Here is a 107,309-nt window from a genome sequence, read left to right as displayed (position 1 = left end):
CAACCAATTCTTGGTGTACTAAGAATTGCCTAGTTCGAATAGCTAGGCCAAACAATTATTCAAATCACTTAACTGTATTAGTTAAGACCGGACGCGGGATGGAGCAGTCTGGTAGCTCGTCGGGCTCATAACCCGAAGGTCGTTGGTTCAAATCCAGCTCCCGCAACCAATTCTTTATTCTCTATATCTTCTTTCAGCGCACTCTCAGAACAGCCACCTTTCGCAGCTGCTTTTAATTGTGAATCTCTAAAATCCATACAAACCGATATTTTCTAGCTGCACACGTTTAGGCTGTCTAAGTACAAACAACGCTGATTCAGCAAGATCTTCTACTTGCAACCAACCTGGTTTTATTTCACTTTCGCACGTCGGCGCTGGTACTTGAACCAAGCCAGGACACAAACTATGAACCTTAATACCGTATTCTCTTACTTCTTCTTGTAGAGCTGCAGCTAAACCTAACACCGCAAATTTGGCCGCGCAATATGGACCAGCATTCGCGTAACCATTTTTGGCTGCTTGCGAAGCAATATTTAGAATATGACCGCTTTGTTGTTCTCGCATGCTTGGTAGCACCGCTTGACTAGTAAGAAACGTGCCTTTGGTACAAGTATCAACAACTAAATCCCAATCTTCTTCGCTACAGGTTTCAATCGAATCGCCAACACCTAAGCCACTGTTGTTTATTAGGATATCAATTTTTCCAAAGGCTTCTAGAGCAAAATTTTTGAGGCTTTGTACTTGTTGTTTAACTCTTATATCCGCGGCGTAAGCTAATACTTTAGCGCCTATCTGATCACTTATCTGCCTGGCAGATTGTTCCAGTTTAGTCAGATCCCTAGAGCTAATAACAACGTTTACGCCTTGCTCTGCCAAAGCTGTTGCTATCGCCAAACCAATCCCACTTCCGCCACCGGTTACAATTGCGCACTTACCTGTTAGATTTTCCATAGTAGAGTTCCTTATACCTTAAAAGTCGCTAGTATTTTGCTGCTTATAATCCTAGAATCAATACTATAGTGCTAAATAACTCGTACTATAGTGAGGCGACTAAATATATGGGAAGAATTAATGGCACAGTTTTCTGAGCGTTTGAAAGAGCTAATGGGTGAACAGAGTGTTAGCGGCTTTGCACGAAAAGTAGAGTTAAATGAAAGCTTAATACGCAAATATTTAAAAGGTTCAGAGCCAAGCCTTTCTAAAGCTAACCAAATAGCACAAAAAGCTAACTGTTCATTGGAATGGCTAGCCACTGGCGAAGGTTACCAATACCGTAAAGCTGAAGTGGTTGATATGGAAGCGTTAGAGAAAGCCGTTGAACTCACTTTATCTGCTGCCGAGCAAAATGATTTAAGTGTAGAAAATGAGAAAGTAATGAAGGTCATTGTAGCGACTTATCAGTATTTGCGCACAACTCGCAAGAAGGATGGTTATTTTGATCTACAAGAAGCTAAGCCGTTTGTACGTTATGTGATGGGTTTGTGTGGATAGTAAAAGGCCGAGATAACTCTCGGCCTTTACATATATATAACGCTCGTTAGAACTGTTTGTAATCTCGATAACTAACTTTAAAGAAAATCACATACAAGACCGGCACGATCAATAATGTAAGTATGGTTGCGACACCCAAACCAAACATCACTACGGCTGCCATTGATTCAAAGAATACATCGGAGATCAGCGGGGCGACACCTAGTATGGTAGTGACCGCAGCCATACAAACGGGCCTAACCCGGCTGACGGTAGATTCAAATACCGCTTGGTATGCTTCTTTACCCGCATTTATATCTGCGTTGATTTGATCGAGTAAAACAATACCATTTTTGAGTAACATCCCTGATAAACTCAGCATTCCCAATAAGGCCATAAAGCCAAACGGCTTGCCTAAAAACAATAACCCTGCTGTAATTCCTATAAGTGCTAGCGGCACGCAACACCATATAACCAAGGGCTTTTTGACAGAGTTAAACAGGAACACCGTAATCATGAACATGATCAAATAACCCATCGGCAACGAAGCAAACAAGGCTTCTTGAGCATCCCCAGAAGACTCATATTCCCCACCCCATTGCAGCTCATAACCAGGCGGTAATTTCAAGGCTTCAACTTGCGGCCGAACCTTAGCAAATAATTCAGCTGGTAATATGTCGTATTCGAAATCAGCATCAGCAAAAATGGTTAATGTCCGTTTTTTGTCGCGACGTTGTACAATTGGATCTTCAAATTTAACGTCAAAACCATTTACTACTTGCTGAATAGGTATATAGGTTTTTAAGCTTGGGCTCCAAATTCGTAAGCTTTCTAACGAATCAATATCAATTCGTTCATCATTAGGTAAACGCCCAACTATCGGCAGTAAAGTTGTACCTTCACGATACAAACCAAAACTTAAACCAGCAAAAGCGAATTCTAAAGTTTGGTCGATATCTGATTTATTGATGCCTAAGCGCCTGGCCTGTGTCTCATTGAAGTTTGGTTCAATGTACTTAACCCTATCGCGCCAGTCGTGACGAACGTTTACGGTGCCCGGGGTATCGTTAAAGATTTGCTTTATCTCAGACGCAATTGAGCGAAGTACATCTGGGTCAGCACCTAATACTCTAGCCTCGATTTTTGCGTCGGTAGACGGGCCAATTTCAAGATTTTTAAACTTGAATTGAGCTTGTGGAAACTGTTGCTCAAACTCTTTACGAAGAGAAGACATCGCTGCAGCTGCAGTTTGAGGATCTGTTGTTCGCACTGCTATTTGCGCATAAGCCCCGTAGTTTTTTTCTGGCGAATAAGTCAACATAAAACGTTGAAAGCCCTTACCTACCGACGACGACACAAACTCTACAGCATTGGTATCTAAAGCTAATTGCTCCATTACCCCCACCGATTCACTTGTCTCTCGAATGTCAGTCCCTTCAGGCATCCATACATCTACCAAAAATATCGGTGTAGACGAGGGAGGAAAGAACATTTGTTTTACGTAACCAAAACCTAATACCGAGACAATGAATAAAGAGATAACAACTATTAACGTTGGCCATTTAAAACGTAAACAAAAATCTAACAGAACCTTGTAAGCATTAAAAAATGCACCTTTATATGGATCATTGTTCTCGCCGTCTACTTGCGCCTCACCTTCTTTGCCAAAAAATAGCTGGGCAAAAAATGGGGTAATAGTAATAGCCGTAACCCACGACAAAAATAATGAGAACAGCAATACCCAAAATAGTGATCCCGCAAACTCGCCAGTCGCATCAGGTGATAAACCAATCGGAGCAAATGCAGTTATCGCAATAACTGTAGCCGCCAATAATGGCCACATGGTTTGACCAACAATTTGCTGAGCAGACTCTAAGGTACTTAAGCCTTTCTTACGGCCCATCAAGATACCTTCAACCACCACGATTGCGTTGTCTACTAGCATGCCTAGTGCGATGATTAAAGCACCTAATGAAATACGCTGTAATTCTATCTCAGCTTGCTTCATTAAAATAAATGTTCCTAAACATGTGAGGAACAAAATTAGACCAATTAAAATACCACTCTTTAGGCCCATAAATAACAGCAATACCACGATCACAATGACAACCGCGAGAATTAAGTTCCAGACAAAAGAGCTTACCGATTTATCAACCTCTTGAGGTTGGTTGTACATAGATTCAACGATCATTCCCGCAGGTCGAGCATAATCAATTTCATTTAACCTAATTTCAATTGCCTTACCTACTTCCACCACATTCACACCGCTGGTAAACGCCACCCCTATATTAATGGCTTGATGTTGGTTATAGCTGACTAAGTTAGTGGGTATTTCTTGGTAACCACGGCTAATGGTAGCTACGTCTTTTAAGTAAATGAGCTTGTCACCAGTGGTTCCAGGAATAATTAAATCGCCTAACTCATTCACTGACTTGAATGCGCCAGTGGGACGAATGGTAAGTTGGTCACCAGCAATTTTGATGTTACCCGCGGAAGTTACCATGTTCTGTGAATTGAGTAAGCTGGTGATCAAACCAGGGTCAAGATTAAAAGTGGCGAGCTTTTGAATCGAAATTTCTATAAAAACTTGTTCAGTCTGTTCACCTGCTAAAGTTACCTTACCCACACCTGGTACTAACTCGATTTCACGTTTAATGTAATCAACATAGTCTTGTAGGTCTTTGTAATCGTAGTTTTCTCCAGACACCATATACATAATGCCGTACACATCACCGAAATCGTCATTAACTAGAGGAGCCGCGACTCCTGGAGGTAACTGCGATTGCATGTCCCCCACTTTTCGGCGCAGTTCATCCCAAATTTGTGGTAGTTCTTCTGGGCCGTAAGTTTTCTTCATAGAAACGGTAATTTGCGATAGGCCCGGTGTACTTAACGATACAATTTCGTCTACATAAGGTAAGGCTTGAATCGCTTTTTCTACGGGATAGGTCACTTCTTCTTCTACTTCGGTTGAAGTAGCGCCTGGATACATTGTGACAACCACCGCATCTTTAATAGTAAACGGAGGATCCTCTAATTGACCTAAGCCAGTAAACGAAAGTATTCCACCGATAAGTAATATCAGGGTGAACATCCAGCTTATAATGGAGTTTTTTACGAAATAACCTGCAATGTTCATCGTTTACCCTTCTTTAAAACAACCTTTTGACCATCTACCAATTTGTTGGCACCTACTGAGACAATCACATCACCGTCGTTCAGGCCTTGATTAATCTCAATCATATCGCCGGACAGAGTCCCTAGTTCTACCTCTTGTGACTCAACAGTTTGGTCATCTTTGTAACGCCACACCACGGGTCTCTGCTGGCCTATTCGGGAACCATCTGGCATTACTACCGCAGCCACAGGCACCAAGAAATCTCTTGAGTAGGTGTAGGTCAAGTCTGATAAGTCTATTGATACCTTGGCTGGCATACCTTCTAATACACCAAACTGGTTATCAAAAGGCACTAAAAAGGTAGCTATATAACTACGTGTGCTTGGATCTTTTTCAAGGTTTAGCTCATAGGGCGTAGCAGTAAAAATCTTATCTGGAAACGCCTCATAGGCAACTTTGACATCCAAGTTTCTAATTCTGTTTTCGCCTAACTTAGCCACTGCCAAAATCATATCTGGCAATTGCACATCAACTTCTACAAAATCTACTTTATGAAGGCTTAATACTGCAGACCCAGGTTGTACATTCACAAATGGGTCAGAAAACACGTCACCAATAATCCCGTCGAAAGGGGCTTTTAATTCTGTGTATTCAAACATTAGTGATGCTTTTCTAAAATCAGCTAGCGCCACCAAATATTCAGCTCGCATTTTGTCATATTCGCTTTGCGATAAAAGCTTTTTGTCTAACAATGCTTTAGCGCGCTCAAACTGCTGTTCAGTCAAGACTAGACGAGCCTTTCTGTCATCGACTACGATTTGATAATCGCGTTTGTCTAATACTGCTAGCACATCTCCTTTGTTAACTTTCTGGCCCTTATTGATATTAATTGATTTTATTTCACCATCTACCCTGAAAGCCAAATCCACGAGATCATGTGCACGAGCAATACCATTAAAATCTCTCTCTACAGGATTAACTTCCGTAGGTAAGTTATAAATTTCGACGATCTGTTCAGGCATCTCAATAGATTCTTCAACACTACACCCGGCTAATATAAGGGTGATTAAACTAGTGGTAATTGTTTTAATGAACATACTAGAGCCCTCTCTCTTTTACCCATTGAATCGCAGCTTGACCATCAACTAGCTCTTGAGCACCTGCTACCACTAACCAATCACCATCATCGAGCCCACTTGATATATTACCGTTATCAATTGTTACTTGCTTTTTAGTCACTATTTTAGTCTTTGGATTCCAGGTAAAAACAAAACTTTGACCCGCGTCTTCAACCAAGCTTCCTGCAGGAGCGACCCAATTACTTCCAATTAACTGAGTACTTGATTCAATCTGCACTAGTGTTGCCATACCAGGGAAAATATTGAGTTCATTAGGTATAGGTAAGGTTAAAACGATGGTGTAACTACCAGTGGAAGGATCCGCCACCGTGCTTAACTCTTTTAATGATGCAACGTACCACTCTTGTCGGCCTTGAAACTGTACTGCGAGCTCCGGTGCAATCAGTCCGTTGCGACGGGCTTCTTGGAAAATACCAATCAGTCGCTCAGGTAACTGAAAGTTAACATCTATAGTCGATTCCGTTTGCAGGCTTAATACTTGTTGTTTCTCATAAACATACTCAAATTGCTCTGCATACTTACGAGCGATTACTCCGTCATAAGGTGCAACAAGCTTGGTATAACTAAGATTCACTTTTGCTTTGTCTAAAGCGGCTTTGCTAATGGCATATTGGCTTTTGGATTTATCAAAATCACTTCGAGAAATCACCCCTCGTTCTACCAATTGGTTTGCTCGATCAAACAACACTTTAGCTAATTCATAGTTTGCTTTGGCTACTTCTAGCTCTTGGTTATACATTGCCGGATCAATATTCGCCAATGGCTGACCCGCTTTAACCATTTCGCCCGGTCTAACGAGGATTTCATCTAATCGCCCTGAGACTTGAAATGATAAAAGCGCTGTATCAGAAGCAAAGGTTTCTCCCGGCAAAGTTCTTATCCGCTTACCATCTCCTATTTCTATTTGTTGTACTTTTACTGGTCGTGGATAGCTTTCTACTGACTCGACAGGGTCTTTATTACAGCCAAGCAGTAACAAACTACTGCAGGCGAATACGATAAGACCTCGGTGTGCTTTGCGCGTCATAGGGATCCCTAAGTTAATTTATCAACACATATAAAAGTTAGTCGCTAGGCGACTAATCTTCAAAATATTTAAGCTAAATTAGACAGTAAAACTGTATTAAGTTCAGTTTGTTAGGAAACGTGTTACAAAAGATAAGAAAAACAGAAGCTGGATTTGATGTAGATTAAGAAATTATGATTTAGCTGCTCGTACCATAGCCGTTAATCTTGAGCTACAAACTAGCTCTTTGTGTTGACGGATCTCTATTTGCCAAACTTGCAGGGTTGAACCTAGTTTTATAGGCTTGGCTATAGCGGTAACCTCCCCATTACGTACCGCTTTAAGATGGTTTGCGTTTATTTCTACGCCCACCACCATAGAGCCCTTACCAGCAACACAATAAGCAGCGCAACTAGCAAGGCTTTCTGCCAATACGACGTTAGCCCCTCCATGCAACAAGCCCATAGGCTGTTTTACCTTTGCAACAACAGGCATGGTAGCGACTAGGTAATCGTCGCCCACCTCGGTAAACTTAATATCCAAAAAAGCGAGCATGTTGCCCTCGCCCATTTGGTTTAAGCTATCGAGGTTCATTGGCAAATTCCAAATGCTCAAGGCAGCAAGCTCAACAATATTTGGAGAGGGTGTTTTGGTTTGTCCCCTTCCAATCGTTTGACTTGGCTACGACATGAGTACCCAGTAACCATGCAACGTTCGCGCGGCAAGCTTGCCATTTTTTGTTTCCAGCTCAACTCATAAATAGCTTTAGAAGTAGCTAATTGCTTTGCATCATGGCCATAAGTACCCGCCATACCACAACATCCCACTGCTACGTCTTCTAAACTTGCGCCAAATCGCATGAACACTTGCTGCCATTGCTTGAAAGCGTCGGCCTTTAAGGCTTTTTCTGTACAGTGGCCAAACAAGTACCACGTATTGGTATCGCTCACTTGATGCGATTCGAATGATTCAGGTGCTAATCCGTTTAGCCATTCTTGAACCACCTCTACTTCAAAATTTCCCCGCTTTTCGCCAAGCGCATGTTTATACTCATCACGATAACAAAGCACTAGCGCGGGCTCTACCCCTACCATTTTAATGCCAAGCTCACTCACTTGATTTAAAAAGGCAGCGCTTGTTTGAGCTGACTTATTAAACTTGCTTAAAAAGCCTTTAATATGCTGCGGCTTACCATTGGGTTTAAAAGGCAGAAGAACAGGATTAATGCCCAACTTTTTAGCTAAGTGAATAAAATCTTCAACTAACTCTGCTTCATAAAAAGTGGTAAACGGATCCTGCACAATTAACACCGTGCGTTGTTTTTGCTCATCACTTAACGCCTGCAACGCTTTAAAGTCGTACTTGCTGGTTAGGCTTTCTGGAACTCGCTGTGCCAGCGTAGGGAAACTAAGCGTAGGGATATCAACCATACCAATAGTTTTTGTCACTAAACTATTGGTCCACCTCGGTGCCATAGCTGCGTTAAACAAACGGGGTGCTTTCGCCATTAACGGCGCATAGGTTTCTACATAAGCGACAAAATAGTCTTTTATCGGTCGCAGATACCTTCCATGATAAATATTTAGAAAGCGTGAACGAAATGTAGGTACGTCTACTTTAATTGGGCACCCTGTTGTACACGCTTTACATGCTAAACAGGTTTGCATGGCATCATAAACTTCGTGGCTGTAATCGTACTCACCTTTAGATTTTGCAATGCTATTACGTATTTTAAGCAAAATACTATCGGGTGAAATAAAACTAGACGTTAACTTTTGCTCTTGGGCCAAAGGGTCAACTTTTAGCGCAGCAAGTTGGCGTAACCATTCGCGCATTAAACCCGCTCGACCTTTTGGTGAATAACGTCTATCACCAGTGGCTTTAAACGAGGGACACATAGGGCTAGCAGTGTCATAGTTAAAACACAAACCGTTGCCATTACATTCCATGGCGTTCTTATAGCTGTCTCGCACTTCTACAGCTATTTCTCTGTCGTATTTGCCACGTTTAGTCCCGTCTACCGATACTAGTTTTTCATCGCTATGCAGCGGCGTACAAATTTTGCCGGGATTGATTTGATTATGCGGATCAAACGCTGCTTTAATTTTTCTTAATTCGGCAAACAACTCATCACCAAAAAATGCTGGACTGTATTCTGAACGGAAGCCTTTACCGTGCTCGCCCCACATTAAGCCCTTATACTTAGCTGTTAAAGAGACCACTTGGTCTGATACTTCACGCATCAAAAGCTCTTGCTCTGGGTCGCACAAGTCTAAGGCTGGTCTTACATGCAATACGCCTGAGTCAACATGACCAAACATGCCGTACTGCAAGCCTTTATCATCCAGCAGTTTTCTAAACTCAACAATGTAGTCAGCTAAATTTTCGGGAGGTACACAAGTATCTTCAGCAAAGGCGACAGGTTTAGCGGCGCCGGCTGTATTGCCTAATAAACCAACGGCTTTTTTCCGCATATTGTAAATAGCGTTGATACTAGTGAGGTCATCGCAACTTTGATAGCCAATAACCCCTAAATCAGCAACATTTTCCTGAGATAAAGTGCTTAGCAGCTCAGATACTTTTTGCTGCTGCAATAATTCGTCATTTTCTGCAAATTCAACAATGTTAATGCCCTGCATATCAGCATCTTCTACATCGCTAATTAATTCTCTTACGCTATCCCAAACAACATCTTGCTGAGCTAGGTTAAGCACCTTAGAGTCGATAGTTTCTACCGACAATGCTTGGGCTGCAACTAAACTTGGTGCATGACGAAGTGCCGAATTGAACGAGTCATATTTAACTGTGACTAAAGTTCTGAATTTTGGAATAGCGGTGAGATCTAACTTAGCTTCGGAAATAAAGGCTAATGAACCTTCAGAGCCACATAAAATGCGGGTTAAATCGAGACTGTCATCCTCTGGACTGTAAGCGTTTTTTAAATCATAGCCTGTTAGAAAGCGATTAAGTTTAGGGAATTTTTCTTCTACTAACGAGCGCTTATCTACACAAGCGTGTTTAACCGCCGAGTAGATATCAATAAGCGACTCGCGTTGCTGATCTATGTGATCTACACTCACCGTTTCGCTATCGAGTTCCTCCCCACTGGCCAATACTGCTTTAACGGACAAAACATGATCACTGGTTTTGCCGTAAACCATCGATCCCTGGCCTGAAGCATCAGTATTGATCATCCCTCCAAGTGTCGCGCGGTTACTGGTTGAAAGCTCTGGAGAGAAAAACAAGCCATGTTCTTTTAACACGCTGTTAAGCTTATCTTTAACAATACCCGTTTCAACTCTAACCCAACGCTCTTCAACATTAAGTTCAATAACCTTGTTCATAAACTTAGACAAGTCTACAACAATACCTTGGGTTAACGACTGGCCATTGGTACCCGTACCGCCTCCCCTTGGAGTTAGCTTTATTGATTCAAACGCCGAGGCCGAGGCTAATCTACAAAGCTGTTTAATGTCTGCTGTGCTTTTCGGGAATACCACGGCTTGTGGCAAATATTGATACACTGAATTATCTGTCGCTACCGCCAAACGGCTAGCATAAGAAGTTTGAATTTCGCCGGAAAATGCAGAAACTTCAAGCTTGGTTAGATAATCTAAATACAGAGCCTCAAGAGAATGCTGAGGGCTTAACTTAGGGATCATAAATCCGTTGTCCCACTCTAAGGTATTAAAAATTGGAGAGATTATATCACGTGATTTCTCGCTTCTGTAAGACTTTGCTACTAACAAAGGGTTGTTCTTTAAATCACCTTGGTTACAGCGAATCACTAAAGTATTTTCTTGGCTTATTAGTATTAATTACTAGCTGGCCTTATAAAAAGAGTACAAACCAGCCTCACCTGCATGGTAGATGGATTATATGAGATTTTTATCTGTTATTGCTTGTTGTATATCGGCTTGTGTCATTTGCTTAACCAATAACACTGCTCGCTGGCCAATTGCTACTTTATCGTTAGGAAACACTATTGCTTTTGGACCATTTTCAACTTCAATAATGCGCGAACCATCTTTAGCTAAACGGTAACCATTGGGATATTCAGTAAAGTTAGCCTGACTCTGGTTGAAATTAAAACAGAAATCATCGGTGGTTTTATTAAGCACATCACTCACTTCAAATAAGGTGGCACGCGAAGGGTTGAACAGTAGCTCAGATAAATCACTAGCACCCAACAAAGTAGTTAAGGTTTGACTCAATGCCTTAAGTTTATTGGGATCATTTTGGCCAAATGCATGCACCTTTCCAAGTTCAACAGTAAACGCCGCAGCATTATGGATATAGCTTGAATGATAACTAAACGTTGACGCAGGTTCATTTGAAAACAACACACAATCAACTTCACAGGCTTGCAGTAAAGCTAAGCTACTTTGTTTCCATGCTCTCCCATGATTAAAGGGATGCACGGCAAATTTCTCGTGTTGAGAACTTCTGATGGCAGTATGTAGATCTAAATGGTAGGCAGCTAAAAGGCTGTAACGAGTGAAAAACTGTTTCACTATTTCTTCTAAATGTTTTGCTCGCCGTACTTCATAGCAATCATCGTAATTAGCATGCTTGCCAATAAATAAACGGTTTAGGTTTAGCATTAGCTCCCGTTTTGCCTCAACCATTGCGGGAGGACTACCCAAGATGACTAACAACGGTTGTTGTAAATCGACCTCCATGTTTAAGATTTTGCTTACAAGCTCGTCGATACATTCGATGGGGGCGGTTTCGTTGCCGTGAATACCGGCAGAGAGTAGCACTGCTCTGGTACTTATCTTAGCTGTTGGTTCAAACAACAATACACCAGTACTTAGTAAACTAACTTTGGTTTGACTGGCTAAATTGAAACTAAAAGTCTCAGAACTTTCTGGCGCATTTAAAGTGAATTGAAGTAGACCAAGTTGGAGTAAGCTTTCTTTAGGCACATCTTATCCTTAGATGTAAACGAAGTAAGCAACAGTATGCTAGTTTTTAAGGCATAAAAAAAGGGAGACATAGTCTCCCTTTTTATTGCTAACTAACGCTTAAACAAAGCTTAGTTAGGCATAACTTTTTCAAGTTTCCAGATACGGCTTACGTAATCTTCAATTGAGCGGTCAGAGTTAAACTTACCTACTGACGCTGAGTTGATGATAGCCATCTTAGCCCATTTCTTCTGATCACGGTAAGTTGCGTCGACTGCAGCGTACTCAGTAGTGAAAGACTCGAAGTCTGCCAATACTAGGTACGGGTCACCGCCTTCTAGCAAGCTGTGCTTGATTGAAGCTAGCTCACCAGGAGCGCCAGGAGTAAAGAAGTCTGTTTCTAACCAATCTAGAACAGCTTTCAACTCTGGGTTACCGTAGTAGTAATCCCATGGGTTGTAACCAGCAGCTTTAAGCGCTTTAACTTCGTCACAGTTTAGACCGAAGATGAAGATGTTGTCGTCGCCTACTTCTTCTGCAATTTCAACGTTCGCACCATCAAGAGTACCAAGAGTTAGGGCACCGTTTAAGGCAAACTTCATGTTACCAGTACCAGATGCTTCGTAACCTGCGGTAGAAATTTGCAGTGATACGTCACCTGCTGGGAATAGTTTCTCAGCAAGCGTTACGCGGTAGTTAGGCATGAAAACAACTTTCAGCTTGTCTTTAATGCGTGGGTCGTTATTAACTTTATCTGCAACTTTGTTGATCGCGTAGATAATGTCTTTAGCTAGCTTGTAACCAGGTGCAGCTTTAGAACCGAAGATAAATACTTGTGGGCCCATATCATAATCTGGGTTTTCAAGTAGACGACGGTAAAGTGCAAGGATATGTAGCAGTGCAAGGTGCTGACGCTTGTATTCGTGTAGACGCTTAATAAGTACATTGAACATTGCATCAGGGCTTACTTTAATGCCACATAGCTCTTCAATCTTGTCAGCTAGTTCTACTTTCTTCTCGCGTTTAATCGCCATGAAGTTTTTCTGGAACTTAGGGTCATCTGCGAACTTAGCTGCGCCTTTTAGCTCATCTAGTTTACGCGGCCAATCAGTACCAACGGTATCGTTGTACATATTAGCTAGCTGTTCGTTACATGCAAGCAACCAACGACGAGGAGTTACACCGTTTGTTACGTTTACGAAGCGCTCAGGCCATAGTTCGTAAAACTCTGGGAACAAATCTTCTTTAACCAACTCTGAGTGCATTGCTGCAACACCGTTAGTTTTGAAACAAGTAACAACACATAGGAACGCCATGCGAACCATGCGAGTTTCACCTTCTTCAATAATAGAAAGGTGACGTTTCATTTCGTCGTTGCCAGGCCATTTAGCTTCAACTTCGTCTTCTAAGAAGCGACGGTTGATTTCGTAAATGATTTCTAGGTGACGTGGAAGTACTTTTTCGAACAAGTACACAGCCCATTTTTCTAGTGCTTCTGGCAATAGAGTGTGGTTAGTGTAAGCGAAAGTTTCTGTACAGATTTTCCAAGCGTCGTCCCAAACTAGACCTTCTTCGTCGATAAGAATACGCATCAACTCAGGAATAGCTACAGTTGGGTGAGTATCGTTCAACTGAATTACAGCTTGCTTAGAGAACTGAGAGAAATCACTGTGGTTACGTTTGTAACGACGAATGATGTCTTTTAGTGAACAAGCACAGAAGAAGTACTGTTGGATAAGGCGAAGTTCTTTACCCTGTTCGCTTTCGTCGTTCGGGTAAAGTACTTTAGATACTGCTTCAGCTTGTGATTTCTCAGATTGAGAATCAATGTAACCACCGGCGTTAAATACATCCCAGTCGAAGAAGTCAGCAGCTTTAGATTCCCACAAACGTAGTACGTTTACAGTTTTAGCTTCGTAACCAACTACAGGGATATCCCATGGCACACCTTTAATTTGACGACCAGCATGCCAAACTTTACGCATTTTGCCATCTTCGCCAAATACCGTTTCTACGTAACCGTATAAAGGTACTTCTTGAATTGATTCTGGACGGCAGATTTCCCAAGGGTTGCCGTATTCGCGCCAGCTATCAGGACGTTCGATTTGACGGCCGCCTTGAATTTCTTGACGGAATAAACCGTGCTCGTAGTGGATACCGTAACCTACCGCTGGGTAGTTAAGCGTAGCCAAAGAATCGATGAAACAAGCAGCTAGACGACCTAGACCACCGTTACCAAGAGCCATATCAGGTTCTTCGTCACAGATGTCGTTAATGTCTTTACCTAAATCGGTAAGTGCATCACGTGCAGCGTCGAACACACCAACGTTGTGAAGGTTGTTTATAGTTAAACGACCCATCAAGAACTCTAAAGAAAAGTAATGTACAGCACGAGAATCGTTCTCTGCATTCGCTTTAGAAGTTTCAGTTAAACGATCAAACACTAATTCGTTTACTGCAGAACACGTTGCTTTCCACCAAGCTTGGTTGTTAGCACGTCCTTCATCAGTACCGTGAGTACTGCGCAAGTGTTTAATAATTGAATCTTTAAACTCAACTTTCGATAACGCTAGTGCGTTTTTTGCTTTTGCCTTTTTAGCGGCCATGTGAATTTCCTTTGTATCTAACCTTTGTGGTGACATCTTCAAACGTAGCATTCGATGGTTAACCGAACAGCAAATGCTACAAAAGACTGTATGTGCTCAAAAATCCGAGCTCATGTTACCGATGCGAAACGATATTATATACGTTCTACATCACATTTAGGTAAAAAAGCCTCTCTCAAGACTAAATTTTTATGCATTTTTTGGAAAAAATGCTTTTTCACTCAAAGAACCGAAATGAAGTGTAAAGAAAACCCAACAAAAGCCCAGCATTTGAAAATGCTTTCATACGCGAATCGGCAGTAATCTTGATCGGAATCAATTAAAACGGGGCTTTTGTGCCAATTCGTCCAAAAATAAGACCTGATACATTGTAATCTGCCTTTGTAACAAAACTATTACAGAACTTGCAATTTAAAGCAGTTGGCATACGTTTTCAGGCGGAATTTATGCACAAAAAAAGGGTATTTATTCAATACCCTTCAGTCGACGCTTATAGATTATAGTCCAGCTTTAGCCAATGCGGCAGAAACAATTGTTTGTGCTTCTTGCTCGATAAGCGCTAAATGCTCTTCGCCTTTAAAGCTTTCCATATAAATCTTATAGATAGCCTCAGTTCCTGACGGTCTGGCAGCAAACCAACCGTTTTCAGTAACAACCTTTAAACCACCAATGGCAGCACCGTTACCAGGAGCAGCAGTAAGTTTTGCAGTGATCTGCTCTCCTGCTAAGGTTTCAGCTTCAACCATCGCAGGATCTAAGGCGCTCAATACAGCTTTTTGCTCTATGCTGGCTGGCGCGTCAATCCGTTTATAACAAGGCTCACCAAACTGTTCGACAAAACCTTGGTAGTGTTCGCCAGGATCTTTCCCAGTAACAGCGATAATCTCTGCCGCGAGCAATGCCAAAATAATACCGTCTTTGTCGGTACTCCACACACCACCATCTTTTCGTAAGAAAGAAGCACCGGCACTTTCTTCGCCACCAAAAGCAATGCTACCGTCAAACAAGCCGTCTACGAACCACTTAAAACCAACCGGTACTTCTTTTAGTTCACGCCCTAAACTGGCTGCAACGCGATCAATCATCGAACTAGACACCAAGGTTTTACCAATTGCAGCATTAGCGCCCCACTCACTCCGATGAGAGTAAAGGTAGTTAATCGCTACTGCTAAGTAGTGATTAGGATTTAGTAATCCACTACTTTTGGTCACAATACCATGGCGGTCATAATCAGGGTCGTTGGCTACCGCTACATCGAACTTGTCTTTTAAGGCAATTAAGCTGGCCATAGCGTACGGAGATGAACAATCCATACGGATTTTTCCATCTTTATCTAGAGTCATGAAAGAAAACGTTGGATCTACGCGCTCATTCACTACTTCAATGTCTAAACCATAGGTTTCTGCAATTACTGACCAGTAAGCAATGCCACTGCCGCCTAAGGGGTCTACACCAATTTTTACTTTAGATTTAGCAATCGCATCCATATCTAATACGTTGGCTAAATCATCAACATACGGTTTGATGTAATCAATACCAACAATAGAAGGTAATGCAATGGCTTCATCATAAGACAAACGTTTAACGTCTTTTAGGCCATTCGCTAATATTTCGTTTGCACGGTCTTGAACAACCTTCGTTACATTACCATCTGCTGGACCACCGTTTGGCGGGTTGTACTTAAAACCGCCATCTTCAGGTGGGTTATGAGAAGGTGTAATCACCACGCCATCCGCCTGGTCTTTACCTAAACGGTTGTAAGCCAAAATTGCATGAGAAATAACTGGCGTTGGTGTGTAACCTAAACCCTCTTGATAACGAACTTCAACACCGTTTGCTGCAAACACTTCAATCGCTGAGCAAAATGCAGGCTCCGATAAAGCGTGGGTGTCTTTACCTATATATAAAGGCCCGGTAGTACCTTGCGCTAAACGGTATTCTGCCAATGCTTGACTAACTGCCAAAATATGATTTTCGTTAAAGGCTTTTTTACTAGAGCTGCCGCGGTGGCCAGACGTACCGAATGCAACTTGTTGTTCTCGAACCGCTACGTCGGGTTCTAGTAAGTAATAGTCGGCCACAAGACGTGGAATATTTGCAAGATGCTCAGCCTGAGCTGGCTTTCCTGCTAGAGGGTGAATAGCCATTTATAGCTTCTCCGATGCTTAAGTTAAAAATAAAAAATGATTAGATCGCTTCACATAAGCGTTCAATTTGAGATTCTTGTAGACCCATTTCGCTAGCAACATGATGCAGAATGTGGCGTTTACGCGCGGTATTAGTGTTTGTAATCACCCAATATGGCGTATCTGGGATGGCTTGAGGTTTACTGGTTTTTCCTGACGCAAGTAATGAATCTTTGTCTTGAGAAAAGTACTCTCGCTTACTGCCTTTGATCACACAAGCTTTAGCGAACATTGCGTTATTAACCGTATAAAGACTGGCGAGTAAAGCAAGGAAGCGTTTAGTGGAACTGCCCGCATTACCGATAAGCTCAAAATTGAAGTAACTGAGGACATCAGGGTCTTGCGGAGTTGTTACCACGTCTTCAAAGTTTTCAGATACAGAGCTTTCTTGAGTGGGTTGCTCAGGAGGAACATCGTCAAGCGCTTGACTGTTCAACTCAACAGGCTCTGGTTCTGCGCTTTCTTGAATAAAGGCGTCTACCTCAAGTAAGCGCCTAAGAATATCTGATGCGCTCTCGCCAATATGTTTAGTTTGGCCAGCAATATATAAATACAAGTCTTCTTCAATTTCTATGGTTTTCATCGCTACTTTCAAGTCATGCTCTGTACTTAACATAGCTAATGATTATACATAGCAAAGTTAATAACTCATCAACAATCCGAATTGCCAGCGCTAAAAGCACAAATAATGCGCAAACAATTTGCTTTTAAAGACTTGTAGTAATAAAGCTGCAAAGGCAGACTAACAATCCAATTACATAAGAGGTGTTGTTTTGGATCTGCACTACAAAGATCAAGGTATTGGCTACCCTATTTTATTGATTCACGGATTGTTTGGTAGTTTGTCTAATTTGGGCTTGTTGGCTAAACACTTGAAAGGTCTTGGTTATAGAGTGATTAGCGTAGATGCGCTTAATCACGGCTTATCCCCTCGTGCGCCGAAAATGGATTATCAAACACAAGCTAAAGCCATATACACCCTGTGTAACACCCTTAATATAGAAGAATGCGCCATTGTTGGTCACTCTATGGGCGGTAAAGTGGCGATGACAACGGCGCAACTTTACCCAACTTTGGTTAGCGCTTTAGTCGCAGCAGATATCGCTCCTGTGGCCTATAACCATAATCATCAGGCTGTTTTCGCAGGCTTAAATGGTTTTGATGTAAGCCAAGTCACTTCTCGCTCACAAGCCGATGGATTACTTACCCAACATATAAAAGAACCTGGAGTGAGGCAATTTCTTCTTAAATCCTTAACCAAAAGTGAACAACACTGGCATTGGCTGTTTGATGTTCCCTTACTTGCGGAAAACTATACCAACATCACTGGGTGGCAAACCTTTGGCGCGTTTAACAAACCTTGCTTGTTTATCAAAGGGCAAAACTCAGACTATATTGTGAACCAGTATCAGCAAGAAGTAGCTCAGCAATTTCCTAAAGCTGAATTAAAAATAATCAGCGACACCGGGCATTGGTTACATGCTGAAAAGCCAGCTATTTTTAATCGTTTAACCGAACAGTTTTTAGCCAAGCATATTTAACACCCTAACGCGCTTTATGGTATAGTGCGCGTCGAATTTTTCTCTCAAGGATAGTGATGTTCGCGAAGCATATAGATTTAATCGAAAGCCTTGCTCTAAATATAGGTTTTGTAATTCTATTTTTCTTTATCGGCATGGCTATTCAAGACGTACTTAAAAAAGGCAACGTTCCCCCATTTGGCCGCGCCGTGGTTTGGTTAGTGTTGTTTTTAGGGTGTGCAGGCTTTATTGCAAAAGGCCTAATTCAAATGTCTTGGGAAGGCACTGGTTTAGGTTAGACGGTTGTTTCAATATTAATGGCAAAACAAAATACAGATCGAACTACTATTGATCTATTCGCAAGTGAAAAAAGAGTTGGTCGACCTAGAACTAACCCTTTAGAGCGTAAAGATCAGCTAAAAGCCAATAAACGAAATCAACTTAAAAGAGATCGTGCGAATGGGCTTAAAAGAATCGAGTTGAAAGTTGAACAACAGCTTTTCGAAACCTTAAATCAGTTAGCCAATGAATCGGGCATAAGCCGAAGTGAACTGATAGAAAAGATGCTGAACAACCAAGTTAATCAATTTTCAACAAATCAATAGTTTGTAATACAGGTAATATTTATGGCGAGCGTAGGAATATTTTTTGGTAGCGACACCGGTAACACCGAAGCAGTTGCACAAATGATCCAAAAAGAGCTAGGCAAAAAACTAGTAGAAATAAAAGACATTGCAAAATCTACTAAAGAAGACATTGATGAGTTTTCATTGATTCTTTTAGGTATTCCCACTTGGTATTACGGCGAAGCACAATGTGATTGGGATGACTTCTTCCCAGATCTTGAGCAAATAGACTTTTCAGAAAAGTTAGTCGCAATATTTGGTTGTGGTGATCAAGAAGATTACGCCGAGTATTTTCTTGATGCAATGGGTACTATCAACGATATCGTTACTACCAAAGGTGCTACGGTTGTTGGTCATTGGCCCATCGAAGGTTATGACTTTGAAGAATCAAAAGCGCTAGCAGATGATGCTCACTTTGTTGGTTTGGGTATCGATGAAGATCGCCAGCCTGAGTTAACCCAAGAGCGTGTTAAAGGTTGGTGCAAGCAAGTATATGAAGAAATGTGCTTAGCTGAATTAGCCGACTAAAAATCTACTGGGCGAAAGCCCAGTTTTTGTATCTGACCCTCGTATAGTTGGCCAAGTTTATGCTTAACTTGGCTCAGAGGGAGAAAAATGTGTTTAAGTATCTATTTATAATTTTCCTGGGAATATCCAGTAGTGTATATGCAGACGTTTGGTTTTATGAAGACCAAAACGGTGTGATGCACTTTGCTCAGGAAAAAAAGGGCTCTAAATGGCGCTTGCTGATGCGTACGCCTAAATCGCTCAACCCGCCCAAAGCAAAAAGTACCCAACAAAAAGCGCCTAATCAACGCCCTTATCATCAACTTATCGTTGCAAGCGCAAGGCGCCATAAACTTGACCCAGCGCTCGTTCATGCGGTGATAGCAACTGAATCCAATTACAGAGCCGACGTAGTTTCTCGCGCTGGTGCGATGGGATTGATGCAATTAATGCCTGCTACAGCCGAACGCTTTTCAGTGACAGACCCATTTATGCCTGAACAAAATATAGAAGCAGGAACACGCTACCTGCGCTGGCTACTGAATGAATTTGAATCACTTCAGCTAGCTTTAGCGGCTTATAACTCGGGAGAAAACACCGTAAAACGCTACGGCTTTGCGATTCCTCCCTATAAAGAGACTCAGAACTACGTGACTAAAGTCATTGAGCGCTACAAAAAAAACCTAAGCCTTGTTCAGTAATTATTAAGCAACTTGTTCAAGGTTTGGTCTATGCTGTCGCTTTAATCGGATATAGAGCTTACGGGTAATCACTGCGATAACTTTACCGTTCGAATCAACAACCTCGGTGCTTACCTCTGGTTGATACTTCTCTCCACTCTCAGCCTTACGCAAAACATCTTCTATAAATGCTTCTTCTAGTTTGAAGTGTCCATAAACCACTCCACGACCTGGAGAAACAAACTTGATCGAGGCTTCACTATCCCAAATATGGTATTTGTTACCCAATATCGCCATCAACATTAACGGGTAAATAGGATCGGTCATCGAAAACATAGAGCCACCAAACTGAGACCGATTAGCGTTTTTGTTCCACCATCTAAACGCGAGCCTCACCTCGCAAGTGCGAAAATCTTTAGATAGTTTAGAGATCTTAATCCCTGCTCCCCAGAAAGGAGGCCACAGATTGAGTAAACTTTTTGCTAGGTTGGCGTTTTTAAGTAGATGTTCCATAAGCTCAACTGGTCAGACATGTTAACAATAGGTTAATAAATAATTAACTGCGCTACAAGTTTTCTTATCGAGCTTTCTGTTTGTCTCGTAAGTCCGTATACTTACCGCAGTTATGGAATGAATAACAGCAACGGAAAATATTTCACCTATGTCTGATAATAATCAAGCTCTAAAAAAAGCAGGCCTTAAAGTCACCCTGCCCCGAATGAAAATTTTGGAGCTACTACAAATTCCGTCTAATCAACATATTAGCGCCGAAGACTTGTACAAATTACTGATAGACCAAGGTGAAGAGATTGGTTTAGCTACCGTTTACCGAGTACTTAATCAGTTTGATGACGCCGGCATTGTTACCCGCCATCACTTTGAAGGTGGTAAATCAGTATTTGAACTAAATAGCCAGCAACACCATGACCACTTGGTATGCTTAGATTGCGGAAAAGTTATCGAATTCAATGACGACACCATTGAACAAAGACAAAAAGATATTGCTAAAACAAATAATATTCAACTAACTAACCATAGTTTATATCTTTACGGAAACTGTACTAAAGTAGATTGCGAAAACCGCGAAGATTAAAATGGAAACAGGTGCTAAGCACCTGTTTTATTCTCCCCCGAGTAACCCCACCGCTCAACTAAATCATTCTCAATTCCAATATGATCTAAGATTCTAGCCGTAACGTGCTCTACCAAATCTTGTATCGACTCAGGTTTATGATAAAAGCCAGGACAAGCCGGTAGAATATCTACGCCTAACTTAGCGAGCTTAAGCATATTTTCTAAATGAATGGCTGAAAACGGCATTTCTCGGGGAACCAGAATCAATTTGCCCTTTTCTTTTATAACTACATCCGCTGCGCGCTCAAGTAAGTTATCAGACAATCCCATAGCAACCGAGGCCAGCGTGCCCATGCTACAAGGACATATCACCATGGTTTTTGGAGCAGCAGAACCGGAAGCTACCGGAGAAAACCAATCATTTTTGCCTGGCACTAATATCTGGCCTGGCTGAGCACCAAACTTGCTTTCTAAAAACAGTTGAGCTTTTTCATTTTGGCTTGGCCACTGCTGGTTAGCCTCAGTAGCTAGCACCACTTTCGCTGCGCTAGATATGAGCAAATGAATGGTAAATTGCTTTTTTACTAACTGTTCAAGTAAACATAAAGCATAAGGAGCTCCGGACGCTCCAGTTATCGCTAAGGTGATTTGTTTATTATTCATTTAATTAGCACTTTCAATGAAAAGAAGACAGATAAACGCTGAGCCACAGATTGTAACGCCAATAAGTGTGCGAGGCGACTTGTTATGAACAATCAGCCATTTATAAATTTGTGACTATTTACTACAATTATCTAAAGGACTTAATAAGTTGGGACTATGTCTAAGATAGAAATACCCACCGATTCATTGCAAGTTGGGCATTATATTAGCCTTCCTATAGGTTGGACTGCTCACCCTTTTATGCGCAATAACTTCATCATTAAAAACCAAGAGCAACTTACAGTTGTTCGCTCCTTAGGTTTAGACAATATTGCCGTTATTCCTAGTAAATCTAAAGTAGCGGTACCTGATACTAACAATGAAGACGACTTAGCAGGGGCTGACCAAGAAGAGCCAGAAATCGACCCTGATCAGGCTTGGCTAGATGAGTTACGTAACGGGCAAAAACGCGCCAACAAAGCCTATTTACAAAACGCAGAAAAGTTTCGCTCAGCACTGACTAAGTTCACCAGCAAACCCGAAGAAGCTTACTACAGCATATTTGAACAAGTTAATATAACCCTTCAGCTTATGTTTAAGTCTGCAGATGCCCACAGTGTTTATGTGAGTTTAGAGCCCAGTAGCGACGAAGATATATTTTTTCATAGTGTAAACGTAGCTGTTCTTTCCATCTTAGTGGCAAAAAACTTGGGATTTTCTGAAAAAGAATGCCAGCACTTATGTATAGCTGGGATGATTCATGACATTGGTGAACTAAAAGTACCTCAGCAAATACGTCGAAAACCCAGCGAGTGGGGCCAAGCTGAGCAAAACTTTTACCAAACTCACCCCAAATTTGGTGCAGAGTTAATTAAAAAAGCTGGGTCTTTTCCACCAGAAGTTTTACCCATTGTGATTAATCACCATGAGCTTCTAGACGGCAGTGGTTACCCCAACCAACGTAAAGCCAGCGAACTAGACAAAGCAACACAATTGCTGAGCATAGTAGATAGCTTTGAACACCTTTGTGCTCCTTTAGCAAATCAAAAAAGAATGACCCCACAAGAAGCATTCGCTTTTCTATACAAGAGTGCAGGAACCAAGTACAACAAACTGTACTTAGAACAACTGATGAATACCTTAGGCATATACCCGCCGGGCTCAATTGTAAGTCTATCTAACGATGGGTATGCAATGGTGATGTCGAGTAATCCTAAAGAAAAACTTAAACCAAGAGTATTACTGTTAGAAAAAGGAAAAAACTTTAGTAACGCCAACGTAGCAGACCTAACTAAAGAAGACATTAAGATAAACAAAACGGTTAAATGGGACGATGTTCCTGCTGTTCTCATAAAGAACTTTGACCCGAAATTACGTTGCTGTTACTTTTTTGACCCCGGACAATAAAAACTCTTAGAACAAAAAAAGCCTGATTTCATCAGGCTTTTTTATTTTACTTTCTTACAGCTAATTAGCTGTCTTCAGCATCTTCGATACCTTTAACTTTTTCTCGTAAACCTTGCAGCATCACATAGAAAACAGGCACTAAACAAGTACCAACAATGGTAGCTGCGATCATCCCACCCATAACGGCATAACCCAGCGATATTCGACTCGCCGCACCAGCACCGGTGGCTATCACCAAAGGTATTACACCTAAGATAAACGAAAAGGCAGTCATCAATACCGCACGAAAGCGCAGTCGAGCAGCCTTTACTGCAGAATCACGTATACTCATTCCGCCTTCGCGTAACTGTTTCGCGAACTCTACAATGAGAATAGCGTTTTTACAGGCCAGTCCTATCAACAACACCAGTCCGATTTGAGTGTACAAGTTTATGTCTGAACCCATGATCCAAATATAAATAAAGGCACCCAAAATCGCGATTGGAACCGCTAACATCACCGAAATAGGAACTGTCCAGCTTTCATACTGAGCGACCAAGAACAAGTAGGTAAAGATAAGCGCTAAGCTAAAGATAAATGGCGCTAGGTTTCCTGCTTTTAGTTCTTGGTAAGTCTGACCAGACCACTCGTAAGTGTAGCCTGCGGGGAACGTCGTTTCGGCTATTCGCTTAACGGCATCAATTGCTTGGCCAGAACTAAAACCGGGTGCAGGGAAAGCGTTCATTTTCACTGCGCCATACAGGTTGAATTGGTTAATGTACTCAGGGCCTAGTTTAGGCTCAACCTTAACCAAGGTATTTAGCGGTACCATTTCATCAAACTTATTTCGAATATAGAAGCGAGCGATATCTTGCTCTGAATTTCGATACTCTGTTTCCGCCTGCATGTTCACGCGAAACACTTTACCAAAGCGGTTAAAGTCATTCACATACATAGAACCCAGCATGGTTTGCAAGGTCATGAAGATACTACTTAATTGTACCCCTTGTACTTTCGCTTTCTGTCGGTCCACATCTACAAATAGTTGCGGTACATCAGCTCGGTATGTACTAAATGCTGCAGCTAATTCTGGTGCACTGCCCGCCTCTACCGCTGTTGCTCGCATCACACTAGCGAGGCTTGCAGGAGTTCGGCCTAAAGTATCTTGAATAAAGAATTCAACACCTGCAACTGTACCTACACCAGGTAAAGCAGGTAACGAGAAGCCTACAGCTTGTGCTTCGTTATATCCGGCTAAAACACCGTTAGCTCTTTGGACAATGTTGGATTCAATTAATGCAGGGTCTTTACGTTCATCCCAATGAGATAAGATAACAACCATTAAACCAGCATTAGATGAAACGGCCCCTGAGATGATGGAATAACCGCTTGCAGAAATAACATTGGTTACCCCTTCGAGGTCATTTAGCTCATCAACCATCTTAGATACAACGTCTTTAGTACGGTTGATAGAAGCACCGTTAGGCAGCTGCACATCGATAAAGAAGGCCTTTTTATCCTCTGTAGGTACAAAGCCTGATGGCAACGAAGTGGCCAAATAACCAGTAGCGCCAATCAGCAATACATAAACAATGCCTACAATAGACAGTTTTCGTACCATTCCACTAACAAAGCCAGTGTATTTGCCAGTAACCTTATCAAAGTGCTTGTTAAAGAAAGCATGGAAGCCTTTTTCGTGTACTTTTGGCGTTTTCAACAACGATGCACATAAAGCTGGGCTTAGTGTTAATGCATTAATTGAAGAAATAAGTACTGAAATACAAATGGTAATTGAGAACTGAGCATACATTTGACCAGTAATACCAGGCATAACCGCTGTAGGAGCAAACACAGCTAAGAGTACCAAGGTTGTCGCTACAACCGGTCCGGTTACTTCTTGCATCGATTTAGTGGTCGCGTCTACTGCGTTTAATCCTTCGTCTTGCATTAAACGTGTGGTGTTTTCTACCACCACAATCGCATCGTCTACCACGATACCAATGGCAAGAATCAGTGCGAACAACGATACTGTGTTAATGCTCATACCAGTAGCCAACAAGAAAGCAAATGTGCCTACTAGTGATACTGGAATAGCAATCGCTGGGATTAGTGTTTGTCTAACATCTTGCAGAAAGATATAAACAACAAAAATAACTAAAGCAATAGCAATCAGCAGCGTTTCAAGCATTTCATCAATAGAGGTTTCAACGAACTCGGTCGTGTCGTACAACACTTTGTAGTCCATATCTTCTGGGAACTGAACGCTCAAACGGGTGAGTTCTTCTCGCACACCTTTAGCGACTTCAAGTGCATTTGCACCACTGGCTTGATAGATAAACAATAAGGCAGAAGCTTTGTTGTCTAACATAGCTTCAGCATCGTAACTTGCTGCGCCTAACTCAATGCGTGAAATATCTTTAAGATAAACTGCACTGCCATCAGGGTTTGAGCGAACAATAATTTCTTCAAACTCTTCTGGATGACTTAAACGGCCTTTGGTAGACAAAGTATACTGAAACTGCTGATCTCTAGGCACCGGAGCAGCACCAATACGACCTGCTGCAACTTGGATATTCTGTTCTTGAATTGACGCTATTGCATCATCAACAGTAACACCTAAGCTCGCCATGCGGTCTGGGTTCAGCCACACTCGCATTGAATAGTCCATGCCACCAATAATGCTTACTTTAGATACACCATTAACCCGTGCAAGGTTATCTTTAATATTGATCCCCATGTAGTTATTAAGGAACAAGTTATCTAAAGATTCATTAGGAGAAACAAGGTTAAGCATCATCAAAATACTAGGGTCTTGTTTCTCAACTTTAACCCCATTTCGTTGTACTTCAGATGGTAAACGCGGCATAGCTTGCTGAACGCGGTTTTGCACATTTACCTGTGCCATGTCTACGTTACTGCCTACCTCAAAGGTCACGTTTAGAGAATAACTACCGTCGTTAGCGCCTTTTGACTCCATGTAAATCATGTTTTCAACACCATTTACTTCGGCTTCAATCACCTTAGCAACGGTATCGGCAACAACTTCGGCACTCGCACCTGGGTAGCTTGTGGTAACAGAAACCATAGGTGGAGAAATATTCGGAAATTCAGCTACCGGTAAAACCGGAATCGACAAGAAGCCCGCCAGTGTTAAAACAATCGCGATAACAAAGGCAAACTTGGGTCGATGAATAAAAAACTTACTAATCATCACCGACTCCTTAAGATTTAGTGTCAGAGAATGGCTGAATAGTATCCATTTCGTGGTCAACTTCAGCGCCTACTCGGGCTTTCTGTAAACCTTCAGAGATAACTAAATCGCCTTTTTCTAAACCTTTCTCAACTTCCCAGTCAATACCGTAACGCTGACCAAGCTCAACATTTTTTCGAGTCACAACATCCTTCTTATCAACGGTAAGAACGTAACGTCCCTGCTGATCTTCTTGAACAGCACGTTGTGGGATTAACAACACTTCTTCCATTTCTGGAGACTCAATAATTACCGTCACATACAAACCTGGAACAATAATGTGTTCTTTATTTGGGAACTCTGCGCGTATTGCCAAGGTACCAGTAGTAGCGTCTACTCGGTTATCTACAAAATCCATGTTGCCGGTTTCTTCAAACATAGAACCGTCTGGAAATTGAATTTTTACAGGGAAATCACTTAGCTTAAATGGCGTGGTAACTGATTTATGCGCGCGTTGAGCTTCAATTAACACTTTTTCTGGTAACTGGAAGTTCACCCAAACTGGTTCCATTTGCACTAGGTCTGCAAGTTCAGTTTGATCAGGTATGATGAGATCACCGGTGAAAACGGCTGCTCGGCTAATACGACCTGTAAAAGGTGCGTAAATTTTGGTGTAGCCTAATTCTAGTTTCGCGTTATCCAACTCTGCGCTGGCACTTTGCAATGCAGCATTAGTTTGTAACTTACGAGATAGCAGATTGTCGTAATCAGACTGACTAATAAAGTTGTCTTTTATCAGCCCTTCTCCACGTTTAAAGTTCAATACAGCAGTATCGTAAGCGGCTTTCGCTTGGGCTACCATTGCCTCAGAAGACTTTAGAGCTGCATCGTACTGTTCTGGGTCAATTTCAAACAGCAAATCGCCTTTTTCTACAATGCTACCTTCTTGAAAATTAGTTGTTGCAAGATTGCCGCGAACTTTAGACTTTAAAGTAATATCCTGAGTCGCTTCAGTTCGGCCAACAAAATCATTACTTGGTGTTACTTGCTGCATGGTAACTTCAAGCACTTTAACATTTGCTTTAACTTCTGGAGGAGGTGGTGGTGCAGTGTCACACGCACTTAATAATGAAAGTGAGGCTAGCGTCAATCCTAACGCTTTAGCCACACGAGCTACAACAGGTGTGCGGTTCATAAACGATCCTTGTGTTTATTAATGTGTACCTAGTTAAATCAATTGTAATGATAGACCGTAAACAGTTACATGAAAACCAATAGTCTAGTTTTAACTGTACATTTTTTTAAATAGTAAACAACAGCTTACTTTACATACAATCATGCTGTTTTCATTTACCCACATTAATACACTTTGTTACTATTACTCCACTTGTTTTAGCTAGGCAGCAATATGCAACTCAAACCCGTAAATAAAGACATTTATCAAACACGCTCTCGTTACAGCTATATTGGTATTTCAGCCTTGTTGATCCTATTCACCTTAGCATGGTCAACATTTTTCATAGCCCTATTCTCTATAGGTTCAGATAACTTTTACCTCAATTTAATGGGCGTTGTAGCGGCAGTATTGTCGATTGTGCCTGTAGTACTTTTTTGTAAAACAAAGCCATGGTTTGCTGAAGTCATTTATGTCTGGGAGCTGAAACAAGAATTAAACAAAATTAACCGTAAAATGGCTGCGCTATCAACAGCCACAAAACACGGTGATGCGATAGCGTTCAGTATTATTAAATTTAGCTATTTAGGCAGCAGGCAGATATGGGAATTAGATGACAACACCTTAATGCTGAGTGAACTGGCGCTAAGTGAACAAAAGCTAGATGAACTAGCTCAAGCTCAAGGGCTTGTTATTGACACAAGCCAATACCATCAGACTCAACTAGCAAAATATTAGTCGAGAAAGTGTAAGCAGGTGTGCCCATCTACCAATATAGGTGAGACTTTCTGGTCATCGGCAAAAGCCTTTTTTAGGCTCCCTTCAACCACCAGCTTATCGCCTAACTTTGCTTTTTTAGCTATTAGCTCTGCTGGGTAAGCCCATAAGTTACAGTTTACTCGATGCTGGGTGTCACTAAGGTCTGTAGCAAGTTGCAGTTTAATATAGCTTTGGTCGTTGACACTTTTACGTAAAGTAGAAGCATGAGCGATTTCACCAATTAATGTGACTTTATTCCAATAAAGCTGAGTTGGTCGACCTACAAAACTAAGTTGTTCAGCGTCTATAGCGCTAACAATCTCCCCAGCGGAATCTCTCTGATTTCTTAGCCGACCATTAATTACCACGCCATCCCCAGCTTTTGCGTAGCGTTTAAGTCGCTCAGCTTGCTCCCCCCGAACAGTAATTTGAAACACTTCAACCTGTTCTTTCGCTGATGATTTGGTTTTCTTTTTTACTAATACTTCAAACTGAGTGATCGCAGTTCCATCACTAAAATAGCGAAGCGTGACATCTTTAGTCACAAGGTTGCCAAGTATTTCAATATTTGAACGACAAATTACCTGCAAAAATCTTACTCCACACTGCTATATAGGGTTTGTTGAAGCATTCAGATAACGTTACTATCTGTTTTTACCTTCTGTACTAGGCCATTATGAAATACCCTTGTCGATTAGACAAATACCTTTCGAAAGCAAAACTGATTTCTCGTAGCGATGCCAAAAAGCTAATAAAAAGCAATAGACTTAAAGTAAATCAACAACTTGCTAAAAATGCACAGTTAGCCATAAAGCAAGATGACAGCGTATTTCTAGACGACCAACTACTTAGTCTACAAGAGCACTGTTACTTTATGCTAAATAAACCCAGTGGGTATTTAAGTACAGAAGCAGAAGCTAACCACCCTAGCGCATTATCGTTAATTACAGAGTTAAGCAATCCACTACATTCTGCCGGAAGGCTCGATGTTGATACGACCGGATTATTACTGCTAACCAACGACGGCCAATGGTCACACAGAGTGACTAGCCCTCGCGCAAATAAATTTAAGCAATACAGAGTGGATTTAGCGGATGCAATCGGCGAACAAGAACTACAGCAATTACGCGATGGTTTAATGCTACGCGGCGAAGACAAACCAACTAAACCGGCTCTGGTTGAGTACATAAACGCCACCCAAATAGTTTTGCAGATTAGTGAAGGGCGCTATCACCAAGTAAAACGCATGCTGGCCGCAGTGGGTAACAAAGTTGTGGGTTTACACAGAGAAAAGATAGGCGACATAGGCCTAGACGCTTCGCTAAAGCCAGGTGAATATCGCGCTTTAAGGGCCGAAGAAATTAGCTGTTTTTAGCTTCCTCTACATACAACACAACTTGATTTCGACCCTGTGATTTAGCTTGATAAAGGGCACTGTCTGCTTGCTTATACAGTTTTGCAAAACTACTGTCTTTTTGATTTTCACTTAAGCCAAAACTACAGGTAAAACTCGGGTCATTGCGATCATTTTCAAAAGACAATCGTAAACGTTCTGCCAAATTCAATGCTTGAGAAACGTCAGTTTCAGGCAATAACATAATGAACTCTTCTCCCCCCCAGCGAGCCAGCAAGTCTGTCTCGCGTTTCAGTTCATTTACTTTCTCTACCAATCTAATCAAACACAAATCACCCACGTCATGACCATGTTTATCGTTTAATTGTTTAAAGTGATCAACATCCAACATCAAGATGGTAAAGCGCGAACCATTGCGATCGCTGCGACTTTGTTCTAAATATACTGAGTGTTCAAAGTGTCTACGGTTCGACACACCCGTTAACGGGTCAGTATTCGCTAGGCGCTGCAATTTTCGTTCTAAAGACTTTTGCGCACTAATGTCGATACTAGAGCAAACATAATTTTTTATTTCTTGATCGGCATATACCGCAGTAACCGTCATTTGCTGAATAGAAGTTACACCGTTTGAATCATGAATAGATATCTCACCTAACCAACTACCTTGTTTTTTGGCCGATTGTAAAATGGATTCAAAGCTAGGAGAGGAATGACCAAAATCAGTCATCTTTTTACCCACCATGTATTCAGCAGAAAGGCCTATTTTTCCAGCTAGGTAGCGATTCACCTTTACAATAACACCGTCAACATCAGTAATAAGCTGAGAAAACTCCCCTTCAAAAGCAGCCTGCCTCAGAGCATTAAGTTTTCGAACCACTGCTTTTTCACGGCGAATGACCTCGGTGAGGTAAGAGCCAATAAAACAACTAAACAGCGCGGCAATGTATACAACAGCGAAAAACACTAACCAATACTTACTATCTGTTATCAAATCGCGGTAGGAAATGTAGAGGAACGTTAAGTTGGGATCGTCTTCTTCTATTCCCGTTTCTTTGGTGAACATTAGCCCACCACTCACGGAGTAAGGGTCTTTTTTGTTAACAAAATCGCCTCTTAAGAAATAACTTTGTGTCAACTCATAATCGATACGGCCAACCAATTCGATTAACTTATTGTAAGTAGGTTTACTATAGTCTCCCTCAATGATGACACCTTCTTCGGTTAAGATTATCGCTCTCTCTACAAGCTGTGGTCGCCCTACAAAATGAACCGTTTGATTGATTGCTTGCTGGTCGTATTCGTTTACCATCCAACCCACCAATTTTGACCATTTATCAAACACCGGTATATAAAGAAGGTAGAAGTAAGTATTAGAAGACCTATCTAGCAATGCTTTTGAAGAAATCACACCCTCGCCGCGCCATACCAACTCTTTAAAGTAATGAGTAATGAGAGGGTTAACTTCGCTATTCCATTTTAGTTCGTGGCCTTGCTTATTTTGGTCTAAAACTAAATCAACGCGACCGTCTCGATGAATATAATAGAAATTACCTTCTAGATTAACGTCTTTAGCAATACGCTGCCATTCAGTTGCTAAAGACACCAAAGTGAGCTCATTTTCATCGTTAACGTAGTTAAGCAAACCTAAGGTACGAGTGAGTAAAGATAAACGTTGAGATAACAAACTCACCAAATGTTTGTTTGCTGTACTAAAGCCACGAAAAGACAGCTCTACCTCTTCGTCGATTTGATGCTTAACGGTGTGATAGCGATGAGAAACGACAGCAGAGAACAACAAAGTCACCAATAGTGCCCATAATGAGGCGCGTTTTTTCCATGACCAGCTATTTAGAAGAGTTGATTGCTTCAATTGCACACTTTAAGAAAATGTTTTAGTTACAACCTATTATTAAACATTTAAACAGTTTTTGCTGTTTTTTTAACTTCCACCAATGCACATAATTGCACATTAAAACAAATAATGGCTTTTTCAGTTTTCATACTTGAATGCCACAACTGAGCCAACGATACTGGTGAAAAACATAAAGGTAAATTCATGACTGATTTTCGTTTCCATCCACAAAGTCAGGTTGTTCAACAGCAAGACAGCTATTTAATTACTCTATACACCGCTATTAATCACCCTTACTCTCAAATTTTTGTGCGTGTAGAGCCTGATCATGAAGAATGGTTAATTGAGCTAAAAAAGCCTAAACAAGAAGGAAACTGGTTAAAGTGGCAAACCAAAATCCCCGTTAGCCCTCATAGCCCGTTAACCTTGTATTGCTTCAAGTTCTTATGCCAAGACCAGCAAGTGTTTTTGCATGCCGCTGGCGAATCATCTAGGCTTCCTCAAAAACATTTCCATTTTAAGATTAACCACAATGCAAAACCGCCAGCGTGGGTAAAACAGCAAGTATTTTATCAAATATTTCCAGAGCGTTTCGCTAATGGAGACCCAAATCTAACGCCAACAGATGACAGTTATAGCTACCATCGCGATGGCCGTGCGGTGGTTCAAAAGAAATGGGGGGAACCGGTAGCCAAATCTCATTCAGGAACCGGAGCAACAGAGTTTTATGGTGGTGATTTAATAGGTATCGAACAAAAGCTCGATTATTTAGACGAGCTAGGGGTTACCGCCATCTACCTCAACCCCATTTTTTGCTCGCCAAGTAATCACAAGTACGACTGTAGTAACTACTTTAAAGTAGAACCTCATTTTGGCGGGGACGATGCGCTAATTAGCTTATCTGCGAACATGAAGCAACGTGGTATGAAGTTAATGTTAGATGCGGTAGTAAACCACACTTCTAATCAACACCATTGGATGGACTACTACCAGCAAGGAATGGGCGGTGCTTATCACAACAGTGACTCTTTGTTTAAAGATTGGTACCACTTTGACGACAGCGGTAACTATTGGTCTTGGAAAGGTGTAGAGACCCTGCCTAAACTTAACTTTGCCAACCTAGAAGTACAAAAAGCGATTTACTCAAGTGAGCAATCGGTACTTAAACATTGGTTAAAGCCCCCCTTCTCTATCGATGCATGGCGCTTTGATGTGATTCATATGCTGGGTGAACATAACAGTGCACAAAATAATGCCCATTACGTAGCAGAATTTAGAAAGTCGATTAAAGAAACTAACCCTGACGCATACATGATTGGCGAGCACTTTGCCGAAGCAACTCAATGGTTACAGGGTGACCAAGAAGATGCGGCAATGAACTATTACGGTTTTAACCAACCAATTGTTGCCTTTTTAGCCAAAATGGATGTTCCGCGTTATTCGCCAATTAAACTTGATGCAAAAGGATTAGCAGAGTGGTTAGCCGAGTCTCGCGGTTCAATTCCTTTTGCTAATCAACTAGCCCAATATAACCTCTTAGACAGTCACGATACTCCCCGCTTTAGTCACTTAGTTAATGATGGCATAGATCTCAATAAAGTGGCCGCCACGCTATTACTCACCTACGTAGGCGTACCGTCAATTTATTATGGTGATGAGGTGGGTGTAACCGGCGCTAACGATCCAGATTGTCGTCGTTGTTTCCCATGGGATGAATCGCAGTGGCAGCAACCATTGTTAGCTCATTACCAGCAGTTAATCGCGTTGCGCAAACACCGAAAAGAGTTTCAAGAAGGCGATATCATTAGTTTGCTTGAAAGTGATGATGTGTGGGCATTTATACGTTGGTTACCAAAACACCATTCTATTGTGGTAATCAATCGCGGAGATGCTGCCAATATCACCTTAAACCTAAGCAATATGCAGCAATTGGCGCGTTATAGATTGATGGGAAGTATTGAAGAACTGCAGCCCAACCAACAACAACTTTCATTGTCGTTGGAAGCGCAATCGTCGTTGATATTAAGCAGTATCTAAACTGGCTCATGTTGCTGGCTATCAGCCAGCAACTTATTGTCTAAAGATTTGCTGGTATTAACCTGCAGATCTTTTAACTGCTGGGCTTGTCTAACTAAATTCCCTTTGCCAGTACTCAGTTTGTTCATCGCGCTATTGTAGCTATCAGTTGACCGCTGCAACTGTTGACCGTGATTCTGCAAATCTTCAGTAAATGCCACAAACTTATCAAACAACTTACCAGCGCGTTGCGCGATAACTTGAGCGTTTTGCTGCTGATGTTCGCTTCTCCACAAATTTTGAATCGTTCGCAATGCCACCATTAAACTACTTGGGCTAACCAGCAAAATATTCGCTTCTACACCAAACTGAACTAAAGATGGATCTTGCTCCAGCGCACTCAAGTATGCACCTTCAATCGGCACAAATAACAATACATAATCTAAAGACTGTAGCTGATAAAGAGTATGGTAATCTTTCTTGCCTAAGCCAATGATTTGATTACGTAAACTTTTTGCGTGCTCTTTTAGGGCTGTTTTCTTAACTTCTGTATCTTCACTGTTGAAGTAACGCTCGTAAGCCACCAAGTTCACTTTGGAATCAACAATTACTGCCTTATCACCTGGCAGTTTAACCACTACATCTGGCTTAATTGTTTGTCCATGCTGATTCACACCCACTACTTGAGTTTGATACTCATGTCCTTCTCTCAATCCAGAAGATTGAAGGATTTGCTCGAGGATTAGCTCGCCCCAATCCCCCTGTTGCTTGTTGTCACCTTTTAGCGCTTTAGTTAAACGCAACGCGTCATCACTCATCTGTTGGTTAAGCTGTTGCAAGGTCACTATTTGGTCTTTTAGAGAGTGTCTCTGTTTAGCTTCGTTCTCATAACTCTGTTGAACTTGCTGTTTAAATCCATCTAACTGCTGCTTTAAAGGCTGCAACACAGTTTCGATGCTTTGTTTACTTTGTTGCTGTAGTTCCAAACCTTTTTCAGAAAAAATTCGGTTTGCCAATAATTCAAACTGGGCCTTTACCCGTTCTTCACTTTTTTCTAGGTAAGTAATGCGCTCTTGCAAGGTAAGGTCTTTTTGTTGAAGCAACGCGCACCGTTGTTGCTCACGTTGTAACAATTGCTGGCTAGTTTCAAATTGCTCTTTTATTTCACGTAAGTATTCAACCTCATTCCGTAAACCAGCATTGCAGATCAGCTGCTCTTGCAAACTTTTTTTAGTATTGTCGAGGTTTAGTTTTAGCTCTGCTTGCTCTTGCTGTATCTGGTCAATCTGCATATCAAGCGCGGCCTTCTGCTTGTTTGCTTGACTGCCCTTTATGCTATTTAACAGCAACAGTAATAAAATAAGAATAGCGAGAGATAAGGTAATTAAAGCGCTAACTTGGTTAAATTGAGAAGAAATAAGCTCTAAGTTCACAGTAATTCCATTGCGGTTAGGGTGTTTTGCTCGTTATCATGCATCATACCGTAAACGGCCCGTTAAGCTCGTGGCTGTTTCGCATGTTTTAGCTTAAATTTAGGAAAATCATTAAGATGAGTATCTTTTCAGCTTTAAAGAAAATGTTTCAAGCCGCGCCTGTTCAGGCAAAAAGCTATCCAGAAGAGTTATACAATGAGTTTACTATTACCCCTAGCCCTCAGTCGTCAAATGGCCAGTACCGAGTAGCAGCGGTAATTAGTAAAACATTAAATGGTGAGTTAAAAGAACATACTTTTATTCGTTCAGACACTTGTGCTAGCTCAGACGATGCGGCCGAGCTAGCAATGCATAAGTGCAAAACCTTTATTGATCAAATGGGCGATCAAATCTTCGACTAAACTTACACGTTTTCAAACAGTCGAGTAAGCACCTGTTTCACTGCGTCAATATCAAAGGGTTTATCCACTAAAGCAGAAACACCGCTTTGGCGAACCCCATCTAACTTGGCGCAGTTATTTTCCGATGTCACCATCAAGGCTGGAATATCACAAAATTTAGGGTGTTGCCTTAAGGCTTCGATTAACGCTGCACCATCCATAACTGGCATGTTGTAGTCAGTAATCACCAAATCAACTTCATTCTGCTCCAAAATAGCTAGCGCTTCTTGGCCATGTTCAGCCACTAATAAATTAACCAATCCAATATTCTCAAGCACCTTAGAGATGTGTCGACGCGCAGTTTGGCTGTCGTCAACGACCAAAATGGTTTTATCGGAAATGTCGAGATTATTAATCACTTGGCTGTCTGGCTCAATGTAGCTAATCGTAGCCTGTAAGGCCGCTAACAAATGAGTAAACTCAAAAGGCTTTGGCAGCATGGCAATAACACCAGCTTGCTTTATCGCATCTAGAGTATGGTGACAAGCCTCACTAGAAATAAGCATAAATGCAATATCTCGGCTTAAGTCGTTGGCACGAAGTTGCTGCACTAAATCCGTAGCGGTACCATCGCTAAAGTACATCGAACTTACCACCAAATCTGGTGCCGTTTTAATCGCGAGTTCCAGCGCTTGTTGGCAGTTCTCTGCCATTAAGAAGTTATCAATGCCTGCTTCGTGTAAGCGAGTGCGAATGATATTACGCTGCATGTTTGAAGGCTCTACCAATAAGATCGTAAGATCTGCTAACGACAATGATTCCATAACACCCTGTTTGAACTTTCAAATGATGGTGTAGTTTACTCCTTTAAAGCCCGCTTTTTTATCGCTAATTTGCTAATCTAGAACTCTTACTTGAAAAACATGCATTTAGTCACCAAATTAAGGCTAAACAATTAACGGAAAACACTATGCAGCCTACACCGTCTGTTATCGATATTAGTTTTGAGAATGCCCAACAGGTACTTATTGAAGGTTCACTAAACCAACCTGTGGTCGTCCACTTTTGGTCTCCTTCTAGTCCGCAATGTGAACCGCTATTTGGCTTATTGCAGCAAATCCACCAACAAACCGGTGGTAGTTTTGTTCTTGCTAGGGTGAATATGGATGAGCTTGCGCCTTTAGCGCAGCAACTTGGCGTGACTCAAGCGCCAGCCGTCGTCATTCTTAAAGAAGGTCGCCCAGTTGACGGATTTGCCGACATCCCGTCTCCTGAAGACGCGATGCAAACTATTGTGCGCCATTTACCGCCACCAGAAGAGCAACTTTTTGCTAAAGCAAAAGCCTTGCTGGAAGCTGACCAACAAAGTGAAGCCTTAAGTGTCATTAAAGAAGCACACCTACTAGCACCGCAACGCAACGATATTATTTTGGTGCTGATTCAGGCCTTGTTAAATAACCAACAAGCCGCCGAAGCAGAAACCTTGCTAAATGCCTTGCCACTTGAAGAACAACAAGCTGATTACCATGAGCTGAAAAGCCAATTGGAGTTATTACAAGCTGCAGCCGAAAGCCCGGAGATTAAGGCTTTGGAAGAAAAGCTTAATGGCAGTGAAGATAGCCCAGAGCTGCGAGTAAGTTTAGCCATCCAATACTCTCAAGCAGGCCGTAATCAAGAAGCATTGGAGTTGCTGTATGCGATTTTACAAAGCAACCTAGAGGCAGCAGACGGCCAAGTTAAGAAAAACTTCTTAGATATACTGGCGACCTTAAACGGTGACCCACTGTCTTCGCAATTTAGACGTAAGTACTTTAGCTTACTGTATTAAGCGAACATCAAAGCGCGCCAAACTAAAAAAGCCAATATCACTGATATTGGCTTTTTTTGGATACTCAAAACAGTTTAAACAGCTTGAGCTTGTAACTTGGTTTCCGCTTGATCATTTTGTTGTTTTATCAATTGCAGTTTATTCTCGTCTAAACGATAAAAGTGCATAACAAAAACTAACGAGATAAAGAACACGCCAGGGATAAAGGTATACAATAAGTTGATCCACGTAATTGCTTGGTTAGATTGTAATTCCGCTCCGCCAACGTAACCGGCTCCAGCTAGTATCCAACCTACCATTGCGCCACCTACTGCAATACCGGCTTTAATCGCAAACAAGTTAGTTGAAAATACCATTCCACTTAGCGAGCGACCGCTGCGCGATTTCTCGTAATCAACAACGTCACTCATCATGCTCCATAGCAACGGTGTGGTACTCATTTGAACCACACTTAGCACTATCATCACCACAAAGATCAACATGATGTTAGTGGGTTCAATAAAGAACATCGACGCCGATAAAATACCAGAGATGCCAATCAGCACTTTATAGGTTTTTATTTTGTCAAAACGCCCTAATACTGGTGCAGAAGCCAGCGCACCAACAATATTAGCGAGCATACCCGCCACCATCATCATTGTCGCCAGATCAGGGCGCCCCATAACACTATTTACGTAATACATCGTTGAAGCTGCTTTTAGCACAATGCCAGTTAGCAGAACTATATTTAGAATAAACAATACTCGCCATTGGGTGTTTTTCCACAGTAGTGTTACATCACTAAACGTTGAACCTTTCTTCGCTTCACTAGGCTCTGTTGTATGGTGTTCTTTTGTATTGGCAAAGCAATAGAAAAATAACAACATTGCGCCAATGCCCATTATGATCATGGCGCCTAAATAGCCTTTCTGCTCATCTCCTTGCCCAATGTAGTCAACCAAAGGTAAAGCCACTAATGCCACAACTAAACCGCCCGCAGTGCTTAATCCAAAACGATAAGACTGCAATGAAACTCGCTGCTTAGGGTCGTTAGTCATAGCGTTAGCCATTGCGCAATAAGGCACGTTAATCGCGGTGTACATTAAGGTAAGCAGAATATACGAGCAGTATGCGTAAATAATTTTGCCGGTAGAGCCTAAATCAGGCGTGTAGAAAGTGATCATACACGCCACGCCAAACGGCACCGCCATCCAAAGAATATAAGGGCGAAACTGTCCGTGCTTGGTTCGAGTGCGGTCAACCAACGAGCCCATTAAGGGGTCAGTGACAGCGTCGATAAACCGAACCAATAAAAACATAGTTCCCATATGGATAGGTGATAAACCATAAACATCGGTGTAGTAATAAGCCAAAAATAGCATGACAGTTTGCCATACAAAGTTACATCCCGTGTCGCCCAAGCCGTAGGCAATTTTTTCCTTAACCGTTAGGTTAATTGTGCTCATAAAATCTCCGCAATAAAACATGTTGTGTCGAGAGGTATTCTCTTTTACGAACAATTAGCAGACTATTATGTTAAGGGTTGCGGATATTACGATATATATCTAGTGTGAGGTACAGCAAGCTATAAAAAAGTTTTTGTTATTTAATAAACTGAAACACAAGTTCAAATTAGCGACTTTGGTTAAAGCGAGCAGCTTGTTAGATGAATAAGAGGTTTCAAGAAGTTACTTTATTGTGACGGCTTAGACGACTTAATGACCGCTAACAGCGCTTGTTGTTGGGTTTGTAAGTCTTCAATGGTTTCTTTAGCATTGTTGGCGAGTGTTTCGTAATCACCGGTATCGTTGATAGAACAACGTAATTTTTGACCAATTTCAGACAACGACTGGTTAATTTGGATTAATGCAGTTTCTGCTGGTGGCTGTTTAGAGATATTACTATTAGCAGCAGGTGCTTGATTAGCCATAACACCACTAAAGTAAGAAACGATAAATGGTACACAGTAAGTAAATAGCAACGCTCCCCAGTTAGCCGCAGCGCCATTAATAACATCCCACTGGTTTATTAGGTTTAATAAAGACCCGACTATTAACGCTACCAACAGCGCCCGTTTAGCAATTTTTTTGTTCATGTGCTCTTCATCCCTCACCCGATATAACCGAGACCACGCTAATGCTAACACTTAATCTAAATAGAACTCGTAATAAACATCTAACGCACTATGCAAGCCAGAAAATGCCTCAATAAACAGTTTAGGTAAAATCTCATATTTCACGGTTAATTCATTAACCGGATCAAATACCCCCATGCCATAACGAACTTGTACGCCAGGTAATACATAGGCACTCACCTCAACTTGAGTCGTGCTGCCAGAACCCGCGGTACTTAAGGCCAAATCGTTTAAACCTAGGGTACTTCCCACGTTACCGACTAACCCTTCTGCCCTGCCTATTCCCGCGCTAAGTAACATAGAAGAAAGTGCATTATCATCCTGTTCGCTGTCGCTTAAGGCCCGGCCGCGCAATAAGTAAGACAACATTTCGTTTTGCGACATAGATGGGTCTGAAAACAACGTTACTTGAGGGGCATCAGCTAAACCTACAACTTTAACGCCCACAGTTACACTGTCTGAAATAGTATCTGGGTTTCTTACCGCTTCAAAATCTAAATAGGGTTGCTCTAAAGGTCCGGTAAACATTAACCAACCTTTTTCTATCAATAAGTTTTGTCCGTAGGCTTTAAAGCTACCATCAACCAATTCAATCCGACCATTGGCGCGCAACGGCTCTAAAGGTTGTTGTTTTAAGTTTAAATGGCCTTTAAGGTTAGTATTAAGGCCTAAGGCTTCTAAGGTGATGGTTTCCGATAATGTGACATTTAGGTCAATCTTGGTTTTCTGTAAGGCAACCGTTTCCGATTGCTCTTCAATCACAATGGCGTCAGATGATTCTGATACGGCTGACTCGGGTAGCGACTTCACTACGATAGCTCCGTCTTCTACCGCAATGGTGCCACTTACATCAATCAGATTATCAGCAAACTTAATACTCACATCTGGAGAAACGGATAAACTGGCATAAGGGTCTACGTTAATGGGGAGTTGACTAGCATCTATATCTAGTTGACCAAACAACTGATTATTAGGCCAACTAAACTCACCAGTCCACTGAGCAGTTTTCCCATCGCTATTAAAGCCACCGTTTAAACGTGCTAATTGGTTATCGAAACTCAACTCGGTGTGCAATTGCTCTATCGTAAGGGGCACATCTGGACCCGATAGCAAACCATTTTCCAATTTAACTTCGCCGAGCAATACCGGTGTCTTTAGCTTACCCGATACCTTTACCAAACCATTTATGTCACCATCCAGCTCATCTAACACATTAACAAAAGGCAGTAACGGCGATAAGGTAAGATTATTTAACTGTAACTCACCATCTATACTTCCTTCTTTATCAATTGAAGCGGCTCCAGAAGTGCGTAATTCACCCAGTTGCTTTGAGCTAAACAAAGCCTGCCAATGTAGTTTTTCATTTTTAATATCTGCGTTTAAATCAAGGGATTCGTAAGCCAAGGTTATCTCGCCGCTCTCGGCATCTTGGGTAAGTGAACCAGGGCTTAATTTAAGCGCTAAACGGGCTTTTTCAGGGGACCACTGATTTAGTTTTGCAAAAATCTCTGCCGATGCTTGCCCATCTAGATGAAGGTCCTCTGGAATGAGCTTGTTTAACACAGTAAAATCGAATTGTTTAACGGTAAGAGCTACCTCGCTGTTTCCGTCACTCACAAATGGAGATAACAAACAGAATTCGCTCTGCTCTCTAGACCAACAGTGTGTTCCGATAGTGGCTACCGCTTGCTCATAATCTATATCGACGGGGTTAGACAGCGACCAATTGCCTAGTTCGGCGTTAAGGTCAGCTTTGGCTAACTGCCCTTGCCAGCTTTCTAAACCGCCACTACCCGCAAGTTTAACATGGGCACTTCGTTGAGCTTGTTCAACGTTAATTGCTAACTGTTGTTTTGTATCTTTGCTGAAATAGTTCAAATCAGCTGTTTGAATAGTTTCTCCGGCCACCAATAATTGCGCTACCGCTAAATCAATTTGACCAGTAAAAGCCTCGTCCAAGGATAGATTTCCCTGGGTATTGAGCTTAACTAAAGTGAAATCATGGTTAGTTAACTCGTCACCCGCAATACGCCAAGTGAATACTGGATTGTCAACTACGCCAGTTACGCCTATGTCCGCATCCAACAAACCGCTGTCTAGCCAAGGGAGCTCTGCCAAGTTCTTAGCGTCAACATTAACAGTTACTTCTACATTTTCAGCATTCGTGTTTGCGTCTGCCTTAACTTGAGTATTAGCCAGATTGAGGTTTAACTTCGCTTGGTGAGCCTGCTTATCTAAATCCCCCTTGCCCACTAGCTCGATGTTAAGCGGCAAGTTTAACCACTCTCCGCTTAAATTAGCTTGCTGTAATTCCCAGAGGTTAGCCACTAGTTTGGCTTTAATGTCACCGTCTAAATCCGGCAACGCCATTTCCTCACCTAAGTCTGCCCAATGACTGAGTTGTAAGTTATCTAAACTGATAGTGATCTCAGCGTTCAACTCAGGTTGCCATGCCGCAGAACCGGAAATATTAAATCCACCAATCGCTTGTTGGTCGCGAACTGCTGTTTGCTCGACAACTAAAGCGGTAGCTTCAATTTCATTTACTTTGCTAGCCTTTTCTTCACCATTCTTTTGACTACTGTCCAATAGGGTCTTGGGTTTTAGCAGTTCACCCTGAATGGCCAGTTGCTCAATTTGCGATAAATCGCCATTAAGTTGTGCGTTTAACCATAGATCTTGCAAGCCAGATAAATCACTTTGCAGCTGCATTTGGTAACTAGACAAATCTCCATCGGCATGCAAGTTAAGCGCATTAACCGAAAGCTGTTCAGGTAAAACATTAAAAGCTTGCTTTAGCTCTGTGGTTATTTCGAAGGGAATGTTGGTTTTCTGCCAAGCTATATTTAACGCGATTTCTGAAGCGATGAATCCGTCGCTCGACAGCTCGGCATCTAGCTGCTTGCCATCACCTATCAGTTGGAAGTCTAAACCTAAGGGCTGCTCGTCAACTTTCATATCCCAACGACCAGCTAAATCAGACGCGTAAAGCTTTTGGAAACCTTGGCTCCCCTTTAGTGCTAACTCTCCCCAAGGAGTTATTGCATTTAGCTTTTCTAATTCCAGATAAGAAAAATCTAACTTACCTATTAGCTCTAATGAAGGAAACGCCAAGGCAGCCTCACTTAGTGCTAATTCCCCTTGAGTAAGTACTAAGTCATTTACCATCACTTGATAAGGCATAGTCACATCTGGCACCTCGAGAAGCAGAGGAACCAGTGACTCAGATTCAGATGTCTCGTTAGACGCTTGAGCAGAGCTATCTTGATAAAATAGCGCTAGTTTCCATTTATCCAAATACAACTGGTCAACACTAATAGTACTTTGCTGCCAGTTAGCTTGAACTTGTAGGCTTTGCCATGAAATATCAATACCATCAATGGTAACTACTGCGTTATCTACTGCTAAGCGGTTTAACACAAAGGGGAAAGGAGGTGTCCATGGGCCGGTACTGGGTTCTGCTGGTGGTTCAGGGTCATCAATGTTAGAGGCTGCGGCCATGGCCGCGGTATCAACGGCAACCAATAACTTTGTGCTTAACAACCTTTCTACACAAAGCCGAGTTTTACTCATACATACCCAATCTAAGGCTAGATCAAGATCGGCTAGCTCTACACGCAACCCGGCTTGTTGCCAAATAACCTGTTTTGCTGAAATGCCTTTATATAAGTTTCCGTCTGGCTGGGTAATGGTCAGTCCATCAACCAAGTTACTCACTTTGCCTAAAATCCACTGAGTACTAGGGGTCAACGATAAACCGAGAATGAGGCAAAATATCAGCGCGCTAATTGATACCAGCAAGTACTTTAAAGCTTTAAAAATCATAAATCAGGCCCTAACGAGAAGTGGACACGCCATGGATCCGATTCATTTTGTAAGCCTTTAGCCACATCTATTCGCAGCGGACCAATTAACGTAAGCCATCGAATACCCATTCCCACGCCAACGGACACCGGTTCTGAGAAATCATTGGTTGCAGTGCCCGCATCGACAAAGGTTGCCCACCGCCATTTTTCAGCAAACTGATAATTGTATTCTATGCTTCCTACAGTGAGGTATTTACCACCAATCAATTGGCCTTCATCATTTTTTGGGCTAATTGTTTTGTAATCATACCCGCGTATACTTTGGTCACCACCGGCAAAGAAACGCATAGACGCAGGAACGTCAGTAATGTCTTCTGCTAATATTCCTCCTACGTCTGCACGCAGTAAAAGTCGATGATTTTGGTAAGAGCGGAGCCATTTTCCAATAGTGGCTAAGCGCAACATTTCAACATCAGAGCCCCAATATGGGTGCCCGACTTCAACACTGGCTTGCAGGTTATCCCCCCAATATGGATCTAATCCACCGCGCGTGCGTAAGCGAGCAAAGTTAAAACCAGGCAGCACCAAATCGGTAACATCAAACTGATCTGCTTGACGATATTCCTCGTGTTGCCATTTGAGGAAAATAGAAGGCTTCCAATCGTTATCCCAGCGCCACTGCCTAGTGGTAGACACTACGGTCTTTTCACTTTCAGTATCGTTAGTTTTTTCGCGAATGTAGCCGGTTTGAATATCAAGGTAATCATCAACCGGATTATTCATGGGAATACGGTATACAAACAACGCACTTTGTTTTGGCTCAGCGGCTTCAATCTCAAAGGCAATGCTATGGCCTTTATCGTTTACCCAAGGTCGAGTCCACTTTAACCGCACCCGCGGGCCAATATCAGTAGTGATACCCCCACCCACTTCAAAGGTGTCTCGAGGTTTTAACGCCAATCCCACTAATAAATCTATCTTGTCGTCGTGGCGATTTTCTAAATCTGGCCTTACTGATATAACTTGGAAGTAGTCAGTCTCACCTAGGCGTTGATTAAACTCACCGACTTTTTTGGAATCATAACGATCTTGCTTATTAAACTCGGCAAGATTAGCAAAAATTGTTTTAGGTAAATCGGGGTTGGTAAATATGATGTCACCGAAACGATAACGATGACCAGAATCATAACTTAAATGAATACTGGCTGTGTTTTCTTTAATACTGATTTTTACTTCGGATTGGTGGTACTCAGCGTCAAAATATCCATATCGCGCGGCCAGTCGATTAAACTCTGACTTTAAGCCATCATAAGCAGCGTGTGAGAACACTTGCCCATCAGCTAGCCCACTCTTTGTTACAGCGCTAGTGAATCGACTGTCTTTGTTGGCTTCGCCTTCAAATGTAAAGTCGAATTTGCTTATCACTAAGCGTTCGCCTAGTTCCACCTCAACTAAGTAAACATCTTTTTCTTTCTCGCTAACATCTATTTTGCTTTGGTAATAACCCAACGCGCGCAAGGCACGTTTAGTTTGCTCGGCACTGGCAGATGAGATGCGACGTACGCTACTGTTATCTGGAAAAGTTTGTGCTTCCAAATACACTTTTACGTTATCTTTGGTTTCGCCTGATAATCCTTGGTAATCAAAATCAATCGCTGTTACCGAAGTGGTAAACAAAACTAGCAATATCGGCCACAAGCGAAAAAACAATTGCACTCTTCCTCGAATAAACATCCATGAATGCTTAAGTTTAAAGATTTTTTTACAGTTTAAAACTACTTATCTAGGTAAGCTCTAATAATCGAGCTAAAAAAGTATAAAGGTGTTTCTGAATGGATAAAAAATGGCCAAAAACGGTATTAGGTTTAGCGGGATATAGCGGAAGTGGCAAAACCACCTTACTAAGCGCCCTCATTCCTCTTCTTAAACAACGAGGGCTTAAGGTATCGGTGATCAAGCACAGCCACCACCAATTAGAATTAGATAAACCGGGTAAAGATAGCCACCAGTTTGTTACTGCTGGCGCGAGCGAAGTGATTTTGGCTTGCCCTCACAAGCGCTACCACTTTAGCAAACAGCAACAACACGACGAGATACAAGAGCAACTACATTGGGTTAACTGGCAGGCTTGTGATCTTGTACTAGTAGAAGGTTATCGTCATAGCCAAATACCCAAAATTGAAGTACATAGATCTGCGCTAAACAAACCTTTGCTGTCTTTAAACGACTCTCAAATTATTGCCATTGCTAGTACCGATGAACTAAGTAGCCATCTGCCTAAATTTGATTTAAATGATCCCAAGGCAGTGTGTGATTTTATTGTGACCTATACTAACAGTGAAAAAATAGTGAAATAGAATCATTCACTTAAAGGTCTATAAACTGACACTACCGTTCAGAGAATTAAATATGAAACCAAATAAACTGATTGTTGTTGCGGTGCTTGCCGTTGTTGTCTGCCTGATATGGTGGTTTGATTTAGGACAATGGCTTAATTTCGACACAATTAAGCAAAGCCAAGCAAGCTTGCGGGCTAACGTAGAACAACATTTCCTTATTTCGATTATCGGTTACTTTTTCCTATATGTATTTGTAACTGCCTTCTCCATCCCCGGAGCTGCTCTATTAACACTGTTAGCCGGCGCTTTATTTGGCGTTGTAAATGGTGTGATTATGGTGTCTTTCGCCAGTACCATTGGTGCTAGCTTAGCGTTTATTGTGGCGCGTTATTTAGTTAGAGACAGTTTAGAGCAACGCTATGCTGAAAAACTAAAAAGCATTAACAGCGGTATAGAAAAAGAAGGCGCGTTTTATCTATTAAGCTTACGTTTAATCCCAATTTTTCCGTTCTTTCTTATTAACTTAGTAATGGCATTAACTAAGCTTCCATTAAAAACTTTTTACTGGGTAAGCCAATTAGGTATGTTTCCGGCCACTGTTGTTTATGTAAATGCCGGCACCGAATTAGCGAAGCTAGACAGTTTATCTGGAATCTTATCTCCTTCATTATTGCTTGCCTTTACCCTACTAGGCATTCTGCCTTATATCAGCAAAGCCATCCTAAATGGCATTAAGCAGCGTAAAGTGTATGCGCCTTTTAACAAACCCAAAACCTTTGACAATAACCTATTGGTAATTGGCGCTGGCGCTGGCGGGCTGGTGAGTTCATACATTGCTGCCGCGGTTAAAGCTAAAGTCACCTTAGTAGAAAAACACTTAATGGGAGGTGACTGTCTAAACACAGGATGTGTCCCTTCTAAAGCCTTAATCCGCAGCGCAAAGTTTGCATATGAAGCGAAAAATGCTGAAAACTTTGGCTACGAGAAAGTGGACGCTCAAGCAAACTTTACAAAAGTAATGGAGCGAGTACATCAAGTAATTAAGCAAGTAGAACCACATGACTCTGTAGAGCGTTACACAAAGCTGGGCGTTAACTGTGTACAGGGAACAGCCCATATTCGTAGCCCATGGGAAGTTGAAATAGATGGTAAAACAGTAACCACGCAAAATATTGTTATTGCTACCGGTGCTCGCCCTCTCGTGCCCCCTATTCCCGGCTTACAAGATGTTGACTTCTTAACCTCTGATACCTTATGGCAACTAAGTGAACTGCCTAAAAAACTATTGGTGTTAGGCGGCGGTCCAATTGGTTGTGAACTAACCCAAAGTTTTGCACGATTGGGGGCTCAAGTAACCCAAATAGAAATGGCTGACCACTTATTGATCCGCGAAGATCTTGAAGTGAGTAAGCTGCTTGAAGAACAGTTTACTAAAGAAGGTATTGAACTGATGTTGGGCTGGAAAGCCATTAGCTTCCACAATAACAACCAAGTACAAAGCGTTAAGCTGACTAAAGGTGAAGAACAACAAGAAATAGAGTTTGATAAGGTCATTCTCGCGCTAGGTCGCGTAGCAAATACCAAAGGATTCGGTCTAGAAGAGCTCGGCGTTGAAAACTCTGAGCGCGGCACGGTAGCGGTTAATGCTCACCTGCAAACAAACTTTCCTAACATATACGCTGTAGGCGATGTGGCAGGCCCTTACCAATTTACGCACTTTGCGGCACACCAAGCGTGGTACGCTGCAGTTAATGCGCTATTTGGACGTTTTAAGAAGTTTAAGGCTGACTACTCGGTAATACCTGCGGCAACTTACACCTACCCTGAAGTTGCTCGCGTAGGGATCAATGAACAAGACGCGAAACTACAAGGAACTGCTTACGAGGTAACAGAGTTTCAGCTAGAAGAGTTAGACAGAGCAATTGCAGAGGGTGCAACTAATGGCTTTATTAAAGTACTCACCGTACCAGGTAAAGACAAAATATTGGGTGCGACAATTGTAGCTGAACACGCCGGCGAATTATTAGCAGAGTTTACCTTGGCAATGAAACACGGTTTAGGCTTAAACAAAATATTGGGTACGATTCACGCTTACCCGACGATGATGGAAGCCAATAAATATGTAGCCGGTGAATGGAAGCGCAATCACGCTCCAGAAAAGGTGTTATCGTATTTAGAGAAGTTTCATAAATGGACAAGAAAGGCCTAAACTTTAGGCCTTGGTGATATTGGTCAGGCTATTTCCGTTTCAGCCTGGCCAACAAACAATCTCTCTTCAAATATCTCGGGCTCAAGCGCTTCGCTAAAATAGAATCCCTGATACACAGTACAACGACGATATTTAAGAAATTCTAGTTGGTACTCCGTTTCTACCCCTTCAGCAATCACTTCTAAGTCTAAGTTTTCCGCCATAGAGATAATGGTAGTAATAATGGCACACTCACTACCACCGCTTTGCAGCTCACTAACAAATGATTTATCAATTTTCAAACAGTTAATTGGCAGCTTGTTAAGGTAAGCCAGCGATGAGTACCCGGTACCAAAATCATCTACTGAGAACCGTACACCAATATCGCGCAAAGCTTGAATCTTCTCTACGGTATCTTGAACATTATCTACCAATACACCTTCGGTAATTTCTAATTCAATTAACTTAGGATCACAGCCCGAGGCATGAATAATCGCTAAACTTTCTTTAACAAAGGTATCTCGGTGGAACTGATTAGGACTTACATTGATCGACAAGGTTTTAAAATTATCGGGTAAGCCGCGGTCTTGCCAGGTTTTAAGTGTTTCGCAAGCACTGCGCATTACCCATTCACCTAGCGTAACGATAAGGCCTGTTTCTTCGGCAAGAGGAATGAAGCGGCCTGGCGAAATCCAGCCCATTTTGGCATCAAACCAACGTAGCAATGTTTCTGCGCCCACCATTTCATAATTGTCGTTATAACGCGGTTGAAAGTAAGCCACCATGTCTTCGTTTTCTAAGGCTTCTCGCATCATTCGTGTAAGTACGTGGCGCTCTTGAATTTCGTCAGCCATTTTGTCTGAAAATACGTGCACGCTTGAACGTTCATTATCTTTACCGTGGTAAAGTGCAATATCCGCTTGGCGTAAAATCTCAGTAGCGTTGTTGTCATGATTAGGAAATAGCGCAACACCAGTAGTCAAATTTAACGAAATTTGGTTACCTTTTATCACGAACTCTTTATGAATAACCCTACCGAGATGCTCGGCCATTTTTCTGGCAAGCTCTTGAGCTTCTTCTCTATTACTAGACAGATTAGGAACTAATAAGGCAAATTCATCGCCACCTAAGCGCGCCACAGTTTCTGAACTACTGCGCCCTTCGCGTAAGCGGTGGGCAATTAATCGTAGCAGTAAGTCTCCGGCGGCATGACCAAGCATATCGTTAACATTTTTAAAGTGGTCGATATCTAAGTAAATTAACGCGCCAACTTTATTGCTCTTGCGACCTCGCTCAATTTCTAAATCTAAGTTTTCAAGTAACTTACGGCGATTCGACAAACGAGTAATATCGTCATGTGATGACTGGAAACGCACAAGCTCTTGCGCCGAACGTACTTCTGAGATATTGGTTTGAGTACTAATGACCCGCGATGGCAGTCCACGCTCGCTACGTTCTACTACCATGCCTCGAGATAGTACCCACAGGTAATGGCCATCTTTATGTTTTACCCTGTGCATCGTTTCATAAACTTTGTTTTTCTTTTTAAGATGTTTACGAAGTTCATTTAAGGTTTTGTCTAGATCATCGGGGTGAATGCGAGATTCCCACTCTTCAATCTTTTCACCAATTTCACGCTCTTGATAACCAAGCATGGCTTTCCACTGAGGTGAATAATAAACAGTGTTTGTTATCAGGTTCCAATCCCAAATACCGTCGCCAGATCCACTTAAGGCGAACTGCCAGCGCTGTTCACTGCGTTGCAATTGCGCAAAACTAGTGTGAATGCCATTGGCCATTTTTCCAATAGCGTTTTCTAAAGCACCAATTTCGCCCTGACTCTTAGCGTTAATATTAGCGTTGTTATGCGTTTGAATTTGCTTAGTGCGCCCTACTAACTTGTTAATTGGCTTAACTAGCATTCTATTTAGCATCAATACCAATAGCAGCATGGCGACTGCCATATAGACAAAGGTTTTTACTGCTTCGTCTAAAATAATTTGGCGCTTAACTAACCAGGTGTTTTTAAGATTATAACTAACAAAGATGGCACCTTGATCAGCTCTGCGTAAGCTGTCTTCTCTTGGTCCCATATCTAGCGGTAAATACAAATTAACCTGCCATTGCTCAGGCAAAACTTGAGTCACTGGAGAACGTTTGGTTTTAACTTGATTAAACAACTCGCTGTTAAAGTAGTTGGCGTTATCGGCAGCAAACAAGCTTTTTTCTGCTCGTTTATTCGAAAGCTGCACTAAGCCTTGTGGATCAATAACTTGTAAGGAATCTAGCTGTTGATTGAGTGCGACTAAGGTAAGCTGCCGTTCAGCAATATCCCACTGATGACGGGACAAACTGTCAGACAAACTTTGTTGCAATTGATAACCAATATGCAGCAAGCGTTGGCTTGCGTGATCAGCCATTTTATTCTGTTGCTCGTTTAAGGTTCCCAGCAATAACAAACCTTGGGCAATAAGCAATAATACCAACGCCAAAATGGGTATCACTACACTGAGAGATATACGTTTAAACTTAAACACCGGTTAACTCCATCAACCACTGACTGTTGAAGTTACGAGACAAATCAGGGGCTCGATGAATTAATTCTAGCTCAGCCATTCGTTGCGCTTTTTCTTGGGCATGCCCTAAGATAAATTTGCTAGAAAACAAGGCGATACTTTGTTGAGCGTTAAGCACTTGAATCTTGCTGTAGGCTTGCCTTACTTCTTTGCTATATAACTGAGTGCGTTTAGCAATTAATTTAAACCCTTCTCGAGAGTGCTCTTCTAGCCAATTATTTGCAGCATAGAAATTAGTCAGCAGTTTTGAAACCTGTTGGCGTTTATTTTGTAATACCGCCGTTCTTACAACTAACACACGATAGTAAGGTTGGCCCTGAGCGGCACTTTGATAAAGGACATTGGCCGATAAATTGTCTACTAAGCGGCTTTGTATGGGTCCAGAGGTCATTACTGCACTTATTTCACCTCGGCGGAACAAGCCTAATTGCTCATCCAGCTTTGCTTCAACGAGAACAAAATCATCGGCATTTACGTCAGTATCTTTTAGCCAATCGTCCATCACTAGAGAGGCTACCGATAGGCTTTCATAGCCGATGCGTTTACCCTTAAGTTGAGTTATGTCGTTAATAGGCTGTTGAGTGACTAAGGCATCCCCGCCTACGCTGCGATCAATTACCGCAACCACAGTTAAATCTACACGTTCAGCTAAAAGGCTAATCACTTCAGTGAGGCTTAAAAATGCAGCATCTACTTGTGCACTTTTTAAAGCATGCATTACATGACTTGGAGTGGTGAGTTCATTAACTTGATACTCGTCTGAACCGGGATAAGCCAGTTGTTTAGACAGGTAAATGGGTTCGAAACCCAACCACGGCGATACTGCAACACGAAGTTGTTGGGTTTGATTTTGACAAGCAACCAACAAGTAGCCGAGTACAAATAACAGCCCTTGTTTGAAATAACTATTTAATAAAAGCGAAAGTTTCATATCCCTGCGTAGTGCTTAACTCGTCCTGAGTACACAACCAAAACTGATGCAACCATTCTGCTTGCGCTTAGCCTAAAAAGAAAGCGAACAGTGTAAAAATTTACGCTGATATTACAAACTTAAATGTTTACGCTCAAAAATTAAGCTTAAGATCAAAAAAGTGCCGTTAAAACGGCACTTTTACTAAAGTTTACGGTCTTCCTGCAGAGGCTTATCTCGCTTTCAAAGCAGCAATACGTTTTTCAAGTGGAGGGTGGCTTAAAAACAGTTCGCTCATTGCGCGTTTACCATTAATACCAAACGCCATCATTGAACCTTCCATCTCGGGCTCTCGACTTCCGCCTAAACGCTGTAAGGCGTTAATCATTTTCTCTTTACCAACTAACTTAGCCGAGCCTTCATCTGCCCGATACTCTCGCTGACGAGAAAACCACATAACAATAATGCTAGCTAAAATACCAAATACCATTTCTAACACAAACACAGTAGCAATATAGGCTAAAGTACCCATACCTTGGCCATTTTCATTGTTGTTACTCATTGATGAGCTAATGAGATTGGCAATAATTCGGGCGAAGAACATCACAAAGGTATTCACTACACCTTGAATTAAGGTAAGGGTAACCATGTCACCGTTAGCAATATGACTCACTTCATGAGCCAGAACCGCTTCTATTTCATCACGGTTCATATTTTCTAATAGACCTGTACTTACTGCCACCAAAGCTGCATCGCGTTTAGCACCTGTAGCAAAAGCGTTCATATCTGGAGCGTGGTAAATGGCCACTTCAGGCATGCCAATACCGGCAGCTTTTGCTTGCTTGGCTACAGTGTTAACTAACCAAGACTCTATTTCGTTTCTTGGCGTGGTAATGACTTGAGCGCCAGTAGAACGCTTAGCCATCCACTTAGATATAAGTAAGGAAATAATTGAGCCACCAAAACCAAAAATGGCACAAAATACTAATAGCCCACCAATACTTTGAGTAGAAATACCCAAAGCAGAGAATACTATGTTCATCACTATACCTAGCACTAAAACTACTGCTAAGTTAGTACCTAAAAACAACAATATACGTTTCATCGTCTTCCTCTAAAAACGTGGAAAAGCCCAACCACTATAATATTGGGCATAGCTCACAATTTTCAATGGTTTAACAACTACTTTTTTTGATTTACATTTCACCAATAAGTTTATTGATATTGAAATATTTTTCTATTGATTGAGGCTTGAGGTCAGTTTTATAAGGAATGGTGGCCACGCATGGTGCCTCAATAGCACCTTGTAAATACTCAATGTTAAGCGTAGAGATTTGCTCATCATCGTTTAGCACGTTCGCAACCCAACCTATCAAGCGCACGCCACTGGCTTTAATTGCTTGGACACTCAGCAGAGCATGATTTAAACAACCGAGCTTTACCCCTACCACCAACAACACCGGAAGCTGTTGATTAGCCACCCATTGAGACATGGTGCCAGCGTTATCGTTTAATGGCACATGCCAACCGCCAGCGCCTTCTACAACGACACAATCAGATAAGGCTTTAAGCTCATTCAAGCCACTATCCATTAAGTGGGTGTCTATCGGTTTTTTGGCAAACCGAGCAGCGATATGGGGGGCAATAGCCTGCTCCAACACAACTGGGTTGAAGGTTTGATAGCTTAGCGAAGAAGACGATACTGCTTGAATGGCTAAGCCATCTTCATTGACTAAACCTTGCTCACTCTGCTCGGCCCCCGCTGCTATCGGCTTAAAGCCATTAACCACCAGTCCAGAAGAGTGTTTTTGTAAGGCCTTAATAAGCCCACAACTCACCACTGTTTTACCTACTTCTGTATCAGTGCCAGTGACAAAAATAGCCTTAGTCATTAATTAATACTCCGTAACACACCTTGTAAGTCGCGCTTACTCGATTACCCTTGGCAGGATTAGCAAATTGCTGTTTATAGCTGCTCACCATTTTCTTCAACTGAGTGGCGTTACTGGCATTGGGTTTACCATCAATCACATAATTCGCGCCAATACCTTTTAACTCAGCCAGTAAACTTAGTGCTTGTTGGTACCAAAGCGTCTCGGTTTCAAATATCAATCGAGAATTCTTGAATCTCGATAATTGAATACAAGCTGCGACGTCATCAGCACTTATAAAGTGATTCACATGTCTGTACTGGTTAAGTTCAGACCAACTTTGTTTGAGTTCATACAACGTTCCGTCTAGCAAAGTTGAAAAAACTGCTACCCCACCAGGTTTTAGAACGCGCTTAATTTCGCTTAATGCAGTACTTAAATCGTTGCACCACTGCAGCGCTAAATTAGAAAAAACCAAATCTACGCTATCGTTCGCTAAACTTAGTTGCTCTGCATCAGCAACCACCGCAGCGATCCCAGTGTTAACCCGTTTAGCTTGGGAGGCCATGGCGTGGGACAAATCAATACCAATGACCTGACTACTGCTACTTTGCAGTGCTTTAGCAAAAAAACCCGTACCGCAACCAAGATCCATTGCTAGCGGATAGTGCTTATTTGGCACTTCTTGCAACAAGCGATGGCCAATATCACGTTGTAATCCCGCAAAATCATTGTAGGTATCTACTGCTTTAGAAAAGTGCCGAGCAACTTGCTCTTTATCGATAATCATTTTTCACCGCTTAATAAATCAACCAACACCGTCAATAAATCGCTAATGTCTTGCGTTGAGTGGTGACTACTTAAGGTAATACGCAAACGCGCGGTGTTTTTGGGGACTGTAGGCGGCCTTATAGCGCTAACAAAAAAGCCTTTTTCTTGTAATTGTTGGCTGATCGCCAAGGCTTTCTCACTTGAACCTAACAATATGGGTTGAATGGCAGTACTAGAATTAGCTAGCGTTAAACCAAGTTGTTCAGCCAAGCGTTTAAACAAACCAATATTATTTTTTAACTTAGCTTGAAACTCAGGCTCTGTGCGCACTACCTCAATAGCAGCACTTACCGCACAAGCTTGTGCTGCAGGCATAGCGGTGGAATACACATAACTCTTACTAAAATTAACCAAGTAATCTTTAAGTTCTTCATCACATAATACAGCCGCGCCAGATACGCCCAGTGCTTTACCAAAAGTGAGCATATGTATTTGAGCAGCTTCGGCGCGCAAGCTGGCGTCACTAATACTGCCCCGACCTTGATCACTTAGGCAGCCTACGCCATGTGCGTCATCTACCATCAACCAAGCATTGTGATGTTTACACAGTGAGCTAATTTCTTTTAAAGGAGAAAGATCACCGTCCATGCTGAAAACACCTTCGGTGACCACTAACTTGTTGTTTTCTTGAGAAGACAATCGATGATTCAATTGATCCATATCGTTATGAGCGAAGCGTTTTTGCTGTGCCTCACACAGCATACCCGCTTCAAGCAACGATGCATGATTGAGCTTATCCTGAACTAATAAGTCACCCTTTTTTAACAAAGATTTGATCACCGCTTGGTTAGCGGAAAAACCACTGTTGAATAGTAACGCACCAGCACGCCCCTGCCATTCGCACAGTTGTTGCTCTAATGCATAATGTGGCGTTTGGAATCCGGTGACCAAGGGCGAACCACCACTGCCCACGCCATACTTTTCTGCACCTTTTTTCCAAGCGTCAATCACCTTAGGGTGATGAGACAAACCCAAATAGTCATTACTAGAAAAATTTAATAAACGCTCGCTAGCAATGTCAATAACCCTGCCCTGTGCGCTACTTTGGCAGCGCCTGGCTCGCAATAACTGTTGCTGTTTACGGCTTACTAGCTGTTCTTTAACAAACTCAAAGGCCATTAAGATGCGTCATAAAACTGGGAGCTTTGCTGTTGTTGCTTCACTAAGGTTTGATAAAGCGCTTCTTCCTGCTCTTCAGTACCGTTTTTAAGTGCCGCAGGCTCTGGGCGGATACCCAGTTTTTTAAATAGCTGCATATCTTGGTTTTCGTCAGGGTTTGGTGTGGTAAGCAGTTTACAACCATAAAATATTGAATTAGCACCGGCCATAAAACACAAGGCTTGCACTTGTTCATTCATTTCCTCGCGCCCTGCAGACAAGCGCACATGTGAACGAGGCATCATGATGCGAGCAACGGCAATACAACGAATGAACTCAAATTGGTCCATGTCATCAACATCTTCTAGCAGGGTGCCTTTTACCTTAACTAACATGTTAATCGGCACACTTTCTGGGTGACGTGGCAGATTAGCCAGTTGCACCAACAAACCACTGCGGTCTGTGGCCGTTTCACCCATGCCCATAATTCCGCCCGAACATACTTTCATTCCGGCTGAACGCACGTTATCAAGCGTGTCTAAACGCTGATCATAAGTCCGTGTAGTAATGATTTCTTGGTAGTACTCACGCGAAGTATCAAGGTTATGGTTGTAATAGTCTAAGCCCGCTACTGCCAACTCATCGGCTTGTTGTTTTTCTAACATGCCTAAAGTCATACAGGTTTCCATCCCCATCTCTTTTACACCTTCTACCATCTTTACTAGGTAAGGCATATCTCGTTGTTTGGGGTTTTTCCAAGCAGCGCCCATACAAAAACGGGTTGAGCCGTTTGCTTTGGCTTTTTCTGCTTCTTTTAACACGTGCTCTACTTCTAGTAAGCGTTCTGTTTTTAAATCGGTTTTATGGTGTGCACTTTGCGGGCAGTATTTACAGTCTTCTGGGCACGCGCCCGTTTTAATAGAAAGTAGCGTTGAAACTTGCACTTGGTTTGGATCAAAGTTCGCGCGATGAGCGCACTGGGCTTGAAACAACAAATCATTAAATGGCAAAGCAAACAAGTCGTTTACTTCCTGTACGGTCCAATCGTGGCGGAGTGCTTGAGTCATTGGTTAAGCTTTCTTTAGAAAAAATATTCCGTTAGTCTATCCACAGCCACCTCGCTGTCAACTTTTTAAAACCAACTACTTTACTAACGGCTATTAAATGAGCATAGATTTACATTACGACCAACAACATCTTTGGCATCCATATACTTCTTCAATCAATCCTATTCCTTGTTATCCAGTGGCATCGGCCGAAGGATGTGAGATTGAATTAGAAAACGGTCAACGCTTGGTAGACGGCATGGCCTCTTGGTGGGCGTGCATTCACGGTTATCAAGTTGCGCAACTTGATAAGGCCGCCAGCGAGCAACTAAGTAAAATGTCTCATGTAATGTTTGGTGGCTTAACCCACCAACCTGCTGTAGATTTAGCCAAACTCCTTGTCGCCTTAAGCCCTGGCAATTTAGAACAAGTTTTTATTAGCGATTCAGGATCAGTGGCCGTAGAAGTTGCCTTAAAAATGGCTTTGCAATATTGGCACGCCAAAGGAGAAAAACGCACTAAGTTTGCCACTGTCCGAAATGGCTATCACGGCGATACCTTTGGCGCGATGTCGGTGTGTGATCCACAAGGGGGAATGCATCAACTTTATCAGGGATTTTTACCTGAGCACTTATTCTGTGAAGCTCCGCAGATTGGTTTTAATGAACCATGGCAAGAACAAGATATCGCCCCCATGAAAACCATGTTGGATAAGCATCATAAAGACATCGCTGCGGTAATTATCGAGCCTGTTGTTCAAGGTGCAGGCGGAATGAGGATTTATCATCCACAGTATCTGAGCGAGTTAAGAGCCCTATGCGACCACTATGGTTTGCTATTAATCGCCGATGAGATTGCAACTGGGTTTGGCAGAACCGGTAAGCTGTTTGCTTGCGAGCACGCCAACATTACCCCAGATATTTTGTGTTTAGGTAAAGGCCTTACCGGCGGCTATATGAGCTTAGCGGCTACCCTCACCTCGAAACATGTTGCAGATACAATATGTGGCGGCGAAGCTGGTGTGTTTATGCATGGTCCCACCTTTATGGGTAATCCTTTAGCTTGTGCGGTAGCTAACGCCAGCATAAAGCTACTGCTAGACAGTAATTGGCAAGCTCGCGTAGCCGAAATTGAGCAACAACTTAAACAACAACTAAGCGCATGTAGGCAATTAAGCACCGTCGCTGATGTTAGGGTACTAGGCGCGATAGGAGTGGTTGAAACCAAAACCGCTAATGATTTAGCCAGTATACAAGCTAAATTTGTTGAATTAGGTGTTTGGATTAGGCCATTTGGTAAGTTGGTTTACATTATGCCGCCCTACACTATTAGCGACACTCAATTAGCCAAGCTGTGCTCGGCCATTTACCAAGTACTGAGTGACTAATTAGTTGAACAGTTTTAAGTAATAAGAAAGCAGCACAGTAATCACAATCATCGCCAATAAACCCATATTGATTTTAAAATGGTCCGTTTTGCGGCGAGAGCGGCTCCAGTTAATAAAAATCCCCCCAAGGGTAATTCCACAGCAGCCCCACAACAAATAAACAAATATTTGGCGTAAGTCTTCATGCCAATGGTCTCGATACCCCTGCCCGTCGGATGGCTGAAAGGCGCTATAGGCAATTTCTGGTCTAGCATAGTGATAAACGATGAGCGAACCGAGAAACATTGTCCAAGCGAGTAGCGAGAACAACACAAACAATTTTTGTAAACCGTCGGGGCCTTTTCTTCGTTCTTTTCTATTTTGTGGCATTTCCTACCCTAATTAATCCCATTGTTAGTCCTTTTCATTAACATAACTTATAGATTTCCTGTGTTTTATCAATTTTTACTTGAGTCTTTAGCCTCAAGAAGTAACATTGGTTCCCTTACAATATTAGCACTATCAGATTGGAGCAGTTGTTTGCTATGACGCATTCCTCAGTGACAGACGTTTTGGGCGGTAAGTTCAGCGTTGGTCAACAAGTTACTATCAAGGGTTGGATCCGTACTCGTCGTGATTCAAAAGCAGGTCTTTCATTTTTAGCGGTACACGACGGCTCGTGTTTTGATGCCGTGCAAGCCGTAGCGCCTAATACCCTTTCCAATTATGAGAATGATGTTCTTAAGCTAACCGCTGGTTGTTCTGTGATCGTGACTGGCGAAGTTGTTGAATCTCCAGGGCAAGGACAATCTTTTGAAATTCAAGCAAACAATGTTGAAGTGGTTGGTTGGGTAGAAAACCCTGATAGCTACCCAATGTCGGCTAAACGCCACAGCATTGAATACTTACGCGAACACGCTCACCTGCGCCCGCGCACTAACGTGATTGGCGCTGTAGCCCGTGTACGTAACTGTTTATCGCAAGCTATTCACCGTTTCTACCACGAACAAGGTTACATTTGGGCAAGCACCCCTATTATCACCGGTAGTGATACGGAAGGCGCAGGCGAAATGTTCCGCGTATCAACCTTGGATATGAATAACCTGCCAATGGCCGACAATGGCGAAGTTGATTTTCAGCAGGACTTTTTTGGTAAAGAAACCTTCTTAACCGTATCGGGTCAATTGAACGCTGAAACATACGCCTGTGCACTGTCAAAAGTATATACATTTGGCCCAACCTTCCGCGCCGAAAACTCCAATACCAGCCGCCACTTGGCTGAATTTTGGATGGTAGAGCCAGAAGTAGCCTTCGCTGATTTAGACGACGCGGCAAAGTTAGCCGAAGACATGCTTAAATATGTATTCAAAGCAGTGCTTGAAGAACGTATGGACGACATGAACTTCTTCGCTCAACGTATCAACAAAGAAGCCATAAGCCGCTTAGAGAAGTTTGTTAGCGCAGACTTTGCGCAAGTTGATTACACAGACGCCATTCAAATTCTTAAAGATTCAGGCCGCAAGTTTGAATACGATGTTGAATGGGGCATTGATATGTCGTCTGAGCACGAGCGTTTCTTAGCTGAAGAACACTTTAAAGCACCGGTAGTTGTTAAGAACTATCCTAAAGACATTAAGGCATTCTACATGCGCCTTAATGATGATGGTAAAACCGTAGCTGCAATGGATGTACTTGCACCAGGTATTGGAGAAATCATTGGTGGCGCGCAACGTGAAGAGCGTTTAGACGTGCTTGACGCTCGCTTGCTTGAGTTGAACTTAGACAAAGATGATTACTCTTGGTACCGCGACTTACGCCGCTACGGCACAGTTCCACATGCTGGCTTTGGTTTAGGTTTTGAACGTTTAGTGTCTTACGTAACTGGCATGACCAACATCCGCGACGTGATTCCTTTCCCACGCGCACCTAAAAACGCCGAGTACTAAGCAACAGCTATAGTTAAGCAACAAGTTAAAGCCTCAACCTAGTTGAGGCTTTTTTATTTGCCGATCCCCCTCACACTCAAGTTAATTGCCAGTTAAACCCTATCAATCAAAGCTATACAGCTTTCAGTTCATCATCCATACTTGTTTCAATTGCTAATGCAAAGTCATCATGATTTTAAGAAGGAACTGCATGAAAAAATTGAAAGTTGTTACCACTGAAGACGTATTACTCACTCTTTGTAATTCTGTCACCACAGTACTTAGCAAAGCCACGACTAGCGAAATCAGATATTCGGCGATGGTGCAGAAAATAAACAAAACCTGTTTAAAACCAGACATTGGTTGTTTTGTTTTATTTGATGGTGGGTTTTCAGGCTTGGTTGTTATTAACTTTACCTCAGATGCTGCCATGGAAATCTATCGAGATTACATGCTTCATATGGGTATTCCTGAGGCCGAGCTCGCTCAACAGCACACAGCTGATGAAGTGGGTAACGTGATGGGCGAGTTAATGAACCAAATGGTCGGTTACTTCACTGGTGTAATCGGTAAAGAGTTACAAACCTCACTAACTCAAAACCAACCTAAGATGTTAGCTTTAAACAAGCAGGTATTGATTTCTATTGATACCAACCTAGACCGCCCGCAAGCGCGTCGCGTGACCTTTACAACCGCTAAAAACAACATCTTTTATCTTGAGTTAGCGATGGATAAAACTGAATTCATCAAGCTTCATGAATTTGAAACAGAAGACGATGTAGATCCAGATGATCTTATCGACCAAGCCGCGGCACAAAAGAAGGCAGAGCAGAAACCTGCTGAGTCAGCGCAAACCATTGATCAAGATTTGCTCGATGAGTTAGGTATCTAGACCAACAACTCAGCAACATGCTCAAGACTCACTTGAGCATGTTTATAATCTAATTGGACTGGGTGATAACTCTCGCCCACCGCTAATACTAATGAAGGGAATCCTTGGATAGGTAAGCTTCGAGCAAATTGTATTTGCTGCATTAACGATTCATTGAGCGCTTCACTCGATATGTCTTCCACAAAAGTTTTTTTATCTAAGCCAAGCTTTTCTGCCAATACAAGCAAATTATCTACGTCTGAAGGATTAATCGCCTGTAAATAATAAGCGTTCTGTATTTGCTTTATCATCGCTTTACCAGCCCCCTGCTTTTCAGCCGCAAGCACTGCTCGGTTTGCAGGATAAGTAGAACGACGAGGTGTGTTTACTTGCCAAAAATCATGGTTAAACTCGGTGCCTAGTTGCACATTAATTTTATGCCATGTTTGCTGCAAAAACTGCTGCATATCATCAGGCATCGCTAATGCAGAATCTGGCGCTAGGCCACCCAACAAATACACCATTTCTATACTACTAGGCAGTGACGATTCAAGCGCCTCTAAAGTAGGTTTATAGCCCCAACACCAAGAGCACATAGGGTCATGTACATAGTATAAACGCGCTTGAGTCTCAGTCATCTTACAGCCAAGTTACATAGTCTTTAAAGGTTAACTCTCGCGCTTTGTTCGATTTGGTTTGTGGACTGCCTAAATACAAATACCCAACAACAGACTCGTGTTCAGCTAAGCCTAACTCATGATTTACGATTGAACTGTAAGCCATGGGGCCGGTGCGCCAAATACCATTATAACCTTGTGCAAAGGCAGCCATTTGCATTGCATGAACAGCACAGCCGGCAGAAAGTACTTGTTCAATTTCTGGTACTTTTGAATGGGTTTTAGGCGAAGCAATCACGATAGTGATAAGTGGTGCACGCAAGGGCATTGCTTTAGCCTTTTCATGGTCGCCTTCTTCAGCCTGCGCGGCTTGTTCAAAAATGTCTGCTAATTTACTTAAACCTTCACCACTAACATGGATAAACCGCCAAGGAGTAAGGCCTCCGTGATCTGGCGCTCTAAGGCCGGCATTCCATATTGTTTCTAGTTCTGCACCTTCAGGCGCGGGAGCAGCCAAGCGAGCGCATGACTGACGATTGAGTAACAAATCTAAAGCTTTCATTGTTATCCTTAACGAGCTAAATATAGCGCCATTGTGCGTGAATTATGCTAAAAGTAAAGTAAGCTAGATCGCTGTTTGGAGCTTAAACTATGCAGGAACAAAAACATAATCAAATATCCACGCAAAGACAGAAAAACCTAAAGCAACTGCAAGCTTGGGTTAAACAAAACCCCCAACGTACAGCCGCTTTAATTAAGCAGTGGCTAAAAACAAAAATTAAATAGTGGCCGCCAGTTCAGCACCTTGTCTTATGGCGCGTTTAGCATCCAATTCAGCGGCTACATAAGCGCCGCCAATTAAATAAGAATTTACGCCCAAGGCGGTTAGGTCGTCATGTAGACTTCTCAATGGTTCTTGCCCTGCACACACAACAACATGATCAACATCTAGAACAGACTGTTTGCCATCCACCGAAATATGTAGCCCTTCGTCATCTACTTTTAAGTACTCTACACCCGCGAGCATTTCTACCTGATTTTTCTTTAAGGTCTCACGGTGGATCCAACCTGTGGTTTTACCTAGGTCTTTGCCCACTTTAGTGGTTTTGCGTTGACACAGATACACCTTACGCAAGGCTTGATGTTGTTGATGTTCTTTCAAGCCACCGGCTTGGGCCATAGTGTTATCGATGCCCCAGTTATCTAGCCAACGGCCTACGTTGGTAGATAGCGACGGCTTTTGCTCTACCAAGTATTCGGCAACATCGAAACCAATGCCTCCAGCACCAATGATCGCAACTTTACCTCCAACTTCTTTGTGATCTCGTAATACATCTAAATAGTTATAAACTTTGTCGTGTTCTATGCCTTCAATTGGTGGGGTTCGCGGTAAAATACCCGTAGCAATTACAATTTCATCAGCTTTTAATTCAGCCAGCATTGGGGCATCAACTCTGGTATTTAACGCGAGTTTAATACCAAGTTGGTTGATGCGATTAGCAAAGTAGCGAAGTGTTTCGTAGAACTCCTCTTTACCAGGAATTTGCTTAGCATAGTTAAACTGGCCACCAATTTTATCTCCAGCATCATAAATCGTTACTTTGTGACCGCGTTCTGCCGCATAACATGAAAAGGCTAACCCTGCTGGACCAGCCCCCACTACAGCAATTTCTTTGGTTTGCTTACTGTCTTTAAATTCTAGTTCTGTTTCATAGCAGGCTTGCGGATTAACTAAGCAACTTGCGCGTTGTTGTTTAAAAACGTGGTCTAAACAAGCTTGATTACAACCAATACACGTATTTATAAGCTCAGCTTGGTTGTTTCGCGCCTTTTCAACAAACATAGGATCTGCCAACAACGGCCGAGCCATAGACACCATATCCGCTTGTCCGGAGCGTAAAATGTTTTCTGCTACATCAGGAGTGTTGATTCGGTTAACCGCCACCATAGGGATACTAACGTGCTGTTTTATTTTTTCGGTTACCCACGCAAATGCGGCTCTAGGAACACTGGTAGCAATAGTAGGAACTCTAGCTTCGTGCCATCCAATACCAGTATTAAGAATAGTTACTCCAGCATGTTCTAAGGCTTTTGCTAATGTTACAACCTCTTCGTAAGTACTGCCTTTTTCAACTAGATCAAGCATAGATAAACGAAATACAATGATGAAATCTTCGCCAACTAAGGCGCGGGTTTGTTTAACTATTTCTAAAGGAAGCTTAATTCGATTTTGGTAACTACCGCCCCACTCGTCTTTTCGTTGGTTGGTGCGCGCACAAATAAACTGGTTGATGAGGTAACCTTCTGAGCCCATTATTTCAACGCCATCGTAACCTGCACGTTTGGCTAACTTTGCACTGTTCGCAAAGTCTTTAATGGTTGAGCGAATTTGGCGTTCACTCATGGCTTTAGGTTTGAACGGAGATATCGGTGCTTTAATTTTACTAGCACTAACATTAAATGGGTGATAACCGTAACGCCCTGCATGCAATATCTGTAAGGCGATTTTTCCACCTTCTTTATGCACGGCATTAGTAATAATGCGATGTTTTTTTACCTGCCAAGGGAAGCTAAGCTGGCACCCGTTAGGGGCTAAGCGCCCTCTAAAGTTAGGCGCTATTCCACCCGTAACAATAAGACCTACTCCACCCTTAGCGCGTAACGCGTAAAAAGCAGCCAGTTTCTCAAAACCACCCTTTTCTTCTTCTAAACCGGTGTGCATAGAGCCCATTAATACTCGGCTTTGTAGCTGAGTAAAACCTAAATCAAGTGGCGCTAATAAGTGCGGGTACTTGGTCATCTTTGTAACCTCAATCCATTGGGAATGTTATTAAAGTGTTAATAGAGTATACAAACCAAACTTTTGTTTCAAACATTTGTTTTAATAATTGCAGATGCCTGATTTATATGACTATGGTAACGTTTAGCTATTGTTGACTTTTATAAGTAGATCCCAGTGTTTAAATTGATTAAGAGTATCTTCCGCTTCTTTTGGCGAACCCTTAACTTTATTCGTTCACTAATCGTTAATTTGTTTCTATTATTTATGGTGGTAATGGTCATCATTGCCCTTAGCAGTGTTAGCCCTGAACCCACTGAGCCCCCTATAGCAGCAGCCTTGCATTTAGTCCTTGATGGACAAATAGTAGAACAGCGCCAGCGAGTAAACCCTATGGCCGAGTTTACTAACGAAATGTTAGGAAACACTGTAGAGAAAGAGTTCGACCTACACACAATAGTGAAAGCGATTGATGAAGCGAGAACCGATTCAAACATTACCGGCATCGTTTTAGATGTTGGCAGCATGCCAAGTACAAGCCAAACTAAACTTGCGACTATCGGCCAAGCTTTGCTGCATTTTAAAGACAGTGGCAAACCGATCATCGCTTACGCAGATTACTACGACCAACACCAATACTATTTAGCGAGTTTTGCCGACAGCCTACTGCTTAACCCTAAAGGTGCAGTATTAATGCGCGGCATGAACTCTCGACGTTTGTTCTTTAAAGATGCCATCGACAATCTAGACGTTACCACGCACATTTTCCGTGTAGGCACGCATAAGTCATTTGTAGAACCCTACCTTAGAAATGACATGTCAGAAGAGGCAAAACAAGATTTAGCACACTGGATGGATCAACTTTGGCAATCATACTTAACGACTGTTTCAACTAACCGCGAGTTAGCGGCTAATCATTTGATGCCAGAACCAACAGCATTGTTGTCGCGTTTAAAAGAAGTTGATGGTGATGGCGCCCGCTACGCTGAAAAATTTGGCCTCGTTGACCAACTCACCACGCGTACCCAAGCCAAACAATTGTTAATTGATACCTTTGGTGAATCAGATGACGGTTCGAGTTACAACAGCAGAAGCTATGGCGAGTATGCACACGGCCTAAGTAATGATGAACCAAGCGACAACACAATTGCAGTTATTGTTGCTCAAGGTGCCATTGTTGGTGGTAGCGGCCAAGAAAATGTGATTGCTGCCGATACCGTTATTGCTCAGCTTAATCAAGCGCTTGAAGACGAGCAGGTAAAAGCGTTAGTGGTACGAGTAGACAGCCCTGGTGGTAGCGCATTTGCTTCAGAACTGATTCGTGAAAAGTTTCATCAGTTCCAGGAAAAAGATATACCGGTAATCATATCTATGGGCAGCGTTGCCGCAAGTGGCGGATATTGGATTTCATCAACGGCTGACTACATTTTTGCTAGCCCTACTACCATTACTGGCTCTATTGGTATTTTTGGAATGTTTGCTACTTTGGAAAATGCTTTGGCTAAGTTAGGCATTAACAGTGACGGCTACGCAACCTCTACCCTCGCTGAAGTAAGCCCTTTCCAAGCATTGCCAGATGACGTAAAACAGATCATTCAGCTCAATGTTGAACATGGGTATAAAGATTTTGTATCACTGGTATCAAGTGGCAGAGATATTGCGCTAGAAGATATGGATAGCATTGCTGAAGGCAGAATTTGGACCGGTCAAGACGCCGTTGATAATGGCCTTGTCGATCAATTAGGCAGCCTGAACGATGCTATAGAATACGCCGCCAACTTAAACAATCTAGATGATTACCAAGTTAAGCGTTTAACCCCACCACTTAGCTCACGAGACCGCTTTATTGCCCAGTTGTTTGATTCGCAAATCGCTGGAGCATTAGAGTCTGCGATACCAAACTGGGCTTTATTGAAAACAGTGGCGGAGCAAGCGCCTGCTGTAGATAAGTTTAATGATCCTCTTGGCCAGTACAGTTTCTGCGCAGTTTGTGATCAAATGTAAGCACTATTCAGTTAATCTTAAACGGTTGATTGCTTTGAACTAACATCAGACTATAATTTCAAAAAACTTTTGAACTATAGTCTGATGAATCGAAAATCTATCTATATTGCCTACACAGGCGGTACCATTGGCATGCAACGTAGTGAAAGAGGCTACGTGCCAGTTGCTGGTTTCATGCGCGACTGTTTAGACGCTATGCCAGAATTTCAGCGTGATGAAATGCCTGAATTCACCGTTCACGAATTTTCCCCACTGATCGATTCTGCGGATATGGACCCCCAGCATTGGCAGCTAATTGCTGAAGACATTCAAGCAAATTATGAAAAGTATGACGGCTTTGTTGTCCTGCACGGCACAGACACCATGGCTTACACCGCTTCCGCACTTTCATTTATGTTAGAGAACCTAAGTAAGCCAGTAATTGTAACAGGCTCGCAAATTCCACTGAGTGAACTTCGTTCTGACGGCCAAACCAACTTACTCAATTCTTTATACCTTGCGGCCTACTACCCAGTTCATGAAGTCTGTTTGTTTTTCAACAACAAACTCCTGCGCGGGAATCGCAGTACTAAAGCCCATGCAGATGGCTTTGACGCGTTTATGTCACCCAATTTCCCGCCCTTGCTTAAGGCTGGAATAGACATAGAAATTATTGCCGGAGAGATTCGTCCAACGGGTATCAGCGCCTTACAAATTAGTCCAATCATTCCCCAACCTATTGGGGTTGTTAGTCTTTATCCAGGCATTTCCACTGAGGTCATCGCAAACCTACTTCAACAGCCTGTGAAAGCCTTGATACTGTTAAGTTATGGTGTAGGAAATGCCCCACAACATCAAAAAATGACAGAATTATTAGAGCAAGCCTGTGACCGTGGCATTATCGTGCTTAACTTAAGCCAATGTTTAACTGGCAAGGTGAATATGGACGGATATGCCACAGGCAACGCCTTAGCAAAAGCGGGTGTGGTAAGTGGTGGGGATATGACTACCGAAGCCGCGCTGGCTAAACTACATTACTTGCTAAGCAAAAACTTACCTAGCAAGCGGATCCGCGACCTACTTTGCCAAGATATTCGCGGCGAGATAAGTATCTAATCGTTGTGTTGAGGAACACTAATGATGGTTTGTTCTTCTCGATATTGACGTTTTAATTCTTGTTTAGATTTCATCACTAATTCGCCATCGGTACCCACAGTAAAATGCTGGGGCTGATGGTTGTGCTTAGCTTGATACAAGATAACCATTTGTTGAGTATGATCGCGTTGTTCATCTGTTAGTTTGTTGCCGTCGGGCCATCGCCCGGTTTCAACAGCACTTAACATATTTTGATAAATATCGGGGCTCATTGCCGCCAACAACTTCTCTACATCCATTTATCACTCCTATAATGTTACTGAAACATTACCAAACCATTGATCCAGTGCCAAGCTATAAACTAAGCACTTAGGAAACAATGCTGATTTTTGAATGGACTAAATCAAAAAAATCTATGATAGTCTTACCTTTATCAACATCTGCTAATGATATTTATTCAGGAAAATGATTTGTCTTTTTTAAAGCCACTAGGCTGTAGTTTATGTTTAGTTGTACCACTTGTACTTAGTGGATGTGATGCAGGGTTTGATTTGTTCGGCTTTGGTAGTCGCTCGGTAAAAAGCATTTGTAAAAGTAACCCAGAGCTTTGTGAAGATTTAAATCGCGACGGCTGGTGTAAAAAGGAACGTTCTGCTGTCATTCTAAGTCGCTTCGATGAAATGACCGAAGTCACTGAACAACACCAGTATGAGCTGATAAAGAACTATCAGGCTTATAATTTTTGCATAGAACTGGCGGCCAGTATTGAACCCAAATACGACAAATCTCGTAAAACTCAGCGCGTAATTGGTTTGCTTACCTCTTTAGAAGAATTACAGCGCTTAGAAAACGATACGCGTGATTCTAGTCACCCCTATTTGTCGATGTATCACTGGACCCAATATCGCGATCTTGAGGCGCGAGACCGATTTTTGGCATTGGAAGGCCAAGCAGTGTTAAATCAACCTGATTTACAATGGACTTTAGCGATTCATTACAGCGGAAAGGATGCTAAGAAAACCATTAACATTTTGCAAAACGCCTTTAAGTTGTTTCCAGAAAAAGCGGTTATTCCAGCTAAGTATGCTGAAGCGATTACGTCTCAATATATGAATTTAAAAGACTACCGCCATGCCTATTTATGGGCACAAATAGCCAGTCACTTTGATGATCACAGTAGGCAAGATTATTCTGGTTTGAATCACAAGTTGAAGTTGTCTGAAGAACAGCAAAAAATGTTAAAAGATGAAGCGGCAATTATCTACGAGCAAATAGACACAAGACAATACCGCTTATAAGTAAGGTTATTTACTCAGCAGTGAAACCTAAGGCTGCTGAGTTTATACAATAGCGTTCGCCAGTGTCAGTGGGTCCGTCATTAAAGACATGGCCCAAATGCGCATCACATTGGCTACAACGCACCTCAATACGCTCCATGTTATGGCTTTGGTCTCGTACAAAGGTGACCACGCGGCTTTCAGCAATTTTGTCAAAACTCGGCCAACCGCATCCCGAGTCAAATTTCGACACCGAGCTAAACAGTGGTAAATCACAACACACACAGTGATACATGCCCTGCTCTTTATTATGCAACAGAGTGCCCGTAAACGGACGCTCAGTTGCTCCTTTCCTTGTTACTTGAAACGCAAGTTCGGTAAGCAAGCCTTGCCATTCTTGTTCATCTTTTACTATTTTAGTCACGATTTCGTTTGTTCCAATAACAGCATTGAACGGGCATTTAGTTTGACACTTTTTGTGTCTCTAAGTTTCTTAACGAAAATAGCTTGTTCATGCGCTGTATCCATTTGCTGAGTCCAATGTTGCGATGTTTCTACTGCAGGCAATATAAAATCAATAGCGTGAGAACTAGCGTTAATAATCCATAACCAACGCTCTTTCGATTGTCTTAGGTTTCGTATCTCTACTGCTACAGCCCACCCATGCGACTCATGCCAATCCTCTTGATGCATAAAGTCACCGTCGTGGCGATACCAACGAACACTATGATGCTGGGAGTGACATTTTTCGTAACTGTCGTTTTCCAGCTGAAGATAATGAAAAACTCGTGAGCGTTTACGCAGTGCAATAAGCTGCTGACAAAACTCTAAAAATTGTTGCTCATGCGTATCTAACTCCCAATTAAACCAACTCATTTTGTTGTTTTGGCAGTACGCGTTGTTATTGCCTTGCTGAGTGCGGCTTAGTTCATCCCCACCAAGAAAATGCGGTACGCCTTGCGAAAGCATTAAAGTAGCTAATAAATTACGCTTTTGTTTACGCCTAGTCGCAAGTACCTTTTTGTCTTTTGTATCACCTTCTTCTCCATAGTTAGCAGAGATATTATGACCATGGCCGTCACGGTTATCTTCGCCGTTAGCATGATTATGACGCTGCTCGTAGCTAACCAAATCGTCTAAAGTAAAGCCATCGTGGTAACAAATGTAGTTCACACTGGTGTGAATACTACGTCGACTTGCAAGAAATAAGTCGCGAGAGCCCATAATTCGGGTGGCCATTTCACCAAGCAAACCGTGCTCACCTTTCCAAAATGCGCGGCTTGTATCTCGGAACCGGTCATTACACTCCATCCACCGCTCTGGAAAATGTCCTAGCTGGTAGCCATTTGGGCCAATATCCCAAGGCTCTGCTATCATTTTAGCCCGCGACAAAATAGGGTCTTGGGCCACAGCTTTAAAGAATGCAGCATGACTTGAAAAGTGATTATCTTCCCGGCCTAAACTGACCGCTAAGTCGAAGCGAAAACCGTCAACTTGCATTACGTCAACCCAATAACGCAGGCTGTCTAATACTAAACGTAAACTGATTGAATGATCTAAGCTCACGCTATTGCCACAACCAGTATTATTGGCGTATTGACTGTAATTTGGGCTGTCACCAATTTGATCAAACAGGTAATAATTTTTGTTATCAAGTCCACGATAACAAAGGGTTGGGCCGTCAGATCCCGATTCTGCTGTGTGATTAAAAACCACGTCCAGAATCACCTCAATGCCATTGCGATGAAATTCGCGCACCATGGTCTTAAATTCTGTTAAGGCATCAGATTTGGCGTAACGCGGTTCGGGCGCCATAAACAGAATGGGGTTGTAACCCCAATAGTTACTCAAGCCTAATGATTTTAAACGCGGCTCCGACATAAACGCTGCGGTAGGCAGTAACTGTACCGAGGTAATACCAAGGCTCTTTAAATGATGGATACTGTGGCTATTCACCATACCTAAGTAACTGCCACGATCGTCGCTATTTACTTTGGCGTTGAGCTTACTAAAGCCACGAACGTGAGTTTCATACATGACCATATCTTGGCGGTCGATGTTAGGTTTAGCTACGCCCTGCCAATCAAAATCGTCATCTCGAACAATACACTTAGGTATAAGGTCTGCGTCATCTTCCTGGTAAGCTTTACTATCCCAAACAAGTGGTCGAGAAATGGCTTTAGCGTAAGGGTCTAGAATTAGCTTGCGTGGATCATACCAACAGCCGTGTTCAGGCTGGTATTTGCCGAACACCCGATAAGCATAAAATTGACTGGCTTTAATACCCTCCACATACCCATAGCGAATACCGCCTTGTTTGCCGGGCAACACTAAACGAGAGATTTCGTTTTCTTGCTCATCAAACAAACATAACTCTATGTGTTTGGCATCGCCGGCATGAATGGCGAAGTTACATCCATTGGCATCAAGCGTAGCGCCTAGGGGGAAATCTCTTCCAGGGGACACCTGATATTGACTCAGGCTAAAAGGTAAAGGCTTTAGTTGACTTCTTGTTGACATGTAAACCTTAGGTCCCCCTGCTTTGGACAGGGGGAGTTATCAATTATTTAATCTACTTTGATTAAATACAATGTTGATAGTGGTGGCAAGTTTAATATCAGTGAATTTTCGCGACCATGGCTGGCAACCGCTTCAGATTGGAATTCAATTCCCGCATCGTAGTTACTGCCCCAATACATTTCTGAGTCAGTATTTAGAATAATGCGGTAACGCCCTTGCTCTGGCAAGGCTAAGCGGTAGTTATTGCGGGGAACAGGTGTAAAGTTACTCACTACAACAACTTTTTCTTGGCTATTAAGGGCATTACGCTGGAATACCAGTACGCTTTTTTCCCAATCATCATGGTCAATCCATTCAAAGCCATTGGTATCGTAATCACCCTCAAACATTGCCGGATGGCCACGGTAGACTTTGTTTAGTTGCTTAACTAGCTCTTGCTGGCCTTTGTGCTTGGGAAACTCCAGCACATTCCACTCTAGGCTAGTATCATGGTTCCACTCACTGGCTTGAGCAATTTCGTTACCCATAAAGTTCAACTTCTTGCCCGGGTGAGCATACATAAATGCGGTATAGGCTCGTAAGTTAGCGGCTTGTTGCCACTCATCTCCAGGCATTTTACCCAGCAACGAACCTTTACCATGTACCACCTCATCGTGAGAAATGGGCAACACAAAGTTTTCGTCATAGTTGTACACCATGGCAAAAGTAATTTCGTTATGATGATATTTTCTAAACGCTGGGTCTTTTTGCATGTAGTCCAAAGAATCATGCATCCAGCCCATGTTCCACTTAAAGCCAAAGCCTAATCCACCGGTAAAGGTTGGACGAGAAACGCCAGCAAAAGCAGTAGACTCTTCAGCAATGGTCATCGCATGTGGATATTGGCGATACACTTCTTCGTTAAACCATTTTAGTAGGCTAATTGCTTCGTAGTTGTGGTTGCCACCATCTACATTAGGTACCCACTCACCTTCTTCGCGCGAATAATCCCAGTAAAGCATTGAGGCAACAGCATCAACTCGAAGACCATCTACATGGAACTTATCTAACCAGATGAGTGCGCTGGCCACCAAGAACTGACGAACCGTATCCCGGCCAAAGTCGTAGATGTAAGAGTTCCAGTCATTATGCCAACCACGGCGAGGATCTTCGTACTCGTAAAGGTGGGTTCCGTCAAACTGAGCCAAGCCGTGTGAATCACTAGGGAAATGCGCCGGTACCCAATCTACAATCACACCTATGCCATTTTGGTGGCACTGGTCGACTAAGAATTTAAAGTCATCAGGATTACCGAAACGGCTAGTAGGCGCAAACAGGCCAATAGGTTGATAACCCCAAGAGCCATCAAATGGGAACTCTGAAATAGGCAATACCTCAATATGGGTGTAACCCATCTCTTTGATGTATTCCACAAGCTCTACAGCAAGCTCTCTGTAGCTCAAATAGTTATTGCCTGTGTCTTCAATCTTACGACGCCAAGATCCTAAATGAACTTCGTATACGCTCATTGGTTGATGGCGTTTATCATTATTCTGCGAATCAATCCAAGCCTGATCATTCCATTGGTATTGGTCGTGATCCCAAACTACAGAGGCAAACGACGGGTATTGCTCAGAGCTGAAACCTACCGGGTCAGTTTTGTGTGGGAGAGAATGTCCGTGGCGATCTTTTAATTCATACTTGTATTTAGTACCCGCGTCTAAGCCAGGTACAAACAATACCCAGTGGCCGTCTAGTGAGCGCTGCATTGGTAAACGACGACCATCCCAGTGATTAAAATCACCAATTAAACTAACCGCTGAAGCGCTAGGCGCATACACCCCAAAACGCACACCTTTAACCGCGACGCCATCAACCTCAATGGTTTTAACTTGGGCACCCAATACCTGATAAAGGTTTTGCGGTGCATGAGACATAGTCGCTAAGCCTTCGTAGGCAACTTCAGTAAACTGATAAGGGTCGATAACTTTAATTTTGTTATCACCAAAATCGACTTCAAGTTTATATGCAAAGGCTTGGTCTGTGTCAAACTCTAATTCGAATAAGCCTTGCGGCGATAGCTGACTCATGGTCCCCAGCACATCGCCTTTAAGGGACAATACAGAGACCGATTTGGCGTCTGGTTGCCAAGCTCGCAACACTAAACCCTTACCGCTTTTTACAGCGTTTAAACCCAGTGAGTTAAATGGTTCGCTTAAGCGAACGCTAGACAATTGTTGAACTAATTGAGAAACCTGAGAAGACAAAGATCGTTTCATTATTATAGTTACCTTAAGGTCCTGAGAATAAGGGGATTTGGTCATTTAAGCTTAGGTTAGCGCAAGTCTCCAAGCTTTTCTCAATTAATAGGGATTAAAGTGAGATAGAAAACATTTTCATAGGCAAAAAAAAGCGCTCCTAGGAGCGCTTGATTACAATTTCGTCAATGTTACTTGCTAACTTTAGCGCGAGCGTCAGATAGTGAGTACATTAAGTGTTGAACATCGTGATTATTAAATAAGTCACTTAAGTTCCAAGACAACTTACGGCGCCAGTTTGGATACTCGCTTGACGTGCCCGGTACGTTAACTGGTTTGTCCATTTCCATCCAATCTTCTAACTGAACAGATAACAAGTTGCAGCTACCTTTGGCCATATGAACTTGGATACCGTAGTTCAGACCTTTATCCATGCCCACCCAATTCACATCACGTGAGATATAGTCTGGAATGCTCTGGTGACCGTGTAAGGTATCAAGCAATTTCTGCTTGTTCTCATGACGATCTTGGTAAAGGCTTTGCAATACTTCTTCGTCTGGGTAGATACCTAGTTCGCGACCTAAAGCTAAATCATCACAATGCCAGAAACCGCGAAGTGTAGGCATGTCATGCGTGGTTACCGCAGACATTGCTTGCTCTGGGTAATGCGCTGGAGAAATGAAACCACCGTCTTCCGCTTGCTCGAAGAAGAAAATACGGTATGAGTGAACACCGTTTTCTTGCAGCACTTCAAAAATGCCGTCAGGTACAGTACCCAAATCTTCGCCAATAATCAGACACTGATTACGGTGACTTTCTAGTACCAAAATACCTAGTAGGTCTTGGATTGGGTAGTAAAGGTAAGCACCTTTATCAGCAGAGTCTTCTACAGGCACTAACCATAAACGTAATAATGCCATGGCGTGGTCAATACGTAATGAACCACAAGAGCGCATGTTAGAACGGAACAAATCAACCATTGGTTGGTATTGCTGTTCTTCTAGAACCGATGGGTCCATTGGAGGTAAACCCCACTTTTGACCTAAAGGACCTAGGATGTCTGGTGGTGCGCCAACACTAGCATCTAGTGAGTAAAGATCGCCATTTGCCCAAATCTCAACACTGCCTTCACTTACACCTACTGCTAAATCACGGTATAGGCCCATTGCCATACCCGAATCTTTAGCCACTTGGTCAACAGCGGCTAATTGCTCATCGGCAATCCACTGTAACCATAAGTAGAAATCAACATCGTCTTGGTTGGCTTTAACCCATTCGGCTACTGCAGGTAAATGGTACTCTTTGTACTCATCAGGCCAAGCTGGCCAACCCCATGCATTGCCAATGGTGTCGTATAAATGTGCTTGTAGTGCATCGTAAGTTGCTTGAGCTGCTAAGCTCTCGCCACCTTCTTTGATAAAACTACGGAAAGCATTAGCACGCTTAGAGCGGCCTTTTTGAATGGTTTGGAACTGCTTAAAGACGAGTTTAAGTGCTTCAATTTTAGCTTCAGTTACACCGGTGTAGTCTACCCACTCGCTACTACGTAGCTGTTCTAAGCGGTTTTGGAAAACACTACTTGCTACTAACGCAGCTGCGTCTGACTCAGCAAACTCACTAATCGCTTCAACATCGATGTAAACAACATTCAACCAGCGACGAGATGATGGGCTGTAAGGGCTAGCCGCTTCTGGATTAGCAGGGTATAAAGAATGGATTGGATTTAGACCAACAAAATCACCGCCTTTTTCAGCAATGTTTTTAACTAATACTTGTAGGTCTGAGAAGTCACCAATGCCCCAGTTGGTTTCGGTGCGAAGACAATAAAGCTGTACGCTTGGGCCCCATACCTTTTTACCGTTGGCAATATCTGGCTGAATGTATGCTGCTTGAGGCGCAACAATATAACGAGTTTCAGCTAATACCTTACGACCACCTTTTAACGAGATACTTAAATTGTGGTAGCCAATAGGTAATTCTAGACTTAGGCTAACGGTGTAAGCTTGATACTCCACTTCGTTTATAGCGTGAGCTTCAATTAGCTCGCCATCAACAGGGGTAATTTGCCCTTTAAACTGTTCACCCTGCTCTGTGCTTAACTTCCAAGTAAACTCTTGGTTAGCTAATTCAATAGGAACACGGATTTCAAGTGGATATTCTGAAGCAACACGAACCACTTTTACCACTGGCATTACTTGCTGCCAATAGTTAAGCACGTCTTCTTCATAACGCTGTGCTAATTGCTCTGCATTATCTACTGGATAACCTAGCGCCTTTAACAGTTTTAATTTGCTTTCAGGTACGACTTGCGCCGGATTTCCCCAAGCATCAACGTAGCTGGTTTCAATGCCGCGAAGCTTTACCAACTGTTCAATGATTTGATCTGACATAACATTTCCCGAGTTATTGCTTTTATCTAACTAATTATTGTTTTTTTAGCGCGTGTATTGTACTCATCCTAACGCTCGATTTTTCGATCTAGCACAAATTTCGCTAAATTAATTTTATCTGAGATTGAGTGATATTGATTGTTTTTTTTTACTTCTGAGCTAATACTTCTTCCTGCAAATGTTAGCTTGCTCATTTTTAAGGCATTAATTGATGTCGCGCAAATTAATCGCCGATTCGACTTGAAGAAATTTGAAAATGTTGTAAGTTTACAACCAAATTATACATCTGTTAACACTAGGAACATTAGGTATCACTATGACAATTAAAGTTGGTATTAACGGTTTTGGCCGTATTGGACGTTTCGTATTCCGTGCTTCTGTTGAGCGCAACGACATCGAAGTTGTAGGCATTAACGACTTAATCGACGTTGAATACATGGCTTACATGCTTAAGTATGACTCAACTCACGGTCGCTTCAACGGTAGCGTAGAAGTAGTTGACGGTAACTTAGTAGTAAACGGCAACGTTGTTCGCGTTACTGCTGAGCGCAACCCAGAAGATCTAAAATGGGATGCTATTAGTGTAGATGTAGTTGCTGAAGCAACTGGTATCTTCCTAACTGACGAGACTGCTCGTAAGCACATCACTGCTGGCGCGAAAAAAGTAGTTCTTACTGGTCCTTCTAAAGACGCTACTCCTATGTTCGTAATGGGCGTAAACCAAGCTTCTTACGCTGGTCAAGACATCGTTTCTAACGCTTCTTGTACTACTAACTGTTTAGCGCCTATCGCTAAAGTACTAAACGACAAGTGGGGCATCGAATCTGGTCTTATGACTACTGTTCACGCTACTACTGCTACTCAAAAAACTGTTGACGGTCCTTCTGCTAAAGACTGGCGCGGTGGTCGTGGTGCTTCTCAAAACATCATCCCTTCTTCAACTGGTGCTGCTAAAGCTGTAGGTGTTGTACTTCCTGAGCTAAACGGCAAACTAACTGGTATGGCTTTCCGCGTACCTACTGCTAACGTTTCTGTAGTTGACCTAACAGTTAACCTTAAAGAAGCTGCTAGCTACGAAGAAATTTGTGCTGCTATGAAAGCTGCTTCTGCAGACGAAATGGCTGGCGTACTTGGTTACACTGAAGACCAAGTTGTTTCTCAAGACTTCATCGGCGAAACTCAAACTTCTGTATTTGATGCAAAAGCTGGTGTTGCTCTAACTGACAAGTTCGTTAAAGTTGTATCTTGGTACGACAACGAAATCGGTTACTCAAACAAAGTTCTAGACCTAATCGCTCACATCTCTAAATAAGAAATGTAGCTTTTAAGCTAGAATATTAAAGCGACCTTAGGGTCGCTTTTTTTATAGGTAAAATTTATGATCCTAGAAAAGCTCCAACTCAAAGTCGTCAAGCAGCTAGATAATGCCGTGTTCGAAGTACATAACAACGAAGGAATGGTGTTCTATTGGGTTGACCACCCTGCAGCAAAGGCTCTTATTGCCCAACAAGGCGCCCACTTGGTGAGTTACCGCCCTAACCCTGGCGATGAAAAACTTTGGTTAAGCGATGATAGCTTATTTACCAAAGGAGCAGCGATACGAGGTGGTATACCTATTTGTTGGCCAAATTTCGGTAATCTAGGTAACGAAAACAACACTAAGCATGGTTACGCAAGAACCAGCTTGTGGACGCTAGACACCATTACCACAAGCCAAGAGCATTGCTACCTAAGCTTTTCACTACCAAGCAGCTCTAACTCAGGAGTCGCGTTAAGCTGTAGTTTTACTTTAGGGTCAGAGGCTAGAATCGAATTAGTCACGACTAATCACAGCGAAAAAAGCTTCAAATATACTGGCGCCTTGCACAGTTATTTCATTACTGATGTAAAAAAACTACACATCGGATCACTTGGCGATCAATATATTGATTCAGTATCAAGCACAAAAGTAGATAATGTCGCTAGTTTTACCTTAAGTGACGAAACAGATCGCATCTATTTGCAGCCTCAATCGGTCAGTCAGCTAGTTTTTGGGGCATCTAAAACAACCATAGAACATCGTGGTCACGACAGTGTAGTGGTATGGAATCCTGGCGATAAACTCGCAAACAAAATGCCAGATGTAAGCAGTGCGGATAACTTTATTTGTGTAGAAACAGCGATAACCCAGCAACCACAAGCTGTGAAACCGCAGCAATCACATAAGCTGGTTCAAATAATACGCTAAAAAAACAAAGCCCCAACGCTTGCGATTGGGGCTTTATGTCGTTATTGGCTATAAGGGCTTATACCTTAGTAATGCCAAACACTTGGTTTTCTTGCTCTTGTACTCGGATAAACGTCGTCCGTTTAGTCAACTCTTTAAGTTCAGACGCACCAACATAAGTACACGCCGAACGTACGCCGCCTAACACATCTTGAACAGTTAACTGAACGCTGCCTTTATAAGGAAGCAATACCGTTTTACCTTCAGATGCTCGATACTCGGCTACACCGCCGGTATGCTTATCCATTGCGGTTTGCGAGCTCATACCGTAGAACTTCATGAACTTCTTGCCATCTTGCTCTACAACTTCGCCGCCATTCTCTTCGTGAGCGGCTAACATACCGCCTAACATCACAAAGTCAGCGCCGCCGCCAAATGCTTTGGCTACGTCACCAGCTTGGGTACAGCCACCATCACCAACAATTTGTCCACCTAAACCATGAGCAGCGTCAGCACACTCAATAATGGCCGACAACTGAGGGTAACCAACCCCTGTTTTAACGCGCGTTGTACAAACACTGCCAGGGCCAATACCCACTTTTACGATATCAGCACCACTAAGTATCAATTCTTCTACCATCTCACCAGTAACTACGTTACCCGCTACAATCACTTTATCTTGGAAAGTGTCTCGCATCTTGCGAACAAAGCTTACAAAATACTCAGAGTAGCCATTTGCAACATCTACACAGATGAACTGTAGGTTTTTATTTAGCGCTAAAATTTGCTTCGTTTTTTCAAAGTCAGCATCCGAGGTGCCACAACTCACCATTAAGTACTTTATCTTGTCTGCCGGCATAGCAGATAAGAACTCAGACCATTGCTCAATACTGTAGTGCTTGTGAACCGCCGTCATCATTCGGTGCTCGGCTAAGGCTTTTGCTAAACCAAATGTTCCTACCGTATCCATATTGGCAGCAATAACAGGTACGCCTTCCCATTGACTGCCAGTATGTTTGAAGGTAAAATTCCGATCTAGTACAACCTGCGAACGGCTCTTTAATGTTGAACGCTTTGGTTTGATTAAAACGTCTTTAAAACCCAGCTTTATATCTGTTTCAACTCTCATCTACTTCTCTGCTAGTTATTAGGCACAAAACCCGAAGAGTATAGCAAACCTTTATTGATGACAAAAACATTAATAATATACCCTCTTCGCTCTCTCAAGCAGACACAAAAAAGCCAGCACTTAGGCTGGCTTGAGATATGATGATTAACGCTTAAGCGTTCCCCTTCACCTTTATCTGATTGTTTTTTGCAAAACCTAACATACGATCTAGCGGTACCAATGCCCGATCAATAAGGGCTTCATCTACAAACACTTCTTTACCAGTACCGTCTAACAAAGCTTCCTCAATAGCCTTTAAGCCATTCATCGCCATCCACGGGCAATGCGCACAAGAGCGACAAGTAGCACCGTTGCCACCGGTTGGCGCTTCAATCATTTCTTTATCTGGGCAAGCTTGCTGCATCTTGTAGAAGATGCCTTTGTCTGTGGCCACTATTAGCTTCTTATGTGGCAAAGACTGTGCAGAAGCGATCAACTGGCTAGTAGAGCCTACTGCATCAGCCATCGCTACAACGCTTTCTGGAGACTCAGGGTGAACCAATACTGCTGCGTCTGGGTATTGCTGTTTTAACTGCTGTAAGGCTTTTGCTTTGAACTCGTCATGCACGATACAGGCGCCCTGCCATAACAACATATCGGCGCCTGTTTGCTTAGCAACGTACCCGCCAAGGTGTTTATCTGGCGCCCATATAATCTTATGACCTTCAGCGTCTAAGTGCTCTACCACATCTACTGCAATGCTAGAGGTAACTACCCAATCAGCACGTGCTTTTACCGCCGCAGACGTATTAGCGTAAACCACTACAGTATGGTCAGGGTGAGCATCACAAAACGCTGCAAACTCTTTTTCTGGACACCCTAAATCCAAAGAACAGGTTGCCTCTAAAGTGGGCATGATCACTTTCTTTTCAGGGGTAAGGATCTTTGCAGTCTCCCCCATAAAGCGCACGCCAGCAACCAGGAGAGTTTTTGCGGGATGGTTATTACCAAAGCGAGCCATTTCCAATGAATCGGCGACACAGCCACCAGTTTCCTCGGCCAAAGCTTGAATCTCAGGGTCGGTATAATAATGCGCCACCAATACAGCATCTTCTTCTACGAGCAGTTGCTTAATGCGCGCTTTATGCGCTGCACGTTGCTCATCATCAAGCGGAGCTGGTTTAGGAGGAAATGGGTAAATGGTTTCGTTAAAATATTCGAGCTGCTGCATAACTACATCTGAGATAAAATAATTCGAGTATTATACACAGTGAACTAAGCGAATGGCAGTTATTGGACTAAAGAATTAGTGGCTATTTCAGTGAAAAGCTAGAAGAGATTGGTGGGTTGTGAAGGATTTGAACCTTCGACCAATTGATTAAAAGTCAACTGCTCTACCAACTGAGCTAACAACCCGCTCTGAACTTCAGTTAAATCCGGCTCAAAATTGCCTCTGCAATTGCCCCGACTCAACGGCGGCCTATGATACGGATTTAAGACTGTTGTGCAATAGTATTTTGAATCTTTTTTTCTAAGCGTTCAGCAATTAAGCAACCAGCTTCATGTTTGTACAGAATTTTGAATTTGCTGAACTTTATTCGCTTAAAAGCGCGTTAAAACTGCGCTAAGCGATTCTGTGCCAATCCTGCTGCTGCAGTATTTGGATGCTCTTTTACAACGCGAGCAAACAAGCTTTTTGCCTCTTCATTGTTATTTTGAAATTGTGCAATGATACCTAATTTTAACAATGACTCAGCAACCTTATTAGATTGCGGATAATCGTTAACAACTTTATTAAACTGTTCTGAGGCCGCATCACGTTGTCCACGTGTATATTGTAGCTGGCCTAACCAATAATGCGCGTTAGGTGCATAAGTGGATTTAGGGTAGTCAGCAATAAAGCCTTGAAAAGCCGGTATGGCAGCATCGTAATCTTTATCTTGCATAACTAAAGCCACTGCGGCGTCGTAAGCTTGGTCTTCACCAGCAGCGGTTGGCGCAGCAGAATCGGTGGCTGATTTTGCGGTAACAGGCGAACTTTGTACTTGAGCGAATCTGCGATCCATTTCTTGATAGATTTCGCGTTGGCGCTCAATCATTTGTTCAATTTGATAATTACTCTGCTCTAGCTGACCCACTAAGGTAGACATGCTGTTAGACATATCTTCTACTTGATTTTGTAAGTCGAGTTGAACTTGATTACGCGCTTGCAACATACGCTCTAAGCGCTCAATGCGTTGCTCTAAACTTAAGCTAGACGCGGTTGACGTAACAGCTACAGCTTTTGACGAGCTGCCGGCTTCCTCTACAGGGGCGGCGGCATAAATACTAGCGGAAAATAAAACGGCTACAGAAGTAGCCGTAATCATATTAAGTTTCATAAATTACTCTACACGATTAAGCGTATTAATAAACTAACACAGCTCGACGATTCTTAGCCATAGCTGCTTCGGTATGAGAATTATCTACAGGCTTCTCTTCGCCGTAACTTACGATTGAGATCTGCGATGCTAACACACCCAAACTTTGCAAATATTTTGAAACGGCTTTACCACGACGTTCGCCCAACGCGATGTTGTACTCTGGCGTGCCTTTTTCATCGGTATGGCCTTCAATTAGCACTGATACCGATGGGTTATCACGTAAGTAGCTAGCGTGAGCTTCAAGAATTTCGGCGTATTCACCGCCGATGTCTGAACGGTCAAACTCAAAGTAAACCACTTGGCTTTGACGTAATTCAGCAGCCTTTTGGCGCTCTTCTTCTTCAGCACTCAACACTGGATCAACTGAACCAACTTCTACGCCGCCAGCTGTTTCGTCATTAGTGGTATCTTCGATAATAACGGTTTCTCCACCGGCTTTATCTGTTTCGCTCACATCACTATCGCTAGTGTTGTTTGAGCTACACGCTGCTAAACCCGCAAAGGCTAAACCTAAAAATATTGTTTTTACTACTCTTTCGAATTGCATTATGGATTCCTTGTAATCACATAGTTTTTTCTAGTTTAAAAAAGGAGACCAAGCTGGAGCGCGTACACTGCCCTCTTTAGCTGGTAAAGTTGCTTTAAATCTTCCGTCCATGGACACCAATGCCAACACTTGGCGGCCGCCGGCCACTGTGCTGTACATAATCATGCTTCCGTTCGGTGCAATTGTTGGCGACTCATCTAATTGAGTGCGCGTTAATACTTGTACATAACCCGTATCAAAATCTTGGCGAGCAATGCGATATTGGCCGTTAACACGACTCACCATCACCAATGCTGAACCGTCAGGTGTTACCGAGCCACCTAAGTTCATTTCACCTTCCCAGGTAACGCGGTTGATTTTGTTAGTGTCTAAGTTAACTTTGTAAATTTGTGGTTTACCGCCACGCTCCGAAGAAAACAGCAAATCGTTGCCACTTGGCAACCAGGTAGGCTCGGTATCGATTCGACGGTTTTTAGTGATACGTTTTAACTTTTTACTGGCAACTTCAATCACATAAATATCTGGTTGGCCATCTTTTGATAATACCAAGGCGATTTTGGAACCGTCTGGTGACCATTCTGGCGCCCCATTAATACCGCTAAAAGACGTAAGTTTAGTGCGTTGTGACGTATAGATATCTTGAACGTAAATCTCTGCAGTACGGTTCTCAAAGCTTACGTAGGCCAGTTGGCGGCCGTCTGGCGACCAAGACGGTGACATAAGCGGTTCTTGAGAGCGCAATAAGGTTTTTTCATTGTGACCGTCATAATCAGCAATGCGTAATTGATATGGGTATGTAGCTTCATTGTTCACCACTACGTAAGCGATACGAGTGAGAAATGCACCCCGCTCTCCAGTCAATGACTGATAAACACCATCCGAGATCAAATGCGACATTTGGCGCAACTGAGCGCGTGCAACACTTTTGAAACGGTCGAGCAAAATATGATCTTGGCTAGTCACTAACTGGCCATCTTTTAGCTCTTGTTTATTGCCCGCGGTTACTTGCCCTCGTAATACATCTACCAAGGTGTAACTCACTTTGAACTTACCCGCCTCTAGCGCTTCTACTTTTCCGGTCAGTACCGCTTCTACGCCCAATGCAGCCCACGCTTCATAATCAATTTGTTCTATTGATTGTGGGGTCTGCGGCATATCACTAATGGCAACAGGGTTGAACTTGCCTGAGCGGCGTAAGTCATCCGCGACTACTTTCGCTAAATCTAGAGGGACGTCTCCATGTCCTTGCCATACAAACGGCACTACCCCAACAGGGCGAGCACTGTCTACACCTTCCGTGATTACAATTTCTAGGTTAGCTTGAGCAACATTCATAAATGCGAACACTAAGCTCACACTCACTAAGAATTTTTTCATCATCACAGCTATTCCGGTTTTAAGGTTAAAGTAATATTTTTCATTTTCGCAAATACATCTGGGTCTTTAGAAACGGGTAACGAAACCGCTTTTTTAATCGCTCGACGAGCGGATTCACACACTGCTCTATCACCTTTACCATCGCCGATACTGGTAACAAAACCGCTAGACGCCAAAGTGAGTTGGATCTGGCACTGTCTGCCTAACATGCTTGGTTCAATCAACCAGTTACGTTGAATAGTAGACATAATTAGCGCTCGGTACTTATCTACCTCACCAAGTACTTGGCGTTGATGTCTGGCATTTGCTTCTACAGCCATTTCCGACTGCATTTGACGCTCAAACTCAGCTTCCTGGCGAGCGATTTCAGCTTGGCGTTTACGTTCAGCTTCAGCTTTAGCCGCTTTCTCAGAAGCAACTCTCGCCTCTTCTTCTTTACGTTTGCGAGTTTCTTCTGCTTTACGTGCCGCTTCTTCAGCTTTCTTTTGCTGTTCCACTTTACGCACTCGCTCGGCTTCTGCAGCCACGGCGGCAGCTTCTGCTACTTTGCGCTGTTCTTCTTTCTTAACGCGCTCAGCCTCGGCTTTAGCTGCCTTTTGCTGCTCTAGTTTTTGTTTTTCTTTGGCTCGGCGGGCTTGTTCGTCCGCTTTTTTCTTAGCGTTTTCCTGCTGGCGTTTTTCCAACTCCAGTTGCTTAATTCGCTTTTCTTCAGCTAAGCGCTTTTTACGCGCTTGCTCGGCGTCTTTCTCGGCCTTGGCAATACGTTGTTTTTCTTTATCTACCTTGGCTTGTTGCTGATTCTTTAAACGTTCAACTTGCTGAGTCACTTGATTAATGTCTACAGCCGTTGCGTTAATAATAGGTGCACTCGGTGTTGGCTCTAGCTTCACCCGCTCAAAATCTACCGACCATACCAAAGCGATAAACAACCCGGCATGCAGCACAATTGAAATAATAACCGATAGGCTAAATGGCGACTTCAATGCTATTCCTATTCTAATTATTGTCGGGTTGGGTCATTAAACCCACAGAAGGTACACCTGCACTTTGCAGCAATACCATTAAGTTTATAATTTGCTCATAACGAACATTTTTGTCACCACGCACTACTACGGGTAAATCAGGGTCTAACTGCAGATGCGCAATCACTAAAGCTTGTAGATCGTCTCCAGACACCGATTGCTTAGCAGAGTCACTGTTATCGCCAGTGTCTAAAAAGTACTGACCACTTTCATCTACGGTAGCAACCAACGGTGGTTTACTGTCTTCGGGCATCGCTTCTGCGCTAGCCTGAGGCAAATCCACTTTTACCCCTTGGGTAATGAGCGGAGCCGTTACCATAAAAATGATCAGTAGCACCAACATCACATCGATATAGGGCACCACATTAATCTCGGCAACTAAGCGTCTTTTAGGACGTTGATAATGGTTCACTCTCGCCCCTTACTAGTTAGCGCCAGTGTGCGTTTGACGATGCAAAATACTGGAAAACTCTTCCATAAAGTTGGCATAACCATTTTCTAGTTTAGCCACCCCGGTCGAAAAACGGTTAAAGGCAATAACCGCAGGAATAGCAGCAAATAGGCCCATAGCCGTTGCGATAAGTGCTTCGGCAATGCCTGGTGCAACCATATTCAAACTGGCTTGTTGAACTTCGCCTAAGGCAATAAAAGCATTCATAATGCCCCACACAGTACCAAACAAGCCGATATACGGGCTAATTGAACCAATTGTTGCTAGCATCGGCAGCTGGTTTTCTAAGGACTCAACTTCGCGAGACAAAGATACCCGCATACTTCGGTAAGTACCGTCCATAACCGCGTCAGCACTTCTGCCGCTGGTTTTATGTAATCGTACATATTCTCTAAAGCCTGAATGGAAGATTTGTTCCATTCCTTGTAAATGATCAGCACGCGCGTTGCTTTCTTGATACAGTTTGTTGAGATCTACACCAGACCAAAACTTCTGTTCAAAACTATCACTAGACGATTTTGCAGCCTTAAGTACTCGATTACGATTAATTATCATCGCCCACGAGTAAATAGACATACTCACCAACAATAACATTACAAACTTAACTAATAGGCTCGCCTGCCAAAACAAGCCGATAAATGACATATCAGAGTGCACCGAGTAAATCCTCTTTAAGTGTTTCAGGAATGGCCGTGGCCTTCATTGATGACAATGTGACACAAGCCACGGTAACCATTCCGTGGGCAATGACTTGTTGTGCAGCATTTGTGATTGTTTGTTCGAAAACCATGCTTGCTCGTTTCATCGTATCAATTCGCGTTGTTACGTTGAGCATTTGGTTAAATCGAGCAGGAAGCTTGTAGTCGATAGTAAGAGAACGAACAACAAAACAAAGATCTTGTTCCATCAAGGTATCTTGATCGTAGCCGAGCTCTCGTAGCCATTCTGTACGCGCTCGTTCAAAGTACTTGATATGGTTAGCATGATAAACAACGCCTCCCGCATCAGTATCTTCGTAATAAACCCGAACAGCTAAAACCGACATTACACCTACCCTAGTATTTCAATTAGAAAATACTATACACAGGCAAGTGCATAAGGTTAAGACTCAAACCACTTAATTTAGAGAATTGCGTGAGAAAACTGGGGTAACGGCTTAAAACTAAACACTTTAAGCCGATTTTTAAACCACACTGTCGTGACTAAACGACAGCATTTTTAACGCTTAGGTATATCAAAACCCAAGTGTAAATAGGCTTTATCGCTAGCAATGCGACCACGTGGGGTACGTTGTAAATAGCCTTGCTGAATAAGAAACGGTTCGAGTACATCTTCAATGGTTTCTTTATCTTCACCAATGGCTGCAGCAAGGTTGTCTAAGCCAACGGGACCACCTGCAAAAGTTTCCGTTATCGCTTTGAGTAGCTTAGTGTCCATGTAGTCGAAACCAGCACTGTCTACGCTCAGTAAATCTAGCGCCTTAGCAGCTACTTCTTGCGTTACTTTGCCATCAAATTTTACATCAGCAAAATCACGAACACGTCGCAATAAACGGTTAGCGATACGCGGGGTTCCTCGTGAACGCCTAGCAACTTCCCACGCCCCTTCAGCATCAAGCTCTAAATTTAGATAATGCGCACTTCGTTTAACAATCTCGGCCAAGTCGTCAGTTTTATAAAACTCCAAGCGTTGCACAATACCAAAGCGGTCCCGCAAGGGTGACGTTAACATGCCTGCGCGCGTGGTAGCGCCAATCAACGTAAATGGGGGCAAATCGAGTTTAATCGAGCGGGCCGCTGGGCCTTCGCCAATCATAATGTCCAGCTGGTAATCTTCCATCGCTGGGTACAGCACTTCTTCAACTACTGCGCTAAGCCGATGAATTTCATCAATAAACAATACGTCGCCAGGTTCAAGATTAGTGAGCAAAGCTGCCAAGTCACCAGCTTTCTCTAATACAGGGCCAGAGGTGGTTTTAATATTCACATCAAGCTCGTTAGCCACAATGTTGGCTAAGGTGGTTTTACCTAAACCCGGAGGACCAAAAATTAACAAATGATCTAGCGCGTCTTCTCTGCGCCTAGCTGCTTCAATAAATATTTCTAATTGTTCAACTACCGCTTGCTGGCCGGTGTAATCATCCAGCTTTTTGGGTCTAATCGCGCGGTCTACAGTTTCTTCTTCAATCACCGGCGTGGCGGAAACTAAGCGATCTGCTTCAATCATTTACTCTACCTTTGTTCACAAAGCCGCTTTTAGTGCTTCGCGGATCAACTCTTCACTGATCATGCCGTTTGAATACACTTGCTTAACCAGTTTTTCTGCTTGAATGCCTTTATAACCCAGCGACTCAAGCGCTGCAACGGCTTCTTCTTTAGGATCAACTGTAGCCACCAAGGGTAAGTCACCATGGCTAGATAAACTATCGCTTAATGGTGTAGCGGGTAGTTCGGCGTTCCAGTTCTTCAAACGGTCTTTCATCTCTACTAACAAACGCTCTGCGGTTTTTTTACCAATGCCTGGCACTTTTACCAAACTTGATAAGTCTTCGTGTTTAACCGCGAATACAAATTGCTCGCAACTCAAGCCAGACAAAATGGCCAAGGCCACTTTAGGCCCAATACCGTTTACTTTTATCAGCTCGCGGAATAACGAACGCGAGGCTTTGTCGTGAAAGCCATAAAGTAATTGGGCATCTTCTCGCACAATAAAATGCGTTAATAAACGCACCGACTCACCCAGTTCGGGCAATTGGTAAAAGCAGTTCATAGGAAGTTGTATTTCGTAGCCTACTCCGGCTACATCTATCAATACAAAAGGTGGGACTTTTTCTTCTAAGATACCTTTAATGGTAGCGATCACTGCAAAGACTCCTAACTTTAGATAGCGTAAGCTTACCTTAAATACTGGATATATATCCAGCCCTCTATATTTGAAATTGGAAAATGTGTTGGCTAAGGGATGATTAACTCGCGCAGCGATAACTCTGTGAGTCTGTTAGCGATATATCTAAAACAAAAAGTTGACATTACAATTGAACAAATAACCAACAAGGAGAGTGTACGTAAACTAAATCGAGGTAATACATGAATAAATTAATGCTTATCGTTTCCGCTAGCCTAATTGTTTTAACGGGCTGCTCAAACACTCCCACTACTTACCATGGTGTAACGTTATTGGAAGACGACCGAGATATCTCCCAATGCACCGCACTTGGCAGTGTTTATTACACTAGCCACCATGATTCAAAAGGACATGAAGCTCGCGATGAATATGTAAAATCGGTACGCCCGCAATATCCAACGGCAGACACAGTATCAATCACCAGCTATCGTCAGGCCTCTAAAAAAGCCTTTAGGCGAGATGTGGCCATTAGAGGAATTGCTTATCAGTGTTACGACTTAGCCTCAGCACACACCTCTACTGGCTAATTACCTAAATTGACCAAGCCTCATACTTAAATAAGCAAGAGGCTTGGCCGTATAACTAATGTAAGCTTTTATGCTTATGCACTAAGTTCCAATCGGCCAAAATAGCGTAGGCCGCCGGAATAATAAACAATACCATCATCGTTGACGCTACAATCCCAAACACAATAGACACCACAATAGGCTGCACCACTTGTGCTTGTAAACTAGTCTCTAACAACAACGGCAGTAAACCCGCGGCGGTGGTAAGTGAGGTTAAAAATACCGCTCTGAAGCGTTCTTTACTGGCGTTCACCACCGCTTGATAAACATCGTCTCCTTCATCTAAATGGTGCCGAATATATTGCACCAACAATATGGAGTCATTCGTCACAATCCCAGCCAATGAAATAAAGCCTAGTATAGAGGGCATACTTAGACTGTGCCCTAACAAAAAGTGTCCCCACAACACACCTATTAACGCCATGGGAATAACAGTTAATACGATCACGGGTTCAAGGTAACTTCTAAATTGAAAACTCAAAATGGCAAAAACACCAAAAATGCCAATTGTGAAGCTCTTACCCAAAGACGACCCCACTTTAGCGCTCTCTTTAGCCTCCCCTTCAAAATCAACTCTTAAGCCAGGTATTTTAGCAATTAGCTCAGGAAGAAAACTTTTTTGTACCAGTTGCATCACTTCGTTGGTATTAGCAACTCGAGTATCAACATCAGCCATCACAGTTACCGTGCGTAAGCCGTCTATACGCTGAATGCGGACAAACGATCGTTGATATTCTAAGTTGGCAATTGAAGATAGAGGCACTTGTTTTCCGTCGCTAAGCACTACCGGGAAATTAGCCAAGGCTTGTAAACTACCGGATTGCGACTTATCTAAACGTACATCGATTTGAATGTTTTCAGGGCCAAGTTGAAATTCATCCGCAATCGCTCCTTGATAAGACGCTCTCAGTTGTTCTGCCACCATTTGTCCGTTTACATTAAAAGATTCAGCGCCACCACGTAACGAAATTACCACCTCTTCTTTACCGGGTCGCATGTCATCAAGGATGCTATTCACCCCTTTAAACTGGCTCAAATAGGCTTGCAACTCTACCGAGGCAGTTTTTAAGGTGTCTAAATCTGAATGCTGTAGCCTCACTTCAACAGCTCGTCCTGCTGGCCCCATAGTAGGTTGCGTAAACGCCAACGCTAACGGTAAAGCTTGCTCACCTACTTGTTCACGCCAAGCACTAATGAACTCTTCGATATAAGTATTGCGCACTTCTGCTGATAAAATATCTAAACGAACAGTTGCCACATGCGGACCAGATTCTCCGGCATCAGCGTTGTAATTGTATTGAGCGGTAATGTCGTGAATTAAACGCTGCGGCTCGTTATTCTGTTCGGTAAATTGTTCGCCAACTTGACGGGCAGCAGTCACAATTTCTGCCACTAAGGTTTCGGTTTGCGACAAGCTTGAACCTGGTGGGAGAATGATTCTTGCTTCAGCAATATCACCATCAAGTTCAGGGAACGCGGTAAACTTTAGTAAACCGCTTACCACCAACGAAAACGATAGCAGCAATAAGCCGAATACCGCACCCACAGAAACATAGCGCCACTTAACCACAAATGTTACGGCCGGCACTAATTTGTTAAGGCGAAAATCTTCAAACATATTGAGGAACTTGGCTTTAAAGCCAGACTCTGGCTTTTCAATGCCTTGATGTTGCAAAGTGTGGCGCAGGTGGTTTGGCAAAATAAGAAATGCCTCTACTAAGCTAATACATAGCACTAACAGCAATGCCATTGGCACTACGCTTAACACTGCGCCCATTTGGCCATCTAGCCACATCAAACTACCCAGCACAAAAATGGTAGTAAAGAAGGATGAAATAACCCCTGGTGCCGCTTTTTTAACACCCTTAACTACCGCTTCGTCAGCACTCATTCCCCGCTCTAAATGCGCTGCAATTGACTCAGCGATCACAATCGCGTCATCCATCATAATGCCAATGGCCATTAGCAAACCGACTAAGGTCATAATGTTGATCGATAAGCCAAACACCGACATTAAGAACATGCCACCCATAAAAGCAACGGGCAGACCGGCGGCTATCCAAAACGAATATCGCAACGAAAAGAACAGCCACATGCTCAAAAATACCAAAATGATGCCCTGCCAGCCGTTTTTAAGCATCATGTTTAAACGGTCGCTCAACAGTGACGACATATCATTGGTTAAGGTTAGGCTTACCCCGTTTGGCGCAACCAGACGCTGGTCATCAACAAAACGTTGAACCGAATCTTTTATTCGCAAGGCATCGTCGGCTTTGTTTTTACTGATTTTGAGCATCGCAGAGGGCAAGTCGTTAAACAGTATTTTTTCTTCATCTAGCTCAAAGCGATCACTAATATTTGCGACATCGCCTAAATACACCACGCTGCCATTGCTGTCTGAGGCGACAACGGTTTTTGCTAATGCAATTGGGTCTCGCTTTCGCTGATCAAAACGGATCAGCAAATTCTTTTCGTTTAATTCAATGGTGCCTGCTGGCAAATTGATATTCTGTTGGCTAATAGTGCTCGCAATATCGTTAACACTTAAGTTCAGTCGCCGTAGCGCTGTTTGGTCTAATTCCACCCGTAACTGGTGATCAGAAAAGCCACTCACACTCACCATGGCCACGTCGTAATCTACTTTTAGAATGTGTTTCAATTCTTCAGCATAGGCTTTTAAATCCGGCCAACTAGCTGGCGCACTAATAGCGATATCCACTACCGGCTCAGCCCAATCCATTTCTTTTACGACTGGCGGTTCAATTTGCTCTGGAAAGTCTTTAATGGCGTTTATTTCGGTTTGTATATCCACCAACATGCGACCAACATCTGCGTCTCCGTCTAACTTAACGATTAGCGAACCCAAGCCTTCAACAGCCTCACAGCGTGTTTCTTCAATATTAGACAAGCCGTCTACTGCATCTTCCATGCGCATACATAAGCTTTCTTCTACTTCGCTTGGCGACGCGCCAGGGTAAACCACCGTTGCAATAATAAAGGGGTTAGTAAACTCTGGAAATGTTTCACGCTTTAAGGTACCTAAGCTACTTAAACCCAGCAGCAAAAAGGTGATCATGCACAAATTGGCAAGGGTTGGATGGCGAATAAAGAAATTAAGCATCACCCTGCTCCTTGGTACGCAAGGTCATGCCATTTACAGCAGGAATTAAATCATTAAGAATGAGTATTTGCCCCTCATGTAACTCACCACTAATCGCAACGCCCTGCTCACTTCTAAACAACACATCAATGGGCAGTATTTGGAGGTTCTTCTGTTCATCCATTAAGTAGATATTAGTGCCATGTAAAGCTCGCTCTGGCACCACAAAATGAGATTGAGGATAGCCTTGTATTTTCGCTTGCACATACATGCCTTTGGTTAAGGGGATCTGTTGAGCAAGATCCATCGCCGCGAGATTTTGCTCTACCTCTAGAAACATGCCAACAGTGGCTTGAGCTACATTGACAGATTCGGCAACCCTAGCGACTTTTGCTGGCCATTTGTATTCAATGCCTGAAGCAACCAAGCTAATAGACGCATCAAAATTTAAATCGTCAATGGAAGGTAAACCCGCAGTGTTCTGATAATGTTGAACGCTAGCGATCAACTGGCGCATATCGCCCAAAGACAACTGTACATCGGCGACCATTGTGTCGAGTTTTTGCGCCACTACCATGACCGATTGCAAGTTAACTACCTGCTCGTTTTCAATATTAACTTCCGCTATTTTGGCATCAAAAGGCAATACAATTTCGGTTTTACTTAGTTGCCGTTTGGCGTCTTCATATTTGGCTTGCTCTACAGCTAATTGCGCTTCTAATACACGACGATCATCAGGTACTAACTGCAGCGCATTTTCTAACTCTTGAATAACTTTATTTTGTATCAGTACATTTTGTTTTTCATTCTCTAACTCAGAGCTTGAAATAAGGTTTTGTGTTTTTAGTTTTTGTTTTCGTAAATACTCTTCTTCCACCAATAACGCCCGCTGTCGCTCTATCGATAAACTGGTTTTTAGATTGGTTTCTTCCTGAACTAAGCGGGTGATTTGGGTTTTGCTAGCGTTTAAATTTGCTTCCGCCTGAGTCATTTTTAAGGTGTATTCCAAGGGATCTATTTTTAACAACAATGTCCCTTGTTTAAGAAACCGCCCTTCTTCTAGTTGCGGATGACGAAACACCAAATTGCCACTCACCTCAGCAACCGCTTCCCAATTGGTTTTAGGTTCAACCTGACCAAAAGCAATTGCCATGGGTGCGGCATCAACTTTAGTTAGTGTTGTTACTTCCACTAAGCGAGATGATTGATGCTCAGTGTTTAACGGCACCACTTCTTTACTGGTGATAGCTAACACCAGCACAATTATGCCTATTGCTACGCCAGGTATAATTAGCCAAGGTTTAGTGATGCTCATGAATCGGTTCCTTTGTGTTTAAATAAGCCACGTTGTAGCAATTGAATATTGTGGTCTGCTAGTTTCAAAAACTTAGCTTTAGATAATGCGATTTGATTGGCTTGTAATAAGCGTTCTGGTATCAAAAATGGAAATACCATTAAACTTAAAAAACTTAGCTGAGCTAGCTCTGTGTCAACGTCGTCTAGTAACACATTGTTGCTTAATAGCTGGTCGAATAAATGTTTGCTTTTAAAGCGCCCCATATTATCGATCATATATTGCAGTTGTTGAGCACTTTCATGTTCTTTAGGGGTGTTGCTCAGCTTAAATATAAGCTTAGGAAAATACGGGTTTTCTACCATTGTTTGGTAGTAACTGCGCATCAAACGCCCTAAGTCATCGGCATCAAAATCGCGACTGGCTTTATCCAAAGTAGCAAAAACTGGTTTTGCCACACTGTTAAGCATTTCTCCAAACAACTGAGCTTTAGATCCAAAGTAGTAGCGTATTAAAGCCGCATCTACTTCTGCCTTGTTCGCTATCATGCGAATTGACACTTTGTCGTAATCAAGGCTCACGAACAATTCTGTGGCTGCCAACAGCAGCTGTTCTCGAGCTTGGCTATCCCCTTTGGGTCGGCCAACTTTGTTCTTAATGGTCATAATCGTTTGGTTATTCTTCAACTGTAGAATAATTCTAATCTAAATGTTAAATCGGTGCGTTAAGTTAAATTCCTCAATCCAGCGCATTCAATGAATTTTGTGAAACTCATCGCTTCAAGCCATTGTTGAAGAAAGCCTTATTGCAAACTCACAGATGCTTACTCTTTCACGAAGGAGCTTACTCGAAGAGCGGTATTAACCTCAGATATACCGTTAGTTATACGGAAAGTGACATATCTATAAGTCATTTATCGATATTTCTAAGCACTGGGTGAATCAATATACTCCCTCCTAAATAGGATTCATCAGACACCGGACGTCACCATACAAATAAGTATTTAATAAGGTGACACGATGACAAAACAATTTAGCAAACGTTTTCTTGGCGTAATAATCGGGCTAACGGCTTTTATCGCCCCTCATTCCTTAGCAAGCGAACTAACTGAAACCACTTATCAACGTTACGAACAACAAACCGCTTGCGCTGCTTCGGTCATTTATCTGCAACAGAAGGTATCTAACGACGCGTTTGACAGTGGATATACCCCTCAAGAATTAATGAACCTAGAAATAAGCTACGAACAAGCAGCCTTAGTACACTTAAGCACTTGGGATGAACTGAGTCATACCGAGCTAGGTAGCGAAGAAGACCTTAAGCGCATCACCTTCACGGAAATTGGTCGACGATTTGGTTGGATGCAGTCTTTAGACAGCGACAGTTACGCCGAACAAGTACTGAGCGCTCTCAACGACTCTATATAGGATTCAATCATGCTAAAACTATTAAAATCATTACGTAGTAAACGCGCGCTACAAAAACAATTACAACTCTTAGATGTAGATCCTTACCTAAGTGCTATGTTGATGAAAAGCATTACCCGCAACGAATGGGGAAAACACAGTGTTGCAACCAGTCACATGAACGAGGCTCATGCAGGGATATTTAGCTTACACCTCATTGTTATAGCTTCTCGAGAACTCGCACACTTAAGGCGCCAGTGGTTTGGCTATAAGGTATTCAACGAATTGTTAGCAGCTAACGCTTTAGACCTTGGTTATTTGGATCAACAGCAAACGAGTACCGCACTCAATAAAATGAAATGTTTGCAAATGCCGCACTACAACATTGCTAAAACAGTTTGGGGAACCTAATGAGAAGAAGACAAGAGCGCAAACAGCTTATCTGGTGTGTGGCTTACGCCTTACTAGGGTTTACCATTGGAATGGCAACGGTCAAAGCAGAAAACGCCGTTTGCCAAGAGGACTACCAACAATTTGTTCAAGGCGAAGTATTAAGAAACCAGCAATAGAGCGATTGGTTAAAGCAAGCTGATGACTTTAACGTGAATCTGTTGCTTGCGCCGTTGCAGTCACCGCTAATATCAGCAACACTTGCTCGGTAAATACTTGGATTCACAGAGAGATAAAGGATGTCGAATAAAAAGGACCCGGTTATTGGGCTTGCCCTAGGCAGTGGCGCTGCTAGGGGCTGGTCGCATTTAGGCGTCATTTTGGCTTTGCGCGAAATGGGCATACAACCTCATATTGTATCCGGTTGTTCCATTGGCGCATTAGTGGGTGCAGCTTATGCCTGTCATCGAGTAGATAAGCTTACCGATTGGGCCTTAAGCCTATCTAGTTGGCAAGTATTTAACTTAATGGATTTCTCGTTGTATAGAGGCGGATTACTCACTGGTGAGAAAGTGTTTAATGCCGCCGAACAATACATTGGAAGCGACCGCATAGAGCAACTCGATATTCCCTTTGGAGCAGTAGCCACAGAGTTAGAATCTGGTAAGGAGATTTGGCTACAAAAAGGCAGCGTGCGAGACGCCGTACGTTCATCTTGTGCTATGCCTGGGTTAATGGCGCCTTATCGATTAAACGACCAATGGTTGGTTGATGGAGCAGTGGTTAATCCAGTGCCTGTTTCTTTATGCCGAGCCATGGGAGCGGATGTAGTCATTGCAGTAAACCTAAACAATGATAAATCACGGATTGCACTACTCGATGACGACTTAAACGAGACCCTTAGCCACAATGAAAACCCCAGTAATCAGCCATTTTGGCGTTTATTAGGCGGAGGCAAAGACTACCTCAATTCCATGCTAAGCAATTTAAAGCAACAAAACAGCAATCGCTCTCCGGGAATGATTGGGGTAATGTCTACTTCAATAAACATCATGCAAGAACGATTAACCCGCACCCGTATGGCTGGCGATCCGCCAGATATCCTACTTTCGCCTAAACTTGGAGATATCGGCATCATGGATTTCCATCGAGCGGAAGAAGCCATTAGCGAAGGGAAAAGGGTTACTGAGTTAATGCGCCCACAAATCGAAGAAGAGCTTTTTTACCGATAACGAGATAAACCAGACACTGAATAATATTGATTAATTTAATCAATATTATTGATAAGCAATAGAATACACCAATAAAAACAATAATATATTTATCTTTAATCGATTTTCATCAATCAAAACTTACTCTACCCTCAGAAGCGCCAAGGCTCTACAATAAAACTCTATTCGACGAGGGCGATATGCAGATAAACCTTAAACAATTTCAAGCCGCAGACCTGCTATGTATCGCCATTGCCCTATTGGTGTTAAGTCCTTGGGTTAATGGGCCTGCTGCTTTAGTTATAGGTGCCTGTTTAGCGAGTTTTGGATTTACGCCTAAAGCAATTAATATTGGCGCTGTAACTAAACGTTTATTGGCTATCTCGGTGGTAGGTTTAGGCTTCGGCATTTCCATCGACCAAGCCATTGAATACACCCAAAATGGATTTGGCCTTATTGTAGGTTCTATCCTATTTACCTTAGTATTGGGCACTGTAGTTACCAAGCTACTCGGTATTGAAAGAAAAACCGGCTATCTGATCTCTGTAGGTTCTGCTATATGTGGTGGTAGCGCAATTGCAGCAGTCTCGCCAGCGATAAAAGCCAGCAGCAAACAAATCTCATTGGCGCTTGCTACGGTATTTATTCTTAACGCTTGTGGCTTATTTCTTTTTCCAGTGCTGGGCCACCTATTTAGTTTAAGCCAAAGCCAATTTGGCTATTGGGCAGCCATTGCTATTCACGATACATCTTCAGTTGTTGGTGCTGCCGCAGCTTATGGCGACGAAGCGCTAACGGTGGCAACCACCGTTAAGCTAGCGCGAGCGTTATGGATCATTCCAGTAGCCCTATTAAGCGCGGTCTATTTTAAAGAGAAAGATGGAAAATTCTCTTTCCCCTACTTCATCGTTTTTTACATACTCGCCATGCTGGTGAGCAACTATGTGCCTATGTTTGATAGCTTATATCAAGGCTTGTTTAGCGTATCTAAACAATTATTGGGTGTGTGTTTGTTTTTAATCGGCTACGGGTTAACCGCAAAGAATATGCAAAGTGCTGGAATCAAACCCTTATTATTGGGAGTAAGTCTTTGGATTAGTATCGCCAGCGTCTCATTACTAATAATACTAGCTTACTATTAAAAATAACTTGAAAGGCTTAAACGCCTTGGTAGGTTAGAAACAGGCTTAACGAGATTGTTTATTTCGCTTAAACGAGAATGAGCAAAGCAACATAACAATGACCGCAACAAATGCGCTAGCTTCAAAAATAGCTCGGGTAAGATCAGCGCTAAACCACGCAGCAATCAAACTCATCACAACAATTAATAACAATAACTTACGTAACATAGCATCTCTCCAGTTAGACTTATCGTAACCCTTGCTAAGCCCCTTACAAATTCACTTTTCCTATAAGCTATTTCCCTTACTTATATAGTGCCACTGATAGATACACGAATAATAATTAGACATACGTCACATTTTTGTTAGAATCGTCGGCGATTCCTAAACTTACGGCAGAAATAATGCTCCGAACTTTGCTCTATCGAATTCTTTTTCCATTCATTATTGTGCTGCTGGTTATGATCCTAGCCATTTTACAAATGCAGAAAGTGACCTTAGCGAAGTTTTACGACAAAGAGCTCAGTGTATCTGATTACCTTAATTGGTTTTCTACCCACCCCGCCAACACTGTTGATGTACTCACCGTACTTAAAGCCAAACAGCCAAATCATCATGGTGGAACCACCAAAGATTGGTGCCCTAGCGTAAGTTCTGACGACGGTTTTGTTCATATTAGCTATTTAGACGAGCAACCCGTGTGTTGCATGTTGGGTAAAGGCCAGCGTTACGTTTATTACAAGGAAAATGAACAGGAAATCACTTTACTGTGTGGCCGTTGGCCAAGAACGGAAGTAGTGAGCGTGAACAAGAAAGGAATGCGCGCTGTGCAGTCCTACCGCAGTGCCAACCCAATTCCTCAACCTTAGTGTTCATCAAAGTAGTCTTTGTTACGAATATACTTGCGCATGTAATGGTAAGTAAAAGGAAGCAGTAACCAACTCACTATCGATTTAGATAAGCGATACCAGGTTGGTGTGTTCTCGTAAATTTTCTCGTCATGCAACCAAAGCATTCGCCCTACGTGCCAATACATAAATGGCACTGGCGGCAAAAACGTGACTACATCCAAGTCACAGCAAATTCGATAGGTTTTTCGGTGTAGCGTGTAATGCTTTTTAAAGTTCCACAATCCCGTTGCTGGTTGACCAAAAGTAACCACCCGTTTAACTTTTTTGGGGTACTTCCTCTCTAAACGATCTGCCACTAACACAGCCATGCACCCACCAGAGGAATGCCCAGTAAGTGAGATGCGTTTTCCCTGAGCTATCAAGGGTAACAGTATCGATTCTAGCCGCTGGTAAACAGTCAGCTGATGTTTGCTACGGTGTGGATCACAACTTAACTGTTCGAGCAGCTGCAAATAGCCCCAGTGCACATGATATTGGTAGCCTTCTGCGACATACTTTTTAGGTACAAATGCCAAGTTAACTAACCAATCAAAAATGTTCATTGAGCCGCGAAAAACCACAATTACTTCGTCTTTGTTCTCCTTCCATAATACGCGTGTGGTAGAACGCCCCCAGCGATCAAACACATCTTGATAAACGTATTTGTCTAATTGCTCAACCATGCTTTCCATCGCAGAAGGATAAGCGAGTCGGCACAACACTGCGTAGCGTTCATATTGGTAACGTTTTAGCTTTTTGAGTTTAGCTGTGGGTTCTTGATATACAGTGTGGTTCAACAGCAAATCCGAGACTAAATAAGGTAGCTTATTGAAACACAGTGTTTCCTGCGCAATATGACACTTTAGTGAAACCACGCAACTTAACCTTACTCAGCGTAATGCTTTAGCCAGTATTGTTGAGCTCGTTGTGGGTTTGGGGCAACAAGTTTGAACACATAACCCTTAGTAGTGGCGTGCGCCGCAAAAAAGCTGATAGCTTGAACACTACCACTTTCTTTTCGCTCTACCCGGCCCCATTGTTGATTGAAACTCAGTAAATCGGGAAAAGCTAACTGTAATACTTGTTGGCGACATTGCTCGTCACTACTAGGGAACTGAACCAGCATATTTGCTTGTTGCCAAGGTTTGTTTTGGCTAATCAAAGCAAGCTGCTTTCCAAGGGTTGCTGTCCAAGCTAACTCAACAATGACTAATCGGCCTTTTAAAGGTGTAAGCGTTTTGTTGATACATCTAGTGCTAGTGGGTAGGACAACTTGTATATGGTCTTTTAGCTCAGGCTCAAACCCCGGGCTTTGCGTATTGGCGAAATGCTGAGTTAACTCTGTTACTTTTTCCAATCTAAGCGTAAGTTTTGGATAAGCGCCTTCTATTACTTCTAGGGCTAACTGGTTAGCACATAAAAGTGGGCTAAAAAGTACTAATAGTGTTATCCATAACTTCATATGTCACATCCTTCTGCTCTACCAGTTTTAGTCTTAGATGAGGTCTAATCTGAGGTCAAGCTTTCTAACCACGCTTGTATTTGTTTTACCGTCCAATCGGGTGCGTCTAACGGTAAGTCATGCCCGGCGCTTGTATGTTGCTTATGTGTGCAAGCCCAATGCTTGGCGAGATGCCCACTACATTTCGCGCTAACCAACTGATCTTGCTGACTACTTAACACCAAAACAGGCGCCACTGGTTTAATGGCTAATTTAAACAACATCGCTGCTTTTAACTGATTAAAGGCATTTGTCTTTGTTACAACATGTTCCTTTGACCATGCTAGCCAGTTTTCCATAACATCGCCATGTAAGGCTGGAAATTGGCTTGTTACCTTCATTATTCGCTGCTGTCGTTGTCTATCTGTTTTAGCAAATAAAATACCCAACACTTTTAGGTATGACTGCCATCTTAAACGCTGATAAAACGGCGAAAACGCCGCGTTTGAAGAGTTGATTAATGTTATCGAGTGTATTTCTTGTGGGTATTTATCTGCCCAGTCTACTGCCAACATTCCCCCCAAAGAAATCGCGACTAAATCAACCTTGTTTATCTCAAGCGGACTTAGTTTCAGTTGAATCCTCAAAGATTGTCGCAACTCTGCAATGCTCGAAGGACTTTTAAGATTTGCAAGCGAACCATTCCCAGGAATATCAAAGCTTAATATTTTTCGCTCAGGCAAAGACTGTTGAAGAACAGTTTTGAAAAATCCCCAATGGCGTTGCTCGCGAACCAAGCCTCGAATAAGTACAATTGGTCGATGACCACGACTTTTATTTGTCATTAAACCATTTGTCCTTAGCAAGTTTTGTCGCACGTTTTAACGGCTCAGTTTGATGAAGTACGCGCCAAGAGTAGCTGGCGTTAATTAAAAACTCCATTAGCACCAAGTGTCGCCTTAAAACACGCTGAACGCGATGTGGTTTCATTGGATGGTACAAACCTAAACTACTAAACACTTGTAAGGGATTTTTCTTTAACCAACGCCAAGATCCCATTTCCAAGGTTAGTGGGATGAAGATGCCTGGTCGTTTTAATGATTGCTCGTAGCAATAATCCCAAAGATCTCCATTGCAGACGTAATGTTTAGTTTGGGGCTCAAACAAGTAGTTTTGATGGGGGAAGCTTTCAAAAAATGCCTGGCGTAAACGATATACAGAACCAATATCTTCAATAGCCGTTGTGGCAGATTTTGCATAGGGAAACCAAATTCGATCTTGGTGACCAAAACCACTGTGGCAATCCAACACTAGACTAAATGGCCTGCCGAAAAGGTGTTGTTCGGCAAAGTCATAAATGGCTTGGCTTTCTGTTTCCATAACGCCGTTTTTATTCCCCTGATACCAAGGTAACCGTCGACTAATACGCTGGCCTCCCACCATAAACGTCGCCTTACCTTTTGCATAACTTGGAGAATTGCGCATTAGATCTACCCCATTACCATTAGCCCTTCGCTGTAACACCATTCCGCTCGGGTTCACGATGGGAATGAAAACCAGATAACACGCCTCTAACAGCAACTGCAGTTGTTTGTCCCAATCCAAACGGTTTAATATACTTTCCATAAAAGACAGCACAACTTGGCTACCAATGCGTTCTACTCCATGTACCCCACCAACAAAACAAATAGCAGGTTTGTCTTGGCTCGCATTACCCAGTGAGATCTGATGCACCGGGAAGCGGTCGGTTTTACAGCTAACTTGGCAAAGTTGTTTTACCGTGACTTTGTCTTGGTGTTTATTAAGTAAGGCTAAAAGTTGTTCCATCTCTGGAAAGTCAGATTGGCTTCGCATCGCTAGTCCACTTGCTATAATTGGCAAAATACATCTAGCAAAAAGCCATTGCAGATATATTACACTGGTTACTTATTTAGACCATTCAGCTTTTGGAAGTAGTTGATTTTGCGAGAAAGCTTAGCTTCAGTTACACTGCAATTAAGCGTAAAAAAGGATACACCATGCCACTTAACGACAAGCTCGATTTTTCTTCGGTTTTGGCTACCGCCGTTCACGATATGAAAAACTCTTTAGGCATGTTGACCCAATCAACTGAAGCAATCGCGCTTCGTTCTAAGCAGAATGGCCGTGAAGATAGCGAAGAGTTATCTCGCTTGCATTACGAGGTGTCTCGTTTAAATGGCAGTTTGATGCAGCTTCTCGCGCTATATCGCTTTGAAAAAAAACAATTACCCATGACCATTGAAGAGAATTATCTAGAAGATTTACTCAACGATGTGTACTACAAAAACAAAAGCTTCATTGAACAAACCCAAATGAAAATAGATATTGAGGTGGATGAATCTCTAAGCTGGTACTTCGATGTCACCTTAATTGAGTATCTGTTAAGTGATGTAGTAATTAACGCGCTGCGCTATTCTAAAAAACAAATTAAAATATCTGCAAAACAAGCCGATAACTATTTATGTATACAGGTAGATGATGATGGCGATGGTTTTCCGCAAAGCATTATTGACCTAGCAAATGCAAAAGTAGCGTCTCAACTAGATTTTGTTAATAATCGTAGTGGTTTAGGTTTGTTTTTCGCGAAATTGATCGCTAAAGCACATATAAATTCGGGCAAGGAAGGTAGAATACATATCGAAAATGGCAGCTTCTTAGGTGGTAGTCGTTTTAGCTTGTATCTCCCATAGCCCAGTAAATAGGAAATTTTCGGTTAGATTATGGTATTTACCTTAGTATTGCTTGGCGTTGGCGCATTGTTGTTTCTGGTTATCGGATACAACATGGTGCAACAATTTAAACAAAAACAAGAAACAGAACGTCGTTTAGCAATCGCCAAACAAAAGGCCATTATTAACGAGACTGAAGAACTGTTACTTCACTCCTCTATTCTCCCCTACAGTAAAGAACTGGTAGAGCTTTTACACAAACGTATGCTAGAAGCGCTTAATCAAATTAAAAACACCGACCCCAGTGTAAAAGGCCTAAACAACCGAATTCGCGCCACCCAAGGGCAACTGAGTCAAATCAAAAATGCAGGTGAAATAAGCGACAGCGCATTTCGTGCTCCAGATACCGACAAAGACGCCTTACAGATGCTGCAAATCGTTAAAAAAATACGTGCCGTGGTACGTTCAGAACACGCTAAAGGCCGTTTAAACACCCAAGTATTTGTATTAGAAGACCGCCGTTTAGAGTTAATGCAACTTAAGGTGAATATTGAAAACGCCTTAAAACGTGCCATCGAAGCCCAAGCGCTTCGCCAATGGGGTACGGCTCGCCAGTTACTCAACAAAGGCATTTCTGCACTGAGTAACATCTCTGACCGTGATGCCTACTTGGAGCAAAAGCTACAAGATATGCGCCGCATGAATCAAGAAATGAGCGACAAACTGAAGTCTGACAGTAAACAAGAAGCTGAAAACTTAGCCGAAAAAGAAACTGACGAATTGGATGTTTTATTCCAACCTAAGAAAAAATGGTAAGCCTAGCCTTACATCTTCACCCTACTTCACTTGCATAGCTTTACAGGCCGCTCAGCGATTACACAGAGTTAGACCTAACCATTAAAGCTATGCGAGAATAACCTCAAATAAAAAAGCTAAAAACTCAACCATGCGCAAAACACTTCAACAGATCTCAAGTGACCCTTTTCATGGGGTGTACTTTATTGGAACCACTCCACCTAAACAAAACACCGACATAGAGAAAGTAAGTGATATTGCTGACAAGTTACTGTCTCGTTTAGATGAAATTGATTACGACGGTTTAATTGTTTACGACATTCAAGATGAAAGCAGTCGTATAGACAAACCACGGCCGTTCCCTTACATGCAAACACACGACCCGCGCTTGTATGCCCAACTTTTGATGCACAAAAGCCAACGCTCGGTAATTACTTATAAAAGCGTCTCACAGCGCAATGAAGCAGACTTTGTTAGCTGGTTAAAAGAAGCTTGGCACCAATACGAAATTCGTGATTTGGTCTTAGTAGGCAGCCCTGCGGCTAGCAACGACATTCAATTAAGCTTGGCTGATGCTTATAAGGCAATAGAACAGCATTCACCCGATTTTTATTTGGGTGGTGTAACCATTGCTGAGCGCCACGCTAAGAAAGGTGACGAACACGCGCGCTTGGTGCATAAAACCGAGCAAGGTTGCCAGTACTTTGTGTCTCAAGCGGTGTACAACGCCCAAGCAACCATCGACATGCTTACCCGTTACGCACACGAATGTAAAAAGACTCAGCAAAAACCGCAACGCATCATCCTTACCTTCTCCCCTTGTGGCAGTGCTAAAACCTTGGAGTTTATTGAATGGCTGGGTATATCGGTACCAGAGGCGACCAGCTTGCGTATTCTCGATGCGGAAAAGCCGCTTAAAGAATCGATTCTAATTTGCTACAACAACTTGGTACAAATTCTAGAAGCCTGCTTACCCTTAGGGATACCGCTAGGTTTAAACATTGAAAGTTTAACCAATCGCAAAGAAGAGATTGATGCGTCAATTTTGTTGTATAAGTTGCTTAAAGCCACAATGGACAAAAAGTTAGCTCAACTGCAGTTAAACAACTAATCCGCGTTAACCACGCCCAATAAAAAAGGAAGCCTAGGCTTCCTTTTTTAGTGACATAAGTGGCCTACTTTTTAGGCTTTTTACGTTTATCTTCTTCTACCCACTTACCGGTGGTGTGGTAAGCACGCCACCCCGTAGGTTTGCCTTCAACTTCAGTACTTAAATACTGTTCTTTCGTTTTACGGCTATAACGAACTAGAGACTTAACGCCATCGGGATCTGCTACCGGGCCATCGGCTAAGTAATAGAACTTCTCAGGTAATCTATCTCTGAAGCGTTTCAACTCTTCAACTAAAGGCGCGCGTGTCTCTCGTGAGCGTGGGAAGTTGCTAGCTGCCATAAAGATACCAGATGCGCCGTCACGCAATACAAAGTAGGCATCACTGTTAACACACTCTAGTTCAGGCAGATGAACGGGATCTTCACGTGGTGGAGCCACTTCGCCATTTTTAAGGATTTTACGCGTATTACTACAATCCTCTCCTGTACAAGCCATGTACTTACCAAAACGACCAGTACGTAGCTGCATGTCGCTGCCACACTTTTCACACTCAACAATCGGGCCGTCGTAACCTTTAATTTTAAAGCTACCTTGCTCAACCACATAACCCTCACAATCAGGGTTATTACCACAAACATGCAGTTTACGGGTTTCGTCAATCAAGTAACTGTCCATTGCGGTACTACAAACCGGACAACGCTCTTTAGCACGCAGTGCTTCAGTTTCTTGCTCTTCAGAGTCGGCGGCTACAGCCTCCTCCCCAGGGATCAAGTTGATCGTGCACTTACAGCGTTCTTTCGGCGGTAGCGAGTAACCCGAACAACCTAAGAATACACCGGTACTTGCTGTGCGGATCCCCATAGGACGTTCACAGTCTGGACATTTAATATCGGTGATCACCGGGCTATTGCTACGCATGCCGGTTTCGTCATCATCTGCTTTGGTTAGCTGGCCTTTAAAGTTTTTGTAAAACTCGTTTAACGCCTGTTTCCACTCAAAACTCCCGTCAGCTACTTTATCAAGACGCTCTTCCATATCGGCAGTAAAGTCGTAACTCATTAAGTCTTGGAAGCTTTCGGTTAAGCGTTCAGCGACAATCTCACCCATTTTCTCCGCGTAAAAGCGACGAGCCTCAGTGCGAACATAACCGCGATCCTGAATGGTTGAAATAATTGAAGCGTAAGTAGACGGACGACCAATTCCACGTTTTTCCAATTCACGAACCAACGAAGCTTCGTTAAAACGCGCAGGTGGCTTAGTAAAATGCTGTTTAGGATCAAGTTCTACAAGGTTTAGTTTGTCGCCTTGGCTAACAGCAGGCAATACGCCATCGTCAGCTTTACTTGCTTTGCCTACCGGTTGTACTTTTGTCCAACCGTCGAAGCGTAAAATTTTACCTTTAGCGCGTAATTCATACTCGGCGGCATTCACAGTAACTGTCGTCGCATCGTATTGTGCATCGGTCATTTGACATGCTACAAATTGGCGCCAAATAAGGTCGTACAATCGCTTGGCATCTGCGTCAACACCATCAACGTGTTCGCTTAATACCGTAACATCAGAAGGTCGGATCGCTTCGTGAGCTTCTTGGGCGCCTTCTTTGCTCGAATAACGCAAAGCGTTTTCTGGCAGGTACTTAGCACCAAAATTATCACCAATATAGCCTCTAGCAGCCTCTACAGCGTCGTTACTCAAGTTTGTTGAGTCAGTACGCATATAAGTAATGTAGCCGGCCTCGTAGAGCCTTTGAGCTAGCATCATGGTGCGTTTCACGCCAAAACTTAAACGCGTGCTCGCGGCTTGTTGTAACGTAGAGGTGATATACGGGGCTTTCGGTTTTGAGCGAGTCGGCTTATCTTCGCGCTTAGCAACCGTGTAATTAGCGCCTTTTAAACTATCAACCGCAGCAGTTGCCTGCTGCTGATTAACCGGTTTAAAGGCTTGGCCATTTTGTTTGGCCACTTCTACCCGTAAACCTTCGCCCAATGTCGTCGCTAGGTCGGCGTGAATGTCCCAATACTCTTCAGGTACAAAGGCCTTAATTTCACGCTCTTTTTCTACCACTAAGCGAACCGCTACAGATTGCACGCGGCCTGCAGATAATCCTCGAGCGATTTTCTTCCACAGCAATGGAGAAACCATGTAACCAACAACACGGTCTAAGAATCGACGAGCCTGCTGGGCATTAACCCGGTCCATGTTTAATTCGCTGGGTTGCGAGAAGGCATCTTTAATCGCAGATTTAGTAATCTCGTTAAATACCACCCGCTTAAAACGGCTATCATCACCGCCGATAATTTCTTTTAAATGCCACGCAATTGCCTCTCCCTCGCGGTCCAAATCGGTTGCGAGATAGATGGTGTCAGCATTTTCGGCGAGAGCTTGAAGCTCGCTAACTACTTTTTCTTTGCCAGGCAAAATTTGGTAATTAGCTTTCCAATCTTTTTCTGGGTCTACACCCATTCTAGCCACAAGTGCTTTCTTGTCTTTGGCCTTCTTTAACTTGGCTTTTTCTTCAGCACTTAGGCCCTTTGTAGACACTGGCGCTGCTTTCTTTTTATTGGTCGCGCTACCACTGCTAGGCAGATCACGAATGTGTCCAACACTTGATTTCACCACATATTGGCGTCCCAAGTATTTGTTAATCGTTTTTGCTTTAGCTGGTGACTCTACAATTACCAGAGATTTGCTCATATTGTTCTTTTTACCATTGTGTCCGTCTGGTTGGCCCACCGACGGAAAGTAGTAGACAGTTGTTCTTTTTTATATTGCTCGAGAGTTAGCATAGGTCAATAACTTTTTTAAATCTTTGGTTTATTGGGTGAATAATTAAGCACTCGACCACAAAGATACAAACTGATAACATCTGAAACTCCCTATTAAGGGTAGTGTTATACGCTTGATTTTCTTCACATGCCAATATAAATAACCATTGGTAAAGATTTTTTCAACAAAAGATAACTCATTTTTCGATGAGCGTAGTAAAAGGAAGACTATGAAACATTTTGAAGTCAACTTTGACGGTTTGGTGGGTCCCACTCACAATTATGCCGGTCTTTCATTTGGTAATGTGGCTTCGTTATCCAACGCCCAAAATGCTTCCAATCCAAAAGAAGCAGCCAAACAAGGTCTTCTGAAAATGAAGGCCTTAAATGATTTAGGGCTAACTCAAGGCGTGCTGGCCCCGCAGCAGCGTCCAGATTTAAATTTATTACGTCGTATCGGCTTTAGCGGTAACGATGCTCAAGTATTGCAACAAGCCGCAAAGAAAGCTCCAGACGCTTTACTGGCGAGTTATTCAGCATCAAGTATGTGGACAGCCAACGCAGCAACCGTATCACCTAGTGCAGATACCGAAAATGGAAAAGTACATTTCACTCCAGCCAATTTAACTAACAAATTGCACCGTTCCATTGAGCCAGAAGTGACAGGCAATATTCTAAAAGCGGTATTTTCTGACAGTAAATATTTCGAACATCACCAACATCTGCCCGAAAATGACTATTACGGTGATGAAGGTGCAGCCAACCATACCCGCTTGTGTAATAACTACGGTGAAGCGGGTTTGGAACTATTTGTATATGGCAGAACAGCGGCTAACAGCAACGCCCCTTCCCCTACAAAGTTTCCAGCGAGACAAACCTTAGAAGCCAGCCAAGCGGTGGCGCGTTTACATGGCTTAGACGAAGATACAGCGATTTTCATCCAACAGAACCCCTCAGTGATTGACCAAGGGGTTTTTCATAACGATGTGATTGCAGTAGGCAACCAAAATGTCCTGTTTTATCATCAACAGGCGTTTTTAAATACTCAGCAGCAACTTGAGCATATTCAGCAACGTTTCGGCGAAAATAAACTACATTTCATCGAAGTTAGTGACAATGAAGTAAGTCTAGATGAAGCCGTTAAAAGCTATTTATTTAATACTCAAATCATCACCACCGCGCCTGGCGAAATGGCCATTATTGCCCCAACTAATTGCCAAGAGTCTGAGCAAGTACATCGCTATTTAGAAGATTTAGTCGGCCGAAATACCCCGATTAAACAAGTACATTATTTTGATGTTAAACAAAGCATGAGCAACGGTGGAGGCCCAGCTTGTTTGCGCTTACGTGTAGCTTTAAACGATATGGAGCTAGCTGCTGTAAACCAACACACCATTATGAGTGAGCAGTTGTTTAACACCTTAAATAGCTGGGTGGATAAACACTATCGCGATAGCTTAGCGTTTGATGATTTACGTGACCCGCAGATGATTACAGAAGTGAATACCGCCTTGGATGAGTTAACCCAAATTCTTCACTTAGGTTCTGTTTATCCTTTCCAACAAAACTAACTCGCAGATACAAAAAAGCCTGATAATAATCAGGCTTTTTTCATTCAAATGTCCCGTCCGGAAATAGGTTGACATAAAGAGGACTTCTTTATGACAACACTCATTAACTCAAGCCGTAAGCGCACACAACGAGATTACACCTTAGCCTTTAAATTAGGTGTTGTAGCGCGCATCGAAAAAGGCGAAATGACGTACAAACAAGCACAAGCCCGATTTGGCATTCAGGGG

General features: G+C 42.6%; 93 protein-coding genes, 2 tRNA genes and 1 pseudogene. 37 read left to right on the top strand and 59 right to left on the bottom strand.

The window, feature by feature from the left end; translation table 11 throughout:
- Positions 1 to 92: 92 nt before the first annotated feature.
- Positions 93 to 169: transfer RNA gene (locus FFR00_RS16870), tRNA-Met, on the top strand.
- Between the two features lie 77 nt (positions 170 to 246).
- Here FFR00_RS16870 and FFR00_RS16865 read toward each other — a convergent pair.
- A complete protein-coding gene (locus tag FFR00_RS16865; RefSeq protein ID WP_137674589.1) occupies positions 247 to 951 on the bottom strand; it encodes an SDR family oxidoreductase in 705 nt (234 codons plus the stop codon).
- Positions 952 to 1,071: 120 nt separating this feature from the next.
- Here FFR00_RS16865 and FFR00_RS16860 point away from each other — a divergent pair, with 120 nt between their 5' ends.
- Entirely contained in the window at positions 1,072 to 1,491 is a 420-nt protein-coding gene (locus FFR00_RS16860) for a helix-turn-helix transcriptional regulator (RefSeq protein ID WP_174235969.1), read from the top strand.
- 46 nt (positions 1,492 to 1,537) lie between these two features.
- Here FFR00_RS16860 and FFR00_RS16855 read toward each other — a convergent pair whose 3' ends face one another.
- The 9 genes from FFR00_RS16855 to seqA form a co-directional block, all read right to left on the bottom strand.
- On the bottom strand, positions 1,538 to 4,609 hold the full coding sequence (locus tag FFR00_RS16855; RefSeq protein ID WP_137674588.1) for an efflux RND transporter permease subunit: 3,072 nt from the start codon (positions 4,607 to 4,609) through the stop codon (positions 1,538 to 1,540).
- Positions 4,606 to 5,685 carry an efflux RND transporter periplasmic adaptor subunit gene (locus FFR00_RS16850; protein WP_137674587.1) on the bottom strand — a complete coding sequence of 360 codons (1,080 nt, stop codon included), beginning with the start codon at positions 5,683 to 5,685 and terminating at the stop codon, positions 4,606 to 4,608. Before FFR00_RS16850 ends, FFR00_RS16855 begins: the two co-directional genes overlap by 4 nt.
- Position 5,686: 1 nt before the next feature.
- Positions 5,687 to 6,754, bottom strand: coding sequence for an efflux RND transporter periplasmic adaptor subunit (locus tag FFR00_RS16845; protein WP_137674586.1), 1,068 nt, complete (start codon positions 6,752 to 6,754; stop codon positions 5,687 to 5,689).
- Positions 6,755 to 6,925: 171 nt separating this feature from the next.
- The gene (locus tag FFR00_RS16840; RefSeq protein WP_137674585.1) at positions 6,926 to 7,327 is read right to left on the bottom strand and encodes a hotdog fold thioesterase; all 402 of its coding nucleotides are present in this window, start codon (positions 7,325 to 7,327) and stop codon (positions 6,926 to 6,928) included.
- A 17-nt stretch (positions 7,328 to 7,344) separates the two neighbouring features.
- Positions 7,345 to 10,395, bottom strand: a complete 3,051-nt coding sequence (locus FFR00_RS16835) for an FAD-binding and (Fe-S)-binding domain-containing protein (protein ID WP_137674584.1) — start codon at positions 10,393 to 10,395, stop codon at positions 7,345 to 7,347.
- 213 nt (positions 10,396 to 10,608) lie between these two features.
- Entirely contained in the window at positions 10,609 to 11,661 is a 1,053-nt protein-coding gene (astE, locus tag FFR00_RS16830; protein WP_137674583.1) for a succinylglutamate desuccinylase, read from the bottom strand.
- A 110-nt stretch (positions 11,662 to 11,771) separates the two neighbouring features.
- Positions 11,772 to 14,246 carry a glycogen/starch/alpha-glucan phosphorylase gene (locus tag FFR00_RS16825; RefSeq protein ID WP_137674582.1) on the bottom strand — a complete coding sequence of 825 codons (2,475 nt, stop codon included), beginning with the start codon at positions 14,244 to 14,246 and terminating at the stop codon, positions 11,772 to 11,774.
- A 497-nt stretch (positions 14,247 to 14,743) separates the two neighbouring features.
- Positions 14,744 to 16,393 (bottom strand): phosphoglucomutase (alpha-D-glucose-1,6-bisphosphate-dependent), encoded by a 1,650-nt coding sequence (pgm, locus tag FFR00_RS16820; RefSeq protein ID WP_137674581.1) that lies wholly within the window; start codon positions 16,391 to 16,393, stop codon positions 14,744 to 14,746.
- Positions 16,394 to 16,433: 40 nt separating this feature from the next.
- Positions 16,434 to 17,048, bottom strand: a complete 615-nt coding sequence (seqA, locus tag FFR00_RS16815) for a replication initiation negative regulator SeqA (RefSeq protein WP_137674580.1) — start codon at positions 17,046 to 17,048, stop codon at positions 16,434 to 16,436.
- Positions 17,049 to 17,205: 157 nt separating this feature from the next.
- Here seqA and FFR00_RS16810 point away from each other — a divergent pair, with 157 nt between their 5' ends.
- The 5 genes from FFR00_RS16810 (at position 17,206) to FFR00_RS16790 (ending at position 19,786) form a co-directional block, all read left to right on the top strand.
- A complete protein-coding gene (locus tag FFR00_RS16810; RefSeq protein ID WP_137674579.1) occupies positions 17,206 to 17,973 on the top strand; it encodes an alpha/beta fold hydrolase in 768 nt (255 codons plus the stop codon).
- A gap of 56 nt (positions 17,974 to 18,029) precedes the next feature.
- A complete protein-coding gene (locus FFR00_RS16805; protein ID WP_137674578.1) occupies positions 18,030 to 18,251 on the top strand; it encodes a DUF2788 domain-containing protein in 222 nt (73 codons plus the stop codon).
- A gap of 18 nt (positions 18,252 to 18,269) precedes the next feature.
- Complete coding sequence (gene ybfE, locus FFR00_RS16800) at positions 18,270 to 18,557, top strand: LexA regulated protein (protein WP_137674577.1); 288 nt, start codon at positions 18,270 to 18,272, stop codon at positions 18,555 to 18,557.
- 21 nt (positions 18,558 to 18,578) lie between these two features.
- Complete coding sequence (gene fldA, locus FFR00_RS16795; RefSeq protein ID WP_137674576.1) at positions 18,579 to 19,106, top strand: flavodoxin FldA; 528 nt, start codon at positions 18,579 to 18,581, stop codon at positions 19,104 to 19,106.
- A gap of 89 nt (positions 19,107 to 19,195) precedes the next feature.
- Entirely contained in the window at positions 19,196 to 19,786 is a 591-nt protein-coding gene (locus FFR00_RS16790; RefSeq protein WP_137674575.1) for a lytic transglycosylase domain-containing protein, read from the top strand.
- A 3-nt stretch (positions 19,787 to 19,789) separates the two neighbouring features.
- Here FFR00_RS16790 and FFR00_RS16785 read toward each other — a convergent pair whose 3' ends face one another.
- Positions 19,790 to 20,278 carry a DUF4442 domain-containing protein gene (locus tag FFR00_RS16785; protein WP_137674574.1) on the bottom strand — a complete coding sequence of 163 codons (489 nt, stop codon included), beginning with the start codon at positions 20,276 to 20,278 and terminating at the stop codon, positions 19,790 to 19,792.
- Positions 20,279 to 20,426: 148 nt separating this feature from the next.
- Here FFR00_RS16785 and fur point away from each other — a divergent pair, with 148 nt between their 5' ends.
- Positions 20,427 to 20,858 (top strand): ferric iron uptake transcriptional regulator, encoded by a 432-nt coding sequence (gene fur, locus FFR00_RS16780; RefSeq protein ID WP_137674573.1) that lies wholly within the window; start codon positions 20,427 to 20,429, stop codon positions 20,856 to 20,858.
- Between the two features lie 14 nt (positions 20,859 to 20,872).
- Here fur and FFR00_RS16775 read toward each other — a convergent pair whose 3' ends face one another.
- Positions 20,873 to 21,502: a flavin prenyltransferase UbiX gene (locus FFR00_RS16775; protein ID WP_137674572.1), complete on the bottom strand. Its 630-nt coding sequence runs from the start codon at positions 21,500 to 21,502 to the stop codon at positions 20,873 to 20,875.
- Between the two features lie 156 nt (positions 21,503 to 21,658).
- On the opposite strand from FFR00_RS16775, the gene FFR00_RS16770 reads away from it, so the two are divergent.
- On the top strand, positions 21,659 to 22,888 hold the full coding sequence (locus FFR00_RS16770) for an HD-GYP domain-containing protein (protein ID WP_137674571.1): 1,230 nt from the start codon (positions 21,659 to 21,661) through the stop codon (positions 22,886 to 22,888).
- A gap of 64 nt (positions 22,889 to 22,952) precedes the next feature.
- Here the strand turns inward: FFR00_RS16770 and FFR00_RS16765 are convergent, their stop codons facing one another.
- Together FFR00_RS16765 and FFR00_RS16760 are read right to left on the bottom strand one after the other, a co-directional pair.
- Positions 22,953 to 26,078: an efflux RND transporter permease subunit gene (locus tag FFR00_RS16765; RefSeq protein ID WP_137674570.1), complete on the bottom strand. Its 3,126-nt coding sequence runs from the start codon at positions 26,076 to 26,078 to the stop codon at positions 22,953 to 22,955.
- A 10-nt stretch (positions 26,079 to 26,088) separates the two neighbouring features.
- Complete coding sequence (locus FFR00_RS16760) at positions 26,089 to 27,252, bottom strand: efflux RND transporter periplasmic adaptor subunit (RefSeq protein ID WP_137674569.1); 1,164 nt, start codon at positions 27,250 to 27,252, stop codon at positions 26,089 to 26,091.
- 213 nt (positions 27,253 to 27,465) lie between these two features.
- Between FFR00_RS16760 and FFR00_RS16755 the strand changes: the two genes are divergently transcribed.
- Positions 27,466 to 27,969: a DUF3087 family protein gene (locus tag FFR00_RS16755; RefSeq protein WP_137674568.1), complete on the top strand. Its 504-nt coding sequence runs from the start codon at positions 27,466 to 27,468 to the stop codon at positions 27,967 to 27,969.
- On the opposite strand, the gene FFR00_RS16750 is transcribed toward FFR00_RS16755, so the two are convergent.
- Complete coding sequence (locus FFR00_RS16750) at positions 27,966 to 28,580, bottom strand: single-stranded DNA-binding protein (protein ID WP_137674567.1); 615 nt, start codon at positions 28,578 to 28,580, stop codon at positions 27,966 to 27,968. The genes FFR00_RS16755 and FFR00_RS16750 overlap by 4 nt on opposite strands.
- An 86-nt stretch (positions 28,581 to 28,666) precedes the next feature.
- On the opposite strand from FFR00_RS16750, the gene FFR00_RS16745 reads away from it, so the two are divergent.
- Positions 28,667 to 29,365, top strand: a complete 699-nt coding sequence (locus FFR00_RS16745; protein ID WP_137674566.1) for a pseudouridine synthase — start codon at positions 28,667 to 28,669, stop codon at positions 29,363 to 29,365.
- Here FFR00_RS16745 and FFR00_RS16740 read toward each other — a convergent pair.
- Positions 29,352 to 31,214, bottom strand: coding sequence for a sensor domain-containing diguanylate cyclase (locus FFR00_RS16740; RefSeq protein WP_137674565.1), 1,863 nt, complete (start codon positions 31,212 to 31,214; stop codon positions 29,352 to 29,354). The genes FFR00_RS16745 and FFR00_RS16740 overlap by 14 nt on opposite strands.
- A 186-nt stretch (positions 31,215 to 31,400) precedes the next feature.
- Here FFR00_RS16740 and malZ point away from each other — a divergent pair, with 186 nt between their 5' ends.
- Positions 31,401 to 33,233 carry a maltodextrin glucosidase gene (gene malZ, locus FFR00_RS16735; protein ID WP_137674564.1) on the top strand — a complete coding sequence of 611 codons (1,833 nt, stop codon included), beginning with the start codon at positions 31,401 to 31,403 and terminating at the stop codon, positions 33,231 to 33,233.
- Here malZ and rmuC read toward each other — a convergent pair.
- Entirely contained in the window at positions 33,230 to 34,645 is a 1,416-nt protein-coding gene (rmuC, locus tag FFR00_RS16730) for a DNA recombination protein RmuC (protein WP_137674563.1), read from the bottom strand. The two genes, malZ and rmuC, sit on opposite strands and share 4 nt — an antisense overlap.
- A 116-nt stretch (positions 34,646 to 34,761) precedes the next feature.
- Between rmuC and FFR00_RS16725 the strand changes: the two genes are divergently transcribed.
- Positions 34,762 to 35,046, top strand: coding sequence for an HlyU family transcriptional regulator (locus FFR00_RS16725; protein ID WP_137674562.1), 285 nt, complete (start codon positions 34,762 to 34,764; stop codon positions 35,044 to 35,046).
- A gap of 2 nt (positions 35,047 to 35,048) precedes the next feature.
- On the opposite strand, the gene FFR00_RS16720 is transcribed toward FFR00_RS16725, so the two are convergent.
- The gene (locus FFR00_RS16720) at positions 35,049 to 35,849 is read right to left on the bottom strand and encodes a response regulator (protein ID WP_137674561.1); all 801 of its coding nucleotides are present in this window, start codon (positions 35,847 to 35,849) and stop codon (positions 35,049 to 35,051) included.
- A 146-nt stretch (positions 35,850 to 35,995) separates the two neighbouring features.
- Here FFR00_RS16720 and FFR00_RS16715 point away from each other — a divergent pair, with 146 nt between their 5' ends.
- Positions 35,996 to 36,853: a tetratricopeptide repeat protein gene (locus FFR00_RS16715; protein WP_137674560.1), complete on the top strand. Its 858-nt coding sequence runs from the start codon at positions 35,996 to 35,998 to the stop codon at positions 36,851 to 36,853.
- A 74-nt stretch (positions 36,854 to 36,927) separates the two neighbouring features.
- Here the strand turns inward: FFR00_RS16715 and FFR00_RS16710 are convergent, their stop codons facing one another.
- The 4 genes from FFR00_RS16710 to FFR00_RS16695 form a co-directional block, all read right to left on the bottom strand.
- Positions 36,928 to 38,298 carry a glycoside-pentoside-hexuronide (GPH):cation symporter gene (locus tag FFR00_RS16710; RefSeq protein WP_137674559.1) on the bottom strand — a complete coding sequence of 457 codons (1,371 nt, stop codon included), beginning with the start codon at positions 38,296 to 38,298 and terminating at the stop codon, positions 36,928 to 36,930.
- 227 nt (positions 38,299 to 38,525) lie between these two features.
- Positions 38,526 to 38,927: a nitrate/nitrite transporter NrtS gene (gene nrtS, locus FFR00_RS21780; RefSeq protein WP_137674558.1), complete on the bottom strand. Its 402-nt coding sequence runs from the start codon at positions 38,925 to 38,927 to the stop codon at positions 38,526 to 38,528.
- 51 nt (positions 38,928 to 38,978) lie between these two features.
- Positions 38,979 to 42,791, bottom strand: coding sequence for a translocation/assembly module TamB domain-containing protein (locus FFR00_RS16700; protein WP_137674557.1), 3,813 nt, complete (start codon positions 42,789 to 42,791; stop codon positions 38,979 to 38,981).
- Positions 42,788 to 44,506 (bottom strand): autotransporter assembly complex family protein, encoded by a 1,719-nt coding sequence (locus tag FFR00_RS16695; protein WP_137674556.1) that lies wholly within the window; start codon positions 44,504 to 44,506, stop codon positions 42,788 to 42,790. The genes FFR00_RS16700 and FFR00_RS16695 overlap by 4 nt, the downstream gene beginning before the upstream one ends.
- Before the next feature lie 98 nt (positions 44,507 to 44,604).
- On the opposite strand from FFR00_RS16695, the gene mobB reads away from it, so the two are divergent.
- The gene (gene mobB, locus FFR00_RS16690) at positions 44,605 to 45,129 is read left to right on the top strand and encodes a molybdopterin-guanine dinucleotide biosynthesis protein B (protein WP_137674555.1); all 525 of its coding nucleotides are present in this window, start codon (positions 44,605 to 44,607) and stop codon (positions 45,127 to 45,129) included.
- Positions 45,130 to 45,181: 52 nt separating this feature from the next.
- The gene (locus tag FFR00_RS16685) at positions 45,182 to 47,320 is read left to right on the top strand and encodes an FAD-dependent oxidoreductase (RefSeq protein ID WP_137674554.1); all 2,139 of its coding nucleotides are present in this window, start codon (positions 45,182 to 45,184) and stop codon (positions 47,318 to 47,320) included.
- A gap of 23 nt (positions 47,321 to 47,343) precedes the next feature.
- Here the strand turns inward: FFR00_RS16685 and FFR00_RS16680 are convergent, their stop codons facing one another.
- The 7 genes from FFR00_RS16680 to bioB all read right to left on the bottom strand — a co-directional run bounded on the left by FFR00_RS16680 (position 47,344) and on the right by bioB (position 55,652).
- Positions 47,344 to 49,836, bottom strand: a complete 2,493-nt coding sequence (locus tag FFR00_RS16680; RefSeq protein WP_137674553.1) for an EAL domain-containing protein — start codon at positions 49,834 to 49,836, stop codon at positions 47,344 to 47,346.
- Positions 49,829 to 50,806 carry an ABC transporter substrate-binding protein gene (locus FFR00_RS16675; RefSeq protein ID WP_137674552.1) on the bottom strand — a complete coding sequence of 326 codons (978 nt, stop codon included), beginning with the start codon at positions 50,804 to 50,806 and terminating at the stop codon, positions 49,829 to 49,831. Before FFR00_RS16675 ends, FFR00_RS16680 begins: the two co-directional genes overlap by 8 nt.
- A gap of 211 nt (positions 50,807 to 51,017) precedes the next feature.
- Positions 51,018 to 51,890 carry a protease HtpX gene (gene htpX, locus FFR00_RS16670; protein WP_137674551.1) on the bottom strand — a complete coding sequence of 291 codons (873 nt, stop codon included), beginning with the start codon at positions 51,888 to 51,890 and terminating at the stop codon, positions 51,018 to 51,020.
- Between the two features lie 91 nt (positions 51,891 to 51,981).
- The gene (bioD, locus tag FFR00_RS16665) at positions 51,982 to 52,677 is read right to left on the bottom strand and encodes a dethiobiotin synthase (RefSeq protein WP_137674550.1); all 696 of its coding nucleotides are present in this window, start codon (positions 52,675 to 52,677) and stop codon (positions 51,982 to 51,984) included.
- The gene (gene bioC / locus FFR00_RS16660; RefSeq protein WP_137674549.1) at positions 52,670 to 53,446 is read right to left on the bottom strand and encodes a malonyl-ACP O-methyltransferase BioC; all 777 of its coding nucleotides are present in this window, start codon (positions 53,444 to 53,446) and stop codon (positions 52,670 to 52,672) included. Before bioC ends, bioD begins: the two co-directional genes overlap by 8 nt.
- A complete protein-coding gene (gene bioF, locus FFR00_RS16655; protein ID WP_137674548.1) occupies positions 53,443 to 54,606 on the bottom strand; it encodes an 8-amino-7-oxononanoate synthase in 1,164 nt (387 codons plus the stop codon). The genes bioC and bioF overlap by 4 nt, the downstream gene beginning before the upstream one ends.
- Positions 54,606 to 55,652, bottom strand: coding sequence for a biotin synthase BioB (gene bioB, locus FFR00_RS16650; RefSeq protein WP_137674547.1), 1,047 nt, complete (start codon positions 55,650 to 55,652; stop codon positions 54,606 to 54,608). The genes bioF and bioB overlap by 1 nt, the downstream gene beginning before the upstream one ends.
- Before the next feature lie 97 nt (positions 55,653 to 55,749).
- Here bioB and bioA point away from each other — a divergent pair, with 97 nt between their 5' ends.
- Entirely contained in the window at positions 55,750 to 57,018 is a 1,269-nt protein-coding gene (bioA, locus tag FFR00_RS16645; protein WP_137674546.1) for an adenosylmethionine--8-amino-7-oxononanoate transaminase, read from the top strand.
- Here bioA and FFR00_RS16640 read toward each other — a convergent pair whose 3' ends face one another.
- Positions 57,019 to 57,387 (bottom strand): hypothetical protein, encoded by a 369-nt coding sequence (locus FFR00_RS16640; protein WP_137674545.1) that lies wholly within the window; start codon positions 57,385 to 57,387, stop codon positions 57,019 to 57,021.
- A gap of 155 nt (positions 57,388 to 57,542) precedes the next feature.
- Here FFR00_RS16640 and asnS point away from each other — a divergent pair, with 155 nt between their 5' ends.
- Complete coding sequence (asnS, locus tag FFR00_RS16635) at positions 57,543 to 58,943, top strand: asparagine--tRNA ligase (protein WP_137674544.1); 1,401 nt, start codon at positions 57,543 to 57,545, stop codon at positions 58,941 to 58,943.
- Positions 58,944 to 59,133: 190 nt separating this feature from the next.
- Positions 59,134 to 59,814, top strand: coding sequence for a DUF3334 family protein (locus FFR00_RS16630; RefSeq protein ID WP_137674543.1), 681 nt, complete (start codon positions 59,134 to 59,136; stop codon positions 59,812 to 59,814).
- On the opposite strand, the gene FFR00_RS16625 is transcribed toward FFR00_RS16630, so the two are convergent.
- Both FFR00_RS16625 and FFR00_RS16620 read right to left on the bottom strand, forming a co-directional pair.
- Positions 59,811 to 60,431: a DsbA family protein gene (locus tag FFR00_RS16625; RefSeq protein ID WP_137674542.1), complete on the bottom strand. Its 621-nt coding sequence runs from the start codon at positions 60,429 to 60,431 to the stop codon at positions 59,811 to 59,813. The two genes, FFR00_RS16630 and FFR00_RS16625, sit on opposite strands and share 4 nt — an antisense overlap.
- 1 nt (position 60,432) lies before the next feature.
- Positions 60,433 to 60,972: an NAD(P)H nitroreductase gene (locus FFR00_RS16620; protein ID WP_137674541.1), complete on the bottom strand. Its 540-nt coding sequence runs from the start codon at positions 60,970 to 60,972 to the stop codon at positions 60,433 to 60,435.
- A gap of 89 nt (positions 60,973 to 61,061) precedes the next feature.
- On the opposite strand from FFR00_RS16620, the gene FFR00_RS21995 reads away from it, so the two are divergent.
- The gene (locus FFR00_RS21995) at positions 61,062 to 61,196 is read left to right on the top strand and encodes a hypothetical protein (protein WP_255437921.1); all 135 of its coding nucleotides are present in this window, start codon (positions 61,062 to 61,064) and stop codon (positions 61,194 to 61,196) included.
- On the opposite strand, the gene FFR00_RS16615 is transcribed toward FFR00_RS21995, so the two are convergent.
- Positions 61,189 to 63,210: an NADPH-dependent 2,4-dienoyl-CoA reductase gene (locus tag FFR00_RS16615; RefSeq protein WP_137674540.1), complete on the bottom strand. Its 2,022-nt coding sequence runs from the start codon at positions 63,208 to 63,210 to the stop codon at positions 61,189 to 61,191. The genes FFR00_RS21995 and FFR00_RS16615 overlap by 8 nt on opposite strands.
- Before the next feature lie 156 nt (positions 63,211 to 63,366).
- Here FFR00_RS16615 and sppA point away from each other — a divergent pair, with 156 nt between their 5' ends.
- Together sppA and ansA are read left to right on the top strand one after the other, a co-directional pair.
- A complete protein-coding gene (gene sppA / locus FFR00_RS16610) occupies positions 63,367 to 65,193 on the top strand; it encodes a signal peptide peptidase SppA (RefSeq protein ID WP_161985196.1) in 1,827 nt (608 codons plus the stop codon).
- A gap of 84 nt (positions 65,194 to 65,277) precedes the next feature.
- Complete coding sequence (ansA, locus tag FFR00_RS16605; RefSeq protein WP_137674538.1) at positions 65,278 to 66,288, top strand: asparaginase; 1,011 nt, start codon at positions 65,278 to 65,280, stop codon at positions 66,286 to 66,288.
- Here ansA and FFR00_RS16600 read toward each other — a convergent pair.
- Positions 66,285 to 66,566, bottom strand: a complete 282-nt coding sequence (locus FFR00_RS16600) for a YeaC family protein (RefSeq protein WP_137674537.1) — start codon at positions 66,564 to 66,566, stop codon at positions 66,285 to 66,287. The two genes, ansA and FFR00_RS16600, sit on opposite strands and share 4 nt — an antisense overlap.
- Before the next feature lie 171 nt (positions 66,567 to 66,737).
- On the opposite strand from FFR00_RS16600, the gene FFR00_RS16595 reads away from it, so the two are divergent.
- Positions 66,738 to 67,565: a DUF2989 domain-containing protein gene (locus FFR00_RS16595; protein ID WP_161985195.1), complete on the top strand. Its 828-nt coding sequence runs from the start codon at positions 66,738 to 66,740 to the stop codon at positions 67,563 to 67,565.
- 10 nt (positions 67,566 to 67,575) lie between these two features.
- Here FFR00_RS16595 and msrB read toward each other — a convergent pair whose 3' ends face one another.
- The 4 genes from msrB to malQ all read right to left on the bottom strand — a co-directional run bounded on the left by msrB (position 67,576) and on the right by malQ (position 74,691).
- Complete coding sequence (gene msrB, locus FFR00_RS16590) at positions 67,576 to 67,968, bottom strand: peptide-methionine (R)-S-oxide reductase MsrB (protein WP_137674535.1); 393 nt, start codon at positions 67,966 to 67,968, stop codon at positions 67,576 to 67,578.
- A complete protein-coding gene (gene glgX, locus FFR00_RS16585; protein ID WP_137674534.1) occupies positions 67,965 to 70,064 on the bottom strand; it encodes a glycogen debranching protein GlgX in 2,100 nt (699 codons plus the stop codon). The genes msrB and glgX overlap by 4 nt, the downstream gene beginning before the upstream one ends.
- A gap of 47 nt (positions 70,065 to 70,111) precedes the next feature.
- Positions 70,112 to 72,322 (bottom strand): 1,4-alpha-glucan branching protein GlgB, encoded by a 2,211-nt coding sequence (gene glgB, locus FFR00_RS16580; protein ID WP_137674533.1) that lies wholly within the window; start codon positions 72,320 to 72,322, stop codon positions 70,112 to 70,114.
- A gap of 170 nt (positions 72,323 to 72,492) precedes the next feature.
- Positions 72,493 to 74,691, bottom strand: a complete 2,199-nt coding sequence (gene malQ, locus FFR00_RS16575) for a 4-alpha-glucanotransferase (RefSeq protein ID WP_137674532.1) — start codon at positions 74,689 to 74,691, stop codon at positions 72,493 to 72,495.
- Positions 74,692 to 75,007: 316 nt separating this feature from the next.
- Here malQ and gap point away from each other — a divergent pair, with 316 nt between their 5' ends.
- Both gap and FFR00_RS16565 read left to right on the top strand, forming a co-directional pair.
- On the top strand, positions 75,008 to 76,003 hold the full coding sequence (gene gap, locus FFR00_RS16570) for a type I glyceraldehyde-3-phosphate dehydrogenase (RefSeq protein WP_137674531.1): 996 nt from the start codon (positions 75,008 to 75,010) through the stop codon (positions 76,001 to 76,003).
- Positions 76,004 to 76,069: 66 nt separating this feature from the next.
- Entirely contained in the window at positions 76,070 to 76,918 is an 849-nt protein-coding gene (locus FFR00_RS16565) for a D-hexose-6-phosphate mutarotase (RefSeq protein ID WP_137674530.1), read from the top strand.
- Positions 76,919 to 76,976: 58 nt separating this feature from the next.
- Here the strand turns inward: FFR00_RS16565 and FFR00_RS16560 are convergent, their stop codons facing one another.
- The 12 genes from FFR00_RS16560 to ruvA form a co-directional block, all read right to left on the bottom strand.
- Positions 76,977 to 78,026 carry a GMP reductase gene (locus FFR00_RS16560; protein ID WP_137674529.1) on the bottom strand — a complete coding sequence of 350 codons (1,050 nt, stop codon included), beginning with the start codon at positions 78,024 to 78,026 and terminating at the stop codon, positions 76,977 to 76,979.
- 151 nt (positions 78,027 to 78,177) lie between these two features.
- A complete protein-coding gene (nadA, locus tag FFR00_RS16555; protein ID WP_137674528.1) occupies positions 78,178 to 79,236 on the bottom strand; it encodes a quinolinate synthase NadA in 1,059 nt (352 codons plus the stop codon).
- Positions 79,237 to 79,345: 109 nt separating this feature from the next.
- Positions 79,346 to 79,421 (bottom strand) — tRNA-Lys (locus tag FFR00_RS16550).
- Between the two features lie 197 nt (positions 79,422 to 79,618).
- Positions 79,619 to 80,386 carry a tol-pal system protein YbgF gene (ybgF, locus tag FFR00_RS16545; RefSeq protein ID WP_137674527.1) on the bottom strand — a complete coding sequence of 256 codons (768 nt, stop codon included), beginning with the start codon at positions 80,384 to 80,386 and terminating at the stop codon, positions 79,619 to 79,621.
- Positions 80,387 to 80,411: 25 nt separating this feature from the next.
- Positions 80,412 to 80,975, bottom strand: a complete 564-nt coding sequence (gene pal / locus FFR00_RS16540) for a peptidoglycan-associated lipoprotein Pal (RefSeq protein WP_137674526.1) — start codon at positions 80,973 to 80,975, stop codon at positions 80,412 to 80,414.
- Between the two features lie 30 nt (positions 80,976 to 81,005).
- Positions 81,006 to 82,352: a Tol-Pal system beta propeller repeat protein TolB gene (gene tolB, locus FFR00_RS16535; protein WP_174235970.1), complete on the bottom strand. Its 1,347-nt coding sequence runs from the start codon at positions 82,350 to 82,352 to the stop codon at positions 81,006 to 81,008.
- An 8-nt stretch (positions 82,353 to 82,360) separates the two neighbouring features.
- Entirely contained in the window at positions 82,361 to 83,335 is a 975-nt protein-coding gene (tolA, locus tag FFR00_RS16530) for a cell envelope integrity protein TolA (protein ID WP_161985194.1), read from the bottom strand.
- A 13-nt stretch (positions 83,336 to 83,348) separates the two neighbouring features.
- Entirely contained in the window at positions 83,349 to 83,786 is a 438-nt protein-coding gene (gene tolR / locus FFR00_RS16525; RefSeq protein ID WP_137674524.1) for a protein TolR, read from the bottom strand.
- Positions 83,787 to 83,798: 12 nt separating this feature from the next.
- A complete protein-coding gene (tolQ, locus tag FFR00_RS16520; protein ID WP_137674523.1) occupies positions 83,799 to 84,482 on the bottom strand; it encodes a protein TolQ in 684 nt (227 codons plus the stop codon).
- Positions 84,472 to 84,870, bottom strand: coding sequence for a tol-pal system-associated acyl-CoA thioesterase (gene ybgC, locus FFR00_RS16515; RefSeq protein ID WP_137674522.1), 399 nt, complete (start codon positions 84,868 to 84,870; stop codon positions 84,472 to 84,474). Before ybgC ends, tolQ begins: the two co-directional genes overlap by 11 nt.
- 173 nt (positions 84,871 to 85,043) lie before the next feature.
- A complete protein-coding gene (gene ruvB / locus FFR00_RS16510; RefSeq protein ID WP_137674521.1) occupies positions 85,044 to 86,051 on the bottom strand; it encodes a Holliday junction branch migration DNA helicase RuvB in 1,008 nt (335 codons plus the stop codon).
- A 15-nt stretch (positions 86,052 to 86,066) separates the two neighbouring features.
- Positions 86,067 to 86,687: a Holliday junction branch migration protein RuvA gene (gene ruvA / locus FFR00_RS16505; protein WP_137674520.1), complete on the bottom strand. Its 621-nt coding sequence runs from the start codon at positions 86,685 to 86,687 to the stop codon at positions 86,067 to 86,069.
- 224 nt (positions 86,688 to 86,911) lie between these two features.
- Between ruvA and FFR00_RS16500 the strand changes: the two genes are divergently transcribed.
- Positions 86,912 to 87,256, top strand: a complete 345-nt coding sequence (locus tag FFR00_RS16500) for a hypothetical protein (RefSeq protein ID WP_137674519.1) — start codon at positions 86,912 to 86,914, stop codon at positions 87,254 to 87,256.
- Between the two features lie 55 nt (positions 87,257 to 87,311).
- Here FFR00_RS16500 and FFR00_RS16495 read toward each other — a convergent pair whose 3' ends face one another.
- The 3 genes from FFR00_RS16495 to FFR00_RS16485 are packed head-to-tail and all read right to left on the bottom strand — an operon-like array spanning position 87,312 to position 92,354.
- Complete coding sequence (locus FFR00_RS16495) at positions 87,312 to 90,416, bottom strand: efflux RND transporter permease subunit (RefSeq protein ID WP_137674518.1); 3,105 nt, start codon at positions 90,414 to 90,416, stop codon at positions 87,312 to 87,314.
- Positions 90,409 to 91,710 carry an efflux RND transporter periplasmic adaptor subunit gene (locus FFR00_RS16490; RefSeq protein ID WP_137674517.1) on the bottom strand — a complete coding sequence of 434 codons (1,302 nt, stop codon included), beginning with the start codon at positions 91,708 to 91,710 and terminating at the stop codon, positions 90,409 to 90,411. The genes FFR00_RS16495 and FFR00_RS16490 overlap by 8 nt, the downstream gene beginning before the upstream one ends.
- Positions 91,707 to 92,354 carry a TetR/AcrR family transcriptional regulator gene (locus FFR00_RS16485; RefSeq protein WP_137674516.1) on the bottom strand — a complete coding sequence of 216 codons (648 nt, stop codon included), beginning with the start codon at positions 92,352 to 92,354 and terminating at the stop codon, positions 91,707 to 91,709. Before FFR00_RS16485 ends, FFR00_RS16490 begins: the two co-directional genes overlap by 4 nt.
- Positions 92,355 to 92,708: 354 nt before the next feature.
- Here FFR00_RS16485 and FFR00_RS16480 point away from each other — a divergent pair, with 354 nt between their 5' ends.
- From FFR00_RS16480 to FFR00_RS16465, 5 genes are all read left to right on the top strand, one after another.
- Entirely contained in the window at positions 92,709 to 93,116 is a 408-nt protein-coding gene (locus FFR00_RS16480; RefSeq protein WP_137674515.1) for a hypothetical protein, read from the top strand.
- 9 nt (positions 93,117 to 93,125) lie between these two features.
- Entirely contained in the window at positions 93,126 to 93,506 is a 381-nt protein-coding gene (locus FFR00_RS16475; protein WP_137674514.1) for a hypothetical protein, read from the top strand.
- A complete protein-coding gene (locus FFR00_RS21670) occupies positions 93,506 to 93,664 on the top strand; it encodes a hypothetical protein (protein WP_154675881.1) in 159 nt (52 codons plus the stop codon). Before FFR00_RS16475 ends, FFR00_RS21670 begins: the two co-directional genes overlap by 1 nt.
- A 120-nt stretch (positions 93,665 to 93,784) precedes the next feature.
- Positions 93,785 to 94,717: a patatin-like phospholipase RssA gene (rssA, locus tag FFR00_RS16470; RefSeq protein WP_137674513.1), complete on the top strand. Its 933-nt coding sequence runs from the start codon at positions 93,785 to 93,787 to the stop codon at positions 94,715 to 94,717.
- A gap of 179 nt (positions 94,718 to 94,896) precedes the next feature.
- Complete coding sequence (locus FFR00_RS16465) at positions 94,897 to 95,838, top strand: YeiH family protein (RefSeq protein WP_137674512.1); 942 nt, start codon at positions 94,897 to 94,899, stop codon at positions 95,836 to 95,838.
- A 45-nt stretch (positions 95,839 to 95,883) separates the two neighbouring features.
- Here FFR00_RS16465 and FFR00_RS21665 read toward each other — a convergent pair whose 3' ends face one another.
- Positions 95,884 to 96,045 carry a hypothetical protein gene (locus FFR00_RS21665; protein WP_154675880.1) on the bottom strand — a complete coding sequence of 54 codons (162 nt, stop codon included), beginning with the start codon at positions 96,043 to 96,045 and terminating at the stop codon, positions 95,884 to 95,886.
- 176 nt (positions 96,046 to 96,221) lie between these two features.
- Here FFR00_RS21665 and FFR00_RS16460 point away from each other — a divergent pair, with 176 nt between their 5' ends.
- Complete coding sequence (locus FFR00_RS16460; RefSeq protein ID WP_137674511.1) at positions 96,222 to 96,686, top strand: hypothetical protein; 465 nt, start codon at positions 96,222 to 96,224, stop codon at positions 96,684 to 96,686.
- On the opposite strand, the gene FFR00_RS16455 is transcribed toward FFR00_RS16460, so the two are convergent.
- From FFR00_RS16455 to FFR00_RS16440, 4 genes are all read right to left on the bottom strand, one after another.
- A complete protein-coding gene (locus tag FFR00_RS16455; RefSeq protein ID WP_137674510.1) occupies positions 96,683 to 97,504 on the bottom strand; it encodes an Mbeg1-like protein in 822 nt (273 codons plus the stop codon). The genes FFR00_RS16460 and FFR00_RS16455 overlap by 4 nt on opposite strands.
- 89 nt (positions 97,505 to 97,593) lie before the next feature.
- Positions 97,594 to 98,169, bottom strand: a complete 576-nt coding sequence (locus FFR00_RS16450; protein WP_137674509.1) for a hypothetical protein — start codon at positions 98,167 to 98,169, stop codon at positions 97,594 to 97,596.
- 44 nt (positions 98,170 to 98,213) lie between these two features.
- A complete protein-coding gene (locus tag FFR00_RS16445) occupies positions 98,214 to 98,993 on the bottom strand; it encodes an alpha/beta fold hydrolase (RefSeq protein ID WP_137674508.1) in 780 nt (259 codons plus the stop codon).
- Positions 98,983 to 100,002, bottom strand: a complete 1,020-nt coding sequence (locus FFR00_RS16440) for a DUF2817 domain-containing protein (protein WP_137674507.1) — start codon at positions 100,000 to 100,002, stop codon at positions 98,983 to 98,985. Before FFR00_RS16440 ends, FFR00_RS16445 begins: the two co-directional genes overlap by 11 nt.
- Before the next feature lie 164 nt (positions 100,003 to 100,166).
- Here FFR00_RS16440 and FFR00_RS16435 point away from each other — a divergent pair, with 164 nt between their 5' ends.
- The 3 genes from FFR00_RS16435 to FFR00_RS16425 all read left to right on the top strand — a co-directional run bounded on the left by FFR00_RS16435 (position 100,167) and on the right by FFR00_RS16425 (position 102,744).
- Positions 100,167 to 100,859 carry a sensor histidine kinase KdpD gene (locus FFR00_RS16435; protein ID WP_137674506.1) on the top strand — a complete coding sequence of 231 codons (693 nt, stop codon included), beginning with the start codon at positions 100,167 to 100,169 and terminating at the stop codon, positions 100,857 to 100,859.
- 30 nt (positions 100,860 to 100,889) lie between these two features.
- A complete protein-coding gene (locus FFR00_RS16430) occupies positions 100,890 to 101,654 on the top strand; it encodes a DNA repair protein (RefSeq protein ID WP_137674505.1) in 765 nt (254 codons plus the stop codon).
- 130 nt (positions 101,655 to 101,784) lie between these two features.
- Positions 101,785 to 102,744, top strand: coding sequence for a methylenetetrahydrofolate reductase (locus FFR00_RS16425; RefSeq protein ID WP_137674504.1), 960 nt, complete (start codon positions 101,785 to 101,787; stop codon positions 102,742 to 102,744).
- A 64-nt stretch (positions 102,745 to 102,808) separates the two neighbouring features.
- On the opposite strand, the gene topA is transcribed toward FFR00_RS16425, so the two are convergent.
- Positions 102,809 to 105,439 carry a type I DNA topoisomerase gene (topA, locus tag FFR00_RS16420; RefSeq protein WP_137674503.1) on the bottom strand — a complete coding sequence of 877 codons (2,631 nt, stop codon included), beginning with the start codon at positions 105,437 to 105,439 and terminating at the stop codon, positions 102,809 to 102,811.
- 301 nt (positions 105,440 to 105,740) lie between these two features.
- On the opposite strand from topA, the gene astB reads away from it, so the two are divergent.
- Together astB and FFR00_RS16410 are read left to right on the top strand one after the other, a co-directional pair.
- Positions 105,741 to 107,081: an N-succinylarginine dihydrolase gene (gene astB, locus FFR00_RS16415; RefSeq protein WP_137674502.1), complete on the top strand. Its 1,341-nt coding sequence runs from the start codon at positions 105,741 to 105,743 to the stop codon at positions 107,079 to 107,081.
- A 90-nt stretch (positions 107,082 to 107,171) separates the two neighbouring features.
- Positions 107,172 to 107,309: pseudogene (locus tag FFR00_RS16410) on the top strand (IS3 family transposase); the annotation flags it as partial.

It is taken from the genome of Agarivorans sp. Toyoura001 (genome assembly GCF_005405585.1).
Classification (GTDB): domain Bacteria; phylum Pseudomonadota; class Gammaproteobacteria; order Enterobacterales; family Celerinatantimonadaceae; genus Agarivorans.
The sequence above is the reverse complement of the archived record's forward strand: the minus strand, read 5'-3'. Positions and strand labels throughout refer to the sequence as shown.

Coding starts and splice junctions, on each gene's coding strand:
- FFR00_RS16865 (WP_137674589.1), bottom strand. CDS start 951: ATGGAAAATCTAACAGGTAAGTGCGCAATTGTAACCGGTGGCGGAAGT.
- FFR00_RS16860 (WP_174235969.1), top strand. CDS start 1,072: ATGGCACAGTTTTCTGAGCGTTTGAAAGAGCTAATGGGTGAACAGAGT.
- FFR00_RS16855 (WP_137674588.1), bottom strand. CDS start 4,609: ATGAACATTGCAGGTTATTTCGTAAAAAACTCCATTATAAGCTGGATG.
- FFR00_RS16850 (WP_137674587.1), bottom strand. CDS start 5,685: ATGTTCATTAAAACAATTACCACTAGTTTAATCACCCTTATATTAGCC.
- FFR00_RS16845 (WP_137674586.1), bottom strand. CDS start 6,754: ATGACGCGCAAAGCACACCGAGGTCTTATCGTATTCGCCTGCAGTAGT.
- FFR00_RS16840 (WP_137674585.1), bottom strand. CDS start 7,327: ATGAACCTCGATAGCTTAAACCAAATGGGCGAGGGCAACATGCTCGCT.
- FFR00_RS16835 (WP_137674584.1), bottom strand. CDS start 10,395: ATGATCCCTAAGTTAAGCCCTCAGCATTCTCTTGAGGCTCTGTATTTA.
- FFR00_RS16825 (WP_137674582.1), bottom strand. CDS start 14,246: ATGGCCGCTAAAAAGGCAAAAGCAAAAAACGCACTAGCGTTATCGAAA.
- pgm (WP_137674581.1), bottom strand. CDS start 16,393: ATGGCTATTCACCCTCTAGCAGGAAAGCCAGCTCAGGCTGAGCATCTT.
- seqA (WP_137674580.1), bottom strand. CDS start 17,048: ATGTTAAGTACAGAGCATGACTTGAAAGTAGCGATGAAAACCATAGAA.
- FFR00_RS16805 (WP_137674578.1), top strand. CDS start 18,030: ATGTTCGCGAAGCATATAGATTTAATCGAAAGCCTTGCTCTAAATATA.
- ybfE (WP_137674577.1), top strand. CDS start 18,270: ATGGCAAAACAAAATACAGATCGAACTACTATTGATCTATTCGCAAGT.
- fldA (WP_137674576.1), top strand. CDS start 18,579: ATGGCGAGCGTAGGAATATTTTTTGGTAGCGACACCGGTAACACCGAA.
- FFR00_RS16785 (WP_137674574.1), bottom strand. CDS start 20,278: ATGGAACATCTACTTAAAAACGCCAACCTAGCAAAAAGTTTACTCAAT.
- fur (WP_137674573.1), top strand. CDS start 20,427: ATGTCTGATAATAATCAAGCTCTAAAAAAAGCAGGCCTTAAAGTCACC.
- FFR00_RS16775 (WP_137674572.1), bottom strand. CDS start 21,502: ATGAATAATAAACAAATCACCTTAGCGATAACTGGAGCGTCCGGAGCT.
- FFR00_RS16770 (WP_137674571.1), top strand. CDS start 21,659: ATGTCTAAGATAGAAATACCCACCGATTCATTGCAAGTTGGGCATTAT.
- FFR00_RS16765 (WP_137674570.1), bottom strand. CDS start 26,078: ATGATTAGTAAGTTTTTTATTCATCGACCCAAGTTTGCCTTTGTTATC.
- FFR00_RS16760 (WP_137674569.1), bottom strand. CDS start 27,252: ATGAACCGCACACCTGTTGTAGCTCGTGTGGCTAAAGCGTTAGGATTG.
- FFR00_RS16755 (WP_137674568.1), top strand. CDS start 27,466: ATGCAACTCAAACCCGTAAATAAAGACATTTATCAAACACGCTCTCGT.
- FFR00_RS16745 (WP_137674566.1), top strand. CDS start 28,667: ATGAAATACCCTTGTCGATTAGACAAATACCTTTCGAAAGCAAAACTG.
- malZ (WP_137674564.1), top strand. CDS start 31,401: ATGACTGATTTTCGTTTCCATCCACAAAGTCAGGTTGTTCAACAGCAA.
- FFR00_RS16725 (WP_137674562.1), top strand. CDS start 34,762: ATGAGTATCTTTTCAGCTTTAAAGAAAATGTTTCAAGCCGCGCCTGTT.
- FFR00_RS16720 (WP_137674561.1), bottom strand. CDS start 35,849: ATGGAATCATTGTCGTTAGCAGATCTTACGATCTTATTGGTAGAGCCT.
- FFR00_RS16715 (WP_137674560.1), top strand. CDS start 35,996: ATGCAGCCTACACCGTCTGTTATCGATATTAGTTTTGAGAATGCCCAA.
- FFR00_RS16710 (WP_137674559.1), bottom strand. CDS start 38,298: ATGAGCACAATTAACCTAACGGTTAAGGAAAAAATTGCCTACGGCTTG.
- nrtS (WP_137674558.1), bottom strand. CDS start 38,927: ATGAACAAAAAAATTGCTAAACGGGCGCTGTTGGTAGCGTTAATAGTC.
- FFR00_RS16700 (WP_137674557.1), bottom strand. CDS start 42,791: ATGATTTTTAAAGCTTTAAAGTACTTGCTGGTATCAATTAGCGCGCTG.
- FFR00_RS16695 (WP_137674556.1), bottom strand. CDS start 44,506: ATGTTTATTCGAGGAAGAGTGCAATTGTTTTTTCGCTTGTGGCCGATA.
- mobB (WP_137674555.1), top strand. CDS start 44,605: ATGGATAAAAAATGGCCAAAAACGGTATTAGGTTTAGCGGGATATAGC.
- FFR00_RS16685 (WP_137674554.1), top strand. CDS start 45,182: ATGAAACCAAATAAACTGATTGTTGTTGCGGTGCTTGCCGTTGTTGTC.
- FFR00_RS16675 (WP_137674552.1), bottom strand. CDS start 50,806: ATGAAACTTTCGCTTTTATTAAATAGTTATTTCAAACAAGGGCTGTTA.
- htpX (WP_137674551.1), bottom strand. CDS start 51,890: ATGAAACGTATATTGTTGTTTTTAGGTACTAACTTAGCAGTAGTTTTA.
- bioD (WP_137674550.1), bottom strand. CDS start 52,677: ATGACTAAGGCTATTTTTGTCACTGGCACTGATACAGAAGTAGGTAAA.
- bioC (WP_137674549.1), bottom strand. CDS start 53,446: ATGATTATCGATAAAGAGCAAGTTGCTCGGCACTTTTCTAAAGCAGTA.
- bioF (WP_137674548.1), bottom strand. CDS start 54,606: ATGGCCTTTGAGTTTGTTAAAGAACAGCTAGTAAGCCGTAAACAGCAA.
- bioB (WP_137674547.1), bottom strand. CDS start 55,652: ATGACTCAAGCACTCCGCCACGATTGGACCGTACAGGAAGTAAACGAC.
- bioA (WP_137674546.1), top strand. CDS start 55,750: ATGAGCATAGATTTACATTACGACCAACAACATCTTTGGCATCCATAT.
- FFR00_RS16640 (WP_137674545.1), bottom strand. CDS start 57,387: ATGCCACAAAATAGAAAAGAACGAAGAAAAGGCCCCGACGGTTTACAA.
- asnS (WP_137674544.1), top strand. CDS start 57,543: ATGACGCATTCCTCAGTGACAGACGTTTTGGGCGGTAAGTTCAGCGTT.
- FFR00_RS16630 (WP_137674543.1), top strand. CDS start 59,134: ATGAAAAAATTGAAAGTTGTTACCACTGAAGACGTATTACTCACTCTT.
- FFR00_RS16625 (WP_137674542.1), bottom strand. CDS start 60,431: ATGACTGAGACTCAAGCGCGTTTATACTATGTACATGACCCTATGTGC.
- FFR00_RS16620 (WP_137674541.1), bottom strand. CDS start 60,972: ATGAAAGCTTTAGATTTGTTACTCAATCGTCAGTCATGCGCTCGCTTG.
- FFR00_RS21995 (WP_255437921.1), top strand. CDS start 61,062: ATGCAGGAACAAAAACATAATCAAATATCCACGCAAAGACAGAAAAAC.
- FFR00_RS16615 (WP_137674540.1), bottom strand. CDS start 63,210: ATGACCAAGTACCCGCACTTATTAGCGCCACTTGATTTAGGTTTTACT.
- ansA (WP_137674538.1), top strand. CDS start 65,278: ATGAATCGAAAATCTATCTATATTGCCTACACAGGCGGTACCATTGGC.
- FFR00_RS16600 (WP_137674537.1), bottom strand. CDS start 66,566: ATGGATGTAGAGAAGTTGTTGGCGGCAATGAGCCCCGATATTTATCAA.
- glgX (WP_137674534.1), bottom strand. CDS start 70,064: ATGTCAACAAGAAGTCAACTAAAGCCTTTACCTTTTAGCCTGAGTCAA.
- glgB (WP_137674533.1), bottom strand. CDS start 72,322: ATGAAACGATCTTTGTCTTCTCAGGTTTCTCAATTAGTTCAACAATTG.
- malQ (WP_137674532.1), bottom strand. CDS start 74,691: ATGTCAGATCAAATCATTGAACAGTTGGTAAAGCTTCGCGGCATTGAA.
- gap (WP_137674531.1), top strand. CDS start 75,008: ATGACAATTAAAGTTGGTATTAACGGTTTTGGCCGTATTGGACGTTTC.
- FFR00_RS16565 (WP_137674530.1), top strand. CDS start 76,070: ATGATCCTAGAAAAGCTCCAACTCAAAGTCGTCAAGCAGCTAGATAAT.
- FFR00_RS16560 (WP_137674529.1), bottom strand. CDS start 78,026: ATGAGAGTTGAAACAGATATAAAGCTGGGTTTTAAAGACGTTTTAATC.
- nadA (WP_137674528.1), bottom strand. CDS start 79,236: ATGCAGCAGCTCGAATATTTTAACGAAACCATTTACCCATTTCCTCCT.
- ybgF (WP_137674527.1), bottom strand. CDS start 80,386: ATGAAACTTAATATGATTACGGCTACTTCTGTAGCCGTTTTATTTTCC.
- pal (WP_137674526.1), bottom strand. CDS start 80,975: ATGCAATTCGAAAGAGTAGTAAAAACAATATTTTTAGGTTTAGCCTTT.
- tolB (WP_174235970.1), bottom strand. CDS start 82,352: ATGAAAAAATTCTTAGTGAGTGTGAGCTTAGTGTTCGCATTTATGAAT.
- ybgC (WP_137674522.1), bottom strand. CDS start 84,870: ATGTCGGTTTTAGCTGTTCGGGTTTATTACGAAGATACTGATGCGGGA.
- ruvB (WP_137674521.1), bottom strand. CDS start 86,051: ATGATTGAAGCAGATCGCTTAGTTTCCGCCACGCCGGTGATTGAAGAA.
- FFR00_RS16500 (WP_137674519.1), top strand. CDS start 86,912: ATGAATAAATTAATGCTTATCGTTTCCGCTAGCCTAATTGTTTTAACG.
- FFR00_RS16495 (WP_137674518.1), bottom strand. CDS start 90,416: ATGCTTAATTTCTTTATTCGCCATCCAACCCTTGCCAATTTGTGCATG.
- FFR00_RS16490 (WP_137674517.1), bottom strand. CDS start 91,710: ATGAGCATCACTAAACCTTGGCTAATTATACCTGGCGTAGCAATAGGC.
- FFR00_RS16485 (WP_137674516.1), bottom strand. CDS start 92,354: ATGACCATTAAGAACAAAGTTGGCCGACCCAAAGGGGATAGCCAAGCT.
- FFR00_RS16480 (WP_137674515.1), top strand. CDS start 92,709: ATGACAAAACAATTTAGCAAACGTTTTCTTGGCGTAATAATCGGGCTA.
- FFR00_RS16475 (WP_137674514.1), top strand. CDS start 93,126: ATGCTAAAACTATTAAAATCATTACGTAGTAAACGCGCGCTACAAAAA.
- FFR00_RS21670 (WP_154675881.1), top strand. CDS start 93,506: ATGAGAAGAAGACAAGAGCGCAAACAGCTTATCTGGTGTGTGGCTTAC.
- rssA (WP_137674513.1), top strand. CDS start 93,785: ATGTCGAATAAAAAGGACCCGGTTATTGGGCTTGCCCTAGGCAGTGGC.
- FFR00_RS16465 (WP_137674512.1), top strand. CDS start 94,897: ATGCAGATAAACCTTAAACAATTTCAAGCCGCAGACCTGCTATGTATC.
- FFR00_RS21665 (WP_154675880.1), bottom strand. CDS start 96,045: ATGTTACGTAAGTTATTGTTATTAATTGTTGTGATGAGTTTGATTGCT.
- FFR00_RS16460 (WP_137674511.1), top strand. CDS start 96,222: ATGCTCCGAACTTTGCTCTATCGAATTCTTTTTCCATTCATTATTGTG.
- FFR00_RS16450 (WP_137674509.1), bottom strand. CDS start 98,169: ATGAAGTTATGGATAACACTATTAGTACTTTTTAGCCCACTTTTATGT.
- FFR00_RS16445 (WP_137674508.1), bottom strand. CDS start 98,993: ATGACAAATAAAAGTCGTGGTCATCGACCAATTGTACTTATTCGAGGC.
- FFR00_RS16440 (WP_137674507.1), bottom strand. CDS start 100,002: ATGCGAAGCCAATCTGACTTTCCAGAGATGGAACAACTTTTAGCCTTA.
- FFR00_RS16435 (WP_137674506.1), top strand. CDS start 100,167: ATGCCACTTAACGACAAGCTCGATTTTTCTTCGGTTTTGGCTACCGCC.
- FFR00_RS16430 (WP_137674505.1), top strand. CDS start 100,890: ATGGTATTTACCTTAGTATTGCTTGGCGTTGGCGCATTGTTGTTTCTG.
- FFR00_RS16425 (WP_137674504.1), top strand. CDS start 101,785: ATGCGCAAAACACTTCAACAGATCTCAAGTGACCCTTTTCATGGGGTG.
- topA (WP_137674503.1), bottom strand. CDS start 105,439: ATGAGCAAATCTCTGGTAATTGTAGAGTCACCAGCTAAAGCAAAAACG.
- astB (WP_137674502.1), top strand. CDS start 105,741: ATGAAACATTTTGAAGTCAACTTTGACGGTTTGGTGGGTCCCACTCAC.